The sequence below is a fragment of the Phyllobacterium chamaecytisi genome, assembly GCF_020164455.1.
Taxonomy (GTDB): domain Bacteria; phylum Pseudomonadota; class Alphaproteobacteria; order Rhizobiales; family Rhizobiaceae; genus Phyllobacterium; species Phyllobacterium chamaecytisi.
The window spans coordinates 56,712-169,439 of sequence record NZ_JAIQWW010000011.1 but is presented as its reverse complement, the minus strand read 5'-3'; the positions used below and the strand labels follow the sequence as shown (position 1 = coordinate 169,439).

The following is a 112,728-nucleotide window of genomic DNA, read 5'->3' as shown; positions in this document are numbered from 1 at the left end:
TCAGCGCCAAGGATTTCAGGACTTTTCATGGATCTGCCCGCGCACTCGAATTCCTGGCGCAGAACGATGCCAACACCGATTCCGCTCGGAAGCGGGCTCTTGCTGCGGCCATGCGCAATGTCAGCGAGTTCCTGCGCAATACACCCGCGGTTACGCGCTCGAGTTATGTTCATCCCCTTGTGACCGAATGTTTCAATGCCGGCCAACTCAATAGTTCGCTTCTGCGTGCACCCCATCGGAAAGGTCTAACCGGCCCCGAAACAGGGCTGATGAGGCTCCTTGAACAAGCAACTGAATGAACCAGATGGGAGGTCCATTCAGCGCCATCCCCAATTGGTATTATCCGCGCATAACCCGCTTGCCAAATTTGCCCATCGGCACATCCCTTTTGCAGTGCGGTAAGTGGTGCATTCGACAAGCGAATCCAATTCGATTTGCGGCAGGACAGAAAATGCGCTTAGCTTTTTCCATATCGCCGCCACAATTACCTCGCGGAATGGCGGCCCGCCAATTGAGATGTGTTCTCGCTGAACAGATGGGAGCGTGTCATGACATTCACAGATAGAGACCGACGGATATTCGCGACTACCGATTGGGAAACCATGCAGCGGGCTCACAACAGAGCATCGCAACTATTGGATCGGTGTCCCAAGACCCATGAGCGCTGTAACGACCTGGCTCGCGTCATCATGGCTATCTATGAGAGCGGCGTTCGTGATGAGGACGAGCTGGCGGCAATGGCAGCAAATCGTGAGCTCGGTTTTATGGCGGGACGCGGGCATTTCCAAAAACCATTCCCGTTCAAAAATGCGACTTCGACGCATCAATCCATGACCGAACGCTAGCGCGACACAGCGAGAAGCCGAACCGCAATACGGCTTCTCGTGAGGTCCCTGAGCAAGACGATCAATTTTCAGGCCAGCCCCGCGGCCTTGAGCTTATCCGGCGTGAATGGTGCCTGACGAATCCGCACGCCGGTCGCATCGAATATCGCGTTGGCGATAGCCGCAGCAACCGGTCGCATGGAAGGCTCGCCGGCGCCGCTGGGCGGTAGTTCCTTGTGATCGATCAGAACCACGTCGATTGTCTCCGGCGTCTCCGTAATATCGAGGATCGGGTAGGTTTCCCAATCGACACTGGTGACGTTCTTGTCGTCGAACTGCACTTCCTCATGCACCGATCGGCTGATTGCCTGGACGATATTGCCTTCGATTGTGTGCGTGAGCTGCCGTGGGTTGACGATCATGCCACAGTCATGAGCCACGGTGAATTTCCGGGCCCATATGCGACCGGTTTTGCTCTCGATTTCGACCTCGCAGACCACCGCGACCCTTGTGCCACTGCGCTGCGCATAGGACATCCCCTGCCCCTTGAACTTGCCGTCACCTGCGCTTTGCCGACGCGCGGCAGTGCGGGCTTGCCAGCCGGCCTTTTCCGTTGCCGCCTTGACGACGGCGATGTCACGAGGGTCGGTAATGTATTTGAGGCGGAATTCTAACGGGTCCACGCCTATGGCATATGCTACCTCATCCATGAATGATTCGGAGGCGAAGTGGATTTGCGGCCCGACGGGATCGCGCAGATGCGTGGTCCGGAGCGGCGATGCCCGGTCCAGCAACGGGGCGACCGTTTCCCATGCCTTTCGCTTCGCCGGGAAACCGTACGACTCTTCCGGCACACCAAAGCCAACACCGGGCTTTAACGGCGTATCGATAAGCTGACCAGCCAGTGTGTCGCGGGTTGCGCTTTCATTGGAGTTGACGTCGACCCGGGAGAAGCCCTTGGATTCGAAATGCCAGGCTAGAACGTTGCCATCCTTGTCGAGCGCGGCTCGTGCCGTGTGGATAGAGGCAGGGCCCTTGGGGTCCCACCCTGTGCCGTCCTTCCGCATACCCTGAACTCTGATCGGTTTACCCGTCAGTTTGGCAATAAGCGCTGCATCGGCAGCCGCATCGCCGGCATCGTTGCGGCCATAGCTGCCGGGGCCGGGAACCCAGATGCCATGCACATTCTCCGATGGCATATCCAGGATGGCGGCGACGCCCGCAGCGGCAAAATGCGGTTTCTGCGACCCAGTCCACAACGTCGCGCTGTCACCTTTGATTTCAACCACGGCGCACGCCGGGCCCATGCTGGCATGGCTCTGGAAAGGCCACTCATAGGCCGCCTCGATGACTTTGGCCGCGCCCGCGAAGGCCGCATCGACATCGCCGACATCTTCGCCCGGTTCACGATGAACCGATTTTGCATTCCGAAGGTGATCGAAAATACCGGCCTGTGTCGGGAAATTCGGTGTCGAATCCGACCATGTCACCTTAAGCTGATCGGCAGCCCTGATCGCGTCCCACTCCCGCGGCGCAACGATAGCCAGGAAGCCTTTCTCCCGCACAATCTGTACATCCGGTATGTCCTTGACCGAAGTTGCATCGACCTCGACAGGTACGGCACCCGCCACTTCGGGCCGGATCACCCTTGCGTGCAACATACCCGGCACCTTTATGTCCACCACATAGTCGCCGGTCCCCATAACTTTCCACGGCACATCACGGCGCATCGGCGAACAACCTTGTGGTCGGCAACAGGCTTTATCGTGCCTTTGCCTTTGACGAAAAGGCTGTTGCCAATTTTTTGATTCCACTCAAGCTGCGTATCGAAGAAGCGGCCACCGATCAGTTCGGCATAGGTCACCGTCTTCGCCGGATCAGCAATGGAACTGATCACACCATCATCCACCTTTAAGTCCGAGACGGATACACCGAGCTGTTTCGATGCCATGTCGACAAGCTGATAGTGTGCTTCCGCAGCGGCGCTCTGCAACGCGGTGCCACCCTGCTGGATGCCGGTGGATCCCGAAGCTCCACCCTGATTGATGCTGGTCGCCGTATCGCCTTGCTGAACGAATACCTTGGACACTGGGAGATCAAGCTCCTCGGCCACCATCTGGGCAACACCGAGATCAGTGCCCTGGCCCATGTCCATCTTGCCCCAGAAGGCGACAACGGTACCGTCCGCATTAACCTGGATATAGGAGGAAAGATTTTCGGGTTTCAGCGGAGGCTGTGTCATTGCGCCGACGATGGCCGCGCGCGCCTTGTGGCCGGGCAGTACAACGGAAATAGTAAGTGCGCCGAAGGCCCCGAGAACCGTGCGTCGGTTGACATTGATCGTCATGGTCGCCTCCCTCACGCCTGTGCCGCGCGCTTGACGGCACGCATGATACTGTAATGTGTACCGCAGCGGCATTTCAGCCCGCTCAGTGCATCACGAATTTCACCATCGCTGGGATTGGGATTTGTCTCCAGGAACGCTGCTGCCGTCATCAGCCAACCGTTGAGGCAATAGCCGCATTGCGGAACCTGCTCTTCGATAAATGCCTCCTGGATCTTGTGAGCCTTGCCATTTCCCCCGCCGAGACCGGCCAAAGTAACAACCTTGCCGACGCCGACCAAGTCGACCGGAGTCACGCATGAACGGATGGCCTGTCCGTCAATATGCACCGTGCACGCACCGCACTGTGCCAGACCACAGCCAAAACGAGGGTTCCGCAGGCCGAGATCGTCACGAAGAGCATAGAGCAGCGGCATTTCTGGATCCGCGGTAATTACATGATTATTACCATCAACATTAAGCTGGATTTGTTTCGTAGCCACATCTTCCTCCCGTTAATCGGTAAACATCATTGTTCTATTCTTTACGATAAGCAGGGCAGGCAGACCGGGCAAGGTTTAATGCTTGTGGAAACTGTATACGACGCCTGTATAGACGCACGATCACGAACATGTGCTTGGCGCGTGAAGTTCATCTCCAGAAATACTTCGGAGCGAGGCCTGCAATTTTTACGGCGTCGCAATGCCATTTGCCGGCCAATCGTCGCCATCTGGGTCAGATCAATATGTGTTGAGTTCCCTCTCCCGAGCGAACGGATACACTCTGTGCGGATGCCGCCGCATCGAAGGAGGAAGAGAGTTTGTATTTCCATCGCAGCATTCTGCGTCTAGCCGTCGCCTTTGCACTGCTAACTTCGCCAGCGTTTCCGCAAGACAATGCGCAGCAAGACGTTCGCACAGATGATCATAGTGGGAACGTCACGCAATCGCGGCCACCGTCGAGTGGTGAAGACAAGGCCAACCCTTCGAAGACGGAGGGCGACACGTCGACCGGCATTCTGGGCCTTTTGGCCGCGGATTCAGTTACCGATCACGTCTTGAAAACAAGAACGCAGGACCTTGCCTATACCGCCACCGCGGGCACCCTCAGCCTCTTCGGGCAAAATGGAGAGCGTACCGCTAAGATTTTCTATACCGCCTATGTCGCCCGCAACCGTCAACCCGGCCGTCCGCTCACCTTTGCCTTCAACGGCGGGCCGGGAGCCGCGTCGGCCTATCTCCACCTTGGACTGGTCGGGCCACGCATTCTCGATTTCGGCCCGAACGGACAGGATGGTACCAGCCCGACGCTCATGGACAATCCGGATAGTTGGCTGGAGTTCACTGACCTTGTGCTGATCGATCCCGTCGGCACGGGTTGGAGTCGTGCGGCGAGCGACAACGTTGCTTCGAATTTCTATGGGGTGGGCCAAGATGCGGAGAGCATTGCCAAGACGATCGCGCTCTACGTCAATCACAATGAGCGCATGGCTTCACCGAAATATCTGCTTGGCGAGAGTTACGGTGGCTTTCGCGCCGCAAAAGCCGCCTCTGCGCTTAAGGATGACCAAGGCATCCTTGTTTCGGGAATTATTATGCTGTCGCCACTCATTGAGGGACAGCTTTTGTTTGGGGAGAGGCAATATCCGTTGGGAGCGGCCCTGCAACTTCCTTCGCTTGCTGCTGCAGAGTTGGAACGCCGCAACGCCTTCGACCCGAGCGCGATCCGCGATGCAGAGCAATTTGCCATGACCGATTACCTTGTGACGCTTGCGGGACCTGAACCGTCAGGAAACGAGGCAAAGGCCTTCTACGCGCGGATTTCACAATTAACCGGCATACCTGAAGCAGTTGTAGGCCGGACGCGCGGCTTTCTTGACGACACTTATGTCAAGCACTCCAAGGGCAACGAATTCGAGGTTGTCAGTCCTTATGATGCGTCCTTTGCCGTCTCAGACCCCTATCCTGAGTCTGACGCTGACCGAAGCAACGATCCTATCCTTGATGGGTTCACGCGCTCATATGGGGCGGCTTTTGCCAGCTACGCCCGTAGTGAACTGGGTTTTCGAACTGAATTGACCTACAGACTGCTCGCGGACGACGTTAACGAGCGTTGGGAATGGGGTCGTCGCGGCAAAAGCGGCGGTATGCGAGCCCAAGCTAGCGCGACCGGCGATATTCGCGATCTGCTCTCGGTCATACCGTCTTTCCGTTTGTTGGTCGCACATGGTTACAGCGATGCAATAACGCCCTACGGGATCAGCAAATATGTCATTGACCATCTGCCGTCGTCGCTTGCAGCGGGCCGGGTCGACCTCAAGCTTTATCGTGGTGGCCATATGTTCTATACGCGGTCAAGCTCCCGGCGTGACCTGACCGCAGATGCAAGAACCTTCTTTTCCGGACAGATTGGAAAACCTCAAGGGGAATAGTGGGTAGCTTCCAGATTGACGACCATAGCAATGTGATAGGGCTCGCACATTGATTAGAGAAACCCGATCCACCGACCGGCAATTATGGCGCTGACCCAAAGGGCCACAGATAGGAATGCTGAAAGTTGCACTCTCCTGGACGGCTCTTTGTTCATAAGTGCGAGCCGCCAATGGCGATTTTGATTGAGCAGCAAAGCATTGGTGATACCCAACCCGACTATCCCAACCTTGATGAGGAAGGCGGGATTGTGAATGTATGCGATGGGCCTCACCGAAAAGAGCATCAATCCCGTGAGAATGGCAAGCGCAACACCTATTCCAGCAACACGTGAAAGCGGTGGGCCAAGCGCGCCGATCGGATACTGCCTGAATAGCCCCAGTATTCTAAGGTCCAGCGTGATGATAGCGCCCACGACAAGACCGATCGAAAGAATATGTGTCGCGTTGACAAGCAGATAGGCAATCTGAAACCGCCGGAGCATCACCGCTCCGGGCCATTCGGAAAGCGCTTGCAAAAACTCCATCAGAACGCTGGTCAGTTCGTCTTTATCCGCTCGGGGTAGATATCAAATGTCTTGCCGCCCACGGCGATCCGCACTGCCTTCAATCGTTTTTCGCTTGGGTCAGTGGACCGGTTGCCGAGTACAATTACCTCATCGCCGATTTTTGCCGAGCCGTGGACAAAGCCGGAGCGTTCGGTCTGACGCGGGTTGCCGAGTTCCACACGCCAAAGCCCATCATTCGCGGTTTCCACATCGAGCGTTGGGTGCGGTGGGCCGATATAGAGTTCACGGATCACACCCTTGAGCTCCATTTGATCGGCCTCGGCCCAAGACCACCCGTGATGCGCTGCAGCCCCCGAGACAATCGCCGTTGTAAAGATGGCACCGCCAAGGAACCGACCGTACAAATTCATCATGATATCCGCCTCCTCTGTCAGGTCGTCTCGTCGATTATCATAGGCCATTTCGAGCACCAGCACACGGTTCAAGATAGATTTATTCCATCGTATGCCGGATAATCTTTGACATGCGTGAAAGGAATGCCGGCCTGGACGATGCGACGAGCTTCCATGACAAGACCGTCTTTGCCATCTGCCGCGGCAGCACTCCGATGGATAAAAACCACGCCGCAAGGACCGCCCGACGGCGCAAGGATGCATTCATTTCCAGACTGGCGGTTACACCTGCGACGGACAGAGCCAGCTTGGAATCATCGGCCACGGGGTGCTGGTGCTCATCCACGCACAAGGATGCCAAGCGCTCTTCCAGATGAACCGGGTCGTGCAGATTGGCATCCGACGGCACTGTCAAACCGATCTCCGCCGCTTGATCCGACAGGGCCTCCAGGCGACGGAAATCATGCTCTACCCGCCAACGTGCTCGTTGGCCAAATTTCTCTGCAAAGACCGAGTGATTGCTCCCATGGATTCGGTAAGCTCCGAGACACCTCTCTATCGACGTCACTTTCCCGTAAAGAGGAGCCAACGTAACCAGATATCCGTCAGCCCCTTGCCTGAAGTCCGGTTCAGGTATCGGCATGATCGTTTCCAGCGTCGACCGGTCAAAGGCAAGACCGCTTGTCACCGTGGTTTGGTAACGGCCCTTGCGCAAGAGTTTCGGAACAACGTCACCAGAATCGAACGGTAGTTCGGGCGGAGGAAAGATGTCCTTGATCTGCTCTTCTTCATCAACGATGTGTAGTCTGAATTGCATCTGGGCGATTGTCGCTTCCCAGGCGCTGACCGCCTCTGATACCGCATTTGGGTAAAGGTAATCGTCAGCATCCAGAAAAAGAACGATTTCTCCCGAGGACGCCGCGAACCCCGTGTTGAATGCCGCCGCATGCCCGCCATTTCGTGCTCTGAGGCACGGGCGCACCTTGCCGCCATATGATTCGATGATCTCCACGGAGTTGTCGGTCGATTCGTCGTCGACAATGATGACCTCGACATCTTTGTAATCCTGCTCCAGTGCGCTATCGATGCACGGCCGTAGAAAGCGTGCATAGTTGTAGTTGGAAATAATGATCGATACCGGGGTGCGGTCAACGTCGGAATACATCGCGTTTAGCCTCAGCGTTTTGTTTCGGTTGCGGCGAACTGCAATAAGGCGTTGAAGCCATTGTGTCAGTCTGCACCTGGGTGTGTCCTAGTTATGACAAGTGCTGAGTAGCCCGCCTGTGCGTTGGTCTAAGGGCACACTTCATTCGCCCAAATATCGGTCGGAGGATATCGCTATGCATGGAGTCAACCAGCAACTTGAAGGTCTTTGCCTGGCCATCGCATCGATCAATCGCTTATTGGTCGCCAAGGGACTTGTCACACAGGAAGAATTGGACACCGCGCTTGAAAAGGCAGAGACAACTGCTCGCGGCGAGGATTGGTACACTGCTGTTTGCTTGCCGATCCGGATTCTTCAGGTCGCCAACGATACCGGGGCCGAGAAGCCGTGGTCAATTTCCAAACTTGCGAAGCTCGTTGCAGACAAGGAGCCGCATAAGCGTTCGGCTCGATACCGCTAGAGCAAATGCACTGGCGGACAAGCCACCAGAGTAGCCACCCACGAGCGCCGGGCAATCACAATAATGTGCGTGGGCAGATAGCAGGAGGCTGCTCAAATAGCCCTTTTTTGGACCACAATTCTCGAAAATTCGTACTACTGTCATATATAATGACCGTCATTATTACTTGTCTATTCATGATAACCACCATATAAAATATCAGCGCCAGAATCACCGAAGTTGTCAATTCGGGCGGACTAGTACGGGTGGGCGGCAATACATGGCCAGCTTTTTTGCACGGCCGTTGACCGCATATTTGTTCGACGGGAATCGTGCACATGGACGGCAACGTTGTTGATTTTGTTCCCTTCATTGCCGATGAGACCAGGTCGCGATGGTTGGTACAGCGGGTAGCGATTCTTCGGAACAATCCGCATTTTGCCCCCGCCGCGCTGATATTCTCGCAGGGCGTGGTCAATTTGTTCGAAGGTCACTACATGGCCAACAAAGTGATGGCGACCATGGCCAGACAGGTGATTTGCATGGCGGTCCTTGCATTGCATTTCGACCACACCAGCGGCAGCCACGGCGCAACCATATCGGCCATCCAACGCATTACCACTGACGCCAAATTGTGCAGCCTCAGTGCGACTGCGGCGAGCATCGATCTTCTCGAGAAGATTGGCCTTGTCAAACGTATACAGGATGAAACTGATCATAGAATTCATCTCATTCAGCCAACCGATAGCTTATTGGGCTGTGCGAAGAAAATCGTGGCGGTGGCGGTAGCGGCTGCCGATAGATTGTTTCCGCTAAGGCATTACCGGGATTTGTTGGACGATGCCGGTTTCCTGGAACGATACTTTGCCTCCAGCCTGCAGTCGCTGCTTGATATCAGCACGTGGATATCTGATCAGCCGGGTTCACGGTTGTTTGCGGCCAGCGGCAGTGGCGAGATACTTCTTTGCAAACTGATGTCGTTAAAGAAATCGCCGGGCGACAACCTTGTGAGCTTTCCATTTGATGAGATCGGAAGTCTCTACGGTGTATCGCGGACACATATTCGCCGGCTTATGAAAAGAGCAGAGGCTGAAGGGCTGGTGCACCTGCTTGAGGCGGGCGGTCGGAAGGTCAAGATCCTCTCTCCACTTGTTGATGTCTTTGAGAATATGGTCGCAGCCCATGTGGCGAAAACGCAATTCGGAATGCATCTTGCAAACAAGGATTACGACCTGCTTCCCATAGAGCGTTGTGCATAGACGATTCTGCTCCTGTTCGCAGGACGTCGGCGTTGAACCCTCAGGCCTCTGAACCCAACCCATAACCCCGCCCCGAGGGGCAGGGTCTTTGGCTATTGACTGGAGATCAACAGACCTTCCTTCCGATGCCATTTTATGCATCGGCAAGTTCGGCACGTTGACGTTGCATCCGATCTTATCGGCAGTCAAAGGACATAATCAGGTGCTTTCCGGCATCAAATTGCGGTCAAAGCATAACTACAAGGGTGGTTTTGGGACCCTTCTCCAAAATAATACCGGACGACGCTAAAATCAGCCACGTGCGCGTCATATCCGTGTGCCGTCCATGAAACCGCGTGAAACACCAGCGCTCATGTTGATCCTTGCTGTGTATTGACCAGCAGAAAAGTCTCCACCGGCACCGGTTTGCATGCACGTAAATGTAGCTTGGCAGCAACACCACGACGGGCCGCAAGATGCCATTGGATATGTCCTTTGACCTCAACCATCTCGAAGGAAGACATAGGCTCAGGCATCCGGACCATTCGTATGCTCTCACTAAACTCATTATCCTTAAACGGAGATCGACATGAATATCAAAAGCCTTCTTCTCGGCTCTGCTGCTGCACTTGTTGCAGTATCGGGCGCTCGCGCTGCGGATGCAGTCGTCGTGGCTGAGCCGGAGCCCGTCGAATACGTTCGCGTTTGCGATGCTTATGGCGCGGGCTTCTTCTACATTCCAGGCACCGAAACCTGCCTCAGGGTCGGCGGCATGGTCCGCTACGATGCACAGGCCGGCGACGATCCGTATGATGGTTCGAACCTCGGTCGCCTCAAGGCAGATGGCACCCGCGACGAGACCTATCACAAGCGCACACGTGCGGAAATCCGTATGGATGCCCGTTCGGAAACCGAACTCGGTACATTGCGTTCCTACATCGTCGGTCGCTTCCAGTATGATGATGGCGAAGACAGTGGCGGGTCTGTTCCAACAGCTTATATCGAGCTTGGCGGCTTCAAGATCGGTACGGACGACGAAATCTTCGGCTCCTGGGTCGGGTATGCCGGTGATATCATTCAGGACGATGTGATCAACTACCAGTCCGGCCAATCGAACCAGATCAGCTATACGTTCGTCGGGGGCAACGGTTTTTCGGCGATCGTCGCTGCCGAACAGGGTTCCGATGAGTTCGGCGACAACGTGATCGACGATTATATGCCGCACGTTCTAGCCGGTGCGAAATGGGAGCAGGCTTGGGGCAAGATTGCCGGCACGGTCGCTTACGATTCCAAACAGGAAGACATGGCAGCCAATCTGCGTGTGGACTTCAACATCACCGACAAGCTCTCGGTCTGGGTCTTGGGTGCCTATCAGTCTGACTTCGATAGGAATTCCTTCTTCACTGGCGAAACCAACTGGTTTGCCCAATGGCAGGGCGACTGGGCTGCCTGGGGTGGTTTTGCCGCCAAGGTAACCGACAAGGCGACCATCAATGCTCAGGCCGCATACGAAGATGAAGGCACATACGCTCTAGCTCTCAATGTAGCCTATCAGCTGGTACCGGGCTTCACCATCACGCCGGAAATTAACTACACCAAGTTTGATGGCGCACGGAAGGAAGACTCGATCGCCAATGGTGGTGACGATGATGCGTTCGGCGGCATCGTTCGCTTCCAGCGCAACTTCTAGTCAAGCTTCCAGATGAAATCGGGGCGGCGGGTTCCAACTCTCCGCCTTGACTGTTTCTATTTGCAGGTTGAACGATCGGCTCCGCTCGTTCCCTGCTTATCGCGACAACCGATCTATACTTTCGCCATCTCCGAATGGAGAAGAGCCTGCATATGTTCGGCCAGGTCGAGCTCGCCTCGCGCCGCAATCTTCAAAAGATATTGGGCCTTGGTCCGGCGATCCCCGTCGCTGATCGCAGAATAGGTACAGACAGCCAGAAGCGCTTTTTCCTCGGCCCGGCTGGCTTTGTCATGATCGCGATTATTACCGTCCATTGCCTGGATTGCCTTGCCAAACGCTTCGTAGGTTGTCTCGTGCGCATTGATTAGCGCCAGCAGGTCGCGGGACGGTTCCCTGTCCCGGGGTAGCGGCTCTACAGCAAAAGCCGCTGCCGCAACCGGTGCAGCGATTACGGCACTGCCGCAACCGAGAAGCAAGGCTCGGCGATCGATCGTGGACATGGCGAATTCTCCTCTCTTCTTCACTTCATCGCAGTCAGCCAGATCGGTGTCGTAAACACTGGCCAGGCTGTATTCCACCGTAGCACGAGGATTGACGCATTCATGTCAGTATGGATAGCACCTGCAATATTGCCCGTATTCTTGTCACCGCCGCGGGAACCAAAACTATATTGTCGCAATAGTCGAAGTCATCGCGTTCGTTCCGACGGCCGGAATTAAATCAAACTACTTAGTTTCTCTGTAGAACTCCGGAAAAATCAGAGAAATATTAACGGTCGTAGTGTCATTGATAGGCCTGCGCTTGAGTCAACATACTGGCGTGTCGATCCGTGGTGGAAGGCTTGGTGGATTCTCCGAATGTCGCGCTATTTTGATCGGCTGTGGTACAGGGCAATATTAATTGCTGTGTTGATTGCCGCTGGCGCCCTGTGCGGCATGTGGCTCAGCAGGCTTGTCGTCATCTCAAGTGACCGCGGGCAGATGCGAATCTTCTCCGACCGACTTCTTGATCGCGCGGTCGATGTCTTTACCGAAGCCGACCTGATGCTGACGGTCATCAATACGTCGCCCTATCCCTTTTGTTCGGACAAGGAAATATCGTATTTACGAGACGTGCTGTTCGGCACCAGATATCTCAAGGACATGGGCAGAGTGAGCGACGGCTTTTTCCATTGCTCCGCCGTGTTCGGTAACGGAAAAAAGCCGATGCCTCTGGTCGCGCATGATCTCGAAACGCCTGCGGGGAAGCTGATCTATGCGAATTCGCGCCTGGCCATATCGAATTCCAGCGCCCCAATAATCGGTATTGGCAAGGCAAACGTTGTATTGGATCCCGCTTCTTTCGAAACGCTCAAGAATTCCGCCTATGCCTACGTCGTCATGTACAATCCGCAAGGGACGTCCTCCACTGTCGGGATGTTCGGGTCATTGAATATCGGCAAGCTCGACGTGAAGCCGCCCGATGGCGTTGGCCGCATCGGGGATACTGTCTATCGTAATGTCTGCCGGGACATGGCATGCGTGACAGTTCATGCCGAGGTCAGTCAGCTTGAAGCATCAGCGCAACCGATCACGACGATAATTTCCATTTTTGGTGCTACGCTCGGCGGTGCTCTTGCCACGATTATCATCCTGCTTCGGCGTAACAATCTGAGCATGAAAACGAGGTTGCAACAGGCACTTGGGCACAACAGGCTGACGATGGAGTATCAACCTATCGTCGACATAGCGACAGGTCGCACGGTAGCAGCCGAGGCGCTTGTGCGCTGGAAGGAAAATGGAGAGACGATACCCCCGGACGTATTTATCCCTGTTGCTGAAAAAGCCGGGTTGATTAACCGGCTTACTATCTGTGTGATCGAAAATGTGCTTAAGGATATGGCGCCGGTTCTCGATGCCAATCCCGATTTTCACGTCAGCATCAACATAACCGCTGCGGATCTTTTCAACCGCGATTTCAGTGCCCAGCTCGCGTCACGTCTCGAGGAGGCGAACGTCACAAGCAGCCAGATCGTGCTTGAGATCACAGAACGTTCCACCGCTAACGCCGCCGATGCCATAGAAGCGATCAAGCGTCTGCGATCCCGCGGACACCGGATATTCATCGATGATTTCGGTACGGGATATTCGAGCCTCGCCTATCTCGGTGAACTCAATGTCGACGGGATAAAGATCGACAGGTCCTTTACCCAGACGATCGGAACCGGTTCTGTCTCGGTCTCAATCGTACCGCAGATCATCGGGATGGCCCATGTCCACCATTTGGATATCGTCGTCGAAGGCATCGAGACACCCGCCCAGCGTGACTATTTTGCGGCTCTTGTTCCCAAGGTTGACGGACAGGGGTGGCTCTTCGGCCGCCCTACCAGTGCGGCAACAATCAGGGAACTCCTGAATTCGCTCACATGAATGTTTCGTGCATACCGAACTGATTTGAAATCCGTCCCCTCCTGGATCATAAGTAACAACAAGCCATAAGGCACAATCAAATGGGATGATTTCTATGGAGGAAGACGCCGCCACTTTCGCGGCCCGATTGAAACACCGGGCGCATACCTATGGATTTTTTACATGTGTCCTTCTGGTCGTATCGTCCATCATCGGTGATGCGGGAGGTCCGCTTTTCAGCTGGCTCTGGCCCCTGTTGATCATCGGCGGGTTGTTGACCCTTTTCCTGGCCGTCTACCTTCGTTTCGATGCCGCGCTGTTTCGCTTTATCGCATCCCATGACGATGAGACCGAAGGCTGCCGCGCGGTAGATGACATTCTCGCGCGGATGCATTTACGAAAGCGGCCGGATAGGACGCGACCTTTGCAGGCGCGCATGACACGAACCAACGGCCTCTTGATGAAACTGCACCTTGCTTTTGCGGCTTTTCTTGCTTTATTCGCTGCGATAACAGCCTATGGGTTGTGGACCGGTTAAAGACAACCGGAGGGGGCATATGATCGAAAACAAACCGCTATTGCGGCGAGCGGCTGCCATGGTGCTTGCTGGCGTCGCGCGTGCCATAACCGGCGTGCGGCCGATTTGGCAGGGCTGTACGCCATCGAAGCGCCAGCGAATCTATTTCGCCAATCACGCCAGTCACGGCGATTTCATTCTGCTTTCCACATGCCTGCTCCCGGAAGAGCGCGAACGCACCCGTGCGGTCGCCGGAGCTGATTACTGGCGGAAAACCAGGATCCGGCATGTCCTGGCCCGTGACCTGCTCAATACGGTACTTGTCGAGCGGAACTGGGTGGAGCGTGAGCAAGACCCGATGGTCATAATGCTGAACGCGCTCGAAGATGGCCACTCGCTAATCATCTTTCCCGAAGGCACACGCAACATGACCGATGAGCCACTGCTGCGTTTCCGCTCGGGCCTATACAACCTGGCCTTCGCCCGGCCCGATGTCGAACTCGTTCCGTGCTGGATCGAAAACATGTCGCGCGTTCTTCCCAAGGGTGCTTTTCTACCGGTGCCGTTGCTTTGCCGCGTCATCTTCGGCGCGCCCGTCGAGCTCTCGCCCGCTGAAGATCGTCATGCTTTTCTCGACAGGGCGCGGCAGGCTTTGCTTGAGCTTAACCCGGAACACCAGAGGTCGCTCAACCATGGCTGAAACGATATGGCTGTTCCTTGGCCTCCTTGGCATATTGACGGCCGCTAGCGCCGTCGCGACCATGCTGAGCTGGAAGAGCACACGCAAAGGCGATGTTCTGCCTTCAACACTCGCCAATTTGAACTCGCGGATCAAGGCGTGGTGGATCATGATCGCCACCATCTCCATTGCATTCCTTTTCGGCAAGGGAGGCGTCATCCTGCTGTTCGCCTTTGTTTCTTTTGCGGCCTTGCGCGAATACGTGACGCTGACACACACGCGCCGCGGTGACCACTGGATACTGCTCGGTATGTTTTTGGTCATTATCCCGGTTCAATACTATCTGCTCTGGATCGAATGGTACGGAATGTTCTCGATCTTCGTGCCGGTCTATTGCTTCCTTGCGATGCCCGCTCTGACAGCGATCTCCGGCGACACGGAGCGGTTCCTCGAACGCGTCAGCGAGCAGCAATGGGGTATCATGCTCTCGGTCTATTGCCTCAGCCATGTACCCGCTCTGCTGACACTTCCGATACCCGGTTTCGAAGGCAAAGGGCTCCTGCTCATCGCATTTCTGATCGCCACTGTGCAGGGCAGCGATGTGCTGCAATATGTCTTCGGCAAGCTCTTCGGCAGGAACAAGGTCGCGCCAAAAATATCCCCCTCGAAAACGTGGGAGGGTCTGATTGGTGGTGTCATCAGCGCGTCACTGCTCGGAGCCGCGCTTTATTGGCTGACGCCTTTCACTCCTCTGCAAGCCGGCCTGATGGCCGGGCTTGCCTGCATCATGGGATTCTTCGGCGGATTGGTTGCCTCGGCGATAAAGCGCGATCGTGGCGTCAAGGATTGGGGCCACATGATCGAGGGCCATGGCGGCATGCTTGACCGGGCCGACAGTCTGGTCTTTGCCGCCCCGATCTTCTTTCACATGGTTCGTTACTTCTGGACTTAGCAACAGGCTATCTAGAGCAGGTCAGCTTTCGCGAGATCACGCAGCAGATGGCTCGCGCCATATGTCCATGGGGCACATTCGGTCGAAAGCCGGACGCGGTTCGACAATGTTCCCAACGACGGCGTCGAGATAGAAACGACGTCGTTCATCTTATGGGTGAAGCCCTTGCCAGGCCCGTCGCGATCCTTGACCGGCGCGAACATCGTGCCGAGGTAGAGCACAAGACCGTCCGGATACTGATGGTGCTGCCCGATCGTGGCTTCGACCAGCGATTCCGGTGTGCGTGATATTTTCGCCATGCTTGAATGGCCATCAAGCACAAACCCGTCCTCTCCCTCAACGCGCATGCTGAGTTCCGCCGCCTTGACAGTCTCTATGGTGAAATCACCATCGAACAGGCGGACAAATGGTCCGACAGAGCCCGAGGCATTGTTGTCTTTTGCCTTGCCCAGCAACAACGCCGAGCGCCCTTCCACATCGCGTAGATTGACGTCGTTGCCGAGTGTTGCACCAACGATCCGCCCGGCACTTGAAACGACCAGCACGATTTCGGGCTCCGGATTGTTCCAGCTCGAAATCGGGTGCAGTCCGACATCGGCTCCGAAGCCCACAGTCGACATGGGCTGACCCTTGGTGAAGATCTCCGCATCGGGACCGATCCCGACTTCGAGGTACTGGCTCCAGACGCCGCGGGCGATCAATGCCTCCTTGACCTGCATCGCCGCCGGGGAACCGGGCACGATCTTTGAGAGGTCCGCACCGATAAGTTTGAGAACGTCCTCACGCAGTGAATCAGCCTTTGCCTTGTCACCTTTCGCCTGCTCCTCGATGACCCGCTCGAGCAAGGAAGCGACGAAGGTCACGCCTGATGCTTTTACAGCCTGCAGATCTATCGGGGAAAGCAGCGCAGGAAGCGCCGGGTCATGTTTCTCCGTCCAGCTGTTCTCGATGATGGCGTCTACGTCACCAAGCTTTGTCCCCGCAGTTCCGGAAACATAACTGGCTGGATTGTCGAGTTCGGCAATATCACGCACGGTTGGCGCTGCTTTGGCAGTGATATCGAAAACCACGCCATCACGCACCGCAACAATCCGCGGGGTGGCATGGCCGGGAATTTTGGCGCGACCGACAAGAACACCGGAGCTGGGCACGATTGTATTTGGCATGGTCTGATTCCTGATATCTGTGGCGTGGCGCGCTGCGAATGGTGGCTGCGGATGAATGCGCCGCAGTTATGCGACAGGGCATCCCACCAATCAAGACCGCATGATGCAAGAGGCTCCAGCCAAATCAGGTTACGCTGAAGTCGTGTCAAACTCCGAGCGTTGCTTTCACCCGCGCCGGCGAAAAAGGTAGATTGTAAAGACGCTTGCCTGTCGCATTGGCGAGTGCGTTGGCAAGTGCAGCGGATGTCGGTCCCTGCGCAGCCTCGGCGACGCCGAGATAGGGCGAACCGGGATTATCCACAATATGGACATCAAGAGTGCCCGGTACAGCACTGAACCGCAGGATCGGATAGGTCGACCAATCTGAACTCCTAATCCGCGTATTGTCGAAATTGACCTCTTCATACATCGTCCAGCTCAACGACTGGATGATGCCGCCCTCCGTCTGGTTGCGGATGCTGTCGGGAGCCGCCGCCTCACCGCAATCGACAGCGGAAACGATGCGCGGTACGCGGATCTTGCCCGTTTCCTTGTCGACATCGATCTCCATCGCCAGTGCCAGATAGGCGGCATGGTTCTTGTATTTGGCAAAGGCAAATCCCCGGCCACGTCCTTCTGGCATGGGATTGCTCGACCAGTTGAAAGCCTCGGCCGCCGTCGAGATCACCTTGCGCGCCCTTGGATCCTCCATGTGCTTGAGGCGGAACTCGACCGGATCCGCTCCTGCTTCCTTCGCCAGTTGATCCATGAAACTTTCAATCGAAAACACGTTTGCGTAGGCGCCCAGCCCCCGTAGCGAAGAAACCCGCACTGGCATATCGGCGATGAAGTGCCAAAGCACCCGCAGATTGGGGATGGAATAAAGCGGTATGGCGTTGCGATCGCCGTTGCCAAGCGGCGTGATGCTCATCACGGGTTTGTCTGGTGGATAGCCCGGTTCCATCAGTTGCCCGGGTAGCAGTGCGCCCGCACTGCCCGGCCTTGCCGAGTGGGTGTTGCTCCATAGGTCGTACTTCCAATTGACGATCTTGCCTGACGCATCGAGTGATGCGCTGACCTTGGTCAGCATAGCCGGACCATAGGGTTCCCATAGGTGCTCCTGATCACGCATCCACTGTACCTTGACAGGTCGGCCTGGAAGGGCGCGCGCAATCAATGCCGCGTCGCCGGCTGCATCGTCGGCGCCGTTGTGTCCATAGCAGCCTGACCCTTCCGTATGGATGCAGCGTACCTTGTCCAGAGGCATGCCGAGCATTTGCGCGATCGCCTTGCGGTCCGGATAAACACCCTGGGTATGGGTCCACACGGTCATCGTGCCGTTGTCGAGATGAGCCACGGAGCACGAGGGTCCGATCGATGCATGCATCTGATATGGCCGCATAAACTGAGCGCTGAATGTCTTTACGCCGCCAGTAAAATCACCGCCGGCCTCGGCGACGACGCCCTGCTCGCTTTCGCTCCTTTGCAGAACGGCGGGTAGATCCTGCTCGTTCGGCAAGCGAGGCTTTTCTTCCCACTCGGCAAGGCCCGTCAGAGCCCGCATGGCTTGTACGGCCTGAAACTCCTTCTCCGCAGCCACCGCGAGAAAATTGCCATCGCGAATAACAGCAACCACACCCGGCATCGCCTTGATGGAGGCGGTATCGATATCCTTCAGCGTCGCGAACCAACTGGGCGGGCGGACAACGCGGGCATGCAACATCCCCGGCAGCCGCATATCCTGTACATATGCCGGACCGCCGGTAACCTTGGCCGGGATATCCACACGCGCGAACGGCTTGCCAATATATTCATAAGCGTCCGGGGACTTGAGCTTTGACTTCGGCTGCGCGTCCACATGCAGCATATCGGTCATGACCACTTCGCCATATCCGATCGACTTGCCATCAGGTCCGGCAATACGGCCATTCTGCGCCTTGAGCTGATCGGCAGGAACTTGCAATTTGCCGCTGGCTTGCTGGATCAGGATCTCGCGTACCTGCGCCGCGGCATTGCGGATTGCCGTGCCACTGTTCTGGACCGTCTGGCTGCCGGCGGTGAAGCCTTCGTCCGGGGTGATCGCCGTATCAGCAGTGATCAGATTGATCGACGCAGGCGGAACTTCGAGTTCTTCCGCCGCGATCTGACGCAGCGACGTCTTGGTTCCCTGCCCGAGTTCTGCCTTGCCGGTATAGACCGTAACCGAGCTATCCGCATCGATCCGGATCCATGCGTCCAGTGAAGGCGTATCGGCCAGGCTACCGGGCAGCTTGGGACCGGCCGCTACCGGTTCTGGTGGTTTCGCCGGTACATTGAGTTCGCCCTCCTGGGCGAAGGCATGGTCTTTCAGCGAAAAACTGACGACCAGCGCCCCGGTACCCAACAACAGGTTGCGGCGCGTAACATTCGGTAAGCGGGGAGCGTTCATCAGACTTTCCTTTCGCCGCTTGCAGGTGTCATGGCTGCTGTTTTCATCAATTCCCGTGCGCGTTTCACGGCTTTGAGAATACGCAAATGCGTTCCGCACCGGCACAAATTCGGTTCAAGCGTCACTTGGATTTCCGCATCGCTCGCATCGGGCTTCGATTGCAGCAATGCCTGGGCGCGCATCATCATCCCGGGAATGCAATAGCCGCATTGCGCAGCCTGTTCTTCGATAAATGCCTGTTGCATCGGGCCAGGACTATCGATGGTTCCGAGGCCCTCCACAGTCTTGATCTCGCGTCCCTCAAGCAAGAGGATCGGTGTCAGGCAGGAGAAGATTGCCTTCCCGTCCACCATCACGGTGCAGGCACCGCATTGCCCCAGTCCACAACCGAACTTGGCAGCGTTGAGTTCGAGGTCGTTGCGCAAGACATAGAGCAGCGGCGTCGCGGGATCGGCATCCACTTCGTGCGTGCTGCCATTGACGTTGAGTTTCATCACTGATCCTCCGCTCCTATATTGCTGGGGCCGCGCTCGATCCCGTCGGAGGGCCGGACGCTGACATGGTATTTACCGTTTCTGGTATCGGCTGCGCGTTGGACGACATCGGTCCACGCTGGCTGATCAGTAAAATGCTGGCGCAGATGGCCAAGCAGATCGTTCAGCTGATCGTTTGTCAGCACATCGGCGAAACCTGGCATGATAGCGCTCGTCCGACCATTTGCTGCTGGAAGACCGTAGAGCACCATGTTGATGGCGTTTTGCGCGTCTGGTGCATGCACCGTGGAGCTGAGCCGCAGATCAAGTCCACCGAAAGGTTGCGGCCGGCCGTTTTCATGGCAAGCGGCACAGGCAGCCTTATAGATCGCAGCCCCTTTTCCGCCTGACGATGGATCGTTGCTTATCGCAGACGTGATCGGGCCCGATTTTATCTCTTCTAGGAGTTTGTCTGACTTGGCGCGACGCTCCGCGGAAGGTTCGCCCATGATCGATGCGATGTAAGTCGACATTGCACGAATATCGCTGTCGGGCAGCAGTCCGAGATTTCCGGTAACTTCACCCATGGGGCCATTAGCGACGCCGTGATCCGGGTGCCAGCCCTGCCGCAAATAGGTGTAGAGGCTATCCTTGTCCCAGACCACAGGCGCGGGCGACGATCCGTTGAGCGCGAAGGCGCTCCAACCCTCGGCTTCGCCGCCGGCAAGGTGCAATGAAACCTTTTCGGCACCAAGCGAATTGCGCGGTGTATGGCACGCACCGCAATGGCCCAGGCCATTGACCAGATAGGCACCACGGTTCCATTCCTCGTTTTGGCCTGCATCGGCCTGATAGGCGCCATCCCTGAAGAACAGCATCTTCCAGCCAGCCAGAACCAGACGCACGTTCAAGGGAAAAGGCAGTTCATTCGGTGGCGGCGTGGCTTTCACTGGCTGACGTGTCATCAGGAAAGCATACAGCGCACGGTTGTCGTCATCCGAGACATTGGTGAAGTGATCATACGGGAAAGCGGGATAGAGATGCTCGCCCTTGCGTCCGACACCATCGCGCATGGCCCGCTGAAAAGCCGCTTCCGACCATGTTCCTATACCGGTCTCCGCGTCGGGCGTGATGTTGCTGGAATAGATCGTCCCGAACGGTGTTGGAATGGTCAGCCCGCCGGCAAAGGATTTTCCGCCGGGATTGGTATGGCAAGCCGTGCAGTTGCCGACGGCGGCGAGTTTCGCCCCATGCTCAATCAAGGCCTGATCGAAGGATGCACGTTCTGGTGGTTTGATTGGAGCAATTTCCGGCCTCCACGCGTAAACAAAAACACCCGCAACACCGACAACGATCAGCGCTCCAAGACCGGTAAGAAAACGACCGAATTTCACAGGCAATCCTTGGAATCAAACGTCCAACCATCGGGGCCGGGATACTCGGCGCGTGCAAAAGTTGGCGAGAACTTAGAACGAATCCAATGTTAGATATATCAGCAACTTGGGTCAATTAAGCCGGGGCGCAATGCAATCAAGATTGTGTGATCGTTATACAAACTACATAAGCCGTTTCTTACGCAACAACTGACATCACGTGTCAGTAGCATCTCAATTTTGGCTTTCGAAGCCTTGTCATCTCGCGCAACAGCGGCGCTAGATCAGGTATGTATCCGGTCTTCCAACCGTCAAGGCAATCATGAGGCCATCGGCTTATCAATTGGGACTGATTTTCGTAACCGGCTCGGCCATTGCATGGAGCCTTGCGGGTCTGTTCACGCGCGTCATCCCGCAGGACAATTGGACCATTCTCGCATGGAGGGGGATTTTCGGTTCGCTCGGCATAGCAACGGTGATAGCCTTTACCGAGCGCGGCCGGTTCTGGGCGAGCTTCCGCGACATGGGTCAGGCTGGTTGGCTTTTCGTTGGCATTTCCGCGCTCGGCATGGTGTTTTTCATCAGTGCCTTGAAGGAAACCACCGTAGCGCATGTCGCTGTTATCTATGCAACCATCCCGTTTGTGGCCGCGATCCTTGGCTGGTTCGTTCTCGGTGAAAGATCGACGTGGAGCGCCATTCTGGCCAGCATCGCTGCTGCGATCGGGGTGTCACTCATGGTTGGTTTCAGCATCGAAGGCACTGTCTTCGGCGATGCTCTCGCTTTTGGCATGACACTTTGTATGGCGGTGCTGATGATCATCGTCCGCCGTTCGCCTGATGTTTCTGTCATGCCGGCGGCCTGCCTGTCGGCTCTCTTCAGTTCCCTCGTCTGCTGGCCGCTTGGCAATCCGCTTGGCGTGACCGCCAATGATCTGATGCTGATTGCGCTTTTCGGCATATTGGTTTCTGCCGTGGGCCTTGCCCTCTTCACCCTTGGAGCCAAGCTCCTTCCGCCGATCGAAACCGCGCTGATCGGTTCTCTCGACGCTCCCCTGGCGCCATTTTGGGTCTGGCTTGTGTTCAGCGAGGTGCCAAGCAGGAGTACAGTGTTTGGTGGATCGATCGTTTTCGCTGCGGTGATCGTTCATGTGATTTCCGGCGCATCGCGAAAGGCCAAAGCACAACGCCTGGTTCAACAGAATAATGTATCATGACCCAATCTTTACGCTGATTGACAAGCTGAACCAAAAGCGGCGAGAATCGTGTCGAGCTCAAGCTCGGGGGACGCGCGAAAATGTTGGAAGCCGCCATAAAACCGGACGTTCAAGCATTCTTCGACAAACGAACGAATTCCGTCCAGTACGTAGTTGCAGATCCCGTGACCCGGCATTGTGCAATCATCGATTCTGTTCTGGATTTCGACGAAAAGTCCGGAGCAACGGCTACCGTCAACGCCGACCGAATCTTGGAGTTCGTCGACGCCAATCGCTTGAAGGTTGAGTGGATACTGGAGACCCATCCCCACGCCGACCATTTTTCAGCAGCCGACTACTTGCGAACGAAAACGGCCGCAACGACCGCGATTGGCAGCCATATCGTCGAGGTTCAGGCCTTATGGAAGCAATTCTATAACTGGCCGGATTTTCCGGCAAACGGATCGCAATGGGACCACCTATTCAACGCCGGAGATTATTTCAGTATTGGAAAGCTGACCGGGGCCGTGATGTTCTCACCGGGCCATACACTTGCATCGATCACCTATGTCATTGGCGATTCCGCCTTCATTCACGATACAATGTTCATGCCGGACGGCGGAACCGCCCGCTGTGACTTTCCCGGAGGGAGCGCCGAGCATCTATGGCAGTCCATTGAATCGATTCTTGCGCTCCCGGACGAGACCAGGGTCTTTGTCGGTCACGACTATCAACCAGGGGGGCGTGAACCTCTGTGGGAAAGCACAGTGGGCGACCAGAAGCGCCACAATATCCACGTCTCCCAATGCAATTCTCAAGCAGAGTTCGTGGCAATGAGACAAGCCCGCGACAAGACCCTGCCCATGCCCAGACTTATTCTGGCAGCCCTGCAGGTCAACATGAATGGTGGTCGGCTGCCTGAACCAGAAGCGAACGGTGAACGTTTTCTGAAAATACCCTTGAATGCACTCGGCGACACGAAATGGGATTGACCTTGCATTGTCAGGTCATGAGCGCCAAGGTATGCGAGGTCGTGCACTCTAAATCTGCTGGCCAGATTTACGAATTCATAACCTAATGACCAGCTGACAGGTCACGGCAAGGCATGAACAAGATTGAACTCGAAAAACAGCCACACGGTATCACCGAGACAAATCCGGCTCGGCTTGGCATACGGCTGAAACTGGCACGGCAGACACGCGGCCTCACACTGAAGGCCCTCTCCGAAGCCGCCAACTGTTCAGAAAGCCTGTTGTCAAAAATCGAGAATGGCAAGGCATCGCCTTCCCTGCCGATGCTGCACCGATTGGTCCAGGTTCTCGAAACCAACATCGGCTGGATGTTCGAAGAGTCGGACGGCGAGGAAGGTATCGTCTTTCGCGCGGGCGCAAGGCCACTGATCGCGCTTGATCCTCTGCGGCGCGGTGAAGGCATATCGCTGGAGCGCGTCATTCCCTATTCGCCTGGGCACCTGCTCCAATGCAACATCCATCATATCGAAAAGGATGGAGCCAGCGCAGGCCCGATCCAGCACGCAGGCGAAGAAGTGGGCTATATCCTGGCGGGCGAAGTGGAACTGACAGTCGGCGAAAAACATTTTCAGCTGACGGAAGGGGACGCATTCGTCTTCAACTCCGATCTGCCCCATTCCTACCGGAACACGGGCAACAAGCGTGCAAGTATTTTCTGGGTCAATACACCACCGACGTTTTAGGCGCCGCCGCACTTTTGGCATCAGATTGAACTTGCTCCAATGTCATTCAAACTACTTGACATGCATTCAAGTCTCTTGAATTATGTCCTCGCGTTCAGTTTTTTAAGCAAGCCCTCACATGGGCGTTCCATCAAATAAAAGGGGAATCGGGATGCGTCTTACCAAAATACTTTCGGGCTGTGCTGCAGCCGTCGCCATGTCTCTTGTCGTTGGCTCGTCCGCCTGGGCCGATACCTTTGCGCTGGTCACGATCAACCAGCAGGCACTTTTCTTCAACCAGATCAACGAAGGTGCGCAGAAGGCCGCCGATGCGGCCGGCGCCAAACTGGTTATCTTCAACGCCAACAATGTTCCAAGCGCCCAGAATGACGCCATGGAGAATTATATCACCCAGAAGGTTGACGGCATTATCCTGGTTGCTATCGATGTGAACGGTGTGAAGCCTGCGATTACGGCTGCCAAGACTGCAGGCATTCCGGTTATCGCCATCGATGCGCAGATTCCTGATGGCGACAACATTGCCTTTGTCGGCGTCGACAATACCAAGGCAGGCGAAGACATCGGCAAGTTCTATGCTGACTACGTCAAGTCCAACTTGTCGGGAACTGCCAAGATCGGCGTGATTGGCGCTCTCAATTCCTTCATTCAGAACCAGCGTCTGGACGGCTTCAAGAAGGCTGTTGCGGACAGTGGCCAGAAGATCACTTTCCTCGATACAGTCGATGGCCAGAACGTACAGGATGTGGCTCTGACCGCCGCCGAAAACCTGATGACCGCCAATCCGGACATGACGACGCTCTACGCGACAGGTGAGCCGGCTTTGGTCGGCGCCGTTTCGGCCGTTACGAGCCAGGGCCGCACTGGAGACGTCAAGGTCTTCGGTTGGGACCTGACCAAGCAGGCCGTTGAAGGCATCGATGCCGGCTGGGTCACAGCAGTTGTTCAGCAGGACCCCGCCGGTGAAGGCAAGGCTGCCATCGAGGCATTGACCAAGCTGAAGAAGGGCGAAAAAATCGAGCCCATCATCAATGTGCCGGTAACAATTGTTACGAAGGAAAACGTCGACCAGTTCCGCGGCATGTTCAAGTAGAACAAGTGCTGCAAGGGCGCGGCCGCACATGCCGCGCCCAATCCTGTCGTCATTTTAACCCAATGGTATTGCGATGAACGATATTGGCAATGAAACCTACCGGGTCCGCATGACCGGCATATCCAAGCGGTACAATACGATCCAGACACTCGACAATGTATCGTTGAGCCTCAAGCCCGGTGAAGTGCTCGGTCTCGTCGGCGACAATGGTGCCGGCAAATCGACCCTGAGCAAGGTTTTGTCCGGGGCCGTCATACCGGACGCAGGAACTATCGAGATCGACGGCAAGACCGTATCTTTTTCCTCGCCCGCCGACGCAAGATCAGAACATGTGGAGATGGTCTATCAGGACCTTTCCCTGTGCGACACCGTCGATGTGGCAGGTAATATATTCCTTGGAAGGGAACCGAGACGCCGGATATTGGGTGTACCGTTTCTCGACAAAAAGCGGATGCACGATGAGGCTCGCGCCATGCTCGACCGGCTTGGCATCGTCATTGCCGATACGGGTTTGAAGGTTGAAAATCTCTCCGGTGGCCAGCGTCAGTCCATCGCCATCGGCCGCGCGGCTTCCTTCGAACCTTCCGTTCTCATTATGGACGAACCAACGGCGGCGCTCGCCGTGGCCGAGGTTGAGGCAGTTCTTGATCTTATTCGTGCTGTCAGCGCCCGCGGCGTCAGCGTGATCCTGATCACCCACCGTCTGCAGGATCTGTTCCTGGTCTGCGACCGCATCCAGGTCATGTATGAGGGGCGCAATGTCGCCGAAAGGCGCATTGAAGACACCAGTATCGAAGACGTGGTGAACCTCATCGTCGGGCGCAAGTTCCAGGCTCGTTCGGCGCGCCGCAGCGAAGAGAATGGAGCACGGCCATGAGCAATCCATCGACTTCAAGCAACGATGCGCTGCATCCAGCCGCCGCTCAAACGCGCGTCCGAAAAAGCACATTGCACGATCGTTTCATGGCCAACGGCAGCGTCGTTTCGATCGCCATCTTCTTTCTGGTCGTGTGCCTGTTGTTCTCCGGCATCACCGACGCCTTTCTAACCACACCCAATCTTCTCAATATTGTCAGGCAATCGGCACCATTGCTGATCGTGGCCGCTGCCATGACCTTTGTCATCACCACCGGGGGTATCGATCTGTCGGTCGGTTCCGTACTCGCACTCGTCGCCACCCTGTCAGCTGTGACATTGCAAGCGGGCCTGCCTTGGCCACTCGTCATTATCGCCATGCTGCTGCTCGGCGCTGCCATTGGTGCAATTCAGGGCTTCTTCATCGCCTATGAGCGTATACCCGCTTTCATTGTTACGCTGGCCGGCCTGTCTGTCATCCGCGGCATAGCTCTGCTTATCACTGGCGGTTATTCCATCCCGGTCGAAGCAACAAGCCCGTTCACGGTGATCGGCCGCGCCTGGTTTCTCGGTGTGCCGGTCCCCGCGCTGATTGCCCTCGTCGTGCTTGTCGTCGCGTACCTCGTCTTCAACGAAACCCGCTTCGGCCGCTACGTGACCGGCATTGGTGCGAACGCCGAGGCTGTACGCCGCGCCGGTGTCGATACGCGGCTGACAACATTGATGGTTTATGTCCTCTCGAGCACGGCAGCGGCAGCTGCTGGTATCATCCTCGCCGCCCGCCTCGGCTCTGGTTCATCCAATGCCGGACAAGGCTTTGAGCTGGAAGTGATTGCCGCCGTCGTGCTTGGCGGCACCAGCCTCTTCGGTGGCCGGGGAACCCTGATCGGTACGGTGCTCGGCGCTTTGACCGTCGCCGTTATCGGCAACGGCCTCATCCTTGCTCATATGTCACCATTTCTCACGCCCATCGTTACCGGCACGATCATTCTGGTCGCAATCTGGTTGAACTTTAGACTGTTCCGCGGCGCGATCCGGAGCAGATGAATGACTGGTCTCGACTTTCAGAGTAATAAACGTGAACGAGCACCGATCGGGATCAAGTCCGGAACGGTGATGACCGTTCAGGGCCCTCTGCCTGTCGGCGAAATGGGCGTTACCCTCATGCATGAGCATATTCTGCTGGATGGAGCGACAACATGGAAATGCCCGTGCCATCCTGACGAATTGGCCATGGCGGATCAGCCCGTGTCGATCGAGATCATCGGCGAATTGCGCATGAATCCATACATGAATCGCGACAACGTTTCTTTGGATGATAGTGACCTCGCCCTTTCTGAACTAAAGCGCTTTCAAGCGCTCGGTGGCCACACCGTCGTCGATCCCACCAACATCGGCATCGGCCGCGATCCAGTGAAGTTGCGGCGCATCTCCCGGATGGCCAATCTGAAGATTGTCATGGGCTCCGGGTTCTATCTGCAACACACCCATCCCGAATGGCTGAAAGATATGGATGTCGATGCGGTCACCGAATTTCTCGTCAACGATGTGGGTGGCGGCGAAGCGCAACCCGAGATCATGGCGGGTATTATTGGCGAAGTTGGCGTCAGCAAGGACTTCACATCTGAAGAGCGCAAGTCGTTGCGGGCCTCAGCGCGTGCGTCGCGTATCACCGGCGTACCGCTGTCGATCCATCTGCCGGGTTGGGAGCGTCTTGCCAATGAAGTGCTGGATATCGTCGAAGAAGAAGGCGCCGACCTTCGCCACACGATACTTTGCCATATGAACCCCAGTCACGAGGATCTGCCCTACCAGGCGGGGCTCGCCAAACGCGGCGCGTTTCTGGAATACGATATGATTGGCATGGACTATTACTATGCCGATCAGGATGCTCAATCACCATCTGACGAACAGAACGCCCGTGCCATTCGCTCACTCGTCGATATGGGTTTTGGCGACCGCGTTCTGCTTTCTCAGGACGTATTTCTGAAGATGATGCTGACCCGTTTTGGCGGCTTCGGCTATGGCTACATACTCAAGCATTTCGTGCCACGCCTCAAGCGCCATGGCGTCGATGCCGGAACCATCGAGCGCATGCTCACAGACAACCCCAAATCCGTATTTTCTTCGGCGGCCTGATCGCTGCGTTTTGGTACTCAAGGAGTTTTCATGTCCAAACACAAAGTTCTTCTCGCCGGCGAGTCGTGGGTTTCCACCGCAACCCATATCAAGGGTTTCGACCAGTTCCCGACTGTCACTTATCACACCGGCGCCGACGAATTGCTGAAGGCGTTGAAAGACAGCGACTTCGATGTGAAATTCATGCCGGCGCACGAAGCGCAGCGCGATTTCCCGCAGACGATTGAAGCGTTGTCGGAATATGAGGCGATCATTCTCTCGGATATCGGCGCCAACACATTGCTCCTGCATCCGGATACCTGGATTCATTCGAAGACCACGCCGAACCGGCTTCGCCTGCTGCGCGACTATGTTCGCAATGGTGGTGCGCTGCTGATGTTTGGAGGCTACTACAGCTTCCAGGGTATCAATGGCGGTGCGCGCTATCACAAGACGGCGGTCGAGGAGGTCCTGCCGGTCACCTGCCTTTCCGTCGATGATCGCGTTGAGGTGCCCGAAGGGTTCACCCCTGTCGTAACCGGCTCTGGCGACCATCCCATTTTGCAGGGACTCGGCAAGGACTGGCCGATCTTGCTCGGTTACAATGAGGTCACGGTCAAGGACGGTGCGGAAGTTCTCGCAACTGTATCCACCGAATACGGCTCACAGCCTCTCCTCGTCACGGGCACATATGGCAAAGGCCGCACACTCGCCTGGACCTCCGATGTCGGTCCGCATTGGCTCCCTTCAGATTTCATCGCCTGGAAGGGCTATAAGACGCTGTTCGAACAGATGCTTGCCTGGGCGATTGCAAAAGATTGACCCAAATCGCAATGAACACGGGGGTCAAGATCAACGGAGAGCGTCTCCTTCAGAGACTGGATGACTTCGCGGCTATTGGCGCAACCCCAGCTGGCGGCGTCAACCGCCAGGCGCTGTCTCCCGAAGATCGCAGCGCTCGGGCTAAACTTGCAAATCTGGCTTTAGAGCGCGGCTTTGGCGTTTTCCAGGATCCAATGGCCAATTTGTTCATCCGCCGGCCTGGGCTTTCCAACGACCTTCCGCCCTTCCTGATCGGCAGTCATCTCGACAGCCAGCCTATGGGCGGCCGCTTCGATGGCGCGCTTGGTACGTTGTCAGCCTTCGAAGTGCTCGAATCCCTGGAGGATGCCAGTATCCAGACACCTAGAGCCGTGGAGGTGGTCGCCTGGACCAATGAGGAAGGCAGCCAATACGCTCCGGGCTGCATGGGCTCGATGGCCTTTGCCTCGGGTGCAATTCCGATCGAGTGGTATTCCGCCCATTCTCCAGACGGCAAGGTATTGGGTGAGGAACTTGCGGCGACCCTCGCCGCCCTTCCGCAAGCGATTCTGCGCCCGCTGGGAAACCCACTTTCCGGCTATCTTGAACTGCATATCGAACAGGGACCGTCGCTTGAGCGCGAGAACATCCCGATCGGTATTGTCCATGCGATTCAAGGCACGCGCTGGCTCGAGGTCGTGGTTACGGGCCAGACCGCACATGCCGGAACGACACAACTCTCATTCCGCCGCGATCCGCTCGTGGCAGTCACCGAAGCGCTACAGGAGCTTTACAATTCCGTCATGCCCAATGATGAGCGGGCCCGATTGACCATCGGCCGCATATCGCTAGAGCCGGCGTCAATCAACGCCATTCCCGGCAAGGTCTCCTTCAGTGTCGACCTGCGCCATCCGGACGCTTCAGAACTGGCGCGGCTGGAGGACCATGTGCGCGTAACCTGCGAAGAGAAGGCGTCGGCATTCGGCTGTGCAGCAACCATCCGCCGAACATTCGACATGCCGCCCGCGCAATTTTCTCCGCTGCTATTGCAAGCTGTCGATCGGGCGGCAACGCGTCTCGGTGTCGCTTCCAAGCCAATGCTATCGGGCGCCTTCCACGATGCACTTTTCCTCGCACGGGTCACCGATGCTGCCATGATTTTCGTGCCCTGCCGCGATGGTCTCAGCCACAATGAAGCAGAATTCGTCGAGCCCGAACACTCCATACTGGGCGCACAGGTTCTGCTGGAATCAACTCTGGTCGCGCTTCAGATGGCTATGGAATAGCCGCTATTCGAGCGTTCCGCTGCATGTATCGCGGTGGCTGCCCGAAAGCCCGCAGAAATGCGCGGCGCATTCGTTCACGATCACCGAAGCCAACATCGCGGGCGATTGTATCGATCGGGATGCGCCCATTTTCAATCATCAACCGTGCCGCCTCCACGCGCAGGTTCTCGATGGCCTTGGCGGGTGATTGACCCGTTTCCGCCTGAAACGCTCTGCTGAACTGGCGTGGGCTCAGATGCACGACTTCCGCGAGTTGCTCTACCGATAGCTCCTTGTGCAGATTTTCCCTGGCATAGATAAGACTCTTTTGGATTCGGTCAGACTTCGGATCAAGTTCGAGCAGCGCCGAGTACTGCGATTGCCCACCCGCACGGCGATGATAGACGACCAGCTTTCGGGCAACTGACTTAGCTATCTCAGTCCCCAGATCCTTTTCCACCAGCGCCAAAGCCAGATCGATACAGGAGGTCATGCCGGCCGATGTCCAGACCGGCCCGTCGATGATGAAGATGCGATCTTCCTCCATCTTCACGTTAGGAAAAGCCCTCTGGAAATCCCGGGCATGGAACCAGTGGGTAGTCGCGCGCCGCCCGTCCAGGAGCCCAGCATCGGCAAGGATGAAAGCGCCGGTACAGGTCGAGCCGATGCGGCGTGATCGCGGTGCGACTTCGCGCAAGAAATCGATCAGGCCTGACGACACCGGCTCGACGTCATTGTTACCCACCACCAGCACCGTATCGAATGGAGCGTCGCTAAAAGGATCAGTGCTGACAGAAAATCCAGCCGAAGACGCGATCAGCCCGCCCCTTTCCGACAATAGGCTGATTTTATAGTGAGGCTCATCGAGCGCCAGATTGGCAAACTCGAACACTGTCGTAGCGGCGAGATTGAGAACCTGAAATCCGGGGAACAGGATTATTCCAATGTGACGCATCGAGAGAATGTCCTAAAAGGTGGTATATATGGCATTTAAGACATAATGGCCGAGATGTAAAGTCTCTCCATCGAAGGGAATTATCCCCGAACAATGGAGCAGATACATGACCAGCACATTATCCAAGGGCACCGCCCTTATCACCGGCGCATCTTCTGGCATCGGCGCCGTCTATGCGGACCGGCTTGCCAAACGCGGTTATGACCTCGTTCTCGTTGCGCGCAACCGTGAAAGACTCAATGCTCTCGCATCGCGCCTGACGACGGAAACGGGACGGACAGTCGAAGTCGTTACTGCGGATTTGGGCAGCGAAGAAGGCATTGCGCGCATCGAAGACATCCTGCGTACCGACGCGAGCATAACGATGCTTGTTAACAATGCCGGTGTCGGCGCCACTGCACCGCTGCTGCAGTCCGATCCGGCCAAGATGGACGCGATGATCATGCTGAACGTCGTGTCCCTTAGCCGACTTACCAAGACGGCCGCTCCCGGCCTCGTCGAGCGTGGTGGCGGCACCATCATCAATATCTCGTCGATCGTAGCTGTAGCCCCTGAACGCCTGAATGGCGTCTACGGTGGTACCAAGGCTTTCGTGCTGGCGTTCAGCCAATCGCTACATCATGAGCTGGCTGACAAGGGCATCCGTGTCCAGGCCGTTCTTCCAGGCGCTACCAGCACGGAGTTCTGGGATGTCGCCGGCTTGCCCGTCAGCAATCTTCCAGAGAGCATCGTCATGTCGGCCGAAGACATGGTTGATGCGTCTCTAGCTGGCCTCGACCAGGGGGAACTTGTCACCATCCCCGCTCTTCCGGATGCGGCCGACTGGAACACCTTCGAGGCGGCGCGTCAGGCGCTCGGTCCCAACCTGTCACACAGCAGGCCGGCTGCTCGTCTGCTGAGTCACTAAAGAACTAATGGCGCGCGCAGGGCTCGTGCGCGCCATAGTCTGAAAAAAAGCTACGAATCGTGCCAACGCATTGACACAATAAGCGTATATCCGGCTGTCGACCTGTCCACTCTCTTATCATCAAACCAACTCACCGGGCCGACAATGTCTCGCAAACTGGCACTACGCCGATTAGGCGTATTCTCCATATTTCTTGCACCAAGTCGTCTGAGAGCATTTGCCCGCAGCACCGAACTTGGCCTCGTTCTTGCGGCGGCGGCTGTCGGTATCGTGTCGGGCTTCATCGTCACCGCCATGAGCTTCATCGCGCAGCAGATGCACGAGTTGATTTTCGGGTTGAACGAAGGCGAACGGCTCTCGTCGATCATGGCGAATGACCACGTTCTCTTGCTCGTCGCACCTGTGACGGGCGGCGCCATTTTGGGATTCGTGCTGCTCATTCTCAACCGTTACCGGAAAAGACCCATGGTCGACCCTATCGAGGCAAACGCGCTGCACGGCGGACGTCTTTCACTCAATGACAGTCTCATCATTGCTGCTCAAAACCTCATCTCCAACGGTTTCGGAGCATCGGTTGGTCTCGAAGCTGGCTACACCCAGCTCGCATCGGGCCTTGCTTCGAAGATTGGCCTCTCCCTGCAATTGCGTCGTTCGGACCTGCGCATCCTCGTCGGCTGTGGCGCCGCCGGCGCAATTGCGGCTGCGTTTAATGCTCCTCTGACCGGTTCATTCTACGCTTTCGAGCTGATCATCGGTTCCTATACGATCCTTAGTCTGGCGCCCGTCGTCGTTTCAGCACTCGCTGCAACAATCATCGCGCGGATGCTCGCCGGCAATAATTTCATCATCGATATCGGCAGTTTCGGCACAGTGGTCCCCGCAGATTATATCCCGGCTCTGCTTCTCGGTGTCTTCTGCGCGCTGGCCGGCATCCTTCTCATGAAGGGGGTTGCGTTTATCGAGCAGATTGCGCGAAAGAGCTTTATTCCCGGACCGATCCGGCCATTGTTTGGCGGTGCACTCATCGGCCTTTTGGCGCTGATCTCACCTCAGGTTCTTTCCGGCGGCCATGGCGCGCTGCACCTCAATCTCGATAACACAACTCCGATTGCGGCTTTGATTGGCGTCCTCCTGCTCAAGGCGTTTGCCTCGGCGATTTCCATCGGTTCGGGTTTCCGCGGCGGCCTGTTTTTCGGCTCGCTGTTCATGGGCGCATTACTGGGCAAGCTCTTTGCCTATTCGGCACCCTACGTCTTCGCCCATGCCACGTTGACACCCGTAATATACGCCGTTGTCGGCATGAGTGCCCTGGCCGTTTCGGTCATCGGCGGACCCATGACCATGACGTTCCTCGCCCTCGAGATCACAGGGGACTTTCCGATAACGGTATTGGTCCTTGCAGCCGTGATTACCGCCTCGCTCACTGTACGCAATCTGTTCGGCTATTCCTTCGCTACCTGGCGTTTCCACCTGAGAGGCGAAAGCATCAGAAGTGCGCATGATGTAGGCTGGATCCGCAATCTGACCGTGGCCAAGCTCATGCGTGTCGATGTCCGTACAGCGCCATCCAACCTGAGCATTGATGAGTTCCGTCGCGATTTCCCGCTCGGCTCAACCCAGCGCGTGATCATTGTCGACGATAACAACAAATACGCCGGCATGGTTCTGGTACCGGAGGCACATTCGGGCGTGACCGAAAGCTCCGACGAAGGCCAATCGATTGTCGGCCTGATCAAATACAAGAACGACTTCCTGCAACCACAGATGAACGCCAAACAGGCTGCCGCTATTTTTGACAAGGCGGAAAGCGAAGAACTGGCTGTCGTCAATGATCTTGTCGAGCGCCGCGTCATCGGTCTGCTCACTGAAAGCCATACACTCCGCCGCTACAGCGAAGAACTGGACAGACAGCGACGCGATGTTTCCGGAGAAATCTAGAGCATCTCAAGCGGTCGTTTTCGTCGCGGCGGAGGGAAAGCTTCATCCAGAACAGCAAGTTGATCCGCCGTCAGCTTAACATCGACTGCGCGACGATTCTCCCGTATGTGCTTGGAGGTACTCGATTTTGGAATAGCGATGACACCGTCGTGGCTCAGAACGAAAGCCAATGCCACCGCCGCCGGACTTGCCCCACACTCCTTGGCAATACGCGCGAGTGCCGGATGATTGAGCATCCGCCCCTGCTCGATCGGCGAATAGGCCATTATCGGCATCTTGTGTGCCTGGCACCAGGGCAATAGCTCAAACTCGACGCCGCGCCGGCTGAGATTATAGAGCACCTGGTTCGTCGAGACAGCCTTGCCGCCGTCGATCGCCTGAAGCTCTTCCATATCTTCCGTGTCGAAATTGCTGACACCCCAATGACGGATCTTCCCGGCCTTGATCAGATCTTCGAATCCAGCCACCGTCTCTTCAAGCGGGTAGCCGCCGCGCCAGTGTAGGAGATAGAGGTCTATCGTTTCGCATTTCAGTCGCTTGAGACTGCGTTCGCAGGCAAGTGCTGTACCCCTTCGTGATGCATTTGATGGTAAGACCTTGCTTACCAGAAAAACCTCGTCGCGCCTGTGTTCGATGGCTTCGGCGACCACTTCCTCTGCCCCGCCATTGCCATACATTTCCGCCGTATCGATCAGGCTCATGCCGAGATCGAGGCCAAGCCGCAATGCATCCGCTTCCTGATAGAACTGCCGTCTGTCCTCGCCCATGAACCATGTCCCCTGACCGAGCACCGGAACCATCGCGCCTGAGGGAAGAGCCGTCTGCTTCATCATGTTTCACCTTGCATTGCCGTTGTGAACCGCGCTTTGGCTTCAGCGCTCCAGACCTGTTCCGCATCGTAGTTGCCTTCGAAGGCCGGAACACCCGCCGGTAACGAGATCCAGGAATGTTTGGTCGTCGTGAAACAATGAATGTCGGGAGTTAGCTTGGCAGCGTCGTCCAGCGTGCCGACGTAAACGAGCGCGAAGGTCTCGCCAAGTTGGGCATGATTGGCCCATAGCGGTACGGCACAGCGCGGGCAGCGATGGATCATCTGGCCGGCTGGCAATGCCGACGCCGTGTGAATTGCGTCAGGCTTGCCCTCACCGGTGAGTGTGACGCGGTCCGCCTCGATCATGGCGTTGACCGCGAAAGCCGAACCCGACATCCGCTGGCAATAACGGCAGTGGCAGCCGTGGACAACGATCGGCGCAGTTTCCATGCGGTAGCGCACATGGCCGCAAACGCAACCGCCAGTCAGCTGGCCCGAGACATCCGAATCTTTCGCCATTAGTACTCCTCCTTGCGCTCCCGATGATTGCGCAATTGCATCAGGAAGTGAAGGCTCCGGATCGCCGGCACCTGCTTGCATTCAGCGAAATTGACGAAAGCTGCGCCATTGCAACGTTCGATTCCTTGGGTTAACTCTGTCAACCCGCAAGGCCGGCTGAAAACTCAAACAGCAGGACGCCGGCCTGTTTGAACGGTGTGAAATGGGAGGGGACCCGGAATGTCACGGTGGCTGGTCGTCACGGGATGGATAGACGAATTCAATCGTCGCATAGCAATTGTTGCAATCTACTTTGTGCTCTTTGCATCGCTGGTTTGCGCCTTTAACGCCTTTTTGCGTTACAGCATCGGCACGATGATCTGGCTGGACCACAATGTCGGTGTCGGCGGCCTGTTTCGCGGTATCCTCGCCATTTATGGCCGCAATTCAAATTCGCTTTCCGAACTGCAGTGGTATCTCTTCGCCGGCATGGTCATGCTCGGCGGCGCCTGGACGTTGAAGTTGAACGAGCACGTGCGCGTCGACCTCGTTTACGGCTCCGTCAGCGAAAGAACGAGGACGTGGATCGATTTGCTTGGCGGCCTGTTTTTCCTGCTGCCGATATGTTGCCTGATGATTTATTTCACGTGGCCCTGGTTCGTTCTGTCATGGGTAACCAATGAAGGATCGTCCAACTCCGGCGGTCTTCCGCTCTGGCCCGTCAAGTTGAGCCTTCCCGTGGGCTTCGCACTGGTGGGCCTTCAGGGCATTTCAGAACTCATCAAATGCTATCTCGCCCTCACTACTGATTATGTTCGCGAATTTGCCTACGAGAAACCCGTTCAATGATGACATTCTTCGCTGATAATCTTGCCCCGTTGATGTTCTTCGGGCTGATCATCTTTATGGTGATCGGCTATCCCGCAGCATTTTCCCTCGCCGCAGTCGGGCTTTTCTTCGGCTTTATTGGCATCGAAATGGGCGAAATCAGCCCGGACTTCCTGGGTAATCTCACCTACCAGATGTTTTCGGTCCTCTCCAACGAGTTGCTGTTGGCCATCCCGTTTTTCACGTTCATGGGCGTCATCCTTGAACGATGCGGCCTCGCCGAGGACCTGCTTGAAGGGTTCGGACAGCTGTTCGGTGGCGTTCGCGGCGGCCTTTCCTACGCGGTCATCCTGGTCGGCGCCATTCTTGGCGCGATCACGGGAACCGTCGCAGCCTCGGTGATCGCCATGGGGCTCATTTCGCTGCCGGTGATGGCGAAATACGGCTACAACATCCGCCACGCCACCGGCGTCATCGCGGCTTCCGGAACGATCACCCAACTTATTCCGCCATCGCTTGTGCTCATCGTCCTTGCCGATCAGCTCGGCAAGTCGCCGGGTGATATGTATATCGGTGCGACCGGAGCGAGCATCGTTCAGGTGCTGCTGTTCGCGGGCTGGGTGTTCGTCCTCAGCATCATCAGGCCGGATCACGTTCCAGCGCTTCCGCCCGAAGCGCGTACCCTCCGTGGCTGGCCGCTGCTGGCACGCTGCGCTCGCGGCATGATCCCCTCGCTTGCGCTCATCTTCATCGTGCTCGGCACGATCTTCATGGGCCTTGCCACACCCACGGAAGCCGGAGCGATGGGGGTTGTCGGTGCCATGTTCATTGCCTGGCTGAACCGCCGCCTCACTTGGAAGCTCGTTTATCAGGCGATGGATATGACGATGCGGCTGACTGCCATGGTCGTATTCATTCTGCTCGGCGCGCGCGTGTTCAGTCTGGTGTTTCAGGGCGTCGGCGGCGGTCACTGGATCGAAACCATGCTGACCTCCCTGCCGGGAGGGGTCGTCGGCTTTCTGATCTTCGTCAATATCTTCATATTTATCCTCGCCTTCTTCCTCGATTTTTTCGAAATCGCCTTCATCGTCATTCCATTGCTCGCGCCGGCGGCAAGCGCTCTCGGAATCGATCTCATCTGGTTCGGCGTGATGATCTGCGCCAATATGCAGACGAGTTTCATGCACCCGCCCTTCGGCTTTGCCCTGTTTTATCTCAGGGGCATTGCGCCAAAATCGATCAAGACCAGCGATATCTACATGGGTGCAATCCCATGGCTGGTTCTGCAGCTGATTCTTGTGGGTCTACTCATCGCCTTTCCGGGGATGGTTACCTACTTCCTTGATTCGACGCCCGCGGTCGACCTGCAGAATATCCAGCTGAATTTGCCATCCGCTCCGGGCAACGACCTCGGCAACCCGCCGTCGTTCGATCTTGGGCAGCCGCCGTCATTCAAGTGACCGGGCGCGAAGACCGCGGCCGGCACCAGCCGGCCGAGCCACGACGCTTTATGACTTCTTGATATCTTTACTCTGAACCCGCAATGGAATTCATATCGGCGGGCATGGTATTTCTTTTGTGTACCCAAATCATTGGAGTGCATGGAAATGACCATCTCGATGAATACTGTAGAATTAGATCAGACTAAACAAACCAACCTTACCGTGAAGCACGGCCAGAGGTTAATAATGCTGCTGGTGCTCACTGCTCTATTGGCAGGGGCCGCCGGTTTGAGACTTGCCGTCGCACTTGGTGTCTCTCTCTGAATGAGGCGGGTGAATCATGCCGTTGCCGGCAGTTTGCCGGCGTTCGGCGGGTCTGCAGATAGATCGCAATAAGAGGAAATCCATGACTACGAACAGCAAAGACGACCCTTCACGATTGAAGGGCGTGATGACCGCGCTCGTCACGCCCTTCCAGAATGGCGTTATCGATTATGATGCTCTGTCAACCTTGTCGGAGTGGCATATACAATGCGGCATTGATGCCCTCGTCCCCTGCGGGACCACTGGCGAAGCCCCTACCCTTGCCTGGGACGAGCGACTGAAGATCATCAGAACCTGCGTACGGACTTCACGCGGACGCGTGCCGGTCATTGCCGGTACAGGAACCAATAGCACTGAACTGACTATTGCTCATACGTCCGCGGCCCAGTCCTGCGGCGCCGACGCTGCCCTCATTGTCACTCCCTACTATAACAAGCCGAGCCAGGAGGGCATCGTTCGCCACTTCGAGGCGATCGCCCAAAGCACGACCTTGCCGATCATCGTCTACAATGTGCCGTCCAGGACGGGCGTCGACCTTACAATGCACACCCTCGACCGGCTTGCCCAGATTCCTTCGATCGTGGGCATCAAAGACGCGACTGGAGAGGTCAAGCGCGTCGAGTATATTCGCACAATATTCCATGACCGCTTCATACTGCTGTCCGGTCACGATGAGACGGCATATGCATTTAATCTGCTGGGTGGCGACGGGATGATCTCGGTCATCGCCAACGTTCTGCCGCACGTTTTTGTCGCCCTGCGCGATGCGTGCAAAGCCGGTGACTGGGCTACCGCCAGATACATTCAGCAAAGAATGCAGCCAGTCTTCAAGGCTTTTGACCTCGATACAAATCCATGCCCGGTGAAGTATGCGCTCAAGCATCGCCGTGGCATGAGTGAAGAAGTTCGCCTGCCGCTTGTACCCGTCTCTGTGGAGACAGCTGGCGAGATTAGATCGGCTCTGGATCATCTGGGTGGGCCAAGCAATCATGGCCAAACTGATCGCGCCAGCGCGATCTTCAAGCCAGTCGAGACAACTTCCGACGCTCAGGCCGCACCACTCGTTTGGCGCGTCTAATACCAAAACGCAATTCAACAAAATCAATCGCTTCAGGCCGGCAAGCCTGAAGCTGGAAGTGAGAAATCATGGCACATACTGTAAAAAATCACGATAACTCGAATGATTGTTGCCGCTTCCTTGTCGGCCGCAATATTGAAGGCTGCTGGATCGTCTGTGACAGGCAGCGTCTGGTCGGCGGTCTCTTTGCGGACAAGCAATCGGCCGTGCATTTTGCCGTTGCGCAAAGCGAGCACCAGCCGGGTGCCGTCTGGTGCGCCGAGGACGATAATTGTCTGCTCGCCGATCCCTGGCAGGACCTATCCGACCGGTCTTACCGTAAACGCGCCTGAGCGCTAAAGTTCCTCTTTAAAACACGAATAGAGCGACGTTGCGTCCTTCGCCGCTCTCATTTGATCAAGAACGCCGGGCGAGCGCAGCTTCCTGGAAAAACACGCCAGCACATTGAGATGCTTGTTGGGCTCCTCGTCCGGCGTCAGTAACAGGAAGACAATATCCACCGGCTGGCCATCGATCGATTCGAAGTCGATCGGCTGCTTCAATCGAGCAACCATCGCGACAGGTCGGTTAATGCCGGCGATGCGCGTGTGCGGAAGGGCAACACCCTGTCCTACGCCAGTCGACCCCAGCTTTTCTCGCTTTAGTAGCGCATTCAGAATAGTGTCGGCTGGAATTGCCGCAAGTTCACTTGCACCGGCAGACATTGCCTGCAGCGCCTGCGCTTTGGATGACACATCAAGATTCAGGATTACATTTTCCGGCTTTATATAGTCGGCTAATTTCATGACGATTCTCATTCTATGTTCAGTCGCGTGCGCAAGTGTTCACTCTACTTCTCTGAGGCGATAGCCGACGCCGGTCTCGGTCGTGATATATTGCGGTTGATCGGGCAGCCGCTCGATCTTCTGCCGGAGTTGCCGCACGTAAACGCGCAGATATTGGACATCCGTCGAACCTCCCCACACCTGCGCCAGCAGGAACCGGTGCGTCAGAGCCTTGCCCGCGTGCTGTACAAGGACACGCAGGATCTCATACTCCTTTGGCGACAGCTTGACCTCTTTGCCATCGACCTTGACGATGCGCTTGACCAGATCGACCGAAAGCCCGCCTGTCTCGAAAATCGGCCTTTCGCCCTGCTGCTGCAGCCTGTGCCGCAATGCGACACGTATACGAGCGACGAGTTCATTCATGCCGAACGGCTTGGTGATGTAATCATCTGCACCGAGCTCCAGCGCCTGCACGATTCCGCCTTCGTCCGTTCGGCTTGAAAGAATGACCACCGGCAGATCCGAACCCTCGTCGCGCCAGCGACGCAGCAGTTCATAACCGGACAGGTCCGGCAGTCCGAGATCGAGCACGATGAGGTCCGGCTGCATCAGAGCGATCTGTTCGATCGCGGCGGTAGCGTTCATAGCCTCGATTACGTTGTAGCCCTGCGTGCTGAGGCCGAGCCGGAGCAACTTGCGGATGGGTGGCTCGTCATCCACAACCAGGATCTTTACGCTTGAATTTGTCATATGAGTTCTTCCAGGTTTGGCGTCTCCTTTGGAACAGGCAGCCTGATCGTGAAGATCGTACCCGACCGGTCGATACGCCTTTCCGCTTTAATGGTGCCGCCCATGGCTTCTATGAAGCCGCGTGATATCGACAGGCCAAGCCCCGTGCCGGCTGTGACCTGATCGCCCTTGCGTACGCGATAGAATGTATTGAAAACCCGCTCCAGATCGTCGGCGGGGATGCCCGGCCCTTCGTCGATGACCTGCAGGATTACCCAGCCATCATCGGTCCAGGCCTGAATTCGCAGCGAGGAACCTTCCGGTGCATATTTGGAAGCATTGTCGAGAAGGTTGAACAATACCTGCTCGAACAGCACCGGATCGACCCTCAGCATCGGCAGGTCGGGCGGAATATTGACCTCCGTCTTGTGCTGCCCAATGATCTTTCTAGCCCGGCTCAGCGCGGTGCCGACAATGTCGCCAACGTAGTGGAACGCGAAATTCGGCTCCATTGCCCCAGATTCTATCCTGGTCATGTCTAGCAGATTGGCAATGAACCGGTTGAGCCGCTCGGACTCGTCGATGACAGTCCCGAGTAGTTCCACCCGCGCCTCAATCGGCAGGGCTGGTGCAAACTCCTTCAGGGTACCTGCTGCGCCCATGATGGCCGCAAGCGGAGTCTTCAGATCGTGCGAGATCGACGTCAGCAGCGCCGAGCGAAGGCGGTCGGCCTCCGCTGCGAGCTTGGCTCGGTCGACGTCGGCCACAAGCTGTGTGCGCTCTATGGCGACAGCCGCCTGATCAGCCAGTGCATCGAGCAGGCGTTGCTGCTCCGGTGTGAGCAGCGGCCCCTGTTTGTCGTTATCCAGTCCGATGACGCCGACCGCCATGCGTCCTGTCCGCAACGGCAGATAGAGCCGCTTCGCACCCGGTAGCGTGTCGGCCCCCCGCCCTGCTGCACGGTTGTTCTCCCAGGCCCAGCGCGCCGCCGCGATGTCCGCATCGTCCAGCGTATCGTCAGGCGGATAGCCGGCCTTCACTTCGATGGTCCCATGATCTGGCAAGAGCAGAACCACACGAACTTTCAACATGGATGCGATCTGGAACGCCGTGGCCCACAATACATCGTCGAGCGTGCCGGTCCCAGCGAGCTTCTTGCTGAACAGATAGAGATCTTCGGTCGTTCGAGCGCGTTGACGTGCCGCCGAGGCCTGACGCTGGACCCGTGCGGTCAGATTGCTGGCAATGACTGCGACACCAAAGAAGAAGGCTAGTGCGATGGCGCTTTCAGGATCGCTAATATCGAGCGTGTAAAGCGGTTGGAGAAAAAAGAAATTGAGCATCAGAGCGCTGAGGACGGATGCGAACAAAGCCGGCCAGAGTCCCACCGAAACGGCCGAAGCAAGCACTGCCATGAGAAAGACGAGCGCAATGTTGCGCACGTCAACCACGCTCGAGAGCAAAAGGCCGAATGCGAGTGCACCGATCACATAGGCGGTGCTCAAGAGATAGGCTCTGATCCGGATGCTCGCCATTGGCGCCTGCTCTGCGGTCCGCACCGTGGGACCCGCACCCTCTTCGCTTCCCGAGATGACATGCACGCTGATATTGCCAGCCCGGCGGATCAGATCATGAGATACCGACCCTTCAAAGAGTTCGCGCCATTGCGCCTTGTGCGGCTTGCCGATGACAATGTGTGTAACATTGTTTTCCCGTGCGTGACGAGCGATTTCCTCGGCCGCAGCACGGCCCGGGAGCGTGATCGCATCACCGCCCAGCTGACCCGCAAGGCGCAGGGTAGATGCGATCCGATTACGATCCGCTTCTGAAAAACGCGTCGAGCGCTGTGTTTCCACGTTAACAGCTGCCCACGGCGCCCGTAGCCGATCCGCAAGACGGCGGGCATATCTGACAAGTGAAGCACCGCCCGGATGCTCATCTATACAGACGAGAACCCGGTCACCGGCCGCCCAGGGCCCGGATATCGCATTCGCTTGCATATGGGTGAGCAGCTGATCATCGACACGTTGCGCGGTACGCCGCAGCGCAAGCTCGCGCAGGGCAGTCAGATTGCCCGGCGAAAAATAGTTTTCCATGGCGCGCTTGGCGTTGGCAGGAACGTAGACCTTGCCCTCCTGCAGACGCTTGATCAGATCAGCGGGCGTCAGATCGATGATCTCGACCTCATCGGCCTGGTCGATGACCGAATCCGGCACTGTTTCGCGCACCCGCACCTTGGTGATCTGCGCCACGACATCATTCAGGCTTTCGACATGCTGGATGTTCATTGTCGAATAGACATCGATGTCGTGTGCCAGGATCTCCTGCACATCCATGTACCGCTTCGGATGTCGCGTGCCTGGAGCGTTTGTATGTGCGAGTTCATCAACCAGAACGAGGCTTGGCCGGCGTGCGAGGATTGCATCGAGGTCCATCTCCTGAAGATGATGATCCTTGTAGTTGATCTGCGTGCGCCCGATCACTTCGAAACCGTTGACCAGCGCCTGTGTTTCCTTGCGACCATGCGTCTCGACAACACCGATCACCACATCCTTGCCATCCGCAAGTGCCGCTCGGCCAGCCATCAGCATTTCATAGGTTTTGCCCACACCGGGTGCTGCCCCGAGAAAAATCTTCAACCGTCCGCGCGTCTCGCGCTCCGCATTTTCGAGGAGTGCATCAGGCGATGGCCGCCTGTCGGTGTCGCGGCTGTCAGTGGGCATTGTGGGCCTTTCATACAAAAGCCGGGGGTTTGCGGCTGCAGATCCCCGGCTCCCATTCAACTACTGTGCCGTCAGGCCATCAAGTGCCTGGTTCAGCGCCAGCACATTCACCACCGGTTCACCCATGAAACCGAGCTCGCGGCCCTGGACGTTCTGATCAACCAGCTGGCGGACGCGGGTTTCATCGATACCACGCGCCTTGGCGACACGCGGCACCTGGAAATAGGCCCCTTCCGGCGAGACGTGCGGATCCAGACCACTACCTGAGGTGGTAACGAGATCCATCGGCACCGGAGTATTCGGGTTGGTTGCCTGTAAGGCGGCCAGATCCGTCTTGATACGGTCGATCAATTTCGGATTTGTCGGTCCAAGATTGGACCCACTGGACGCAGCGGCATTGTACCCGTCACCCGCAGCAGATGGCCTGCCATGGAAGTACTTGTCGGCGGCGAAGGCCTGACCGATCAGTTCGGAACCGATGACGGTACCGTTCTTCTCGATGAGGCTGCCATTGGCCTGCCGCGGGAACAGGACCTGAGCGATGCCGGTCATGCCCAAAGGATAGATAAGGCCGGTTATGACCGTGAAGGCAATGATCATGATAATCGCGGGTTTGAGTTGTTTTAACATTGAAATAATCCTTTACGCCAAGCCGAGGCTTGTGATGACCACGTCGATAGCTTTGATGCCGACGAAGGGGACAATGACACCGCCGAGGCCATAAATCAGAAGGTTGCGCCTCAGCAGCGCGCCAGCACCGATAGCCCGGTATTTGACGCCTTTCAGCGACAACGGGATGAGCGCCACGATGATGAGCGCGTTGAAGATGATCGCCGACAGGATGGCGCTCTGGGGTGTCTGCAGCCCCATGATGTTGAGAGCGCCGAGCTGCGGGTAGAACGCCAGGAACATTGCCGGGATAATGGCAAAGTATTTGGCGATATCATTGGCGATCGAGAAGGTCGTCAACGCACCGCGGGTCATCAGCAACTGCTTGCCGATACCGACGATCTCGATCAGCTTGGTAGGATCGCTGTCCAGATCGACCATGTTGCCAGCTTCGCGGGCTGCGACAGTACCGGTGTTCATGGCAACGCCCACATCTGCCTGGGCAAGTGCCGGAGCATCGTTGGTACCATCGCCGCACATGGCGACAAGCTTGCCCTTCGACTGCTCTTCGCGGATCAGCGTGAGCTTGTTTTCCGGCGTCGCCTGCGCGAGAAAATCGTCGACGCCGGCTTCCGCTGCAATGGCGGCGGCGGTGAGCGGGTTGTCGCCGGTGATCATCACGGTGCGGATGCCCATGCGGCGCAACTCGGCGAAACGTTCGCGAATGCCACCCTTGACGATATCCTTCAGGTATATGATGCCGAGCAGCTTGCCATCGCGGACGACTGCAAGCGGTGTGCCGCCACCCTTGGCGATCTGGTCTGCGATAGCCTGCAGATCGCGAATGGTTTCTGCCGTGGCGCGTGTCGCAACAGCCGTTCCACCAGCTCCAGGCGCCGCAAGCGACACCTGATTGGCATAGGCGAGAACAGCGTCGACAGCACCCTTGCGGATCGATGAACCATCGATATCGACACCGCTCATGCGGCTCTGTGCGGTGAAGGGCACAAACGTCGCGTGCAGCGTCTGCATGTCCCGGGCCCGTATGCCGTATTTTTCCTTGGCGAGAACAACGATCGAGCGGCCTTCCGGGGTTTCATCCGCCAGCGAAGCAAGCTGTGCGGCATCGGCAAGTTCCTGTTCCGATACACCCTTGACCGGGAGGAACTCGGTAGCCTGACGGTTACCGAAGGTGATCGTGCCGGTCTTGTCGAGGAGCAGCGTATCGACGTCGCCCGCAGCTTCGACGGCACGCCCGGACATTGCCAGCACATTGAACTGGATGAGCCGGTCCATGCCCGCGATACCGATCGCCGACAGCAATGCGCCGATTGTCGTGGGGATCAGCGTCACGAACAGGGCAACAAGCACGACGACCGGGATTGCGCCGCCCGCATAGGAGGCAAAACTCGGAATTGTCGCCGTGGCAAGAACGAAGATCAGCGTCATGCCTGCGAGGAGGATGTTGAGCGCGATTTCATTTGGCGTCTTCTGGCGCTCGGCACCTTCTACGAGCGCAATCATCCGGTCAATGAAGGTCGAACCGGCGGCCGCGGTGATCCGAACGCGCAGCCAGTCGGACAGAACCTGCGTTCCGCCGGTCACCGCAGAACGGTCACCGCCGGACTCCCGAATGACAGGAGCGGACTCGCCAGTGATTGCCGATTCGTTGACCGAAGCGATACCTTCGACAACCTCGCCGTCCGACGGGATGATGTCACCGGCATCGACAAGAACGATGTCACCAACCTTCAGGCTTGCACCGGGTACCATTTTGAAATTGGTGCGGTCATCGCCGGAAAGAAGTTTCGCCTGGGTTTCAGTCCGGGCCTTGCGCAACGAATCTGCCTGCGCCTTGCCGCGTCCCTCGGCCACGGCTTCGGCGAAGTTGGCAAAGAGCACGGTGAACCACAACCAGATGATGATCTGGAAGGAGAAACCGAGGCTTTGTCCGCCAGTAGCAATGTCCTTGAGGAAAAGCACGGTCGTCAGGGCTGAAACCACGGCGACGACGAACATCACAGGGTTTCGGATGAGGCTACGCGGGTTGAGCTTTTTGAAAGCGCCCCCGATAGCAGGTATCAAGATGGATGAGTCTATAAGACTCGCTGATTTGGACTGGCTCATTTGAGACTCCAGTTGTGAATGTGAATAAACCCGTATGCGGCGAGCCAGACGAACAACATTATCAGCGTCATGCCGAGAATGATGTCGGAAGCGCGCACACGCTTTTCTGCTCCCCGCGCCAAATTTCCGGCGCGGGGCTTGAGATTGAATTGCAGGTAACTGTGACGCATGACGGGACCCATCAGAATGTCTGCCCGAGGCCGATGGCGAGGTGCTCGACGATCGGACCGACGGCCAGCGCCGGGAAGAAGGTGAGACCGCCGACGATCAGGATGACACCGACGAGCAGACCAACGAACAGGCCGCCGTGGGTCGGAAAGGTGCCCGCGGATTCCGGAACGGTTTTCTTGGCAACCAGCGAACCGGCAATCGCCAGGGCTGGAATGATGACAAAGAACCTGCCCATCCACATCCCGATACCGAGCGTAATGTTGTACCAGGCCGTATTGCCCGACAGACCACCGAAGGCCGAACCATTGTTCGCCGCTGCAGAAGTATAGGCGTACAGGATCTCCGAGAAGCCATGCGGACCGGCGTTCGCTATAGAAGCGACCGCGGACGGCAGCACTGTGGCTATCGCCGTAAAGCCGAGCATTGCCAAAGGCAGAACCAGAACAGCCAGCATGGCCATCTTGACTTCCTTGGCCTCGATCTTCTTGCCAAGATATTCTGGCGTGCGACCGACCATCAGACCAGCCACGAAGACTGCGATGATGACGTAGAGCAGGATGCCATAGAGACCGGCACCAACGCCGCCGATGATCACTTCACCCAGCATCATGTTAATGAGGGGGATCATGCCGCTGATCGCCATGAAGCTGTCATGCATTGCATTGACTGCACCGCAGGATGCAGCAGTGGTGATCACAGCGAAGAGCGCGGATAAGGTTATGCCGAAGCGTGTTTCCTTGCCCTCCATGTTACCGCCGTCGAGCCCAAGAGCATGGACCAGTGGATTGCCGGCAGCCTCACCCCAGTAACAGACGATCACACCCGCCAGGAACAGGACGCCCATGGCAGCGAAGATCGCCCACCCTTGACGCTGATTGCCGACCATGCGACCGAACACATTGGTCAATGCCGCACCGATTGCAAAGATCGTAACCATCTGGATGAGATTCGAGATGGCATCGGGATTTTCGAACGGATGCGCGGAATTGACGTTGAAGAAGCCGCCCCCATTGGTGCCGAGCATCTTGATCGCGAGCTGCGAAGCAACCGGACCGACAGCGATCGTCTGCTTGGCGCCTTCCAGCGTCGTAGCATCCACATAGGTTCCGAGCGTTTGCGGAACGCCGAGATAGACGTAAACGACTGTCAGGACGATGCAGATCGGCAGCAGGATATAGAGCGTGCACCGGGTCAGATCGACCCAGAAGTTACCGATGGACTTGCCGGACGCTCGTGCAAAACCGCGAATGAGCGCGATCGCAATGGCGATACCGGTCGCTGCCGAAACAAAGTTCTGCACCGTGAAACCGGCCATCTGCACGAGATAAGACATCGTGCTCTCGCCGCCATAATTTTGCCAGTTGGTGTTGGTCACGAAGCTGACAGCCGTATTGAATGCAAGGTTTGGTTCGGTTGCGCCCATTCCGGCGGGATTATAGGGAAGGACGCCCTGGAACCGCTGCAAGAAATAGAGAACCACAAAGCCGGCCAAGCTGAAGAACAGCAGCGCCGCCGTGTAGGTGGTCCAATGCTGTTCTTCCCGTTCGCTGGTGCCGGCTATGCGATAGAGGCCTCGCTCCACAGGAACGAAGATGGGCGAAAGGAATGTGCGATCGCCGTTGAAGACGCGCGTCATGTAACCGCCGAGCGGTTTCACGAGCAAAATGATGATCCCGCAGAAGACGAGGATCTGTATCCAACCGTTGAGAGTCATGGTGTAGCTTTCCGAGCCTTAGCCGAGTGCTGTAGAACCCTTTTGAGAATTCAGCCCGATGCGACAGCTGCTGCGGTTTTCGAGAACCGGAGCGCAGTGGACTTTCTCGTCCATGAGCACCGGAAGCGCAGAAAACCACTGCAGACGTCCATCGGGATGGATTGGCAAAGGGTTCTTAGAAGCGCTCCGGACGAACGAGGGCGTAGGTGAGGTAGACGAGGAGGAACAAGGTCACAGCGCCGCCGAGAATATAGTCGATAGTCATTTGCCGTTCCTTCCAGTCACAGATTATCGCAGGCTTTGGTGTAAGCCAGCGAGAGGACGAAGAACAAAATACCTATCGCGAGAACAACAATGTCCATCGATAGAACTCCTTATTGATTGCATAGATGGTCCAATCAGATGGGGCAGTGGCAACACTGCCAAGCTCGCTGATCGCGGCGGAATATGGCTCGAAACACCATAAAAGTTCGAGACGGGACACAGGGAGAAGAAATAAAAAAACTATAAGGATTTGAAAATCTATTAGGCCGGGAAGGATGGCTTCTGCGGCCTTTGGATCAATCAGGGCACGAGTTTCATCAAGGAGGCAAGAGCTGCCATAAAGACAAGCGTCCCCAGCGCAAGCGGAATGAGCGATCTGATGGATTTGATATCTCCTGCCAGACCGTTCGGTTTTTTAACCTCGGCTTCAGACCGCTCTGAAGCCGAGTTTCGTGACAGTTCGCGCATCAGCTTGTCACCAGCCAGCTGCTCAGCAGGATGACGGCTACGCCCGCAAGGATGACCAACCAAAGGCGCAGGAAAACACCCAGTTCCTCCCGATAACCCGCGGAGGTGATTTCAGAGTCGTTGATTTTATGCGGGGGCAATGTGACCCGCTGTGCATGGTGCATATGCTGAGCTGCATAATAGATTCCTGAACGCGGAAGCATCGTATTCATCCTTCTTGTTGGCGAGGTTTGATGCTCGGACAAACAAACCCACGGTGTGAGGATAGAAGGGGACGAATATTTTTTCGATTGGACCGCAAGGGCAAAGATATAAAAACGGCGTGGTGAGAGCACGACACTCTGATCGCGCAAGTTTGCCGCATCGCTCGTGGCAACTTTGTTTATTTTCGTGCGTTGCACGACTCCAGGGTCTTCATTCAAGGGTCAGCCATGAAAACCGCACTTCTCATTATCGGGGCATTGCTGGTGCTCGCACTGCTCGCAGCGGCCGGCGTCTACTTCTATTCGCGGGAGTCCGCGACAATTCCCGTTGAACAGGGATACGGCCCCGACCCGACCTTGCCTCCGCCCAATCCCAAACCTATCACCACGGTCAACATCGCCGAGGCTTCCCCTTGGCCGGAAGGCAAAACGCCAACAGTTGCTGCAGGGATGAAAATCAACGTCTTTGCCAAGGGCCTCGATCATCCGCGCTGGCTGCATGTCCTGCCCAATGGCGATGTGCTTGTAGCCGAAACCAATGCGCCCGCCCGGCAGAACCAATCCTTCAGCATCCGCAGTTGGGTCGAAGGCCTCGTCATGGGCAGGGCCGGTGCGGGGGTGACAAGCCCGAACCGCATCACGCTACTGCGCGATGCCGACAATGACGGCGTGGCCGAGATAAAGGAACCGTTTCTTGAGAACCTGAACTCGCCCTTTGGAATGACCCTTTCCGGCGGCAAGCTCTACATCGCCAATACCGATGCGATCGTCGCCTACCCCTATAACGATAGCGAAACGAAGATCGCGGCGGCTCCCGAAAAGATCGCGAACCTGCCAGGTGGCCCGATCAATCACCACTGGACGAAAGATGTGATCGCCAGCGCCGATGGGACAAAGCTCTATGCGACGGTCGGATCGAACAGCAATGTCGGCGAGAACGGCATCGACGCGGAAGCCAACCGGGCTGCCGTCCTCGAGATCGATCTGAACACAAAGAAAACCAGGCTGTTTGCCTGGGGTCTGCGAAACCCGAATGGACTATCCTGGAACCCCGACAGTGGCGCACTCTGGGTCGCGGTCAATGAGCGCGACGAGATCGGCAGCGATCTTGTTCCCGACTATATGACATCGGTCAAGGATGGCGGGTTTTATGGCTGGCCATACAGCTACTACGGCCAGAACGTCGATGTGCGGGTCAGCCCGCAAAACCCGGAGCTTGTCGCCTCAGCGATAAAGCCGGATTATGCACTTGGACCACATACGGCTTCCCTGGGTTTGACCTTCTATACCGGTTCACTGTTTGGCCCTGAATACAAGAACGGCGCGTTTGTCGGCCAGCATGGCTCGTGGAACCGCCAGCCCCGCAGCGGATACAAGGTCATCTTCGTTCCGTTCAGCAATGGCAAGCCGGTTGGGCCCCCGCAAGATGTACTGACGGGGTTTGTCGATGGCGATAAGGCTCTCGGCCGTCCAGTAGGCGTTGCGGTCGACAAGGCCGGCGCTCTTCTGGTGGCGGATGATGTTGGCAACACCGTATGGCGGGTTACACCCTCCGCACAGTGAATCGGAACCTATTGTACACTCGTCGGTTAGAGCCGAAACGGGAGTGCAATCATGGCTGAGTATTCATGGCTTCTGATACTGATCGGTGGGCCCTTCATATTGGGCCTGTTGCTGGCACTCGGAATGAGACAGCGCCGGCTGAGCCGTTATGAACGAGAAGCTCGCGATCGGGCCACTGACCGCATCTATCGCGAAGACCAGTAGCAGCTGCCTCGGATCTGAGTTCGCTCAAGGAATTTGCGGTGAAGCGTTCGCCCTCCAAAAGCTTGTCCATAGCGATACATCCAGCGCCTATCTGCGAATGATTTCGTGAAACTCGTCGCGTTGGCCTGGCACATCCTCTGCAACCACGAGACCGAGGCCTTCCTGATCGAACAGGGCGAACCACTCATCCCACTCCACCAGACGCGGCTTACCGAAATCATCAGGACGATCCGCGCCCTGGTGATCATCATCCTCATAGGCATGTTGACCGAACTGGATGGAGATTACAGGCTCATCGCTTCCAATCAGTTCTTCTGCATCGCGAATGGCAGGTATGCCGGATCGCGCCGCCGCCCAGTCTCGTATCTCCTGATGGTCCGTAAGCAATCTGGTCTCCGTCATGGGGTATTTCTCCTATGCTTTTTTAACGCGTCAAAAGTACCGGGGTTCCCGTGAAGAATAGACCCGGTACGGTTCGTTCACTTTTTCATTCGCCGGGAACATTTTGCTTCCTTGCGGCTTAAAACTCAACGAAGCTCCGTTCAGTCAATTGCGAAAAAGGAATAGACCATGGATAGCGGCATCACGATCAAACCATATTCTCACCCCGTGACCGTACGATTTCACAATGTCGTAATAGCTTCGACGGAACGGGCGCTGGAACTATTGGAGCCCGGGCACAATCCCGTTCTCTATATCCCCTTCGACGATATCTATTTCGCTCATCTGGAAAAGACCGAAACCAGCACGAAATGCCCTTGGAAGGGCAACGCCTCCTACTGGCGGGTCACAGGTCAGGGCGAGTCGGCCAGCGATGCCATGTGGGCTTATGAAGACCCTATACCGGACGTCGCTGCAATCCGGGATCATGCAGCATTCGATCCAAAGAAAGTAACATTCGAGTGAACGATTATTGGAGGTTTCAAAATGGCCGGGAAGCCAAAAGAGAAATGGTCCCAGGATGTCACCGAGAATAGTGACGCGCTGGACCTTGAGGCCCATGTTTTCGAACAGCATGACCCCCACAAGATTGCCGTCTCGCTGAAGCGGTCCGCAGAAGCGTCGGACCGGCGAAAATCAAGTCCTTACCGGTCCGCGATGTCGATGTTGACGTTCTATATCAACCGTGCGGGCCACAATTTGCCCGACAAACAAAAGAATGTATTGGAGCGTGCCAAGGACGAACTAAGGAAGGAATTCGGCCGCACCTGAAGGTGCCCGTCGGGAGACTTTATTGCTTCTATGTCTACTGGCGGACATACAATTGCGCTTGTCCGCAAACGGCGTACTGTTCTTGCATGAATAGTGTAGAAGGGTACTCGGATGGGCCAAAGGCTGGACCACAAATTGGAATGCGCAAACTGTGGTACAATCTATCTGGACATACCGGCAGACGTAGATTCAAACTCGCCGATACACTGTAGTTCCTGCGGCAATTTTCTTGGCTCATGGGGCGATCTAGAGACCGATTTTGCCCGCCAAGGTGGGCAACACGGTGTTTTCCGCATGGAAAAAGGTATGATTACCCGGCTTGATCAGCCCGGGCAAATTTTTCACGGTGCAGCCAACGAAAACGCACCCAAGCCTCTGAAACCCGATGAGGTAGGCTAGAGCGCCTTGAGTTTCGCCGCCCTCCTCAATAGCCGCCAACCACGGGCAGAATCTCGGCAGTGATGTAGCTTGAGCAATGGGACGACGCCAGGAATACATAGGCGGGTGCCAGCTCCTCAGGCTGAGCGGGTCGCTTCATCGGCATATTTGAACCGAACTTCGAGACGTCCCTTGCCTCCTTGTCGGCCGGGTTGAGCGGCGTCCGGGCTTCCTTAGATGCTGTTTCGGAAATGGCGGAACCGGGTAGGCACGGGCACCAGTTTGCGGCGCACTCTTCCTCGTAGAACTGCCTCACGTTTATCGGTCTTATCAATCTTGGCTTGAATTTCACGGTGCCGTTTCGCAGTCTTGTCCCCTGCCGTTTCATGCCGTGAAAGATTTGCCTGTGTCATCTGAATCTCCTTCGTCCCATCTGATGCTAACCCCCAAGCATCCGAATTGTTCCTGCCGTAATGGAGGAACTATCTGCTTCGATCTGGCGTTTTCGACCAACAGCACAACCAGGGAAAACAAGATGGCCAAACAACCGACGATTGCCCGCATTTGGCGTGGCCGAACCCGGCCGGAACACGCGGATGAATATGAGGCGTATAATTACGAAGCTGGCATCAAGCCGCTGATCGAAAAGGCGCTCGGGGTGCAGGCCTTGCGGGAGGACCGGGAGGACGAGACCGAATTCATGACGATCTCTTATTGGGAGGACGTGGGTTCGATGGCGCACTTCACCGGAGGCGACCCCAACAGCATCCATCATCTCGCCCGGGATAGTGAATTCCTGATCGAGTTGCCGGCCAATGTACAGGTTCTCAAAATCCGCTCGGCTCACGGCCTGACGGGATTTGGCAAGTTCGTCGCGGACTTCCGATGAGAATATTCGCCTTCGGCACTTTAAAGAAAGGTTTCCCGCTCCATGCCCACGGTCTGAATGATGCCGCGTTTCTGGGAAATTACCGCACTGTCGAGCGGTTTCCCATGCTCATTGCCGGATCCTGGTTCACTCCGATGATGCTGGATTTGCCGGGCACCGGGCTTCGGGTAAAAGGCGAACTCTACGACATTGCCGAAAGCCAATTACCTCTGCTCGACGCACTCGAATCCGTTGGCTTGCCCGGCAATTTTCGCAAGTCGATCAAAATCTGCGATGAAGACGGCAACCTCGCAGGCTGGGCGTTCGCGTTCCTCAAATCGCCAGATCTCGCCATCCCGGTTCATTCCGGCTACCTGGATGAATATCTGGATGGAAGGTTCATCCCTCCATGGGAACGGCAGAAATAGAGAAAAGCCCGCCACTAGATGACGGGCTTTCTGGATCATTTTCTTTTGGACGGAGCGTTTTGCAGACAGTCAGGCAGCAGCCGCCCGGTTGAGCGAGCCTTCAGCCAGTTTCGATAGCGCCGCGTCGGTGGCGATTTCCTCCTGCAAGGTTGCTCCTAGCAGTTTCTTGGCGTCGGGCATATTCAAATCCCCCGCCCAGCGCGCCAAGGTTCCGTATCGCGCGATCTCATAATGTTCAACGGCTTGAGCTGCGGATGCCAGTCCGGCATCCAGAGCAGGTTGATCCTTGAATTCGTCCAGAATTTCCTCGCCCTCGGCGATAATACCTTCTATGGCCTCGCAAGTCTTGCCCTGTGCACGCTTGCCGAAAATTTCGAAAACCTGCTGCAGCCGCTCGACATGAACTTCCGTCTCGTCCCGATGCTTCTCGAAAGCAGCCTTCAGCTGTGGGGACGCCGCGCCCTTGGCCATTTTCGGCAGGGCTTTTAAAATCTTGCGCTCGGCGTAGTAAATATCCTTGAGGGTTTCATGAAACAGTTTGTCCAGTGTCTTCTCGGCCATTGTAAGACTCCCATTCGTTTGGCGGTTTCGCGATTAAACGCAATCTGAGGCTGCGCAAGTAATCGACCGCGGGAGTAACGAAGGTGCTGGACAATGGTTCCTTGGTCTGACTGGAAAGATAACCCTGTTGCCTGCAATAAATTAGCCGAATGAATATCCCGCGCCGCGCACTGTGCGGATAGGATCGATTGAGCGGCCAATATTGATGGCCTTGCGCAAGCGTCCGACATGCACATCGACGGTGCGGTCATCCACATAGATGTCGGCGCCCCAAACATTGTCGAGCAGCTGACCGCGCGAGAAGACACGGCCGGGAGATTGCATCAGGAATTCCAGAAGGCGGAATTCCGTCGGACCGAGTTTGAGTTCGCGTTCCTTGCGGTAGACGCGATGTTGCTCGCGGTCGAGCTTGAGGTCGCCAAAGCTCAGCACATGCGACAGAAGGCTTGGATTGACCCTGCGCAGCATGGATTTGATGCGTGCAAGCAGCTCCGGTGTAGAGAACGGTTTGACCATGTAATCGTCCGCGCCAGTCGCGAGGCCGCGCACCCGCTCGCTTTCCTCGCCGCGTGCCGTCAGCATGATGATCGGCAGGATTTCCGTTTCGCGGCGGGCTCTCAGCCGTCGGCAGAGTTCGATTCCGGAAAGGCCCGGCAGCATCCAGTCCAGGATCAACAGATCCGGCACTTTCTCCCGCAAGGCTATTTCCGCTTCATCGCCGCGTGCGATCGTCTCGACTGCATAGCCTTCAGCTTCAAGATTGTACCTGAGGAGGACGCTCAAGGCTTCCTCGTCTTCCACAACGGTGATTTTGGGAGCTATAGCCATTTTCTACCTTTGAAAACTAGGATGCGAGAGGTTCGTCCACCACGATGGTGTGGGATTGGTCTTCCTTCGGGCGCTCTGCAGGAAGCTGCGTTCCCGTCACAATATAATAAACTGTCTCTGCTATATTCGTCGCATGATCGCCGATGCGTTCGATATTCTTTGCACAGAAAAGTAGATGCGTGCAGGCAGAGATATTGCGCGGATCTTCCATCATGTAGGTCAGAAGTTCGCGGAACAATGAGGTATAGAGCGCATCGATCTCGTCGTCGCGCTCGCGCACGATATTGACCTGCGCGACCGAACGTGTGGCGTAGGCGTCGAGCACGTCCTTGAGCTGCGTCAAGGCCAGTTCGGCAATGGTCTGCAACCCACGATAGACGGAGAGCGTCTGCCTCGTATCGGTAACCGCAACCACCCGCTTGGCAATGTTCTTGCCGAGATCGCCGATGCGTTCCAGATCCGATGAAATGCGGATCGTGCCGATGACTTCGCGCAGGTCGACAGCCATGGGCTGACGCTTGCCGATGATGGTAATCGCCTTTTCGTCGATCTCGCGTTGACCGGCATCAAGGATCAAATCGTCCGAGATCACCCGCTGTGCCAGGGCGTTGTCGGAATTGACCATGGCAGCGACGGCCTGCTCGACCATGCGTTCCGCATGCCCGCCCATCTCGGCGATCTTGTGCGTCAGGAATTTCAGTTCGTCGTCGTAGGAACGGACGGTGTGCTGTGCTGTCTGTTCGGTCATGATATCAACCTCTTTCCCGTGATCAGCCGAAGCGTCCGGTGATGTAGTCTTGCGTGCGCTTTTCCGTCGGGCTGGTGAACATCATTTCCGTATCACCTACCTCAACAAGATTGCCCAGATGGAACATCGCCGTACGCTGCGATACGCGTGCCGCCTGCTGCATCGAGTGCGTCACGATGACGATCGTATAATTCTCGCGCAATTCGTCGATCAGTTCCTCCACCTTGGCGGTGGCGATAGGATCGAGCGCCGAGCATGGCTCATCCATCAGGATGACTTCCGGGCTGACGGCGATGGCGCGCGCAATGCACAGACGCTGCTGCTGGCCGCCGGAAAGACCCGTACCCGCTTCGTGCAGGCGATCCTTCACTTCTTCGAACAGGCTGGCGCGGCGCAGGCTCTTCTCGACGATTTCATCGAGTTGCTGGCGGTTCTTGGCAAGACCATGAATACGCGGCCCATAAGCCACGTTCTCGAAGATCGACTTCGGGAAGGGATTGGGCTTCTGGAATACCATGCCGACACGGGCTCTGAGTTCCACAACGTCGATTTTCGGATTGTAGATGTCCTCATCATCGAGCGTAAGAAGGCCGCCGACCTTGCAGCCTTCGATAGTATCGTTCATGCGGTTCAGGCTGCGCAGGAAAGTGGACTTGCCGCAGCCCGAGGGGCCGATCAGGGCCGTTACCATCTTCTCCGGCACATCGAGGCTGACACCGAACAGGGCTTGCTTGTCACCATAGTGGACGGTGACGTCCTTGCCCTGCATCTTGATGGTATTTCCCTGAGCGTTCATTTTGTCGTTAACCGCTTTTTCGAGATTTCGTTCCGTCATCAGGTTCATAATTAGAGCCTTTCCCGACCCGTTACCACCGCCGCTCGAAGCGGCGACGCAGAATGATAGCTGTGATGTTCATGACCGCGAGGAAAATCAACAACACGATGATAGCGCCAGACGTACGCTCGACAAAGGCGCGCTCCGCCTCGTTGGCCCACATGTAGATCTGCACTGGCAGCGCCGTGGAAGGATCGAGCGGCGTCACCGGACTGTTGGCGACGAAAGCGACCATGCCGATCAGAAGCAGCGGCGCTGTTTCACCGAGAGCATGTGCAAGACCGATGATCGTGCCGGTCAGGATGCCGGGGGCGGCCAGCGGCAGGACGTGGTGGAAAACCATCTGGGTCTTCGACGCTCCGACGCCCAGAGCCGCCGCGCGGATCGATGGCGGAACGGCTCGCAACGCTGCGCGTGTCGCGATGATGATCGTCGGCAATGTCATCAGCGTCAGCACCATACCGCCGACCAGCGAGGCCGAGCGCGGCATGTGGAAGAAGTTGATGAAGACGGCCAATCCGAGAAGGCCGAACACGATCGACGGAACAGCCGCAAGATTATTGATGTTGACCTCGATGATGTCCGTCAGCCGGCTCTTCTTGGCGTATTCCTCAAGATAGATGGATGCAGCGACGCCAATTGGCAGAGCGAGACACAGGACAATCAGCATCATGTAGAGCGAGCCGATGAGCGCAACGCCAAGACCGGATGTCTCGGGGCGGCTCGACGCGCCATAGGTGAAGAGGCCGGTATTGAAGCGTTGGGACATCGCGCCCTCACCCTTCAGCTTGTTCATCCACTCGACCTGCTGGTCTGAAACCTTGCGACGGGTCTGATCGACGGTCAGATCGATCTGGCCCTTGAAGGCGGAATCGATATCCGCACCAGTCAGCACCCAGACGCTCTGCGTCGTGCCGATCAGCGAAGGATTGGCGACGACGAGGTCGCGCAATTGTCCGCGCACGCCTTCCGAGAACAGCTTGCCGAGTTCACGCATCGCGGGTTTGTTCGTCGCCGGCACGCCCAGTTTTTCCGCCAGTGCATTGCGCGCCAGGATCGGATAATTGGCTGTCAGCAAAACGTTCGGATCAGTCGCACGCTTGTTGTCGGGATCGATGATCTTCGGGTCGAGATTGATCGCAAGATTGACCTCGGTCTGCCAGAAGGCCGTGTAACCGTTGGAAAACACCGAATACATCAAGGCGACCAGGAAGAAGAGACCGATGGCAATCGCGGCGATACCGTAGAGCTTGAAACGGCGTTCGGCGGCATAACGGCGCTTGAGCCCGATGTCACGGCGCGCCGGACGTGCAGATGCTGGTGCAGCGGGATTGAGGGCTATGTCGGTCATTCGTACTGCTCCCGATATTTACGCACGATGTAGAGCGCAAAGATGTTCATCGCCAGAGTGATGAAAAAGAGGGTGAGGCCCAAGGCGAACGCCACCAGCGTTTGCGGTGAGTTGAATTCGAGATCGCCCGTCAGCTGGTTGACGATCTTGACGGTTATCGTCGTCATCGCTTCGAAAGGGTTGATGTTGAGGTTGGCGGCAACACCGGCCGCCAGCACAACGATCATGGTTTCGCCGATGGCACGCGACGCGGTCAAAAGCAGCGCACCAACGATGCCCGGCAAGGCTGCCGGAAGAACAACACGGCGGATTGTTTCGGACTTGGTTGAACCGAGACCCAGCGATCCATCGCGCAGCGAACCAGGAACCGCGGTGATGATGTCATCGGAAAGCGACGAGACGAACGGGATCAGCATGACACCCATGACGATGCCTGCAGTCAGCACGCTCTGCGCCTGGATAAAGGCATAACCACCGGAAAGTGCTGCGCTGAGATCGCGCAGGAATGGACCGACTGTGACGAGCGCGAAGAAGCCATAGACGATCGTCGGGATACCGGCCAGCACCTCAAGCAGCGGCTTGACGACGGAACGTACGCTGCGGCTGGCATATTCCGCCATGTAGATTGCCGCAAACAGGCCGACCGGGACGGCGAACAGCATGGCCACGAACGCGATATAAAGCGTGCCGGCGAGCAATGGGATCAGCCCGAACTGCCCTTGCGAACCGCCGGAACCCGCCGCTGCAAAGCGCGGATCCCAGACCGTGCCGAAAAAGAACGTCGAAGGCGACACCGATTGGAAGAAGGTTATTGTCTGGAACAGCATCGACAGGATGATGCCGATGGTAGTCAGAATGGCGATACCCGACGCCGCCATGAGCGCGCCAAGGATAACACGTTCCACATTGTTGCGGGCCCGCGCCCGGACATGGACGCCGGAGAGGCCGAAGACCGCGCCGGCGAGTGCCAGCACTATCGCGACAATTCCGCCTATACTGCTCGCCCAGGCGGTGTTCCTGTTCCACTCGGTGGCGATGGGGATCATATAGTCCTGACCCTCAGTCGCAAGCGCCACACCCTTGCTGGCGAGAAGCGGCTGCAACTCTGCAAAGGTTTGCGGAAGATTGGCCCGTTCTGCATCGCTGAGCTTGTCCAGGCCGCGAGCAATCCCGCTGACCATGCCGAGCTCAAGGCTTTGACTGGCAATGACGGTGTCGGCTGTGCGCGTTGGCAGTTCGGCAATGGCTGAACGCTCGAGGTAAACCCCTGTCGCGGCGGCCCACACCGCGATAAAAAGGATAGCTGGCAGCGCAGAAGCAAGGAAAACCCACCATCCATGATAATGCGGCAGGGAATGCGGCTTGACGTTTCCGCCCTCTTTGCTGACAGCGCGCTGGCGGCCGATGAAATATCCTGCCGCGGCAATCGCTATGACAATCACAAGCACCATTAAAGTGGACATCTAGGATCTTCCCCGTCCCGCAAAATTCACGTCAATTAAAAAGATAAACGGGCAGCCGAAGCCGCCCGTTTACGTAAGCCGAAGCTTACTTCATTGTTGTGCCGGCAGCAAATGCATCGCGCTGGGCTTTGCGTTCTGCATCCGGGGCAGCAACCAGGCCGTACTCGACGAGCGGGCTGTCTGGGCCGATCATCTGATCGTTGAGGAAGAAGTCGACATACTCCTTCAGACCAGGAATGACACCGAGATGGGCCTTCTTGACGTAGAAGAACAGCGGGCGCGAAACCGGATATTTGCCGGAAGAAATGGTTTCCGTGCTCGGAACAACACCTTCAACCGTAGCAACCTTCAGCTTGTCGGCATTGTTTTCGTAAAAAGCGAGGCCGAATACGCCAACGCCGGTCTTGTTGGCATCGATACGAGCCAGCGTTTCCGGATAATCGCCATCGATATCGATTGCCTTGCCATCCTTACGGATCTTGACGCAGGCAGCAGCAGCGGCCTTTTCGTCGAGGCCGAGTTTCTTGATCGCATCGGCAGCCCCAGTAGCTTTACAGCCACCGGTCATCAGCTTCTCTTCGAAAACTTCGCGTGTGCCGTGCTTTTCGCCAGGAATGTAAGCGGCAATATCCCAGTCCGGGAGAGCCGGGTTCACCTGGTTCCACTTGGTGTTTGGATTGGCGACAAGTTTGCCGTCAACAACGATCTGGGCGGCAAGCGCTGTGTAGATGTCCTTTGGCGCCAAAGCCCAATCCGGACCCTTGATGTCGGTGGCGAAAACGATGCCATCGTAGCCGATACGGATTTCCTGGACGTCCTTGACGCCTGCATCGGCGCAAGACTTCAATTCACTTTCCTTGATTGGGCGGGATGAATTGGCAACGTCGACAGTGTCTTCGCCAACGCCTTTGCAGAATTCCTTGATGCCTGCGCCGGAACCACCGGATTCAACGACTGGCGTCTTGAAATTAGGATATGTTTCACCGAAGGTTTCGGCAACGATCTTGGCGTATGGCAGGACCGTCGAAGAGCCCGACACCTGGACCTGGTCGCGTGCAGACGCTGCAACCGTGGACGCGCCTACGGCGATCGCAAGCACTGCGGCTGTAGTTAGAAGCTTGTTCATCGTTTTACTCCCGTTAGAAAAAACTGTTGAAGTAAGCGCTGTCTACAGAAGGTTTATAACAGTCTTGTGACAGATATATTACAGTTTGGTCACAACGAGAGGGTCGCGGAAACACGCGCCCTAACAAATTGAAATTGTTCAATTAAATGAATTGTAAGCCGGCTGTTCGCATCAACCCCAAGATAGGTGACCGTCAAAGATTCAACGATTTCAATAACATCCTTCGGGAGAATTGCGACAGCTTTTGCAACCGCAAGCGACAAAAGCCGCTTTGCACAGCTGCGTCATCTCTGCGCTAGTGCAAAAAGACGGTCAGAACTCTAATTCTCGCGCCCATGCGGACGGCGCGAGACAGGAGTATGCGCTGCAGCAACCCCACGCCACTTCAGCTCATTTCAACGTGGGCTTGCCTATCAACACACCCGCGCGCTGCGCGGCAATGACGAATGCTTGCCTTGCCTTTGCCGGCGGCATCCAGCCTTCGAGGGCATCCCGGCACATTCGCGTGGCACGCCGGTATTCGACCCCATCCTGCTGCGGCCATTGGTTCTTCAGACACTCCAATGCCTCCCACGCCGAAGAGACGAGGCGAAGCCCCATGGCACCGAGACTGATCAGTACTGGAGATGAAAAAGACTTGTCGTTCATGACCCGCTGCCCCCCGTTTTGTACGAAACAGCGATATTTGCGTAGCTTGAATTCGAAATCATAGTTGTACTCCATCGAGAATTACGAACTATGTTTCCTCCTGTTCCCTGGTCTTTTTATTTGGACTTCTAGGATGAGCGATGATCTCAGATTTGCATTTACCCCGCAATACCTCAATTCGGACGATACACCTATTTCAATCGTTCCATAGTCCCGCCGGATTATTGGTTCTGGCCTTGTTCTTGTTCCCGCTTGCCAAAGCGGTTCAGATCAGGTGACCCGAGGAGAGCCCCATGGCAAAACAGAGCGCCGGCATTCTCATGTACCGCCAGACCGGCAACGATCGTGAGGTATTGCTGGTGCATCCCGGCGGCCCCTTCTGGCGTAACAAGGATCTTTCGGTCTGGTCTATTCCGAAAGGCGAGTATAGCGAAGGCGATGATCCGGAACTGACGGCGCGACGCGAATTTGCCGAGGAAACAGGCATGGTTCTTGATGGAGGACTCCAGTCTCTGGGTTCCATCCGCCAAGCAGGCGGCAAGGTTGTGACCGGATTTGCGCTCGAAGGCGATTTCGACGTGACCGGACTCGTCAGCAATACCTTTGAAATCGAATGGCCGCCTCGGAGCGGACGCAAGGAAATCTTTCCGGAAGTCGATCGCGCTCAGTGGTTTTCATTCGATGAGGCGCACCGGAAAATCATCGCGGGCCAGCGCCCGCTCCTTGATCGCCTTCAGGAAATGCTTGCGCCCCGGATTGATTAGCCGGCCTTCCACGCCTTCCCTTCCGCATCGAGCGCGGCGAATTCCTCGTTGGAAAGTTCGATTGCCGCGGCAGCGATGTTTTGCTCCAGATGCGCCGCCCTGGATGTACCCGGGATCGGCAGTATCACCGGACTGCGCTTCAGGACCCAGGCCAGCGCGATCTGGCTTGGACCGGCGCCGTGCGCCGAAGCCATCTTGTCGAGGAGAGATCCCGGCTTGGCCAGACCGCCCGCGGCAAGCGGGGACCACGGAATGAAACCGATATTGTTTTCGCTGCAATAGTCGAGCACGTCCTCGCTGGCTCGATCGACAAGATTATAGCGGTTCTGGACCGTCGCCACTTTGAAATGCTTCGATGCCGCCTTGATGGCGGCAACCGATACCTCGCTAAGGCCGGCATGACGGATGACACCATCATCAAGGAGCTTCCTTACCGCCGAAAACTGCTCGTCTCCTGGCACCTTCGGATCGATCCGGTGCAATTGCCAGAGACCGATCTGTTCCACACCCAGCCGGCGGCAGCTCGCATACGCCTGCTGGATCAAATATTCCGGTCGCCCGAGCGGGGTCCACAGGTTCGGGCCGGTACGCGCAAGCCCGGCTTTCGTTGCGATCAACATACCGCGATAGGGATGCAAAGCTTCCCTGATCAACTCTTCGGAGACATTGGGACCGTAGGAATCGGCGGTATCGATGAAATTGACGCCAAGTTCGGGAAGCCGTTTCAACGTGCGTATCGCTTCCGCACGATCGGCCGGTTCACCCCATATCCCTGGACCAGTAATTCGCATGGCGCCGAAGCCGAGGCGATTGATCTCGATGTCTCCGCCAATTCTGAATGTGCCCGAAAGCGCTGCATTGGATTTGGACATGTCCCATCCTTTCGCTTGGTTGGTTTATCGTGAGATAAGTGTGCGAGGTCGTAAACTCATAAATCTGATGGAAATGGCGCCTGAAACGGCAAAAAGATGCGAGGAGAAGCGTGAGGGGCGGGTTCTTTCCCTTGGCCGAGTGGTTCGACATGGCAGCTTACAGCCGTTTCGGGCGCCATTTCCATCAGATTTATGAGTTCACGACCTGTATTAAACTCTGCGGCCACTCGTTCGACAAATCACTGAAGATTTACCTTGGCCATCGATCGGGATTTTGACTGGAACAAAATCTTCGGCGGTTCATTTTCTTTTCGTCTGATATGCTGCACCGTGCGATCAAATCGGCCGGTCCAAATGGGAGAACTTTCATGCATCTCACCTATCATGTCCATGCCCATGACGGCGGTTGGGCCTACAAGCTCGGAGACGTCTGGTCTGAGAAGTTTCCCTCCCATGACGCCGCATTGAGAGCTGCCAGGGAGGCAGCCAAACGCCAGCAGATTGGCGGCGAGGATGCGCAGATCAGCTATGAGACTTCAGATGGCACATGGCATCAGGAATCGGTCAGGGGAAGTGACCGGCCTGAAGTCGATGTCGAGGATGACGCCAAGACCTGATGGAGCTAGGAAGCGGCAATGAGCAAGTATGTTCTCATCGGATCGGAAGGTTGCGGGTCGGTTATCGTCGAATTGGCATTGCTCAAGGCAGGCGCTGAATTCGAACTCGAGGAGATCCCCTATCTCGAGCCGGGCCCCGATCGCGACCGTTTGCTGGAATTGAACCCACTCGGGCAGGTTCCCACGCTGATCATGCCGGGCGGCGATGTCATGACCGAAAGCGCAGCGATTATTCTTCATCTGGCCGATGCATTTCCTGATGCACAACTCGCGCCTGCAACCAGCGACCGACAACGGCCGGCCTTCCTGCGATGGCTCCTTTACATCGTCAGCGAAATCTACCCGACGTCGAACTTCAGCGATGATCCGGCTCGCTGGCAATTGCCGAAAAATACGCAGGGAGATTACAAGCGGACTGTCGATCAATATCGCAAGACATTGTGGGGTCATGTGGAGGATGTCGCCGATACGCCTTGTTTCCTCGGCAATGACTTCTGTGCGATCGACCTCTATATTGCAGTCATGCGCAACTGGCGCCCGGGAAGGAAAGAATTCACGCAATCTTTTCCGAAGCTGACCGAAATCGCCGACAACATAGCCAGTAACCCGATGTTCTCAGGCGTTCTCAAGCGCAACTTTGATGAGTGACCTAAAGTCTCTTCACCGGATAATCTACAAATATGCGAGCCTCTTTGGCCGCTTCGATGAACGCCGAGCGGCACTCCGTAATCGTTACCTTACCATCGAGCGCATCAAGACATTTCTGCCTTGCCGCCTTCAGTTTGACGCCGTCATGGATTGGCCAGTCCATCAACAGGACTTCGGCCGCTTCTGGGACAGATGCGATGTTCCGGGACTTCCCGGCCGGCTGGATTTCGATGGTCACAGAGGGAAACGGTGTGGTCATAGCGCAACCTAACGTTTCAATATGACAGTTGTTCCATGAAGATTTTCGCCCGCTGAAAATTCGGCGGAAAACTGATGAAAGCGCACAATGATCATCGGTTCTCGCTTTTCACAAAATCGACGAATGCACGCATGGCGGTCGGAAGTTGCCGGCGGCTCGTATAATAAAGGAAGAAGCCAGGATAGTAAGGACACCAGTCGTCCAGAACCCGCTGTAGACGCCCTTCCGATAGATGCGCTTGAACTTGATCCTCAAAAAGATAGGCAAGACCAGCACCATTGAGGGCAGCTTCGAGCATCAGGTCCTGGTCGCCGACGGTAAGCGATCCTTGAACCTCGATCTCGAGTTCGATACCGCCTTTTTCGAACTCCCATCGATAGAGGGCCCCGCTCGCGAAGCGATAGCGAATGCAGGGATGGTGGTTCAGATCCTGCGGCAAAACCGGCTGTGGGTAGTGCTCGAAGTGCCCACGTGACCCCACCACGGCGAACCTGTGCCGCGGTCCGATTGGAACTGCAATCATATCAGCCGCGATCATTTCGCCGAAGCGAACCCCGGCATCGAACCCGGCGGATACCATATCGACCAGTGCATCGTCGACCACCAGTTCGACCTCAACTGCAGGATGGACCTTCAGAAACCGCGCGATGATCGGTAAAAGCACCAGCTTTGACGCAGCGCGCGCCGCATTGATGCGAACTTTGCCGGAGGGTTGGCCACGAAAGGCGTTCAGATCCTCAAGCGCATCCTCGATATCGTGGAAAGCGGGCTTGATGCGGGCGAAAAGCTGTTCGCCTGCCTCGGTCAGCGCTACACTTCGCGTGGTCCGGTTGACCAGACGGATATCCAATCGTTCCTCGATCGACCTTAACGCGTGACTGAGGGCTGATGGTGTTACCCCTAGCTCCACGGCAGCCTTCTTGAAGCTACGGTTGTGACCGATAGCCAGAAAGCTGGCAAGATCTGACGGACCGATCTTCCGCATTGTTGAGTTCTCCTCACTACCTCATGGAGAATAAAGGCGATTATTTCAACTTAGTCGATGCGCTAGCTTTCAGCCAGCAATTCAACAAGGAAAGGAAAACGTCATGCGTGTATGGTTTATCACAGGTGCTTCGCGCGGCTTTGGCGCGCTGATCACAGAGCAGGCCCTGAACGCGGGAGACGCGGTTGTTGCAACCGCACGCAATCCGCAGACCGTGACCGACAGGTTAGGCCATCATCCCAATCTGTTGGCAGTGGCTCTCGACGTCACCGACGAGGCGGAAGCCAACGCGGCGGCCGAACAGGCCGTCAAGCGCTTCGGCAAGATCGATGTCCTGTTGAACAATGCCGGGTTCGGCCTCCTCGGGGCTGTCGAGGAAGCGACGGCTGTAGAAATCGAAAAACTCTACGCAACGAATGTCTTCGGCCTGCTCAAGGTGACCCGGGCGGTCCTTCCGCACATGCGCCGGCAGCGGTCGGGGCACATCATCAACATTTCATCCATCGGCGGCTATGTGAGCCATGGTGGCTGGGGCGTCTACTGCTCGACGAAATTTGCGGTCGAGGGCCTTTCAGAGGCCTTATCAGCCGAACTGCAGCCCCTTGGCATTAAAGTCACAATTGTCGAACCCGGATACTTCCGCACGGACTTTCTCGATGAAAGTTCACTGAACGTCAGCCATGGCCTTATAGGCGACTATGACGAGACGCCCGCCGGCGCCATGCGGACCACCGCCGCCGGTGCCAACCACGCGCAGCCCGGCGATCCGGCCCGGCTTGCCAAGGCAATGGTGAAGATAGTCAACGAACCCAATCCCCCGCTTCGCATACCGTTCGGCTCGGACGCTGTGGCAGCGATCGAAGCCAAGAATGCGAGCGTCGAAAGGGAACTCGCCGCATGGCGCGATCTTGCGGTGTCCACCGATTTCCCCAAGGAAGACGCAGTATCCGTGTAGCAGGGTCACGAGCAAATAGCCGGCGCCCTGCAGAGCGCGCCGGTTATGCCTGATCGGGCGATCTAGCGTTCGATGACGAGATCGCTAAGCGGTCTGGAACAGCACGGCAGGAAGAAACCGGCATCGATCTCCCTTTGCCTTATCCCTCCGTCATGTTTCATGTCGACGGCACCGCTCACGAGCTTGGACTTGCAGGTCCCGCAGATACCGCTGGCACAGGATGATGGAATCCTGACACCGGATTTTTTGGCACAGGAGAGAACCGTCTGATCGGCGCGGACTTCGACAGACTTGCCCTGTTTCGAAAACTGCACATTGAACGATTTCGTTTCGACGACCTCGGAAGCTGACGCTGGAGCTTCTTCGATGACAACGGCGTCGAAGCTTTCTTCAAGGTAGTTGGTTTCGGGAACACCCAGTTCGGCGCTGATCTTTCTTGCGGCTGCCATGAATGGTGCGGGTCCGCAGCACATGACGACGCGGTCGGCGATATCGGGCGCTGCGAGAGAAAGGAATTCCTTGGATATCCGGCCTGAAATGCCCGGCCAACCTCGTTCGGTTCCGATGTCTTCGGGAAGCAGCAGAATTCTGAACCCTTTGACGCGTCGCGCGATGTTTGCAATCTCTTCGCGGAAGATAAGATCTTTTGGAGTTCTACCCGCGTGCAAAAAGATGACATCGGTCGTCTCCGCCGTGTCAGCAAGCTCCCTTGCCATCGACATGAGTGGCGTGATCCCGGAGCCACCCGACAGGAAAAGGTACTTCTTCGCAGCTGGCCGGACGAAACGGCCGAGTGGCCCTGACACGCGGACGGCCGTGTTCGGGATCAGATTGTCGTGCAGCCAGTTCGATACCTTTCCACCCGGTACACGCTTCACCGTGACTGTAATGGCGATCTTGCGGAGTGGAGAAGACGAGACGCTGTAGCAGCGCCCGTCGTCTTCATTATCGAGACCAAGCTCGAACTTGAAATATTGCCCGGCACTGAATTCGAATTGTTTCCGCTCGGGCGACACGAACGTGAAACTTTTCACATCATGCGTTTCGTCATGGACATCGATGCAAACGAGTTCGTCGTCGGTCTCCGGGTCCCAATACGCACCGCTTGTTTGGTTCACGGCCTTGAGAAGGAGCTCAGTAGCCATGAGCGCGCATTCGTTCAATGTACCAGCTCGCGAAGTCATCAAGAGCGACTTCGGTGAACCTGGAATAAGGGCCAGGCTCATAGCCCGGGTCCTGGACGCCCGCCTGGGCGCGGGCAACGAGCTCGGCGTCTTGGTTGGTCGTCTCGGTCCATACGTGGGTAAGTTTAGCAAGATCGTAGTCGACGCCCTCGATCGCATCCTTGTGAACAAGCCATTTCGTTCGGATTAACGTTGTATCGGCAGAAAGCGGGATTGCGATGGAGATCACGGCATGGTCGCCCATGAAGTGACACCAGCTGCTATGTCCCCAAAGATGCGTGTCGCCGAGATCCTTGCGGGTCATCGTCCCAAGAAGCTTCGACGAGGCGGCGGTCGAATCTTCCGTCTGGGATTCGCCCGCCCCGGCGATAATCAGGCGCTGGGTACGAAAATTGGTTTCACAGTTCCGCACCTGTTCGACCGTTGATGATGGAAATCCGTCTGCCTCCCAACCTTTCGTGCGCTCGCCGTATATGGCGAAATGCGCTTCCGCCTCTTCCCGGTCCTCCGGGCTGAGGCTGTCGGGATCATATCCAAAGTCAAGATCGACGAACGAAACACACAGCTCCGGGTGGTTGGCCGAGCAGTGATAGCACTCCCGGTTGTTCTCCATGGTGAGCTTCCAGTTGCCCTTCTCGATGACATCCAGCTGGTGTGCGACCTTGGCGTTCCGGATATCATAAGGCTCTAGTCGCCCATCCATGACTTCCTCCAGCCGCTTGATGTCCTGCGGGGGATTGTCGGAAAGACAGACATAGATCAGGCCACCAATCGACTTGAAGTTGACCGCCTTAAGGTGCCTGCAACTCTTGTCGAAATTCTTCCCCATATGCGGGGCATAGCTGAGCTCACCCGAAAGCTCGTAGGTCCATTGGTGGTAGGGGCACACCAGCTTGGAAATGACTGTTGATCCGGCGTCCAGCAGTCGCGCGCCACGATGACGGCAAACGTTGCGGACCACCCGGATGTCGTTGTCGTCGTCCCTCAGCAAAATCAGGCTCGTCGATCCGATGTCGATGACCACGGCGTCGCCAGCTTCCGGAACATCGCACTCGAGACCAACGTGAATCCAGTGCTTGGAAAAGAACACGTCCAGGTCCGCCTGGAAGACATCTTCGCGGGTGTACAGCCCAGCGGGCAAAGAGTGCCCGTCGATACGCGCATCGAGCAAGGAGGAGATCGGCGATGGGAACGTATTGAGCATAATGTTTCCTTATGGATCAATCGTGTCTAGAATCGCAGCAAATTGGGATATTTCAACTGCACAAATGTGCGCCATTGACATTACCAGAAGTAATGGGGACTCTGGCCCGCCGCTCAGCGAAATCGGAGTGAAGAGTGAAAGCTTGAGGAAACAGCTGCCACCATTGACGGCACTTACCGTATTCGAAGCGGCGTCGAGGCTGTCGAGCTTTACGCGGGCCGCCGAGGAACTCGGCGTCACCCAGGCTGCGGTCAGCCGCCAGATACATCTTCTCGAGAAGGACTTTGGCTTTCCCCTTTTTACGCGGCTGCACCGCAAGGTGGTTTTGACGGACAAGGGCAAAGCGCTTTCGACGGCCACCAGCGACGCCTTCAATCTCATCGCGGAAGCTGTTACCGGCCTTCGCAAGGACGCTTCCGGCGACGAGCTGACGATCTCTGCGACAGTTGCATTCTCGCATTTCTGGTTGATGCCCAGAATTTCAGAGTTCTCGCGCCATTATCCCTACATCAACCTCCGCATCCTCTCTCAGGACAACATGCCGAACCTCCGACTGGGCGAGGTGGACGTTGCGATCAGATTCGGCAATGGCATGTGGCCGGATGGTCATGCCGAATTGCTGTTCGAGGACGAAGTCTTCCCGGTCTGCAGCCCGGGATATACCGGGGCAGACGGGCGCATCAAAACTCCGGCGGACTTGACCTCATATTCCCTCATTTCCAACGAAACCGACGATCCAACGTGGACAGGCTGGAATGAGTGGCTTTCGTCATTTTCCATCGTGGTTCCGAAGAAAACTCTGGGATTGCGTTGCAGCTTTTACACCGAAGCGATCTATGCCGCACTCAACGGTCAGGGGATCGCGCTGGGCTGGACACATCTCGTGGAAGACCTGTTGCAGCAGGGACGACTGGTTCGCCTGACTGACGCCGCGATCAAACCCAGAGGGGCTTATTTTGTCGTGGTCCCGACAAGGCAACATAACAATGAAGCTGCAAGCCTCTTCGTCAATTGGCTGCAGATAGCAGCGCAGGAACCGGAAGCACGCCCCTAGCGGATGACCCGTCTTATGGGACTTTCACTGCAGCCCTATGTTTTTTGAACGTGTCCGATGCGCCGCCTGTTTTGCCCTGTTTCCGCAGAGTGCCATACTGCACCACCGACGCGATTTGCGTCGTGTGTGATCAACGAACATGAGAGTGCATGCCTGGCCTTCGCAGGCCTTCACATCTGAAAAATCTTCCTCACAGACAAACTTGGCCAACGACTCCCCGATTGGCAAAAGCAGCGACTCAGGTGAGCGCCAACGGCGCGACATCGTTGTCTTGATCCCTCCTTCCTCCGCTGCCACAATCTCGGTAAAAGCCTCGTCTCTCTGAAGGAGCTTGTTGAGCGGCTCCAGCTCCTTCAGGTGGTTAGCCGACAAAGCGGTGCCCTTATGCTTACGGACAAAGCCTCGAAACCATTCGCGAAGGCTTCGTGCCTGATCGGCAACCTTGTCCAATTCACCTGGCATCGCGCCGGCCTTGATTTCGGCAAGCACCGCCTCGGGCACGAGGTTGGCTTGTGACAGCCAATCAACAAGGCCGTCACCGCCATCGATCCAGTCCACGACCGAATCCACGGGCGTTGCAACAGAATTCAAAAAATCAAGTCCAGGACTATCGGCAATGAAAATTGCAGGCGGGTATGCGTGCCCCATATATATTGTTCCTTCTCCCCGATGCGTGACTTGGCTTTGAGTGATGTAACCACTCTGAGGCACGTTGACAAGTTATGTTTTTCTTGAGTAACCTCCAAACAAGCAATAATACGGTTACTTAACGCAAACGTCAAAGGAGTGAGACGATGGATTTCAAAGACATGACAGTCGTGCTTGTACACGGTGCATGGGCTGATGGATTGAGCTGGGCAAGCGTGATTGCTTCTCTCAAGTCGCATGGTGTCAAGGTGGTGGCTGCGCCATTGCCCTTGACCTCTCTGGCTGACGACGTAGCGGCAGTTAGCCGAACCCTCGCGCGGATTGACGGCCCCGTGGTGCTCGTCGGTCATGCCTATGCCGGTGCGGTGGTTGGCGAGACGCACTCCGAAAAAGTCAAGTCATTGGTCTATGTGGCGGCACTTGCTCCCGATGAAGGAGAAACGGTGGCCGACGTTTTTTACCGCACCGAGCCGCATCCGCAGGCGCCAAAGCTTGCACCGGATGAGAACTCCCTGATCTGGCTTCCGGATGACGCCTTCGCAAAGGCTTTCGCACCGAACGCCGATCCGGAAATGCAGGGCATGCTGGCCGCTGTTCAGCGTCCGATTGCCATTGCCTGCATCACTGTGCCTGTCGGCGTTCCTGCATGGCGCAGCCTGCCAAGCTGGTATCTGCTGGCTGAAAATGATCATATGATCGTCGCTGGCACGCAGCGCTTCATGGCAGAGCGCATGAAGGCCCACGTGAGGGTGCACTCCGTGGATCATACGCCAAGTGTCACAGCGCCTTCCGTAGTCGTGGACATCGTTGAAGAAGCAATCCGCGCCGCGGCCTGATGTTAGTTTTTATCGGGGGAGATCGAAAGATGGATGAACAACGGACAACAGCGGATCGGTTAGCAGCTTTCTCGGATGCGGTGATCGCGGTTATCATCACAATTATGGTTCTGGAGTTGGAAGCTCCAGAAGATTCAAGCTTTGAATCTTTGCTGCCGCTTTGGCCCACGGCCATAGGGTACGCCGTAAGTTACCTTTTCATCGCGATCATCTGGGTAAACCACCATCACCTCCTGCGCTTTGTGCGGCATGCAACACCCCGACTGATCTGGCTCAACTTCGCGCATCTCTTTGTCGTATCACTGCTCCCGTTTGCGACTGCATGGATGGCGCGTTCGCATCTGGCGGCGGCACCAATGACCATCTACGCAGCCATTTTTGTCCTGGTTGAACTGGCCTATCTGGCCTTCGAACGGGAAGTATTGGCACAGGCGGATTCGACCATAATGCCTGACCAGGCGCGCCGGCTCGCTCGCCGCCGGACTTTTGCTGCGCTCGGAATCTTTGCGCTGGCAGCCCTGGTATCGCCGTTCGTTCCCTTACTGGGTTTTGGGCTGATCTGCACCGCTTTGGTTCTCTACGTAAGACCGGAGGCTATCAGTGGACGGGTTGCCTGAAATCCTAGTTTAACGACATCCCTGTCGATTAGTCAAAAGGGGGATGGTCGCGAATACGCAGTAACCTGCTAATATCATCTTGACAGGTTACTATCCAATGAGCCATAACCGTCGTGCAAGTGGCAAAACGGTTACGGCACAGAGACAGGAGAACTCCAATGACCACCAAATATCTCACCGCCAATGTCGACGGCTTCAACGTCTTCTATCGAGAAGCTGGCCCTGCGGACGCACCAATTCTGCTGCTGCTGCATGGCTTCCCGAGCGCAGGGCATATGTTTCGCGATCTGATCCTGCTTCTCAGCGATAGGTATCGGGTCATCGCTCCGGATCTTCCGGGCTTCGGTCAATCGGACATGCCTTCTCGCGATAAATTCACGTACACCTTCGACAATATTGCCGGCGTCATCGAACGCTTCACCGAGATCCTTCATCTCGAGCGCTTCGCCGTCTATGTTTTCGACTACGGTGCGCCAACCGGCTTTCGACTGGCGATGCGGCATCCCGAGCGCATCACCGCGATCATCTCGCAAAACGGCAACGCCTATGAAGAGGGCTTGAGCGACGGGTGGAATCCGATCCGCGTTTATTGGCAAGACTCTTCAAAGGAAAATCGCGACGCGTTGCGCGCTATGCTCACCCCCGAAACGACCCGTTGGCAATATACCCACGGCGTCAGCGATGTAGCGATGGTGTCGCCGGACGGTCAGTCGCTCGATAATTTCTATCTCGCCCGTCCGGGTGCTGCCGACATACAGCTCGACCTCTTCGGCGATTACAAAAGCAACGTTGCCCTCTATCCAGCCTTCCAGAGCTATTTCCACACGCACAAGCCAGCGTTCCTCGCGGTGTGGGGCAAGAACGATCCGTTCTTCCTGCCGCCGGGCGCCGAGGCATTCAAACGCGATATCCCCGATGCCGATGTAAGGTTCTTTGACACCGGACATTTCGCGCTCGAAACGCATGCCGGGGAAATCGCCGCAGCCATTCGCGAATTCCTTTCTCGCTCTTGAATCGTTGGAGATTTGGCATGCAAAAGTCTGTTGCAATCGTTACCGGCGCGAGCCAGGGGATCGGTCACTCCACGGCGATCCGGCTCGCCCGCGATTTCTCCTCGATCGTGCTGGTGTCGCGCAATCGGGCCAAGCTCGAGGCCACTGCGGAAATGGTGAGAGCGGCTGGTGCCGACGCTCTCGTGCTTGACCTCGACGTGGCAAGTCCTGACGCAGCAAGGGTGGTCGTTGATCAGACGCTCTCGACGTATGGCCGTATCGATGCCTTGCTGAATATCGCCGGCGCGGTGCCACAGATCGATCTCTTTGAAATGACCGACGAACAATGGGAGGGCGGCCTCGCCCTCAAGCTCCACGGCGCACGCCGGCTGACAATCGCCGCTTGGCCGGCTTTGAAAGAGGCCAAAGGTTCGGTGGTGCTGATGTCAGGCAATTCCGCGCTTTTTCCAAAAGCACCCTATGCCGCAGTCGGCACGATCAACGCTGCGATCGTGGCACTGGCAAAGGCATTTTCAGACCGCGGGATCACAGACGGCGTTCAGGTTAACAGCGTTCTTCCGGGCCCGGTGATGACGGGCCGACGGCGATCCTATCTCGAACATTGGGCATCCATCCACGACATGAGTGTGGAAGCGGCAACCACAAAATTCCCGCAGGATGCAGGCATCGCTCGTTATGGCGAACCGGAAGAGATCGCCGAGCTGATGGCTTTTCTTGTCTCGCCTGGCGCCCGGTGGATGACCGGTTCGACACTCCGCATGGACGGCGGCGAGGTCAAATCGATCTAGAGTCAGACGGCACGACGACAGGCTCGCTCACCACAGACCCGGTACAAGCCTGTATCGTACTTTTTGCATATAGTCCGAATAGCCTTCCAGCTCCTGTTGCAGCATGTTTTCCTCGTCCAGGATGCGCAATATCAGGATCGGCACATTGAGCAGCAAGAACAATAGGCCCCAGTAGGAGCCCAATGCGAGCGGCACCCCGATGACCATGACGAGCACCCCGACATACATCGGGTGCCTGACCCACGCATAGGGTCCGCTGGAGATGACCTTTTGATCCTCCATCTTTTCGATCGTCGAAGCGCCGTAGCTGTTCTCACGGAAGACCCGAAGATCGATCATCAGACCCAGAGCCACCAGGACGTTTCCCAGTACCGAGACTGACGTCGGCACGTGTGACCAGCCGAAACGATAGTCAAGTGCAGAGACAGCCGGCAAAGCAATGGCACCGGCAAAGGCAACTGTTATCAGTGCCTTTTGCAGTGGACGTGTTTCAGCACCAGGCCCGGCTTTCAGACGGCGCTCCAGCAGTGCTGGATCCTTGATTGCAAGATAGACACCAATGAGGTTTGTCGAGAGGGTAAAGACGACAATGAAGGCCCAGCCCTGCCAGTAGTCCAGCGTCCCGGCCGACCCGAAGATGATGGCGCCGAGAGCAAGCAGGCCCAGAATGGCACTTCTTGCAGTCCGAACAATGAGATTCATCACACAGGGCTCCGCCCCATTTCATTTGGAATCGCAACTTCAGCATAGACGCCAAATGGATTGAGCCCATTCACAATCAGTTCAACTTAGAGGGATTTGGTTGCCACAGGCTTGGTCCGAGGCTTGAACAGGATGACAAAAAGCACGCCGACGACTATGAGTGCCGCGCCTTCGAGATGATAGGTTTGCAGGCGCTCGCCAAGGATAAAATAGGCGAGTATGGCAACAAATATCGTTTGGATGTAGAGAAGCACGCCCGCCCGACCTGCCCCCAACGCTTCGACACTCCAGTTGAAGAGGTAATACATCAGCGCTCCGCCGGGGACCGCCACATAGGCCAAGGCTAAAAGGCCATTGCTGTCGAGGGCCGAGCGTTCGTCGGAAGCAAGCTCCCAAAGGTAGAAGGGGAGCGCTGTCAGCGCTGCCGCTCCTAGCAGCAGTACCAGAAGCGGAAGACGCTCTGAGTCGAATTTCGCGCGGCGGAGCAGAACCGCATAGAGGCCGAAGCAGAAGGCGCCGGCGATAAGCCAAAGTTCGCCGGGATTCACTTCGAGACGCAGCAGCGCCGCCGGGCTGCCTTTGACGATGATGACCACGATCCCGAGGAAGGCAATGATCGATCCGATCACCTGCCACCTCCCCATCGGCTCACCCAGGATCAAACGGGCGAGGATCATGGTGATGATCGGGATCAGCGCCATGATGATACCGGCCGTGGTGGCGTCAGCTTTCTCGAGCCCCATAAAGACCATGCCCTGACAGATCGCGAGCCCGATGCCGCCGACGAGGATGAGCTCCAGCGGGCGCGCTCGCACCAGCGCAGCCATCGACCCAAAGTGATTGCGCACGATCGGGAGCAGGATCGCCCACGCAATGAGGACGCGCCAAAAGCACAACGCCCATGGCGGCATTTCGGGAGAGACCCATTTTGCGGAGATATAGACACCCGCCGACAGCAGCCAGCACAGCACAGCTACGGAGTAGCCAACGGCAAGCGAATTGCTCGCCGCCTGCTCCGTCTCGCCGCCGCTATCGTGAACTGCCAAGAGACTTATCGCCATCGCTCATCTATGCCACAATTTCGTAGACCTGCACAGGTGGCGGGCGCACCTCGACTGGCGGTTTCGCCGCTCACGCCGCGAGGTGTCCGTTGATGAACGCACCCGCTGAGGCGATCGCCTCCCGTCCCGAAGTCAGCCGCGCCGCCCACAGAGGCCAGGCGTGAATCATGTGCGGCCAGATCTCGAGGTTCGTCGCAACGTCGGCAGCCCCAAGCCTGCGGGCGATCCGCGCTGCATCGTCGAGGAGTGTCTCCGCTGAACCAACCTGGATGAGCATCGGCGGGAGCCCTGCAAGACCGGCATGGAGCGGCGAAACGAGCGGTTCGCGAGCGCTGGTCCCACCAAGATATGCGCCCGCGAGCTCTTCGAGGTAGTCGCGGTGAATCAGCGGATCGACAGCGGCCTTCTCGTCCATGCTCGCGCCGCTCATTTCGAGATCGACCCATGGCGATACCAACCAGGCGCAACTGGGCAGCAGTTTGCCAGCGTCACGCAGACGTATCATGGTCGCCAGCGTCAGCCCGCCGCCAGCACTGTCGCCGCCGATCGCAATCGACGCCGCGGGAACGCCTTGCGCGAGCAGAAACTCGAACGCGGCAAGTGCGTCGTCCAGCGCAGCCGGAAAGGGATTCTCGGGTGCGAGCCGGTAACCGAGTGCAAGCGTGCGTACGCGCGCCGCGCGACCCGTCTCGGCCACCATCCTGCGATGGCTTTGGATCGATCCGGAGCAATAGCCGCCGCCATGGAAGAACAGCAGCGTCTTGGTGGTGTCGCTTCCGGGTGCGAGCGACCATTCCGCCTCGATCGTACCAACCATTTGATGCTCGAACCGGATATCGGGCGCGATTGGATCGTCGGCCGCCACGAGATCGAGGCGCTGGCGACGCTCGGCGAGGCTCGTTGGTCGCGGATGGGACTGCAGCAGGGCCCTGACCGCATCGATCTCGTGTTCATCCATTGTCGCTATCCCCCAGCGTTTAAAGATGATCAAAACGATCGCCTTCCCGATGATCGCTCTGGGAAGGCAACGGAGAAGATATCACAGACCAACGCGCAGCCGGGATTACATCAATTTAGTATTTTGACGGAACGTAGAGTTCCGGCGGCAACACCTTGCGCTCGTAGTCGGGGTTGAACACGCGATCGGGCAAGGTGATCTCTTCGTGTGGCACATGCTCATAGGGAACCTGTGAAAGAAGGTGCGCAATGCAGTTGAGACGAGCGCGTTTCTTGTCATTGCCCTCGACAATATACCAGGGTGCCTCGGGTATGTTCGTCCGGGCGAAGGTTTCTTCTTTGGCTTTGGTGTAGCCTTCCCAGCGCACGCGCGATTGCAGATCCATGGGAGACAGTTTCCACTGCTTCAGCGGGTCATGAATGCGCATGAGGAAGCGCAACTGTTGCTCCTCGTCAGTTATGGAGAACCAGTACTTGATAACCCTGATGCCGGATCGGACAAGCATGCGTTCGAATTCCGGCACATCGTGGAAGAATTGCTGAACCTGGTCTTCATTTGCGAATCCCATCACGCGTTCGACGCCGGAACGATTGTACCAGGATCGATCGAACAGTACGATTTCACCGCCGGCGGGCAAATGCGGCACGTAACGCTGGAAGTACCACTGGGATTTTTCTCTGTCTGAAGGAGCTGGCAGCGCTACTACGCGCGCCGTACGCGGGTTGAGCCGCTGGGTAATGCGCTTGATGACACCCCCCTTGCCGGCAGAGTCGCGTCCCTCAAATACGACGACGACCTTTTCCTTGTGATAGGCGACCCAGTCCTGCAGTTTGATCAACTCTGCCTGCAGCGAAAGCAAGGCCCGAAAATACTCGATACGCGGGATGGTTGGTGGATGAGTCTTGCGGTAGATTTTGCGAATCTCGTCGGACAGTGCCGGCTCGGAAAGTTCGAGTTCGTAGTCCTCATCGAGAGTATCGGCGAGTTCGGCTTCAAGCCAATCCTGGTTTGCCGCCTCATGCTTTGGATCGTTCATTTCAGCCCCTCTGATATTCGTTCGCGCCGCGCCGCCACGGCGCGTATCATGCAATTCTGCGGGCACTTATGCCATAACTCCATGAACCAAATTTGAAGTTGCGTTTTGACCGCAGACTCCCGATCAGGCGAGAACCCGCATTGGCATCCTGCGTCAACGCTATTTCACACCCAGGCGATGCGAAACTAAAGCCCTGCGATTGTCCGCAGGTCGTCAACGGCACCTGCGGCGGCTGCAAGCACAGGTGAGCCTTTTGTGAGGCCATCGCCTTCGACCGGAAATGGAAGATGCCACCCACCGGCTTCCTTGACAAGACAATAGCCCGCCATACAGTCCCAGGCATGCATATAAGGCTCGTAATAGCCAACAAGGCGACCCGCCGCGACGTAGGCAAGCATCAGGGCGCCCGAGCCGTTGCGAATGAAGTTGCCACCTGCATCAAGCAGTTTTTCAACGATCGACGCGACAGTCGCCGGTGCCACGTGATTGTTGGCACCGATGCCGGTCACGGCATTGCGGATCGTCCGGCTTGCATCGAGCCGTAAAGTTTTGCCATTTAATGTGGCGCCCATGCCATCGGCAGCGGCGTAGAGCTCGTCATTGCACGGCACGTAGATGACACCGATGGCTATTTCCTCCCCATGCAGGGCAGCAATGGAAATGCACCACGTCGGCATGCCATTGACGAATGGGCTCGTGCCATCGATCGGATCGACGACCCAGGTGTAATCCGATGTACCCGAGCTAACACCGTACTCCTCACCAAGGATCGCATCGGCCGGAAAAGCTGCGGCAATCCGGGTCCGAATAAGGTCTTCAACTTCGCGGTCGGCAATCGAAACGACGTCGTGTGGATCCGCCTTGGTTTCAATAACCAGCCTTTCGCGCGCGTTGAAATGCGCAAGAGCCACGGCCCCCGCCTCAATCGCCATCTTCTGGGCCAAAGCAAAGCGATCCTGAAGATCAACGGTGACGTCGGATGTCATGTTCTTTCCTTAGATATGAATGCAGATTTCAATTGTTGATGATGGCGATGCCGCGATGGTGAAAGCCGATGCTGACATTGGTCGCCGGTGGAAGCGTTCTGTCGATGGCCGGATCTACGACGAATAATGTGCCCGCCTCCGTCTCGACTTCATATTCCACATGATCCCCGAGATAGGCCGCATGCCGTATGCTGCCGGGAAACGCCCCGCTCTCTGCCGCCTCGAGCGTGATCGCATTAGGCCTGACGGCGATCCTTGCCGGTCCCGGGCGGGCGCTCCGGCCTGGCACAGAATGTTCCAGCTTTCCGACTCGAATGATCGCCTGCCCCCCATCGCTACGCAGGACCTCGCAAGGCAGCACGTTCGCCTCGCCGATGAAGTCGGCGATGAAAGACGAGGCTGGGGCTTCGTAAAGATCGCGCGGCGAACCCTGCTGGGCGATCAGACCATCCTGCATGACGATAATTCTGTCCGAGACTGCAAGCGCCTCTTCTTGGTCATGGGTGACATAGACTGCGGTAAACCCTAGACGCTGCTGTAGTTCGCGGATTTCCGTGCGCACACGGCGCCGCAGGCGCGCATCGAGATTGGAAAGGGGTTCATCCAGCAAGAGAACCTGCGGCTCGAGCACCAGAGCCCTCGCAACGGCAACGCGCTGTTGCTGTCCGCCGGAGAGTTCAGCAGGCAGCCTCTGACCGTACCCGGCAAGACCGACCTGCTTCAGCCCCTCTTCCGCCCGTTCCCGCGCTTCATTCTTTTTCATCTTCGATGATTCAAGTCCATAAGCGACGTTTTCCAGCACTGACATATGCGGGAACAGCGCGTAGGACTGGAACACCATCGAGACGTCGCGTTCGTTGGCGGGAAGCATGGTGACATCCTTGCCGCCGATGAGAATGCGTCCTGCAGTTGGATGCTCGAGCCCGGCGAGCATGCGCAGGGTCGTCGTCTTGCCACAGCCTGATGGGCCCAGCAGCGTTACAAGTGTGCCAGGTTCGATGTCCAGAGACAGATCGTGGATGGCCGTAAACGTGCCGAACTGCTTTTTGACATTGGTGAAAACGACAGAGCCGGTGTGATGAGTGGTCATGATGCGGCCTTCTCTTGTGGTGCGGCAGACGGAATAAAGGCCGTTGCAACGCGATTCTCGCGGCGCAATCTCCGTTCACCCACCAGCAGCTGGAAACAGGTAATGATAACAATCATGACAACGATGAGCATTGATGAGTAGGCCACGGCAACGCCGTATTCGCCGTTCTCGACGAGCCCGACAATGTAGGAAGTTGCCATGTTATATTCGGCACTGACCAGGAATATGACAGCGCTGATCGATGTGATGGCGCGGACGAACGAATAGACCAGCGCAGCAACGATCGCCGGACGAAGCAGGGGCAGGATGACCTTGCGGATTGTCCGGAAGCTCGTTGCCCGCAAGGTCAGCGATGCCTCATCCAGACTCTTGTCGAGCTGGCTCATCGCCGCCACGCCGCCGCGCACGCCGACCGGCATGTTGCGGAAGACAAAGCAGGCTATGAGGATCAGCGCCGTGCCGGTCATTTCCAGCGGCGGGAGATTAAAGGCCATGATGTAACTGATACCGATGACAGTGCCTGGGATGGCAAAACTCATCATCAGCGCGAACTCAAATACGTTGCGCCCGACAAACCGTTGCCTGACGATCAGGTAAGCCGTCAGCAACCCGACCGCCGCTGTAAGCGGTGCCGAAATCAGTGCGATCTTGATCGTTGTCCAGAATGAGTTCCACGCGACACCTGTCCAGGCGATAGCGCCGTTCTCGAAGCTGAAAGAGAAAGCGCGCTGGTAGTGCTCGAAGGTCAGCGTGTTGTCGAGGCCCCACGTGCGGACAAAACCACCGAACAGGATCATGCCGTAGATGACCAGAGTGAACAGTATCCAGGGAATGACGATGGCATGGACGCCAATGGACAGTGATCGCGGCAAGGCGATATGCGCACCGGAATCGCCCTTGCCCGTTACTGTCGCGAAGCTCTTGCCTGCCAGCCATAGTCGCTGCGCAAGGAAGGCCGAGAGCGTGAAGAACAACAGGATGATCGCCAGCACCGCGGCACGCGAAGGATCGTTCTGCGAGCCGACAACGGCAAAGAAGATTTCCGTCGAGAGCACCCCATGGCTACCGCCGAGCACCAGAGGGTTACCGAAATCCGCCATGCTCTCGATGAAGCCAATCAGAAAAGCGTTCGCGAGACCGGGCTTCATCAAAGGCAACGAAACTTTCCAGAACGTACGCCAGCGATCCGCCCGCAGGGTTTGCGATGCTTCCTCCATCGACGGGCTGACACCCTCGACAACGCCGATGAGCACGAGAAACGAGATGGGCGTGAAAGACAGGACCTGTGCAATCCAGATGCCGGTCAGGCCATAAAGCCAACGGCCCGGCTCAATCCCGAAGAGGTTGGAAAGCTGATGGGTTACGACACCGGCGCGGCCAAAAAGAAGGATAAGCGCAAGGCCTATGACGAAGGGAGGCGTGATGATCGGCAGGATCGTCAGCAGCCGCAGTCCCTTCTTGAATGGAAAGCGCGTGCGAGTGGCAACCAGCGCGAAGCAGAGCCCGAGCAATGTGGAGCCGAACGCCGAAAGGATAGCCAGCAGTAACGTGCGCCAGGCAACGCCACAACGATTACCCCCAACAAGACAATCCAGGCTCCAGATAGACGGATCCTGAATATTGCGGACAAATCCGGAAGGATCGAACGAGCCGTCGAAACTCTGGAAGGCACCGATGAAAATGCTGCCCACAGGGTAAAATACAAAGATGCTGACAAGGAAGACGAGCAGCGCGATTGAAGCGACCACGAAGGCATCGCCCCGGAGCACACCACGCTCGGCAAGTCCGAAGGAAAACATCAGGACGAAGGAAAGCGCCACGAGCCCGGCGCCTGCACCCATCGAAGGCTGGCCATCGGCAAGCGGCCCAAACAACGCTTCCGTTATCGTCCAGGTCCAGCCGGTAAACCCGACAGCGAGCCCCTGCAACACGAGGAAGACAATTCCAGCGGCGCCGGCCGCGATCAGCAGATTTGAACGAAGCGATGAGACTTTGAAAGCCCGCGCGCATAAGCCCACAGCGAAGAGCAGCGCGATGATGGCAAGTGTCCAGCGGCCGTGTGCGAATATCTGCAGAAGAGCAGGCGCTTCGTTGGAACCGTTCGGAAAGTTGCCGAGCCAATCGAAGCCGAAAAAACCGCTTTCGATCCGGTACCACGGCACGAGGCTCAACCCGGCGAGCCCGATGCCGAGCGCAATATTCAATCTCCGGTCGCTACGTTCCATAACGCCACCCGCCTTCGCTCATCATAGAAAGTTACTAGCGCTGCCGATATGTCCGGAACGATCCGGACACATCGCATCAGGCAAAAGCAAGTTCAGTTGGCGCTTGCACCAATCTCCTTGTCCCAGCGATCAAGCAGTTCCTTGCGTTTGGCAGGATCGCCATAGGTCTTGAAATCATAATCGATGAGCTTGATATCCTCGAATTTCGGGGCTTCAGGCGGAACGGTGGCAGATTTGTTCGATGGCAGCTGAAAGGACTTTGCATCCTTCATATGCGACTGCACTTCGGCGGAGAGAGCCCAGTCATACCATTTCTTGGCCGCATCGAGATTGCGCGCACCCTTGATGATTGACATCGAGCCGATTTCGTAGCCGGTGCCTTCACAAGGAGCAACGGCCTTGACAGGGAAGCCTTCAGCAATCTGGGCGACAGCATCATGCATGAAGACGATGCCTAGCGCCGTTTCACCCCGGGCCGCGGCCTTCACGGGTGCGGAACCTGATTTTGTATATTGCGACACATTCGCGTTCAGCTGTTTCAGGTAGTCGAAAGCCTTGTCCTCACCCATGATCTGAACCAGGGAAGCCAGCGCTGTATAGGCAGTGCCCGACGAGTTCGGGTTGGCGATCTGGATTTCGCCCTTGAAGGATGGATCGACGAGATCAGCCCAGCACTTGGCCTCCTTGAGGCCCTTTTTCTTGACGATCTCGGTGTTATAACCCCAGCCAAGAGCACCCGCATAAACGCCGACGGTCTTATATCCTGCGCTCTCTGCCTGCTTCTTCGCCCAATCCTGCAACTGGTCAAGCATTGGCGACTTATATTCCTGGGTCAGCCCTTCGGAAGCAGCCTGCAAATGCGGATCACCAGTACCCGCCCACCAGATATCAGTCTTCGGATTGCGTGCCTCGGCGCGGATCTTCGCGTAGGTCTCTCCTGACGAAAGGCGGACCATATTGACCTGGATACCGGTCTCCTTCTCGAACATGCCCTTCATCAGCTCACAGATAACGACATCGGCCGAACAGATCAGATTGAGATTGTCCGCAGCGCGCGCCTCGGTTGGCATCATTTGAAGACCAACAGCAAAAGCGGCGGCAATTGCGAATACAGAACGCATGATTTTCCTCCCTGACAAAGCGGCACCTCCATGCCGCACGCTTTTTTGCAAGCGTGTGCAAAAGTTTCACACGACATGTCTCCCTGTCAAGCGGACTATTGCGTTCCTTCAATAAAATTAGCGGTCTGGTGGTTGCGGTAGCACGCAAGCGCGTGCAAGATACCGCGAACAACTATGGATTCATGCAGTTGAACAAATCATTCGTCAGCGCTGATGACGTAGCAAAGCGGGCAGGCGTTTCGCGCTCGGCTGTGTCCCGTACGTTCACGCCCGGCGCTAGTGTTTCGGAGGAAACACGCCAGCGCGTCATGGAGGCCGCACAAGCGCTTGGCTATCACGTCAACCAGCTTGCACGCGGCCTGATGCGTAGCGAAAGCGGTATCGTCTGCCTGGTCGTATCCGAGATGGATACGCCCTACCGAGCCCGTCTGGTACGCGCTCTCACCCACGAATTGCAAACCGCCGGCAAGATTGCCATGCTCATCAATACCGATCGCTCGGATGGCAGTGTGGACACGGCGCTCCGGCAAACCCTGCACTACCGCGCCGACGCGTCCATCCTGTTGTCCGGGCTTCCGGACAAGGCGATTACCAGGCTTTGCCTCAACAGCGGCCAGCGCATCGTGCTGATCAATCGCGATGATGATATCGAGGGCCCGTTCCGTATCAATCTTGACGATGGTCAAGCGGCACGAGTGGCCGTGAGTGCATTCCTGCGTGCAGGCTGCCGGCACCTCGCATTCGCCAACTCCGACGTTGGAACACCAAGTCTGATGGCGCGCGAACGCGGCTTCATCGCAGCGGCCGCCGAATTCGGACTTGAAGTCAGGGTCGTGCGCCACGGTAACACCGTCTATGAAAGCGGCCGCAAGATTGCGCAGACATTGTTCACCGAGGCCGTGTGGCCGGACGCAGTCTTCTGTGTCAACGATCTGATGGCATTCGGGCTGATGGACGGTGCACGGTACGACTTTGGGCTGAACATTCCGGAAGATCTCTGCATCGTCGGCTTCGACGATATCGAGCAGTCCTCATGGACGTCCTATAACTTGACGACGTTTTCGCAGCCAGTGGATGAAATCGTAAAGAGCAGTGTCGCCTGGCTCCAAAGCGATGCGACCGCCGGTCGGGTGCGGTCTGCCAACCTGCACGCACCGCTGATCTGGAGAAAAACAATCCGGAACAAACTATAGAATCGTTTGGTTGCGTCGACCGGCCACCCCACCTCATGGCGTTGCGGGTCAAGCGCGCCCCACCTGGCTTCATAGACGAGAGTTTGTACCTGGCTGACAGTGGCCAAGATGAAATAGTCGTCGTAGGCTGCTTCAAAATCAAGTTTGACGAATCGGGGACGCATCAGCTTGAATCACATGAGGCTTTTGAAGAAATGCAAGACGCTTGCCGTGATCGCCTTAATCCTGTTTTCCGGCCAGGTTACTCCCTCTTTTAGCGACGATGCCAAGAGCTGTGTCATCCGGACTGAAAACGAAAAAGGTTGGCTTTTTGTCAACAATTGTGATCGCGACGTGGTCATCGAAATCTGCTTTGAGGAGGCATCCGAAGAACCATTGAATTGTGCCAGCGTGGTACAACACCAAGGTGACCAATTATATCCGGCCACGGTGATCGCTGCAAAAGGGGGACTACAGCTTTTGAGTGTTGCTGGGCGTGCCGGGATCAGGTGGGGTGCCTGTTATCATAATCCAAGAGACGACAGGAACCCGGGAAAGCCCGAAGGAGAATACAAATTTACATATCGCTGCATGGACTCCAACGTCGAGTGAGCGCGGCAGCCCACGGAAACTACAAGTCGAGCTTCCGTCGCAAAGTCTCCAGCCGTTCCATGGCTATCACCCCATCATAAATTGTCGGGGCAGCAGTCGACGCACCGCCGAGAGCCGGAACCACATCGGCCAAGAGTGAATAGTAACCCTTCGGATCTTCATTTGCCGCTGCCGTGAAATTTGGCTTCCATGTCAGAGTGTCGACATCGTCGGCGAGTGTTGCTTCGGGATCGTCTACCTTGAAAGGCGGATTGCGGTTCCAACGCACTTCAATCACGTCATCCACCTCGAGACGCTGGTGATCACTCATCAACTCGATGCGCTCGACCGGCGTGCCCCTCGACTGGATCGTACCCATCGCGATATTTCCAATGGCGCCGCACTCGAACTCGAACCCGACGTGGAAAAGTACCCTGCCCGGTGTTTTTTCCACCTTTCGCGCCGAAATGGTTCGCACCGGCGAGACAAAGAATGACACCAGATCCATATAGTGCACGCAGTGATGCAGGAAGAAGCCGGTGTAATCGACATTACCGGTGAAATAGCCCGGCGCCGTCATATAGTATCCGGTAAGTCCAAGCACAGGACCGAACCGCCCGGACTTGATGATGTTATGGGCAATCTTGTTGCCGACTGAATAGCGTTTCATGAAACCGACGAGCAACGGTTTACCGGCGCGCTCCGACGCAGCGCGCAGTTCGCGCGCGCCCGCCGCTGTTCCCGACGGCGGCTTTTCCATGAACACAGGCAGACCCCGATCGAGCGCAAGCTTGCCGAAATGCAGATGCTGATCCGGTCCCACGGCCATGCCGATGGCGTCGATGCCGGGCATACGGATCAACTCCTCGGCGTCGCTGGTCAGGCGCGCAACGCCAAACTGCCGGCCGGCATCGCCAAGACGCTTGCCATCGATGTCGCAGAGCGCGACGATTTCGACGTCATGGCGGACCAATTGGGGAAGTAGCATCTGGGTTGCGTGAATGCCGCAACCGATCCAGCCGATTTTCAATGTCATCGCCGATATTCCGTCAGTGTGAGATGGGATTTGATAAACGCCGCGCTTGCCGCGAGACGTTCGCTTTCGTCCTCGTGGGGTGGGCGCCACTGCGCAAAGGGAACGCCGAAGCGGTCATCGTTGCGCCGAAACGGCTCAAGCGATACCGGGCCTTTGTAGTTCACCTCGTGCAGCGCACGACAAACTGCAACCCAGTCGGTCGAACCGGTACCGGGAAAGCCGCGATGATTTTCGTTGGCCTGGAAATGCACGAGATGATCGCCGCCAAGCCGGATGGCTTCGGGGATCGACGCCTCCTCCATGTGCATGTGAAATGTGTCCAGCATCAACTTGACCGCCGGATGGTCCACTGCATCGAGCAGCTCGATGGCTTGTTGTGTCGTGCACAACACATCGCTTTCGAAGCGGTTGAGCGGTTCGACGGCGAGCAGAATACCGGCTTTTGCAGCGTGATCGCCCGCCTCCTTCAGTCCCGCGACGCAGCGGTCCTTACGCGCCAGCCGCTCCTCCTCGGTGACTGGTACTGGCGCACGCCCGGCAAACACCAGTGGATTGCCGGTCAGAGGGCCGCCAACAACGGTCGCCCCGAGTTCCGCCGCGCAGTCCCCCGTATAACGCAGGTAGTCGATGCCGGCGCGGTGGGCATCTTTCTCGTGCGATGAAAGGTTGCGTTGCATATTGACGCGCGCGGCAAGGACAACGCCCAGTCCGGCATCGTCCAAAGCGCGCCGGGCTTCGGCAAGGTCGATTTCGCCGGGCTCGGGCACCAGCAGTTCGACGAAGTCAAAGCCAAGCTCGCGCATTTTCTTGAAGAGATGGAAATGCTCGGCAGTGAATGGCCTTGCATATTGCATGGAGATCAATCCGATGGGATTCATCATGGGTCCTTCTTTGATATTAATAAGAGTCATCCCTTCACTGCGCCTTGGGTGAGGCCACCGATAAGCCGGCGTTGAACGAGAAGGAAAAGCAGAGTGGCGGGAAGCGCACCGACGACACCGCCGGCGGCGAGCAGACCCCATTCGATCTGGTATTCACCTATCAGCGTCTGGATGGCGACGGTAACGGGGCGAACGTTCCGGCCGCCAAGCGTCAGGGCGTACAGATATTCGTTCCAGGCGGTAATGAAGATATAGATGCCTGTTGAAATGATGCCAGGCATAGCCAGTGGCAGAACGACGCGACGCAGCGCCTGCAGCCGGGAACAGCCATCGATCATCGCCGCTTCGTCGAGACTGCGGGGAATAGCACCGATGTAACTCCTCAGCATCCAGACCGCGAACGGAATGGCGACAGTTGAGTTGGCGAGGATCAGCGCAAGATGCGTATCGAGAAGGCCAATCTTCCGCATCAGGATAAAGAGCGGCAAGATCAGGAGCACGATCGGAAACATGTTGACCAGCAGAAACTGCAGCATGACCAGCTTGCGGCCCGGAAAGCGGAAACGCGACAGTGCGTATGCCGCAGTGACTGAAACTGCGAGGCCCAAGACGACAGTACCGGCAGCAATAATCAGACTGTCCAGCATATTGCCGAGAAACGAGGTCTGTTCCAGCAGGCGGATATAATTGTCCATGCTCCACCCCGCCGGCGACAGGGATACGCCGGACGCAGATAACTGCGCGGTCGGTGTCAGGGACGTCAGGATCATCCAGACGAATGGCCCCATGGCGAGCATTATGATGAAGATAACAGGAATATCCGTCGTGAGAATTCGGCGGAGCGTCGAGGGTTTGTTCATCGTTCCACCTCGCGCATGGTCCGGACGATATAGACCGCCACGATGGCTCCAAGAAGGATCGTGAACGTAACGGCAATGGCGGTGCCATAGCCGAAATCGAGATTTTGCCGGGCCTTGATAAACGCATAAAGCGGCAATGTGTGCGTGGCATAACCCGGGCCGCCACCTGTCATGACGAAGATGACATCCATGGAATTTGCGACCCAGATAATACGCAGCAGGCCCGCCGTCGCCAGCACCGGTGCGATTCCCGGAAGTGTAATATGGACGAACTGACGCCACGTGCTGGCCCCGTCGATAGAGGCGGCTTCATACTGGCTTTGGGGTATCCCCTGCAAACCGGCAAGGATCATCACCGCGAAAAACGGAAAGCCCTGCCAGGTCAAGGTTGCAATCACCGCATAGAGCGCGAGATGCGGATCGGCGAGCCAAGGCACGGTTGAATGGATAATCGACAGGTAAAGCAGGATGTCGTTGAGCACCCCGGTGGTAGGATCATAAATCCAGCGCCACATCAGCGCGATGACAACGCTCGGCAAGGCCCACGGAATTATGACAAGAGCACGCGCCAGACCGCGCCATGGGAACTCGCGATTGAGCAGGAGCGCGGCGACCAGGCCAAGACCCATCTGCAAGGGCACCGTCAAGCCGATCCATATGGCCGTATGGCCGAGCGAAGTCCAGAATACCGGGTCATGCAAGAGCTTGATGTAGTTGCCGAACCCCACGAACCGGCTGGCATTGGGCTTCCACAGGACCAGGTCGTAAAAGCTGGTGACGACCGCCTGAACCATCGGGAAGAAAACAATGAACAATGTCACGAGCACTGCCGGCGCCAGCAGGGCATACGGCATCAGCCGGCTGCGAAGCGGGCGGACCTGCGTGAGATCGTGAGGTGCTGATGGTGCAAGCGTTGACATGGACAATCTACTTTCGGCGGACGTCGACCAGTATTGCGAAACCCCTCCGCGCTACTGCGCGAAGAGGCTTTCAAGCTGTTGCATCATCTGTTGCGAGGTGATCTGGCCGGTGAGCGCTTGCTGCATCGACGTTTGCCACGCGGTATTGACGAACTCCGCTGTCGCGGTGCTTTGCGGCAGCACGTGAGCAAACGGCAGAGACTGGACCGTGGCGTCAACGAAACGGCGTTCATGCAGGGTCCAATGCTCGGAACCGCTCTTGGTTACAGTCATCTGGCCCGTCGCCTTGTTGAAGGCTACGTTGTTTTCACCCTCGGCGAGAAAGGATATCCACTTCCAGGCAGCATCCTTCACCTGTGACGACGAGAAAATCGCCAGGGATTCATCGCCATAGGAGGTCCATTGCTTGCCGCCGCATTTGGGGGCTGGAACGGCGGAGACCTTATCCCCCAACGCTTTGACCAAATCATTGGATGAGCCAATATGATGAATGGTCATGGCCGTCTTGCCAGCCTTGAATGCTGCGACAATTTCCTGGAAGCCGTCATTCGGAGCCGATGGCGGGATAACCTTGTCTTTTTGGAACAGATCGATCACCCACTGATTAGCCGCGACAGCTTCAGGGTTGGTCAGGCCGCCCGGCTTGAGTTCCGCGCCTTGCGAGAAGACGAATGTCCCCCACTGGTCCCAGCCGCCCTTGCCGCCGCGCAGGCCAAAACCATAGGTGTCGGGCGCTTTGGTCAATTTCTGCGCTGCCGTGCGGAAGTCTTCGCATGTCACCGGTGGATTGAGGCCCGCCTCCTTGAAGAGATCGGCGCGGTAATAGAGGTACAGCACGACGTACTGGATCGGCAGGTAATATTGCTGCCCATCCGGCCCCTTGTTCAATTCCAGCAGATTATCGAGAAGATCCGCTTTGGCCGGCCAGGCGTTGATGCGGTCGCCAATCGGCTCCAGCGCACCCATTTCCGCCAGTCGCGGCTGCGCAAAAAGCTTGACCATCCCGGCGTCCGGCGCATTGCCGCCAACCAGAGAGGTATACAGATTGTCGTAGTAACTGTTCCACGGAACATTTTCCGCTTCAATTTTGATATCGGGATTTTTCGCCTCGAACTTCGCCACGAGATCCGACATCGGATTTTCCGGATTGTCGAAATGATACCAGAACCGCACCGTTTCGGCCGCATTGGCGGCGCTCACCGCCAGGCCGGCCATGAATGCGCAACTGATACCCAGTTTCTTGAGAATGCTCATTGTTTCCTCCACCTTTGTTATGGGTCATCAACTGCCGCGGATCATTCCTCGAGCAGCCTCCCCGGCCGCCACAAGCGCCTCCCGCGCAGCAGCCAGTTCATTCGTGTTTTGCAGAAATCCATGCGTTACCCCCGGCACAACAGTGCGGGGATCGTTGCGGCCGACGGCCTTCAGCCGATCAGCGAAGAGAAGCGTGTCGGACAAGAGAGGATCGATGCCAGCGGCCAGGAGATAGAGCGGTGGCAATGCGCGCAACACATCGTCATCGGCGTGTAACGGCGCCACCAGCGGATTGCGGCGGGCATCCTCATCCGCGCAATACCAGTTCCAGTATCGTTGCATCTTGCCACGCGTCAGACCGGGGCCTTCGGCAAACTGGCCATACGACTCCGTGGTGAAGTCGGCACCAAACGCGCCGTAGAACAGAAGCATGCCTGACGGCAGTGAACGTCCAGCTCTCTCGTCATGCATGACGGCCGCAAGCGCGAGATTGGCCCCCGCCGAATCTCCTGCGATGATAAGCGGTCCCGCAGATACGCCTGCTTCTGCAGTCGCCGCGAATGCGGCCCGCAAGCAGGCGACAACGTCGTGCAGACCCGCTGGAAATGGATGTTCCGGGGCAAGCCGGTAATCGGGAACGAGCACGGGCAATCTTATCTCGTTGGCGAGAACCCGGGCGCAACGCTCATGCGTTTCAGGACTGCAGAACGCGAACCCTCCGCCATGAACGAACAGGACAGCGCCGGCGCCCGCATCATGCGGCACAAGCACGCGCATGCGGCAATCTTGAGAACCAAGTTCTGTGTTGGCGGCAACAACGATGTCTCGCGTCCGAGCAAGCGGCGGCAGGTTTACATTGTTCCGCTGGTTTGAGCGTTCGGATTGCGCCCTGCCCTCTTCCGGCGGCAGCAATGTGGGATCAGGTAGGGGGCCCAACTCCTCTTCGACGCGCAGCAACAAAGCGCGCATCTCCGCTGAAAGTTCATTGGAAAAACCAGCGCCGTTCATTGATCAGCGTCCGGAAACACAGTTGGCCCGAAGTCGACAATCGTCGCGATATGGTGATGCAAGGCTTGCGTTGCAGCGGCCACATCGCTCTGCTCTATAGCTTCAATTATGACGCGGTGCCGTAGTGCTGTCGCCATCAGATCGCGCGTTCCAATACTTCTCGATATCTTGAAGCGATGGTTGTGAACGAGACACCGGTGCAAGATCGGATCGAGCGCCGGCAGGTCGGCATCGCGAAAAATCCGACGATGGAAATCCCGATCGAGCGCCGCGAGCTGGAGCTCGTCGCCGCTGTTTGCAGACTCTGCCATATCGTCGGCAAGTTCCTGAAGATCGGAAACGAGAGTCCGGCTCTTGTGGCGCAGCGTGCGAACGATGCCATTGCATTCGATCTGCTGGCGCACGCGGAACATTTCAACGGCTTCATCGACCGTGCAGGCAGATACCTGGGTGCCCCGGTGCCCCTGGCGTCGCACCAACCCTTCTTCCTGCAACTGCAGCAAAGCCTCGCGAATGGTACCCTGACTGCACTGGAACCGCGCCGCCAGATCAAGCTCCGTCAACGGCTCGCCGGCGCGCAACTCTCCCAGCATGATATCCCGCTTCAATTGATCGAACGCCACGGCCGCCTTTGCTGGAAGCGGACTATAGGATGGGCGATTTGATCTGCGGGTGATGGAGTCGTCGGGCACTGCAAGCTCTCCTCTTGATTGCAGATGACGCTAATTATCATTATTGATATTGATATCGATAATGAAAGTCAATAACGTATCGGGCGGAGGAACAATCGAATGACAGCGATCAGTCTGAAGCAGATCAGAAAGCTTTACGGGACAGTTCCCGTGATCCACGGGGTAAATATCGATGTCGCGAGCGGCGAGTTTCTCGTTCTTGTTGGTCCGTCCGGTTGCGGGAAATCCACCCTGCTCCGAATGATCGCCGGGCTGGAGGAAATCAGCGCAGGTGAACTCAGGATTGGTGACAAGGTCGTCAATGCGCTGCCGCCCTCCGACCGCGACATTGCCATGGTCTTTCAGGATTATGCGCTCTACCCCCATATGAGCGTTGAAGAAAACATGGCGTTTGGCCTGAAAATGCGCGGCGAGACCACCAATGAAATTGACGCGCGCGTGACAGGCGCAGCCGATATCCTCAAGCTTCAGGATTATCTTGAGCGTCGGCCGGCACAACTTTCGGGCGGCCAGCGCCAGCGGGTTGCGATGGGCCGCGCCATCGTTCGCCGACCGAAGGCATTCCTGTTCGACGAACCGCTGTCGAATCTCGATGCCGCACTTCGCGTCGAGATGCGGCTTGAAATTGCCAAACTGCATCGCCGCATGCAGGCGACGACCGTCTACGTCACGCATGATCAAGTGGAGGCTATGACGCTCGCTGATCGGATCGTCGTTATGAACGCTGGCAACGTCGAACAGATCGGGCATCCGCTTGACCTTTACCGCAAGCCGGCAAGTCTTTTCGTGGCACGCTTCATCGGCAGTCCGACCATGAATACCTTGCAGGTGAATGTCGTTGAATCCACCCGGAACAATTTCGTTCTGCAATTGCCGGCAGGCAACGTCGCTATAAGTGCTGGGGACGGCCCAGACGTGGCAGCAAAGGCGGTTACCTTGGGCATCCGTCCGGAAGACCTGACCGTCTGCGACGCCACCCAGGGGTGGTTCAGCGGCGAACTGGCGGTGGTCGAACGGCTTGGCAGTCAGACCTTCGGTTATCTCGATGCCGGCACCGAAAAACTTGTTACCATCGAGTTCCCAAGATCAGCTGAAATCCGGGTCGGCGAGCGGCTCTCGGTAAAGGGTGATATTGCCAACACTCACCTCTTCGAGACCGATAAAGGCCAGCGGATCAATTGAAATATCTTTATGTTGCCGACCGCACTAGTTTTTAACGGACGGCTTGCGCTTGACTGGCAATCGCAGTGCATCTGAGCCGGGCTGCCAACGACATTCGTATCGTATGCTGTTGCGGGAGGTCGACTATGAAAACGGCTATTATATTTGACTGCGAGTTCCTTTGCATCGAGGGGTCACAACGTCGATTTTGGTGCGCAGCGGCTGATCCCGATCCGGTTATTGCCCAAATCGGAGCCGTTAGACTGGGCCTCGAGGGCGCGTTTCCTCTCCTGGATAGATACAAGGCTTATGTTCGGCCGATTGATCGGTTTGGCGAAAAATATCCGCTCGATCCCTATTTCACCAATCTCACCGGCATCACTGAAGAAAACATCGCCACCAAGGGCCTGACCTTGCAGGAGGCCCTTTCTAGCCTTGACAGCTTCTCGGATGGTGCTCGGTTCTGGTCGTGGGGTAAGGATGAGCTGAATATGGTTGCCATCAGCTGCTATATCGCAGGGATTCAGCCTTCCATCCCGGCTCATCGGTTCGATAACGCAGTCAAGCTTCTACTCGCGGCGGGAATGCCTATCGAGGATCTAGCGAAGACACCCAGCAACAAATTGGCGGACTACTATCGCGTCGAACATCCACCGTTGAAGGGACATGATGCGTTGGACGACGCCCTGTCTATATCGTACACGGCGCAACATCTGATGAAGACCGGAAAATTGCAGCCCGAGGTCTTCGACCGCACTTCGCCTTTTCTGGCGCTTTAAAGCAGTACTCGCCCCGCGAAGACGGGACGACGTCCAAAATTTTCAGAGCGAAATCCTCAAACCTGGTCCATGACCCAAGATTTGAGAAGAGAGCCCTATCAAATCAGTAATCAAACCATGCCAAGCGCATTCCTATACAATTCAAGGATCGCTTCTTCTTCCTTGCGCTCGTTTGGCGCGCTTTGTTCGCAGGTCAGCAGCTCAACCGATTGCCGGTAGATTAGTGAGAACCCGTGAGACCAGAGACCGCGGATCTTGGGTGCCATCAAGTCGCAGTACGGGGGCGATTTGCTTCTCCAGCCAATCCTCATGGCGGGCCAGGTTTCGTCCGGGAAAACCCGGTTTGTCGTACTGAGCGGCCCAAGCCGCGAAATTGGTATGGATTTCGTACATGTCGCCCGAAGGCAATATCCGGTTGCCGTAGCGTTCCCGTTCCCGCGCCAGGAGCCGTTCCATCCGGATTGGTGTAGGGGTGTAGACGAATACGATCAGATCGACGCGTTCGATGAGGGAGTCTCCCCAGCCGTCAAACGATCCGGACAGTACCCATCCCTCCTCTCCCAACGCCTCGCGGATCAGGCGGACTCGATCGGCAGGCGGACGCTTCGTCGTGAACGGTGGATTGGTCGGGAACCAATAGAAGTCGTCGCAGTCAACATGACGCAAACCTAATGCAGACGCGAGGCCGCGACCGAGCGTTGTCACTCCGGAACATGATGCACCGGAGATGTAGATCGAAGACTTCAGCGTATCCTCCATCCCAATCTTTCTACCCGTACGTCGTTGCACCCCGATTGTTAGCGCAGAAAAATCTTTCCTGGGTTCATAACTCCGTGTGGATCAAGCGCATCTTTTAGAAGTGCCATTACATCAACTGCGGCCCCGTGCTCTTCGCGGAGATAAGCTATCTTACCAGTGCCGATCCCGTGTTCGCCTGTGCAGGTTCCATTGACGGAAATTGCTTTCTTGACCATGAGCTTGTTGATGTGGGCAACTTCCTCGATCTCTTGTTCGTTGTCGGGATCGACAGCAAAAACGACATGATAGTTACCGTCCCCAACGTGGCCGAGTATGGCCGCCGGAACGTTGCAACCAGCCAAAAGCTCGCGGGCGTGAAGAATGCAGTTTCCCAGTTCCGAAACCGGTACGCAGACATCGGATGACCAACCTTTTGCTCCAGGGCGCTGCGACACGACAGCATAGAGGGCGTTATGCCGCGCCTTCCACAAGCGGTTACGTTCTTCGAGCGACGTCGCCGCTTCGAAATTGTCCGCGCCGTTCTCGGTCGCAATTTCCCGCACGAGCGCAACCTGCTCTTCGACAGATGCTGGTGAACCATGAAACTCGAACGCAAGCGTGTCCCTAAGCGGGAGCTCGAGTGCCGAATACGCGTTGACAGCTTCAATCAAACCGCGGTCCATCAATTCCATGCGGGCAACCGGAATTCCCATCTGAACGATGACGATCGCGGTGTTCACCGCGCTTGCGATGTCGGGAAAGGAACACAATGCCGCTGACATGGTTTCAGGTATCCCATGTAGTCGCAATGTCACCTCGGTAATAATGCCAAGCGTGCCTTCAGAACCGACGAACAGCCGGGTCAAGTCGTACCCAGCCGAAGACTTCCGTGCCCTGCCCGCTGTACGAATGATGCGACCGTCCGGCAGAACGACCGTTAGTGACAGGACATTTTCACGCATGGTTCCATAGCGCACTGCATTGGTCCCGGATGCCCGCGTTGCGGCCATGCCTCCAATCGATGCGTTGGCACCAGGATCGATCGGGAAGAACAACCCCAGATCCCGAAGATAGCTGTTCAGTTCTTCGCGCGTTACACCCGCCTGTACGGTGCAGTCCAGATCTTCCGGGCTGACGCGAAGAACAGCATTCATACGCGAAAGGTCCACGGAGATGCCGCCCTCGACGGCGGACAGATGCCCTTCGAGAGAGGTGCCCGCACCATAAGCGATGACGGGCATCCTGGCATCAGCGCATTGGCGGACGATGTCAGCGACTTCCTCAGTTGTTTCGACAAACACGACGGCGTCAGGTGACTTGACGGAATGATAGGATTCCCCGCGCCCGTGCTGTTCGCGCAAGGCCAACGAACGAGAGAAACGATCCTCAAACTGCGCTTCAAGATTCGCCAGCAACTCCAGCTTATTCGTCATGTACATTTACTCTCTGTTCCGCCGGGCCTTCTACGACTGCTGTATCGCCAGGCAGACTCCACTCTGCTATGCCACGCGTTCGCCATTGAGGTGCTGATCGAGGAATGGCAGGTTGTCCTGACCCCAATAAACCTCGCCATCATATCGATAGGTCGGAAAACCAAAAATGCCGCCAACGCGCGCGGCCTCGTGGTTGTCCTTCCAGCGCGCCTGGACATCCGTTGCCAATTCGCGTGCCAGGAGCGCGGCGCCATCATAGCCCGCCTTGTCGGCGATCGTCTTGCGGACCTCCGGATCGCCGATGTTCTCCGCGCGCAGCCAGAAGGCTTCCTGCAAAGCGCGCGTAAGGCCAATCCAGTCCTGTCCGTCAATGCCGGCGGCTATCACCATGAAGGACGACGGTGTGGGGTCCAAGAGTGAAGGCCGGTTTTCAAGGAGAAGCGTCTTGCCCCTCAACTTGCTCCAGCGTTTCAAATCCTTCGTCCAGTATGCGCGACGCGGCTCCGGACGGTTCTTCGAATAGATGCCGCCATTTTCTTCGATCAACGTTGTTGGAAACGGCCGTATCGTCAGCTGGTGCCTCTTCGCTAGCTCGACAAAGGGGTCAAGTCCAATGAAAGACCATGGTGAGCCGAGGCTGAAGAAGTAGTCGATTGTCTTGGTCATAGATGTTCCTCTCAGATGGAAATCAGTAGGTGGCTTTACCGCCGGATAGATCGAAAACCGCGCCGGTGGAGAACGAACATTCCTCGGAAGCGAGCCATGCGATCATCGCAGCGACTTCGGCAGGTTGTCCGAGGCGCCCCAGCGGAATGCGCCCCTTTGATGCCTTCTGCGACTCCTCGCTCATCTCGTGGAAGAGCGCGGTCTCAACTGCTGCCGGTGTAATCGTGTTGACGCGGATGTCGGTGTCGAGCAGTTCCTTGGCCAACGATTTGGTCAGGCCGATCACGCCTGCCTTTGATGCCGCGTAGGCAGAAGCGAATTGCGGCCCCTCCTTGCCGGCGACAGATGAAATATTGATGATACGTCCATAATTCGTCTGCAGCATGTAAGGCACGACAGCGCGGCAGCACAGAAACGTTCCGGTGAGGTTGATATCGATGATCCGCCGCCATCCATCGACGGGATATCCCGCGACAGTGTGCCTGATGTTGCCGACGCCTGCTGAATTCACCAGGATGTCGATGCGTCCGAAATCATTCGCGGTCGCGGCAGCCGCCGCATCAACCGACTGATCGTCGTTGACGTCGACACGATAAAAAGACAGGCCGGAATTTTGCCCGATGAGCTTTCGCCCCTGGTCTTCATTCAGATCCCAAAGCGCAACACGAGCTCCGGAACTGAGAAACCGCAAGGCTGTCTCAAGTCCAATCCCGCTGGCGCCGCCGGTGATGACGGCAACCCGTCCCTGAAGATCGATACTGTTCATTATGTGTGCCTCGAATTAGATCGCAGTGACGGATTTCAGAAATTGCCGCGACCGCGCGCCGATGCGGCGACCACGTTCCACGGGATCGAGATGAGCGAGTGCTCTCGTTGGCGCTTCAATTCCGAGAACGCGCCCCTCAGGAAGAGCCTTGATCAGATCGCCGAGCCAGAGGCTGCCGTCGCCGGGCAGCAGGCGATCGTTTCGCGCTTCATAGGCGAGGGCGTCGAAGGCCGGAACGTGTTCGCCAGCGTCGCAAAGCTGGACGAATGAAATTCGACTGGCCGGCAGGGCCGCAACCTCGCTGGGATTCCCACCCGATCGGCTGAGGTGCAAGGCGTCGATAACGATCCCGGCATTGTCTTTATCACTGCGCGCGATAAGCGCCGCAGCCTCAGTCAGCGTCCGCAATTCTCGAAACGCGATAAACTCGATAGCAACGGAAAGGTCGAATTCGCCGGCAAGATCACAGAGTTCGAGAAAATTCTCGTAGGTCCGTTGAGGATCAGGATCGACGCCCGAGGTCATGATATGCGCAGCACCGAGATCGGCGGCAAGTTCAAGCCCGGCCCGGTAATCGGCAATATTCGTGTCAGGCCGCAACGCAAAAGTCTCGACATCGCTGACAGCAATTCCGGTGTCGCGAAGCGCCGCCTTTACCTCAGCTGTCGCCTGGCTATCACCAAGGATCTCACGAACCAACGGCGTATGGGGTGGCGCGACGATACGCAGTCCCACGCCGTCGAAGCCGCCGGCCTCGGCTGCTTTGACGAGCGTCAGGTGATCGACATCGATCATGCTCAAATGGGCGAGCGAGATGGGAAATCTCCCCTCCCGTCGCGCCGTTTCAATTCTGTTTGTCACGAGGTCATCCCTGTATACGGGCGTCTACTGGCCGACAGCCAGGCCGGCATCCTTGATCAATTGACCAAATTGCTGATTGTCGTCGGACGCGCGTTTACGAACTTCGTCAAGCGTCTCAATGCCGGGGATCAGCCCGAACCCGACGATCCTGTCGTGGACCTCCGGCTGCTGAAGGATACCGTTGATCAGCTTGTTGAGTTGCTGCTTGATGTCATCTGGCGCCGAGCCTTGGATGGAGACGGTGTGCCAACTGCGGGGCGCCCAACCGTCAATCCCGGCTTCTGCGGTCGTCGGAAGGTCCGGCAGTTTCGCCCAGCGCTTGTCACCCAACACTGCGATGCCTTTCAACGTTCCGGCGGCAATATGTTCGGCGCTCTCAGGCCCGAAGACAATCTGGGCTTCGTTCGAGAGAGCAGCCTGCAAGGCAGCAGGCGTGCCGTTATAAGGAATATGAAGAAGCTCGATCCCGGCGCGCTTTTGCAGCCATTCGCCGCTCAAATGTCCTACAGTTCCCTTCCCGGCCGTGCCGAACGAGACGGCACCCGGATTTGCCTTTGCGTATGCAATCAGCTCCGGAAGGGTATTTGCCGGCACAGACGGATTGACCGCGATGACCATCGGAGCATCGCCGATCAGAACGAGCGGCGTCAGGTCCTTGGCGGGGTCATATTCGACCTTTGTTACAAACGGGATGATCGCGTAAAAGCTGTTGGTCGACTGCAGCAGCGTATAGCCATCCGCCGGCGTTCGGATGTAATAATTTGCTCCGATCGCTCCGCCTGCACCTGGTTTATAGTCATTGATGACAGCTTGACCGGTCGCGGCCGTGATCTTCTCACCGATGAGACGCGAGATGTTGTCGCTCATTCCGCCAGCGTTGTAGGGGATGATGTAGTCGATCTGCTTCGATGGATATTTATCGGCAAATGCCTGACGGTCAAGCATTGCCATACCCGCAGCCGCGGTGCCCGCCACAAGAAAGAATCGTCTGGTAATCTGGAACGTCATGCGAAGTCCTCCGGTAGCGTTACTCGGCAAATGCTTTCTGCCGGAACGATTGAATAAACGGGAAAAGAAGGCTGAGAAGCAGCCCGATGGTCACGACGAGCATGGCGAGACTGATCGGATGCGTGATGAAGATCGACATATCCCCGCGCGCCACAAGCATGGAGCGTCGGAAATACTCCTCCATCATTGGTCCAAGCACGAAGGCGAGAATCAGCGGCGCCGGTTCGCATCGGCATTTGTGAAGGAAGTAACCCAGCAATCCGAAGATAGCCGTCAGGTAAACGTCGAAGGTGGTGAACTCAACGCCATAGATACCGATGATGCTGACGACGAGAATGGTCGGGAAGAGGAACTGGTAGCGGATCTTCAAGAGCTGTACCCATATCCCGACGAGAGGCAGGTTGATGACGAGCAGCATCAGATTGCCGATCCACATGCTGGCGATAAGGCCCCAGAAGAGATCAGGCTGATTGGTCATGATGCGTGGTCCAGGCACGATGCCGTGAACCATCATCGCTCCGACCATGAGCGCCATGATCGCATTCGACGGAATGCCCAATGTCAGCAGCGGGAGAAACGCGGTCTGGGCACCAGAATTGTTGGCTGCTTCCGGCGCTGCGACACCCTCTACCATGCCGGTTCCAAATTTTTCTGGCGTCTTCGAGAAGCGCTTCTCTACGGTATAGGCCATGAACGAACTCAAAAGAGCGCCGCCACCGGGCAGTAGTCCGAGCACCAGGCCGATCACCGTTCCGCGAAAAGCCGCAGGTGTTGCTCGGCGCGCTTCCTCCTTGGTGGGCCACAGGCTGCTGATCCGGTGGACGACAGGAGGCGCTTCGTCCTTTACTGCCCGTTCGAGGGCAACAAGAATGTCGGCGATCCCAAAAAGGCCGACGACAACCGGAACGAACGGCACGCCGTTCAGCAATTCGTAGAAACCAAAATCAAAGCGGTACTGGCCTGAGTTCACGTCAGTGCCGGCAAGGCCAAGCAGCAGTCCGAGCATGATCATCGCCAGCGCACGCAACACAGATCCTTGTGCCAGGACGACCGATGTGATCAGTCCAAGGAACATCAGCATGAAGTATTCCGGAGCGCCAAATTTGAGGACCGCCACCGCGAGAACCGGAGCGAAAGCGGCCATGAAGAAGGTGCCGATGGTGCCGGCGAGAAACGAAGCCAGTGCCGCAATGGTCAAAGCTGCTCCACCACGCCCGTTTCGGGTCATAGCATGACCGTCGATCACGGTAACGACTGACGAAGCCTCTCCGGGCAGGCGCAACAGGATCGAAGTTGTCGATCCGCCATACTGTGCCCCATAATAAATGCCCGCTAGCGTGATCAGGCCGGTTACCGGGGGAAGCCCGAAAGTCAGCGGGAGCAGGATCGCAATCGTCGCTGTCGGGCCAAGACCCGGGAGAACGCCGACCAATGTCCCAACGAGGCAGCCAACCAGGCAAAAGAGGATATTGGTCGGATCGGACGCAACCTGCAGCCCGAGCACAATGCCATTTAGGATGTCCATGTGACCGATCATTTGAGTAGCTCCGGATAGACCGGTATCTGCAGCTGCAGAGCAAATGCAAAGAGAAGAGTGGCAATAACCGCGAGCACCAGTGCTGTCAGGATCACGGTTACTGGTCGCGCGCCGCTTCGGGCGGCACTTGCAAGCGCCACCATCAGAAATGTTGCCACCGGAAGGCCCAAGGGATGCAACGTCATGCCGAACAGGACGACCGAGCCAACCACGAACAGGAGAATGCGTCCGAGCGAAAGCAGGCCAATACCCGGTTGCTCTGGATCCTCCGACGGCTCCACGTCGCGGCCGTTGACGAGAAACACAATGATCCCAAGGAAAATCAACAATCCTGCAACGGCCTTTGGAAAGAATCCGGGGCCCATGCTGATGACGGTTCCAGCATCGTAGTTTCTGGAAACCCACAAGGCGCCGAGCCCGACGACGATGCAGAAGGCAGCGAGCGGGCGATTGGTTCTATCGGAAGAAGGTTGTGAAGCGTTACTCATCAGCTGCCTCAATAGCCTCGTCCAGCGACAACGATATCTTCGAGCTCATCTCCTGAAAGGAAACGATCGAGATTGGTGTGAAGCTTGGCAGCGATGCGGGCGGGATTATCCTCGGAGGTCCAGGATATATGCGGGGTCAGACGAATGGAGGGATGTTTATAGAAGGCGTGGCCGTCTGGAAGTGGCTCCGGCGTCGTCACATCAAGTGTCGCGGCAGCGATTCGACCCTCGTCAAGGGCATCGAGAAGCGCATTATCATCGATGACGTCGCCGCGGCAGACATTGATAATGTGAAGACCTGGCTTTGCCTTGCGGAGAGTGTCGAGCTTGACAATGTGCCGGGTCGCCTCAGTAAGCGGCACGGCAAGCAGCAGATGATCGACATCAGCGATCATCTCTTCGAGGGTACCATATCGCTTCACTTCTCCGTTGGCGAGCTGGAACGATCGCGTCACCGCGCTGACATGCATGCCAAGCGCCAGCGCCTTGCCGGCAACCCGTGCACCGATGGCACCGAATCCAAGAATACCCAGCCCCTTGCCAGAGACCATACCGAGGGTCCGCTTGTTCCATTCGCTGCGGGAATGAACAAGCAAATCCTCGAACAACTTCTTTTCGTGCGCGAAAATCGCGGCAATCGCATATTCGGCGATTGCTTCAGCTGATATCCCGCGCCCAGTGGTGACTAGCGGTGCGTCGAACACCCAAGCCGGAAAGGCATCAATACCGGCCGAGGCAATCTGGACCCACTTCAACCGATGCGGCCAACCTGCCGGAGGTTCTTTCGGCGCTACGCTCCAGCCCTTGAAAAAGGTAAACAGAAAATCGGCCTCGGAAGGCACATCCCAGACCGGTCGACTGTCGCTATAAGCCAGAACGATCGGATTGCTTGGATGTGCACGCAATCTCTCGACCTGGTCGTCGTCGAGGTTGCACGCGATTACCGGACGGCTGTTGCCAGCCGCTCGAACAGCGCTATCAGACATTGCTTCTCCTCCCTGGAGACGCCAGCGACACATCGACCGCCTCCACGGTTTCTGCATCCATATTGATCACAGGCATATATGCTCCTGCTTGAGTCCAATTGTTGCAGATTTTTCTAACAAAGCAACAACTCTTATCGAAGCGATACCATGCTAAAATCCTGCTTCGAGGTGAAATAATATACCAACATTATGGGAAATTGTGTATAAATGACTGATTTTATTCATTTTGAGCGAACATTGCTCTCCTGGATAAATTTCAGCCATTGCAAGAAACAAATTTTTATGTTGCAATATATGCAACGAATGGACGGTTAAAAGATGCTTGAACTTGTTGAAACGACCGGAAATCCCGGACGGGATACGCTCATCGGACCAATGAAGTCGCTGGCCAAGGGGCTACGGGCGCTTGACTGTCTAAGGGAGCGGAACGGTGTCAGGACTACGGACGTTGCCACCCTCCTTGACATCGACAAGGGATTGGCATCACGCATGCTACAAACGCTCGTCGTTTCGGGATACGCGCGACAGGACGAGCGCAGACGATTTTTTCCGGGGCCCAAGCTTCTGGAATCTCTAGGACTGCCCGGCACGAGGCCGGGTATTCGGGAACGCTCGCGGCCCGTCCTGAAGACGCTTGTCGAGCTCACTGGTGAGTCCGCCCATCTTGGGGTTCTTGCCGACGACCGAGTCTTGTATCTCGAGCGGGAGGTCCCAAATGTACCCTTGATGGTCGATCGACCCACCGGAACTCTCGCACCAGTTCACAATACGGCTCTGGGTAAAGTCTTCCTCGCTTTTTTGGGGGACAAGGCTCAGGCACTTCCCATTCCTCCAAGTCTTCGTCCTACAGCAGCTGAGCTCGCCGAGATTATCGAACGCGGTTACGCCATTGACGACGAGCGGCTTTATGAAGGTGTTCGTTGTGCCGCTGCACCGATCCTGGATGAGGCCGGCGTGGTCATTGGCGCAATCAGTTTGTCGGGGCCAACAGTGCGGATTGATCGCGATCGCATGCACGAGCTTGGCCGTATCATTCGAGAATGTGTAGCGACTTTCTAGGCAAACGGTGGCGATGTGACCCAACAATTACGCCCTGCCTATGTGAATGCCGATCAATCCTTCTTCGATTCAGACGCGCTTTCAAAGGTTGTGTCCTTTGCCGCAGCATGCGGAACGGAAATTCCGACGGATACTGGTCAGCTTATGTATGAAGCGAACCTCGCCGGTGGTGAAGGTCCGCTCGCTGCGTTGATGGGTCCGATGAAAGACCGCGGCCCATCGACTGGAGTGATTATTCGTCGTGACAAGCTTGTGGCAAGCTGGGGCACGCCGGACAGGGCCGATGTTGCCTTCAGCCTAACGAAAATCTTCGTGAATGCGCTCGCGGGTATCGCTTATCGGGACGGGTTGATCTCTGATCTTGATGCTCCCGTTTCGGCCTCGGTGGAGGCTGATTGGTTTTCCGGACCCCACAATGGAAGCGTGACGTGGCACCAGCTGCTCCAACTGACGAGCGAATGGACAGGAACGCTATTCGGTCGGCCGGATTCAATCGACTGGCACCGTGCCGTGGGAGGAGCAGTTGCGATCCTGCCAAAGGGCTCGTTCAGAGAGATTCAAGTGCCGGGTTCGTACTGGGAATATAACGACGTGCGCATTAACGCGCTTTGCGCCGCCTTGACGATCCTCTTCCAGGAACCGCTGCCCGTCGTCCTCGACCGCAATTTAATGCGACCGCTTGGGGCCTCGCAGACATGGACGTGGAACGGGTTCCAGGAGAGCGATATCGATTGGCACGGTCGCAAAATTCAATTTGTTCCTGGCGGCTCGCATTGGGGTGGCGGAATGCAGGTGAGCGCGATTGACCTTGCTTTGATCGGGCAGCTCTACCTTCGGCGCGGCATTTGGAACGGCGAACGGATCCTGCCCGATCGTTGGGTCGATATCAGCTTGCGGCCGTCGCCACTAAAACCTGAGTACGGCTTTCTGTGGTGGCTCAATACGAACGAGACGTTTTCAGCGTTTTCAAAGGGGACCTTCTGGGCGGCCGGCCTCGGTGGAAATCTCCTGTTGGCAGATCCGGAACACGAGCTTGTTGTCGTGCTTCGCTGGATCGAAGCTGCTTCGAGAGATAAAGTTCTCAGAACCATCATCGAAGTGGTACGAGCGTAGAAAATCTAAATCACAAGCCCGAATGATGCCTCGGGAATGCGACATGCGACCGACTGTCCTGTCAAGAGCATGAAGCAAATTCATGCCCGCTTCATGCGTGTGCAACGTTGGCACGGATCGATAACTGTTCCTTGAAAATGCCGATTGGGGCAATAATCCAATTGCGATTGCCATGGGCGCCCTGTGCTAGCAAGAGTTTCACTCCGTCACAGTGCCATGACCACGTTTCCAATCAGCAGCCTGCGTAGGGATAAAAATCCCATTGGAGATTTGGTTGAGTTGATCGTTCGTAAAATCGGTTTGCTATTCGTAGTAACCCCTAAGCGAGTTCTCTTCCGCAAATAGGCAAAGCTTATTGAGGAGGCTAATGAGCTGCTTGCCTTGTAGATCAACAAAAGCCTGACGCTCTTTTGTCGGCACCTTGATTGCCTGCAGCCAGAGTCTAGCGTTCAATTCGCTGAGCTCTGCAAGCTCCTCAACCATCCCGGCCTGCGAAAAAAGCGCCAAAACGCGTCTAGGCGTAATGGATCCAATGCCGGTGGGAACGATAGCGCCACCGTTTTTATACCCTTCGGGTAAAGTGCCCCTGAGGTTCACCACCACCTTGCGACGGATAACGTCAACTATCTGATCGACCGCCTGTTTGGCCCCGGCGACACGCGAGACGTGATCTGTGTCGGCCGCAGCGTGCGGCAACAGTTCAAGTTGCCCGGGGAAGTTCCGCGCCAACTGCAGATAAGGGAGCATGGGGCCCGACAGTTCGCTGGTTTCATCGTTCTTGAAAAGATCCGCATCAATGGCCGCGTGGCGAACCTTGCCACTGGCTAAAGCTCGGCGGAGGCTCGTGATGTCAAGGACCTCGCCGCGATCATAATTTATCACCACGGAACCGTCGCACATCACATCAAGCACATCACTGTTTATCAACCCTGCATTGGCAAATTTCTTCGTATCAGAGTTCAAATTGCCGAGCCCGACATGCACCGTCAACACATGGGCGCCTGAAGCGGCCGCGCCAGGAGTGTCCGCATAGGCGAATCCTTCGCCTTCTATTCGCACTCTATGGCGGGAGCGCGCATAAATTACGACCTTCATGCCAAATGCGTGGGCGAGTTTAGCCACCTCACGACCGATATTGCCATATCCGATGACGGCAATGGTTTTCCCTTCAAGCTTCTCGGTGGGAAAATTTTGCAAATCTTTACCGGTGTCGAAATCGCCCGCAGCAACAAGCGCATGCAATTTATCGACGGGTAAATCGGGCAAGACTTTCAATATGGCCTTCATCACCATTTGAGCTGTAGCACGGCTATTGATGCCGGGCGTGTTCATCAGGGGAGCACCGCCGCCCTCCCCGCTGCCACCACCCCATGATGCAGACCCCATATTTCCAGTACCGGCACCGATGCGGACGCCTCCTAGTGGAAAAACCGTTTCCGCCGGCAGAAAGGTCGCCGCGGCAATCACCGCATCATAGCGCCCATTGCCTGCCGCCTCGATCAGCTCATCGCGGGTACTCAGATGAGGTTGATAAAAGAAATGAATGAGCCCCTTCGTGAGTTCTGCAATCCCGGTGATTGGACAATCATGAAACACGCCACCCTTCGCTTCGATATGGGCCCTGATTTCAGATATGTCGGGCCGACCATCTTTGCCAAAGCGCAAACCAAGCAGGTCGCATATCAACACCGCATATGCGCGCTTGGGATCGTCCAGATCCAACCTATTTTCGACAGTGATCGCGGTCATTATTTCCTCGTGCAAGGGAATTGGGCACCAATGCTGCCGTGATCAGAACCGATCGAGCCGAAAAGGTGAGATATCGATGGTCGTCGGCATACCTGCCGCGATTTCGGAAACGATTTTTCCGGTAACCGCACCGCCAATCAAGCCTTGATGGCCATGGCCAAAGGCGTAAATCACATTATCGGCGCGCGATGCCTTATCGATAACCGGGATGCTGTCAGGCGTGCCCGGGCGATGTCCCATCCAACGCGTTATTTCACCAATCTCCAGTTTTTTGAACATTGGCCGAGCCTGGTTCAGAAGCACGTCTGCCCTCGCCATGTTGGCAGGGGCATTCAAACCGGCGAACTCGACGTTTCCCGCAATGCGCAAACCGTCTTCCATCGGTGAGGCGACGAATTTACGATCGGCTGAAATCGTCTGGATGCGAAGTCCCGTATCGGCATCCTTCACGGTGACATGGTAGCCGCGCTCCGATTCGAAAGGAATGTGATCCCCAAGCATTTTTGCAAGGTGTGCCGACCATGCCCCTGCGGCAAGCACAACAGTTTCGACCGGCATTCGTGAACCGTCTTCCAGTTTCAAAGCAACGGGACCATTTCCCGCCATCTCGAAGCCGATCACTCGTGCACGCACCAGTCGCGCGCCGTGGCGCACCGCGTTTTCGGCAAGTTTTGCCACCAACCGGCCAGGATTCGGGCATTGACCCTGCTCGGGCAGATAGACCGCGCTTTTGAAGATCGGGGCCAACGCGGGTTCCAGCTGACGGATTTCGTCGGCATTCAGTATCTGGACATTAACGCCGTGCTCCCGCCGCAGACCCAGACCATAGGCACCTTTTCCTGGGCCATCTGCACTTTCATGAACGAAGAGCTGGCCACGTTTGTGCAACAGGTCTTCGCACCCGGCTTCTCTGATCAAGGGTTCGTAGCATTCGAACGTATAGCGATGCAGCGAGCGCATGGCCGCTGATATTTCCTCGACGCGGGACTTGCGGCTGGAAACAAGAAAGCGCAGCAGCCACGGTAGTGCATGGGGCAAATAAGCCAGGCGCACGAACAGCGGGCCTTCAGGATCCATCAGCCATTTTGGTACATTTTTCCAAACACCGGGCATCGAGTTGGGAATGCATGAGCCGGGACAGATACCCCCCGCATTCCCAAAGGAGCATTGCTCCTCTGAGCCTGGGATCGCAGGGTCTACCAAATCGACGGCAAAGCCCTGCTTGAGTAGATAATTTGCCGTACATACGCCGATGATACCTGCACCGATGACGGTGACCCGTCGGGCGTCGGGCGGTGATACTTTCGAATTCATGACATGGACTCAGGCTCGCCCATTCAAGGCGTCATTGTGCTTGGCGTTCCGGCGCGAAATGCCGGTAGTCCGCGAGCCACAGTTTGTTGCAGCATGCGAAAATCCGAAAGATAGGCCATGAAACGATAACCCATCTTGCGCATGTCGGCGCCATAGGCAACCGAACCGCAGTGGATACCCGGGATCACGCCTGCTTCCTTGCACTTGGCGGCGATATACTCGATTGCTTCATAGACAACCGGGTAGCGAGGATCGAAACCCGGCGCTTCACCATATGTAACTGCCAGATCCGAAGGACCGACGAAGATCGCGTCGAGATTCGGGGTCTCAAGGATGCCTTCCAGATTCTTGACCGCCTGCTCGCTCTCGATCATCGCCATCGTGATGATTGTGTCATTGGCATGCTGAAAATAATCGGCCCCAGCATAAAGCGACGCGCGCAGTGGCCCGACGCTGCGACCGCCCTTTGGAAAATACCGGCACGCCTTAACAAAAGTGTCGGCTTCCTCGGCTGTGTTGATCATAGGGCAGATCACGCCATACGCACCGGCGTCGAGCACCTTGCCGATGATGGCAGGATCGTTCCAGGGAACACGGACGAACGGTGTCGTGTCGGTCGTGGAAATTGCCTGAAGCATCGGAACCGCATCGACATAATCCGTCGCGCCGTGTTGAAGATCCACGCATAGGGCATCCCAGCCCTGCTGCGCCATCAGTTCGGCCGAAATCGATGAGGGGATGCCGAGCCAGCCAGTTATAACCTCACCGCCAGCTGCCCAGATATCTTTGACTTTATTCGCACGCATCTTGATTTTCCTTGTTATTTCAATCGGCCAAAATGAGATCGGCTGCCTTTTCGGCAATCGCGATCGTTGTGATATTTGTGTTTGCCGCCACGATTGTGGGCATGATCGATGCATCGACGACCCTCAGGCCCTGAACGCCGCGAACGCGGCACTTGGCGTCGAGAACAGCCATGCGGTCATCGTCCGAGCCCATCTTGCAAGTGCCGGAAACATGCCAGCCCGACCACACGGATTCCTTGACCCATTCAGCAATCAGGTCATCATTCTTCATCATCGCGTGCATGCGCTCGGTGGTCCCGAATTTCCGCTTCAACAATGTTTCGCGGAAGAATGGCGCATAATCGAAGAGCCAAGCAGCAGTCGCCGTCTTGATCCAGTTCCAGGGCTTGCGCACGCTCAGCGCGCGAGCCTCGTCGCTGTATCCGGCAAGAAACCACGTGTTCACATGCCTGCGCACGTCAGGCGCTTCCATGATCTTGTAGAGGCGCTTGAATCCATCCACCAAGCGCATGAGGTCCCGCCCGTCCGACGCCAGATTGAGATCGACAATCGGCTCGTCAGTCGGCGAAGCCGTTTTCAATGTCACCGTGCCGCGCGAGTAGGATTTGTTGACGCAGACATTGAGCGCACCCATGGCTTTGCCCAAAGGATGCCAACCTGCGCGATTTACGGGCATGAGCAGCATATCGCCGGGATGGCAGTCCGCGTGGTTGGAGGTGTAGCGGACGCCGAGAAAGATGTGCCGCCTTTGTCCGGGGCGAAGCCGGGCAGTCTTTTTGAAATGTGCACCCACCGCAAGATGGGGATGGTCTGTAAGGTTTTCGCCAACGCCGGGCCGATCTGCAATGACCTTGATGCCAAGCTTGGCAAGCTGTGCCGCCGGTCCAATACCGGCACGCAAGAGAATTGCAGGCGAATGAAGCGCGCCTGCCGAAACGATTACCTCGTTCGCTTTATAGTCCTGCGTCCGGCCATCGATCTTCACCTTCACACCGGTTATCTGTGTTCCTTCATTGATCAGGCCCTCAACGAACGCATTTGCAAAAATGTGTAAATTCTTGCGTGTCCGCACCTGCTTGTCGAGATAGCCTATGGCCGTGGATACACGCCGGTCGTTTTCATTTGAGAGGGGGAGTGGGAACGAGCCGTCTTCGAAGCTGCCATTATAATCATCACGGTACGGATACTGCGTTTCCGTCACTTTGAGGACGGACTTGGTAAACCCGGCCCAGTCCTTGGGAAAGACACGGCGTATGGGGATACGGCCAGCCTTGCCGTGGAGCTCACCGTTGAAGTCGAGATCCCGCTCAAGCTTTTTGAGATAAGGCAGCATGCCGTCCCAACCCCAGCCGGCGAGACCCAGGCTTTCCCATTCGTCGTAATCATGAGGCAAACCGCGAACCGCGAACTGACCGTTGATACTCGATCCGCCTCCCATCACCCTGGCCTGCTCGAGCTTGGCGGACTTTACCACTTGCGAATTCTGTTTGGGCGAACGGTTGAAGACGCGCAGCTCCGTCCAATGGTATTTGGGATCGAAATACGAAAGCCCGGGATAGCTATCGGCAATGACGTCGGGAACATCGTCTGGGAGCGTATCTGGCCCCGCTTCGAAAAGCGCAACCTGTTTGGCACCGCTTTCCGATAGCCGGCTGGCAAGGACAGCACCGGCGGACCCACCGCCCACTATAATAAAATCATACTGCATTTGAATGCTTCCGTTCAGCCGTAGTTGACCCAGATTGCCTTTTGCCGAAGGAAAGCCTCGATACCTGCACGGCCCATGTCCTTACCGAATCCCGAGCCTTTGAAACCACCGGCCGGATAGGTGAATTCGGGCCCACGCCCGTGCTGGTTAATCCAAACCATGCCCGACTCGATCGCGTCTGCCGCCTTCAGAGCCTTCTTGATATCAGTCGTGTGAATACTTGCGGCCAGGCCGTATATTGGGTGAGCGGCCTGCGCCAGCCCCTCATCCAGATCAGAAAAACTGCTGACGGTAAGCACCGGGCCAAAAAATTCCTCACGGAACCCGACATTCGTCTCCGATACGTTCTCCAGAATTGTCGGCGCATAAAAGTTGCCTTGGTTACGGCTTTCGAGCGTTGTACCGCCGACCAAGGCGGACGCACCCTCGGATATGCTTTGCCTAACCATGGTGTCTATGCGGTCGTGCTGCTTCTGGCTGATGATCGGAGCAAAGGTCGTAGTCTCGTCCCAGGTCGGACCCGCGGCAATTGCTTTGGTCCGCGCGACAATCTTCGAAATCAGTTCATCCGATATCCTGTCTTCGACGATCAAACGAGAACCCGCAGTACAAACCTGGCCCGCATTGTCCATAAATGCAGCGGCTATCCTGGTTGCAACCAGATCGAGATCGCCGGCATCCGACAAAACGAGCTGCGGACTTTTGCCGCCAAGCTCCAGTACGACAGGCTTGATCCCCGACTGCGCCGCGAGTGACATGATCGCTGCGCCTGTCTGGGTTGAGCCGGTGAACGATATCTTGCGGATATCCGGATGACGGACAATCGCAGCGCCTGTCGTATGACCATAGCCGTTTACAACGTTGAACAACCCCCTCGGCAAACCCGCATTCGCGGCGAGTTCCGCCAGTGCCAGCAGGCTATGCGGTGTCAGCTCCGATGTCTTCATGACGACTGCATTGCCCGCGGCCAGAGCCGGTGCGAATTTCCATGCAGCCGTGATCATGGGGAAATTCCATGGAACGATCGCGCCAACGATGCCGTAAGGTTCGTTTTTGACCAGGCTGAGTGAATTGCCATCCGTAGCAGTGACAGTTCCTTCGATCTTGTCGCAGAATTCAGCGTAGTAGCGCACGACACCGGCGGTGCGGACCGCATCGCGTGTGATGGTCATCGATATAAGCCGGCTTGATCCCATCGCTTCCAGCTGTCCAAGGTAGACTGCGTTTTCTTCGATCAATGCGGCAAAGCGCATGAGGGCCGCGCCGCGTTCGCGGGGAGCCAGCCTGGTCCAGCCGCTGTGTTTCAGCCCGGCTTTCGCCGCCTCTACCGCGAGGTCGACAGCCGCTTCCCCACCATCGGTGATCATCCCCATTAACTGCAGATCCGAAGGTCTGAGAACCCGGATGTCTTCGCCAGGCAAATCGATATACCGACCGTCGATATGATGACCCTTGGGGATATCGATAGTGGAAGGATCGAAACTCAGTGTCATTGTTGGTCTTCCTTTAAGGTCGGCGGATACAAATCCACATGTCTTGTGCCAAACCCGAGGCTGTCGGGTTCAAGTTCGTTTAGCGCTCGAAAGGCAGGGCAGCGTCAGCTTTTTTCTGCCTGACGCGCTTCGAGAAATGGGCGAAGGAGATCGGCGGACTCGTGGAAACGTCCAACGAAACTTTTTAGACGAGGGTGCTCCGGGTGCAGCAATATCTTGTCGGGCGGCCCCTGCTCAGCGACCAATCCTTGGTCCAGAAAGACGACACGGTCAGCGATCTCGAAAGCAAAGCCCAGTTCATGGGTGACGATCACCATTGTCATCCCGCGCTTTGCCAGCTCCACCATGGCTTTCATGACTTCACCCACCAGCTCCGGGTCGAGTGCAGATGTGGGTTCGTCGAACAACATGACTTTCGGTTGCATTGCCATCGCCCGTGCGATGGCCACGCGCTGCTGCTGGCCACCAGAAAGCTGTCGCGGGTATTTCGATACGTGCTCTTCAAGGCCCATGAGCCCAAGCAGTTCAAGCGCTCTCTTACATGCCTGCTCCTTGGACTGTTTCTTGACGATCACCGGGCCTTCCATGACGTTTTCAAGTGCGGTCATATGCGGAAAGAGATTGAATTGTTGAAAGACCATTCCGGTACTGGAACGAATCCGGTTTGTTTCCTGCGCCGAGATCATTGTCTGCCGCTGACCGCCGGCTTCCTTGTGAAAAAGCACCTCTTCATCAATGACGATACCTCCACTTGTTGGAGTATTGAGGAGGTTGATACAACGCAGGAGCGATGTCTTGCCGGAACCGCTGGCTCCGATCAGGACAACGACTTCCCCTTCTTTAACGGAAAGGTCTACACCTTTGAGAACATGCTTTGCACCGAACTGCAGGCAAATGCGGTGGAGTTGCAGGATTTCCCTGGTGGCGTTTTCATGAATCGCAGGACTTGTTGCCGATGGCATATTCATTTCGCAAGTGCTCCGCTTTTTTCGAGTTTTCTGGACAAGAGCGTCAGCGGCACGAGGATGACCAGGAAGATACCGCCGACGGCGGTGTAGATCTCCATCGGCCGGTATGTGAAACTGCTGATATACCCAGCCTGGTAGAGCAGGTCTGGAACGGTGATGGTCGACAGCAGCGTGGTGTTTTTCATCTGGATGATCGACTGACCGGCAAGCGGCGGGATCATCTTTTTGAACGCTTGCGGAAGAATGATGCGGCGCATCCGTTGCCCGTAGGACATGCCGATCGCTGTCGCGGCATCCGTCTGTCCAGGATCAACCGAAAGAACCCCAGCTCGAAGAATCTCAGCGTAGAACGATCCAACGTAGCAGCTGAGGCCGATGAAACCGGCCCAGAATTTCGTTACATTCACGCCGGCAAAAATTGGAAACGCGTAGTAGACCCACAGCAGCGTGACGAGCAGGGGTATATTTCTGAAGAATTCGACATAGATCTGACCGAAAATCACGAGCGGACGAAATGTACTGAGCTGGATCAATCCAATAAACAGACCCAGGACCAGCCCGGCGCTGATTGTGATGACGGTGAAATATAGCGTCATCAGCAGACCCTGCCAAAGCAGGCCTATATTGTTGGTTATGACTGTATAATCGAACATATAAAGTCCTCACTGGGTGCGAAGCACGTCGCGCCGCAACTGGACGCCAGTGGGAACCTGGCCGCCGCGTTTGTGTGGCTGCCAGGTCCGTTAGAAATTAGAAGCTGAAGCCTGCCGGGAGGATCGACAGATCTATACCGCGACTTTCCCAGGCACGCGCAAGCTTGCCCTGAGCAAGGCCAAGTGAACGTTCCTGCTGGATCCAGTTGGTAAGGAAATTGATGTATCCTGCATTGCCTGGTTTACGGGCAACAGCCAAGGTCGCCGGGTTGCGAAGGATAGGCTCAGGCAGAGAAACGTCACCTATATCCTTGTTGGTGATCTGAAGAGCGTCGAACACAGCGAACACGACGCCATCGGCACGTCCCGCCTGAAGTTCCATCAACGCCAGACCCCGGTCCTCGACGGGCGTGATCTTGGCCTTTGGAAGCAGCGCCTCGGCGACGATCTGCATGGTGCTGCCCTTCTGGACGACAACCGTCTTATCCGGCGAGTTCAACTCGGCCCAGGTCTTGACGGGTTTGCCCTTCGGCGTGAGGACGGCCCATGCGTCCGTGAACAATGGTTCCCACAGGTAATCGACAACCAGGCCGCGCTTTGGATTGGGGTTCACGCCAATCGCAATATCAATCTTGT

Annotated in this window: 117 protein-coding genes and 1 pseudogene (2 of these 118 running past the window's edge); 47 read left to right on the top strand and 71 right to left on the bottom strand. The window is 56.7% G+C overall.

Features of this window, described 5'->3' with window-relative positions:
• Both LB462_RS18000 and LB462_RS17995 read left to right on the top strand, forming a co-directional pair.
• A protein-coding gene (locus LB462_RS18000) for a DNA topoisomerase IB (protein ID WP_224510858.1) crosses the window boundary here: on the top strand, positions 1 to 299 show its 3' end. The gene continues 712 nt to the left of window position 1, outside the view; 299 of the gene's 1,011 nt are visible here — the last part of the coding sequence; the start codon falls outside the window, past its left edge; its stop codon occupies positions 297 to 299.
• 249 nt (positions 300 to 548) lie between these two features.
• Positions 549 to 845 carry a hypothetical protein gene (locus LB462_RS17995; RefSeq protein ID WP_224510856.1) on the top strand — a complete coding sequence of 99 codons (297 nt, stop codon included), beginning with the start codon at positions 549 to 551 and terminating at the stop codon, positions 843 to 845.
• 68 nt (positions 846 to 913) lie between these two features.
• On the opposite strand, the gene LB462_RS17990 is transcribed toward LB462_RS17995, so the two are convergent.
• From LB462_RS17990 to LB462_RS17980, 3 genes are read right to left on the bottom strand one after another with little or no spacing between them, the layout of a single operon-like run.
• Entirely contained in the window at positions 914 to 2,554 is a 1,641-nt protein-coding gene (locus LB462_RS17990) for a xanthine dehydrogenase family protein molybdopterin-binding subunit (protein ID WP_224510854.1), read from the bottom strand.
• Positions 2,497 to 3,171, bottom strand: a complete 675-nt coding sequence (locus tag LB462_RS17985; RefSeq protein WP_224510852.1) for a molybdopterin cofactor-binding domain-containing protein — start codon at positions 3,169 to 3,171, stop codon at positions 2,497 to 2,499. The genes LB462_RS17990 and LB462_RS17985 overlap by 58 nt, the downstream gene beginning before the upstream one ends.
• An 11-nt stretch (positions 3,172 to 3,182) precedes the next feature.
• The gene (locus LB462_RS17980; RefSeq protein ID WP_224510850.1) at positions 3,183 to 3,650 is read right to left on the bottom strand and encodes a (2Fe-2S)-binding protein; all 468 of its coding nucleotides are present in this window, start codon (positions 3,648 to 3,650) and stop codon (positions 3,183 to 3,185) included.
• A gap of 317 nt (positions 3,651 to 3,967) precedes the next feature.
• Here LB462_RS17980 and LB462_RS17975 point away from each other — a divergent pair, with 317 nt between their 5' ends.
• Positions 3,968 to 5,578: a S10 family peptidase gene (locus LB462_RS17975; protein ID WP_224510848.1), complete on the top strand. Its 1,611-nt coding sequence runs from the start codon at positions 3,968 to 3,970 to the stop codon at positions 5,576 to 5,578.
• A 53-nt stretch (positions 5,579 to 5,631) separates the two neighbouring features.
• Here LB462_RS17975 and LB462_RS17970 read toward each other — a convergent pair whose 3' ends face one another.
• From LB462_RS17970 to LB462_RS17960, 3 genes are all read right to left on the bottom strand, one after another.
• The gene (locus LB462_RS17970) at positions 5,632 to 6,102 is read right to left on the bottom strand and encodes a DUF2214 domain-containing protein (protein WP_224510846.1); all 471 of its coding nucleotides are present in this window, start codon (positions 6,100 to 6,102) and stop codon (positions 5,632 to 5,634) included.
• 11 nt (positions 6,103 to 6,113) lie between these two features.
• Positions 6,114 to 6,497, bottom strand: a complete 384-nt coding sequence (locus LB462_RS17965; protein ID WP_224510844.1) for a DUF6152 family protein — start codon at positions 6,495 to 6,497, stop codon at positions 6,114 to 6,116.
• 79 nt (positions 6,498 to 6,576) lie between these two features.
• On the bottom strand, positions 6,577 to 7,641 hold the full coding sequence (locus LB462_RS17960) for a glycosyltransferase family 2 protein (RefSeq protein WP_224510842.1): 1,065 nt from the start codon (positions 7,639 to 7,641) through the stop codon (positions 6,577 to 6,579).
• Between the two features lie 175 nt (positions 7,642 to 7,816).
• On the opposite strand from LB462_RS17960, the gene LB462_RS17955 reads away from it, so the two are divergent.
• The 3 genes from LB462_RS17955 (at position 7,817) to LB462_RS17945 (ending at position 11,008) form a co-directional block, all read left to right on the top strand.
• The gene (locus LB462_RS17955) at positions 7,817 to 8,101 is read left to right on the top strand and encodes a hypothetical protein (protein ID WP_224510840.1); all 285 of its coding nucleotides are present in this window, start codon (positions 7,817 to 7,819) and stop codon (positions 8,099 to 8,101) included.
• Between the two features lie 317 nt (positions 8,102 to 8,418).
• A complete protein-coding gene (locus tag LB462_RS17950) occupies positions 8,419 to 9,339 on the top strand; it encodes a helix-turn-helix domain-containing protein (RefSeq protein ID WP_224510838.1) in 921 nt (306 codons plus the stop codon).
• Between the two features lie 568 nt (positions 9,340 to 9,907).
• The gene (locus LB462_RS17945) at positions 9,908 to 11,008 is read left to right on the top strand and encodes a porin (protein WP_224510836.1); all 1,101 of its coding nucleotides are present in this window, start codon (positions 9,908 to 9,910) and stop codon (positions 11,006 to 11,008) included.
• A 113-nt stretch (positions 11,009 to 11,121) separates the two neighbouring features.
• On the opposite strand, the gene LB462_RS17940 is transcribed toward LB462_RS17945, so the two are convergent.
• Positions 11,122 to 11,508, bottom strand: coding sequence for a hypothetical protein (locus LB462_RS17940; protein ID WP_224510835.1), 387 nt, complete (start codon positions 11,506 to 11,508; stop codon positions 11,122 to 11,124).
• A gap of 357 nt (positions 11,509 to 11,865) precedes the next feature.
• Between LB462_RS17940 and LB462_RS17935 the strand changes: the two genes are divergently transcribed.
• From LB462_RS17935 to LB462_RS17920, 4 genes are all read left to right on the top strand, one after another.
• Positions 11,866 to 13,416, top strand: coding sequence for an EAL domain-containing protein (locus tag LB462_RS17935; RefSeq protein ID WP_224510833.1), 1,551 nt, complete (start codon positions 11,866 to 11,868; stop codon positions 13,414 to 13,416).
• Positions 13,417 to 13,510: 94 nt separating this feature from the next.
• Positions 13,511 to 13,933 (top strand): hypothetical protein, encoded by a 423-nt coding sequence (locus LB462_RS17930; RefSeq protein ID WP_224510831.1) that lies wholly within the window; start codon positions 13,511 to 13,513, stop codon positions 13,931 to 13,933.
• A 19-nt stretch (positions 13,934 to 13,952) separates the two neighbouring features.
• Entirely contained in the window at positions 13,953 to 14,612 is a 660-nt protein-coding gene (locus LB462_RS17925) for a lysophospholipid acyltransferase family protein (RefSeq protein WP_224510830.1), read from the top strand.
• Complete coding sequence (locus tag LB462_RS17920) at positions 14,605 to 15,543, top strand: phosphatidate cytidylyltransferase (RefSeq protein ID WP_224510827.1); 939 nt, start codon at positions 14,605 to 14,607, stop codon at positions 15,541 to 15,543. The genes LB462_RS17925 and LB462_RS17920 overlap by 8 nt, the downstream gene beginning before the upstream one ends.
• Positions 15,544 to 15,554: 11 nt before the next feature.
• Here the strand turns inward: LB462_RS17920 and LB462_RS17915 are convergent, their stop codons facing one another.
• From LB462_RS17915 to LB462_RS17900, 4 genes are all read right to left on the bottom strand, one after another.
• A complete protein-coding gene (locus LB462_RS17915; RefSeq protein WP_224510825.1) occupies positions 15,555 to 16,709 on the bottom strand; it encodes a fumarylacetoacetate hydrolase family protein in 1,155 nt (384 codons plus the stop codon).
• Between the two features lie 145 nt (positions 16,710 to 16,854).
• Positions 16,855 to 19,116 (bottom strand): xanthine dehydrogenase family protein molybdopterin-binding subunit, encoded by a 2,262-nt coding sequence (locus LB462_RS17910; protein ID WP_224510822.1) that lies wholly within the window; start codon positions 19,114 to 19,116, stop codon positions 16,855 to 16,857.
• Entirely contained in the window at positions 19,116 to 19,613 is a 498-nt protein-coding gene (locus tag LB462_RS17905) for a (2Fe-2S)-binding protein (protein ID WP_224510819.1), read from the bottom strand. The genes LB462_RS17910 and LB462_RS17905 overlap by 1 nt, the downstream gene beginning before the upstream one ends.
• Complete coding sequence (locus LB462_RS17900; protein WP_224510817.1) at positions 19,610 to 20,983, bottom strand: c-type cytochrome; 1,374 nt, start codon at positions 20,981 to 20,983, stop codon at positions 19,610 to 19,612. The genes LB462_RS17905 and LB462_RS17900 overlap by 4 nt, the downstream gene beginning before the upstream one ends.
• A 301-nt stretch (positions 20,984 to 21,284) precedes the next feature.
• On the opposite strand from LB462_RS17900, the gene LB462_RS17895 reads away from it, so the two are divergent.
• The 9 genes from LB462_RS17895 to LB462_RS17855 all read left to right on the top strand — a co-directional run bounded on the left by LB462_RS17895 (position 21,285) and on the right by LB462_RS17855 (position 30,021).
• The gene (locus LB462_RS17895; protein ID WP_224510815.1) at positions 21,285 to 22,178 is read left to right on the top strand and encodes a DMT family transporter; all 894 of its coding nucleotides are present in this window, start codon (positions 21,285 to 21,287) and stop codon (positions 22,176 to 22,178) included.
• Between the two features lie 80 nt (positions 22,179 to 22,258).
• Positions 22,259 to 23,149 carry an MBL fold metallo-hydrolase gene (locus tag LB462_RS17890; protein WP_224510813.1) on the top strand — a complete coding sequence of 297 codons (891 nt, stop codon included), beginning with the start codon at positions 22,259 to 22,261 and terminating at the stop codon, positions 23,147 to 23,149.
• Positions 23,150 to 23,262: 113 nt separating this feature from the next.
• Positions 23,263 to 23,871, top strand: coding sequence for a cupin domain-containing protein (locus tag LB462_RS17885; protein WP_224510812.1), 609 nt, complete (start codon positions 23,263 to 23,265; stop codon positions 23,869 to 23,871).
• 151 nt (positions 23,872 to 24,022) lie between these two features.
• A complete protein-coding gene (locus LB462_RS17880; protein ID WP_224510810.1) occupies positions 24,023 to 24,961 on the top strand; it encodes an ABC transporter substrate-binding protein in 939 nt (312 codons plus the stop codon).
• 73 nt (positions 24,962 to 25,034) lie between these two features.
• Positions 25,035 to 25,838, top strand: coding sequence for an ATP-binding cassette domain-containing protein (locus tag LB462_RS17875; RefSeq protein WP_224510808.1), 804 nt, complete (start codon positions 25,035 to 25,037; stop codon positions 25,836 to 25,838).
• Positions 25,835 to 26,863, top strand: coding sequence for an ABC transporter permease (locus LB462_RS17870; protein ID WP_370637216.1), 1,029 nt, complete (start codon positions 25,835 to 25,837; stop codon positions 26,861 to 26,863). The genes LB462_RS17875 and LB462_RS17870 overlap by 4 nt, the downstream gene beginning before the upstream one ends.
• Positions 26,864 to 27,955, top strand: coding sequence for a phosphotriesterase family protein (locus tag LB462_RS17865; RefSeq protein WP_224510806.1), 1,092 nt, complete (start codon positions 26,864 to 26,866; stop codon positions 27,953 to 27,955).
• Positions 27,956 to 27,985: 30 nt separating this feature from the next.
• On the top strand, positions 27,986 to 28,756 hold the full coding sequence (locus LB462_RS17860; protein ID WP_224510804.1) for a glutamine amidotransferase: 771 nt from the start codon (positions 27,986 to 27,988) through the stop codon (positions 28,754 to 28,756).
• An 11-nt stretch (positions 28,757 to 28,767) separates the two neighbouring features.
• Complete coding sequence (locus tag LB462_RS17855; protein ID WP_224510889.1) at positions 28,768 to 30,021, top strand: Zn-dependent hydrolase; 1,254 nt, start codon at positions 28,768 to 28,770, stop codon at positions 30,019 to 30,021.
• Here the strand turns inward: LB462_RS17855 and LB462_RS17850 are convergent.
• Positions 30,011 to 30,955, bottom strand: coding sequence for a GlxA family transcriptional regulator (locus tag LB462_RS17850; protein ID WP_224510802.1), 945 nt, complete (start codon positions 30,953 to 30,955; stop codon positions 30,011 to 30,013). The two genes, LB462_RS17855 and LB462_RS17850, sit on opposite strands and share 11 nt — an antisense overlap.
• Before the next feature lie 106 nt (positions 30,956 to 31,061).
• Here LB462_RS17850 and LB462_RS17845 point away from each other — a divergent pair, with 106 nt between their 5' ends.
• Both LB462_RS17845 and LB462_RS17840 read left to right on the top strand, forming a co-directional pair.
• On the top strand, positions 31,062 to 31,862 hold the full coding sequence (locus LB462_RS17845; RefSeq protein WP_224510800.1) for an SDR family NAD(P)-dependent oxidoreductase: 801 nt from the start codon (positions 31,062 to 31,064) through the stop codon (positions 31,860 to 31,862).
• A 144-nt stretch (positions 31,863 to 32,006) separates the two neighbouring features.
• Positions 32,007 to 33,800 (top strand): chloride channel protein, encoded by a 1,794-nt coding sequence (locus tag LB462_RS17840; protein WP_224510799.1) that lies wholly within the window; start codon positions 32,007 to 32,009, stop codon positions 33,798 to 33,800.
• On the opposite strand, the gene LB462_RS17835 is transcribed toward LB462_RS17840, so the two are convergent.
• Positions 33,797 to 34,633, bottom strand: coding sequence for an aldo/keto reductase (locus LB462_RS17835; protein WP_224510797.1), 837 nt, complete (start codon positions 34,631 to 34,633; stop codon positions 33,797 to 33,799). The genes LB462_RS17840 and LB462_RS17835 overlap by 4 nt on opposite strands.
• Positions 34,630 to 35,130, bottom strand: a complete 501-nt coding sequence (locus tag LB462_RS17830) for a GFA family protein (protein ID WP_224510795.1) — start codon at positions 35,128 to 35,130, stop codon at positions 34,630 to 34,632. Before LB462_RS17830 ends, LB462_RS17835 begins: the two co-directional genes overlap by 4 nt.
• Positions 35,131 to 35,349: 219 nt before the next feature.
• Here LB462_RS17830 and LB462_RS17825 point away from each other — a divergent pair, with 219 nt between their 5' ends.
• The 5 genes from LB462_RS17825 to LB462_RS17805 all read left to right on the top strand — a co-directional run bounded on the left by LB462_RS17825 (position 35,350) and on the right by LB462_RS17805 (position 39,113).
• A complete protein-coding gene (locus LB462_RS17825) occupies positions 35,350 to 35,958 on the top strand; it encodes a TRAP transporter small permease subunit (RefSeq protein WP_224510793.1) in 609 nt (202 codons plus the stop codon).
• Positions 35,955 to 37,397, top strand: coding sequence for a TRAP transporter large permease (locus tag LB462_RS17820; protein WP_112523900.1), 1,443 nt, complete (start codon positions 35,955 to 35,957; stop codon positions 37,395 to 37,397). Before LB462_RS17825 ends, LB462_RS17820 begins: the two co-directional genes overlap by 4 nt.
• A gap of 147 nt (positions 37,398 to 37,544) precedes the next feature.
• Positions 37,545 to 37,703 (top strand): hypothetical protein, encoded by a 159-nt coding sequence (locus LB462_RS17815; RefSeq protein WP_224510791.1) that lies wholly within the window; start codon positions 37,545 to 37,547, stop codon positions 37,701 to 37,703.
• Between the two features lie 82 nt (positions 37,704 to 37,785).
• The gene (gene dapA / locus LB462_RS17810) at positions 37,786 to 38,781 is read left to right on the top strand and encodes a 4-hydroxy-tetrahydrodipicolinate synthase (RefSeq protein ID WP_224510789.1); all 996 of its coding nucleotides are present in this window, start codon (positions 37,786 to 37,788) and stop codon (positions 38,779 to 38,781) included.
• A gap of 68 nt (positions 38,782 to 38,849) precedes the next feature.
• Entirely contained in the window at positions 38,850 to 39,113 is a 264-nt protein-coding gene (locus LB462_RS17805; RefSeq protein ID WP_224510787.1) for a hypothetical protein, read from the top strand.
• Between the two features lie 3 nt (positions 39,114 to 39,116).
• Here the strand turns inward: LB462_RS17805 and LB462_RS17800 are convergent, their stop codons facing one another.
• The 9 genes from LB462_RS17800 to LB462_RS17760 all read right to left on the bottom strand — a co-directional run bounded on the left by LB462_RS17800 (position 39,117) and on the right by LB462_RS17760 (position 48,775).
• Positions 39,117 to 39,566: a PTS sugar transporter subunit IIA gene (locus tag LB462_RS17800; protein WP_224510785.1), complete on the bottom strand. Its 450-nt coding sequence runs from the start codon at positions 39,564 to 39,566 to the stop codon at positions 39,117 to 39,119.
• Positions 39,567 to 39,605: 39 nt separating this feature from the next.
• Positions 39,606 to 40,298 (bottom strand): response regulator transcription factor, encoded by a 693-nt coding sequence (locus tag LB462_RS17795; RefSeq protein ID WP_224510783.1) that lies wholly within the window; start codon positions 40,296 to 40,298, stop codon positions 39,606 to 39,608.
• Entirely contained in the window at positions 40,295 to 43,000 is a 2,706-nt protein-coding gene (locus LB462_RS17790) for a DUF4118 domain-containing protein (protein ID WP_224510781.1), read from the bottom strand. Before LB462_RS17790 ends, LB462_RS17795 begins: the two co-directional genes overlap by 4 nt.
• Positions 43,001 to 43,060: 60 nt before the next feature.
• Positions 43,061 to 43,630 carry a potassium-transporting ATPase subunit KdpC gene (kdpC, locus tag LB462_RS17785; RefSeq protein WP_112523914.1) on the bottom strand — a complete coding sequence of 190 codons (570 nt, stop codon included), beginning with the start codon at positions 43,628 to 43,630 and terminating at the stop codon, positions 43,061 to 43,063.
• Positions 43,631 to 43,642: 12 nt separating this feature from the next.
• A complete protein-coding gene (kdpB, locus tag LB462_RS17780) occupies positions 43,643 to 45,736 on the bottom strand; it encodes a potassium-transporting ATPase subunit KdpB (protein WP_224510779.1) in 2,094 nt (697 codons plus the stop codon).
• Complete coding sequence (locus LB462_RS17775) at positions 45,733 to 45,906, bottom strand: hypothetical protein (RefSeq protein ID WP_224510776.1); 174 nt, start codon at positions 45,904 to 45,906, stop codon at positions 45,733 to 45,735. The genes kdpB and LB462_RS17775 overlap by 4 nt, the downstream gene beginning before the upstream one ends.
• 11 nt (positions 45,907 to 45,917) lie before the next feature.
• Positions 45,918 to 47,621, bottom strand: a complete 1,704-nt coding sequence (kdpA, locus tag LB462_RS17770; protein WP_224510774.1) for a potassium-transporting ATPase subunit KdpA — start codon at positions 47,619 to 47,621, stop codon at positions 45,918 to 45,920.
• A gap of 175 nt (positions 47,622 to 47,796) precedes the next feature.
• Positions 47,797 to 47,886 carry a K(+)-transporting ATPase subunit F gene (locus tag LB462_RS17765; protein ID WP_224510771.1) on the bottom strand — a complete coding sequence of 30 codons (90 nt, stop codon included), beginning with the start codon at positions 47,884 to 47,886 and terminating at the stop codon, positions 47,797 to 47,799.
• 466 nt (positions 47,887 to 48,352) lie between these two features.
• Positions 48,353 to 48,775, bottom strand: a complete 423-nt coding sequence (locus LB462_RS17760) for a hypothetical protein (protein ID WP_224510769.1) — start codon at positions 48,773 to 48,775, stop codon at positions 48,353 to 48,355.
• A 9-nt stretch (positions 48,776 to 48,784) separates the two neighbouring features.
• Here LB462_RS17760 and LB462_RS17755 point away from each other — a divergent pair, with 9 nt between their 5' ends.
• A complete protein-coding gene (locus LB462_RS17755) occupies positions 48,785 to 50,119 on the top strand; it encodes a PQQ-dependent sugar dehydrogenase (protein WP_224510767.1) in 1,335 nt (444 codons plus the stop codon).
• A 51-nt stretch (positions 50,120 to 50,170) separates the two neighbouring features.
• Positions 50,171 to 50,323, top strand: coding sequence for a hypothetical protein (locus LB462_RS17750; protein ID WP_224510765.1), 153 nt, complete (start codon positions 50,171 to 50,173; stop codon positions 50,321 to 50,323).
• Between the two features lie 87 nt (positions 50,324 to 50,410).
• Here the strand turns inward: LB462_RS17750 and LB462_RS17745 are convergent, their stop codons facing one another.
• Positions 50,411 to 50,725 carry a hypothetical protein gene (locus tag LB462_RS17745; RefSeq protein WP_224510763.1) on the bottom strand — a complete coding sequence of 105 codons (315 nt, stop codon included), beginning with the start codon at positions 50,723 to 50,725 and terminating at the stop codon, positions 50,411 to 50,413.
• Between the two features lie 168 nt (positions 50,726 to 50,893).
• Between LB462_RS17745 and LB462_RS17740 the strand changes: the two genes are divergently transcribed.
• Together LB462_RS17740 and LB462_RS17735 are read left to right on the top strand one after the other, a co-directional pair.
• Complete coding sequence (locus tag LB462_RS17740) at positions 50,894 to 51,229, top strand: DUF427 domain-containing protein (protein WP_112523936.1); 336 nt, start codon at positions 50,894 to 50,896, stop codon at positions 51,227 to 51,229.
• Between the two features lie 21 nt (positions 51,230 to 51,250).
• A complete protein-coding gene (locus LB462_RS17735) occupies positions 51,251 to 51,535 on the top strand; it encodes a DUF3175 domain-containing protein (RefSeq protein WP_224510761.1) in 285 nt (94 codons plus the stop codon).
• Positions 51,536 to 51,959: 424 nt separating this feature from the next.
• On the opposite strand, the pseudogene LB462_RS17730 reads toward LB462_RS17735, so the two are convergent.
• A pseudogene (locus tag LB462_RS17730) lies at positions 51,960 to 52,139 on the bottom strand (SDR family oxidoreductase); the annotation flags it as partial.
• Between the two features lie 309 nt (positions 52,140 to 52,448).
• On the opposite strand from LB462_RS17730, the gene LB462_RS17725 reads away from it, so the two are divergent.
• Positions 52,449 to 52,802 carry an antibiotic biosynthesis monooxygenase family protein gene (locus LB462_RS17725; RefSeq protein WP_224510758.1) on the top strand — a complete coding sequence of 118 codons (354 nt, stop codon included), beginning with the start codon at positions 52,449 to 52,451 and terminating at the stop codon, positions 52,800 to 52,802.
• Positions 52,799 to 53,209, top strand: coding sequence for a gamma-glutamylcyclotransferase family protein (locus tag LB462_RS17720; RefSeq protein ID WP_224510756.1), 411 nt, complete (start codon positions 52,799 to 52,801; stop codon positions 53,207 to 53,209). The genes LB462_RS17725 and LB462_RS17720 overlap by 4 nt, the downstream gene beginning before the upstream one ends.
• 69 nt (positions 53,210 to 53,278) lie before the next feature.
• Here the strand turns inward: LB462_RS17720 and LB462_RS17715 are convergent, their stop codons facing one another.
• The 8 genes from LB462_RS17715 to LB462_RS17680 all read right to left on the bottom strand — a co-directional run bounded on the left by LB462_RS17715 (position 53,279) and on the right by LB462_RS17680 (position 60,769).
• The gene (locus LB462_RS17715; protein WP_112523954.1) at positions 53,279 to 53,770 is read right to left on the bottom strand and encodes a YciE/YciF ferroxidase family protein; all 492 of its coding nucleotides are present in this window, start codon (positions 53,768 to 53,770) and stop codon (positions 53,279 to 53,281) included.
• Positions 53,771 to 53,911: 141 nt separating this feature from the next.
• Positions 53,912 to 54,598: a phosphate regulon transcriptional regulator PhoB gene (gene phoB, locus LB462_RS17710; RefSeq protein ID WP_162701772.1), complete on the bottom strand. Its 687-nt coding sequence runs from the start codon at positions 54,596 to 54,598 to the stop codon at positions 53,912 to 53,914.
• Positions 54,599 to 54,614: 16 nt separating this feature from the next.
• A complete protein-coding gene (gene phoU, locus LB462_RS17705) occupies positions 54,615 to 55,346 on the bottom strand; it encodes a phosphate signaling complex protein PhoU (protein ID WP_224510755.1) in 732 nt (243 codons plus the stop codon).
• Between the two features lie 22 nt (positions 55,347 to 55,368).
• Complete coding sequence (pstB, locus tag LB462_RS17700) at positions 55,369 to 56,142, bottom strand: phosphate ABC transporter ATP-binding protein PstB (protein ID WP_224510887.1); 774 nt, start codon at positions 56,140 to 56,142, stop codon at positions 55,369 to 55,371.
• A 70-nt stretch (positions 56,143 to 56,212) separates the two neighbouring features.
• Positions 56,213 to 57,532, bottom strand: a complete 1,320-nt coding sequence (gene pstA / locus LB462_RS17695) for a phosphate ABC transporter permease PstA (protein ID WP_224510752.1) — start codon at positions 57,530 to 57,532, stop codon at positions 56,213 to 56,215.
• Entirely contained in the window at positions 57,529 to 58,995 is a 1,467-nt protein-coding gene (pstC, locus tag LB462_RS17690; RefSeq protein WP_224510750.1) for a phosphate ABC transporter permease subunit PstC, read from the bottom strand. The genes pstA and pstC overlap by 4 nt, the downstream gene beginning before the upstream one ends.
• Before the next feature lie 85 nt (positions 58,996 to 59,080).
• On the bottom strand, positions 59,081 to 60,121 hold the full coding sequence (locus LB462_RS17685) for a substrate-binding domain-containing protein (protein ID WP_224510748.1): 1,041 nt from the start codon (positions 60,119 to 60,121) through the stop codon (positions 59,081 to 59,083).
• A 390-nt stretch (positions 60,122 to 60,511) separates the two neighbouring features.
• On the bottom strand, positions 60,512 to 60,769 hold the full coding sequence (locus tag LB462_RS17680; protein WP_112524224.1) for a DUF982 domain-containing protein: 258 nt from the start codon (positions 60,767 to 60,769) through the stop codon (positions 60,512 to 60,514).
• Between the two features lie 293 nt (positions 60,770 to 61,062).
• Between LB462_RS17680 and LB462_RS17675 the strand changes: the two genes are divergently transcribed.
• Positions 61,063 to 61,533: an NUDIX hydrolase gene (locus LB462_RS17675; RefSeq protein ID WP_224510746.1), complete on the top strand. Its 471-nt coding sequence runs from the start codon at positions 61,063 to 61,065 to the stop codon at positions 61,531 to 61,533.
• On the opposite strand, the gene LB462_RS17670 is transcribed toward LB462_RS17675, so the two are convergent.
• Positions 61,530 to 62,405, bottom strand: coding sequence for an aldo/keto reductase (locus LB462_RS17670; protein ID WP_224510744.1), 876 nt, complete (start codon positions 62,403 to 62,405; stop codon positions 61,530 to 61,532). The two genes, LB462_RS17675 and LB462_RS17670, sit on opposite strands and share 4 nt — an antisense overlap.
• Before the next feature lie 368 nt (positions 62,406 to 62,773).
• Here LB462_RS17670 and LB462_RS17665 point away from each other — a divergent pair, with 368 nt between their 5' ends.
• A complete protein-coding gene (locus LB462_RS17665) occupies positions 62,774 to 63,022 on the top strand; it encodes a DUF2188 domain-containing protein (RefSeq protein WP_112523979.1) in 249 nt (82 codons plus the stop codon).
• An 18-nt stretch (positions 63,023 to 63,040) separates the two neighbouring features.
• Positions 63,041 to 63,670, top strand: coding sequence for a glutathione S-transferase family protein (locus LB462_RS17660; RefSeq protein ID WP_224510743.1), 630 nt, complete (start codon positions 63,041 to 63,043; stop codon positions 63,668 to 63,670).
• A gap of 1 nt (position 63,671) precedes the next feature.
• Here the strand turns inward: LB462_RS17660 and LB462_RS17655 are convergent, their stop codons facing one another.
• Positions 63,672 to 63,929, bottom strand: a complete 258-nt coding sequence (locus LB462_RS17655; protein WP_224510741.1) for a DUF982 domain-containing protein — start codon at positions 63,927 to 63,929, stop codon at positions 63,672 to 63,674.
• A 91-nt stretch (positions 63,930 to 64,020) separates the two neighbouring features.
• Positions 64,021 to 64,914, bottom strand: a complete 894-nt coding sequence (locus LB462_RS17650) for a LysR family transcriptional regulator (RefSeq protein WP_224510739.1) — start codon at positions 64,912 to 64,914, stop codon at positions 64,021 to 64,023.
• A 103-nt stretch (positions 64,915 to 65,017) separates the two neighbouring features.
• On the opposite strand from LB462_RS17650, the gene LB462_RS17645 reads away from it, so the two are divergent.
• The gene (locus tag LB462_RS17645) at positions 65,018 to 65,869 is read left to right on the top strand and encodes an oxidoreductase (RefSeq protein ID WP_224510737.1); all 852 of its coding nucleotides are present in this window, start codon (positions 65,018 to 65,020) and stop codon (positions 65,867 to 65,869) included.
• Between the two features lie 62 nt (positions 65,870 to 65,931).
• On the opposite strand, the gene LB462_RS17640 is transcribed toward LB462_RS17645, so the two are convergent.
• A complete protein-coding gene (locus tag LB462_RS17640; protein WP_224510734.1) occupies positions 65,932 to 67,014 on the bottom strand; it encodes an FAD-binding oxidoreductase in 1,083 nt (360 codons plus the stop codon).
• Positions 67,004 to 68,257, bottom strand: a complete 1,254-nt coding sequence (locus tag LB462_RS17635) for an aromatic ring-hydroxylating oxygenase subunit alpha (protein ID WP_224510732.1) — start codon at positions 68,255 to 68,257, stop codon at positions 67,004 to 67,006. Before LB462_RS17635 ends, LB462_RS17640 begins: the two co-directional genes overlap by 11 nt.
• 142 nt (positions 68,258 to 68,399) lie before the next feature.
• On the opposite strand from LB462_RS17635, the gene LB462_RS17630 reads away from it, so the two are divergent.
• Positions 68,400 to 69,311, top strand: coding sequence for a LysR substrate-binding domain-containing protein (locus LB462_RS17630; RefSeq protein ID WP_224510731.1), 912 nt, complete (start codon positions 68,400 to 68,402; stop codon positions 69,309 to 69,311).
• 24 nt (positions 69,312 to 69,335) lie between these two features.
• Here LB462_RS17630 and LB462_RS17625 read toward each other — a convergent pair whose 3' ends face one another.
• On the bottom strand, positions 69,336 to 69,959 hold the full coding sequence (locus LB462_RS17625; protein WP_224510729.1) for a CGNR zinc finger domain-containing protein: 624 nt from the start codon (positions 69,957 to 69,959) through the stop codon (positions 69,336 to 69,338).
• Positions 69,960 to 70,105: 146 nt separating this feature from the next.
• Between LB462_RS17625 and LB462_RS17620 the strand changes: the two genes are divergently transcribed.
• The 4 genes from LB462_RS17620 to LB462_RS17605 all read left to right on the top strand — a co-directional run bounded on the left by LB462_RS17620 (position 70,106) and on the right by LB462_RS17605 (position 73,213).
• A complete protein-coding gene (locus LB462_RS17620; protein WP_224510727.1) occupies positions 70,106 to 70,795 on the top strand; it encodes an alpha/beta fold hydrolase in 690 nt (229 codons plus the stop codon).
• Between the two features lie 29 nt (positions 70,796 to 70,824).
• On the top strand, positions 70,825 to 71,412 hold the full coding sequence (locus tag LB462_RS17615) for a TMEM175 family protein (protein ID WP_224510725.1): 588 nt from the start codon (positions 70,825 to 70,827) through the stop codon (positions 71,410 to 71,412).
• A gap of 158 nt (positions 71,413 to 71,570) precedes the next feature.
• On the top strand, positions 71,571 to 72,425 hold the full coding sequence (locus LB462_RS17610) for an alpha/beta fold hydrolase (protein WP_224510723.1): 855 nt from the start codon (positions 71,571 to 71,573) through the stop codon (positions 72,423 to 72,425).
• Between the two features lie 17 nt (positions 72,426 to 72,442).
• On the top strand, positions 72,443 to 73,213 hold the full coding sequence (locus LB462_RS17605; RefSeq protein WP_224510721.1) for an SDR family oxidoreductase: 771 nt from the start codon (positions 72,443 to 72,445) through the stop codon (positions 73,211 to 73,213).
• A 27-nt stretch (positions 73,214 to 73,240) separates the two neighbouring features.
• Here LB462_RS17605 and LB462_RS17600 read toward each other — a convergent pair whose 3' ends face one another.
• From LB462_RS17600 to LB462_RS17565, 8 genes are all read right to left on the bottom strand, one after another.
• Positions 73,241 to 73,915, bottom strand: coding sequence for a methyltransferase family protein (locus LB462_RS17600; RefSeq protein ID WP_224510719.1), 675 nt, complete (start codon positions 73,913 to 73,915; stop codon positions 73,241 to 73,243).
• An 86-nt stretch (positions 73,916 to 74,001) separates the two neighbouring features.
• Entirely contained in the window at positions 74,002 to 74,976 is a 975-nt protein-coding gene (locus LB462_RS17595) for a DMT family transporter (protein WP_224510717.1), read from the bottom strand.
• Between the two features lie 70 nt (positions 74,977 to 75,046).
• A complete protein-coding gene (locus LB462_RS17590; RefSeq protein ID WP_224510715.1) occupies positions 75,047 to 75,934 on the bottom strand; it encodes an alpha/beta hydrolase in 888 nt (295 codons plus the stop codon).
• Between the two features lie 115 nt (positions 75,935 to 76,049).
• Positions 76,050 to 76,970: a polyphosphate kinase 2 gene (ppk2, locus tag LB462_RS17585; RefSeq protein ID WP_224510713.1), complete on the bottom strand. Its 921-nt coding sequence runs from the start codon at positions 76,968 to 76,970 to the stop codon at positions 76,050 to 76,052.
• A gap of 185 nt (positions 76,971 to 77,155) precedes the next feature.
• The gene (locus tag LB462_RS17580) at positions 77,156 to 77,956 is read right to left on the bottom strand and encodes an inositol monophosphatase family protein (protein WP_224510711.1); all 801 of its coding nucleotides are present in this window, start codon (positions 77,954 to 77,956) and stop codon (positions 77,156 to 77,158) included.
• 28 nt (positions 77,957 to 77,984) lie between these two features.
• Entirely contained in the window at positions 77,985 to 79,046 is a 1,062-nt protein-coding gene (locus LB462_RS17575; RefSeq protein ID WP_224510709.1) for an ABC transporter ATP-binding protein, read from the bottom strand.
• Positions 79,043 to 81,271, bottom strand: coding sequence for an ABC transporter permease (locus LB462_RS17570; protein ID WP_224510708.1), 2,229 nt, complete (start codon positions 81,269 to 81,271; stop codon positions 79,043 to 79,045). The genes LB462_RS17575 and LB462_RS17570 overlap by 4 nt, the downstream gene beginning before the upstream one ends.
• Before the next feature lie 92 nt (positions 81,272 to 81,363).
• The gene (locus LB462_RS17565) at positions 81,364 to 82,392 is read right to left on the bottom strand and encodes an ABC transporter substrate-binding protein (protein ID WP_224510706.1); all 1,029 of its coding nucleotides are present in this window, start codon (positions 82,390 to 82,392) and stop codon (positions 81,364 to 81,366) included.
• 182 nt (positions 82,393 to 82,574) lie between these two features.
• Here LB462_RS17565 and LB462_RS17560 point away from each other — a divergent pair, with 182 nt between their 5' ends.
• Positions 82,575 to 83,585, top strand: a complete 1,011-nt coding sequence (locus tag LB462_RS17560; protein WP_370637213.1) for a LacI family DNA-binding transcriptional regulator — start codon at positions 82,575 to 82,577, stop codon at positions 83,583 to 83,585.
• A gap of 168 nt (positions 83,586 to 83,753) precedes the next feature.
• A complete protein-coding gene (locus LB462_RS17555) occupies positions 83,754 to 84,176 on the top strand; it encodes a hypothetical protein (RefSeq protein ID WP_224510702.1) in 423 nt (140 codons plus the stop codon).
• Between the two features lie 19 nt (positions 84,177 to 84,195).
• Here the strand turns inward: LB462_RS17555 and LB462_RS17550 are convergent, their stop codons facing one another.
• From LB462_RS17550 to LB462_RS17520, 7 genes are read right to left on the bottom strand one after another with little or no spacing between them, the layout of a single operon-like run.
• On the bottom strand, positions 84,196 to 85,191 hold the full coding sequence (locus tag LB462_RS17550) for a Gfo/Idh/MocA family protein (protein WP_224510700.1): 996 nt from the start codon (positions 85,189 to 85,191) through the stop codon (positions 84,196 to 84,198).
• On the bottom strand, positions 85,188 to 86,069 hold the full coding sequence (locus LB462_RS17545) for a sugar phosphate isomerase/epimerase family protein (RefSeq protein WP_370637217.1): 882 nt from the start codon (positions 86,067 to 86,069) through the stop codon (positions 85,188 to 85,190). The genes LB462_RS17550 and LB462_RS17545 overlap by 4 nt, the downstream gene beginning before the upstream one ends.
• A 29-nt stretch (positions 86,070 to 86,098) precedes the next feature.
• Entirely contained in the window at positions 86,099 to 86,932 is an 834-nt protein-coding gene (locus tag LB462_RS17540) for a carbohydrate ABC transporter permease (RefSeq protein ID WP_224510695.1), read from the bottom strand.
• Positions 86,929 to 87,852 carry a carbohydrate ABC transporter permease gene (locus tag LB462_RS17535; RefSeq protein WP_114429363.1) on the bottom strand — a complete coding sequence of 308 codons (924 nt, stop codon included), beginning with the start codon at positions 87,850 to 87,852 and terminating at the stop codon, positions 86,929 to 86,931. Before LB462_RS17535 ends, LB462_RS17540 begins: the two co-directional genes overlap by 4 nt.
• A gap of 51 nt (positions 87,853 to 87,903) precedes the next feature.
• Positions 87,904 to 89,106, bottom strand: coding sequence for an ABC transporter substrate-binding protein (locus LB462_RS17530; protein WP_224510693.1), 1,203 nt, complete (start codon positions 89,104 to 89,106; stop codon positions 87,904 to 87,906).
• 27 nt (positions 89,107 to 89,133) lie between these two features.
• Positions 89,134 to 90,114 (bottom strand): alpha/beta hydrolase, encoded by a 981-nt coding sequence (locus LB462_RS17525; protein ID WP_224510691.1) that lies wholly within the window; start codon positions 90,112 to 90,114, stop codon positions 89,134 to 89,136.
• Entirely contained in the window at positions 90,111 to 90,806 is a 696-nt protein-coding gene (locus LB462_RS17520) for a GntR family transcriptional regulator (RefSeq protein ID WP_224510688.1), read from the bottom strand. The genes LB462_RS17525 and LB462_RS17520 overlap by 4 nt, the downstream gene beginning before the upstream one ends.
• 99 nt (positions 90,807 to 90,905) lie before the next feature.
• On the opposite strand from LB462_RS17520, the gene LB462_RS17515 reads away from it, so the two are divergent.
• Both LB462_RS17515 and LB462_RS17510 read left to right on the top strand, forming a co-directional pair.
• Positions 90,906 to 91,988 (top strand): ABC transporter ATP-binding protein, encoded by a 1,083-nt coding sequence (locus LB462_RS17515; RefSeq protein ID WP_224510686.1) that lies wholly within the window; start codon positions 90,906 to 90,908, stop codon positions 91,986 to 91,988.
• A gap of 125 nt (positions 91,989 to 92,113) precedes the next feature.
• A complete protein-coding gene (locus LB462_RS17510; protein ID WP_224510684.1) occupies positions 92,114 to 92,746 on the top strand; it encodes a 3'-5' exonuclease in 633 nt (210 codons plus the stop codon).
• Between the two features lie 201 nt (positions 92,747 to 92,947).
• Here LB462_RS17510 and LB462_RS17505 read toward each other — a convergent pair whose 3' ends face one another.
• From LB462_RS17505 to LB462_RS17465, 9 genes are all read right to left on the bottom strand, one after another.
• Complete coding sequence (locus LB462_RS17505; RefSeq protein WP_224510682.1) at positions 92,948 to 93,505, bottom strand: ATP-binding protein; 558 nt, start codon at positions 93,503 to 93,505, stop codon at positions 92,948 to 92,950.
• 38 nt (positions 93,506 to 93,543) lie between these two features.
• Positions 93,544 to 94,917, bottom strand: coding sequence for an FAD-binding oxidoreductase (locus LB462_RS17500; protein WP_224510680.1), 1,374 nt, complete (start codon positions 94,915 to 94,917; stop codon positions 93,544 to 93,546).
• Positions 94,918 to 94,983: 66 nt separating this feature from the next.
• On the bottom strand, positions 94,984 to 95,583 hold the full coding sequence (locus LB462_RS17495; protein ID WP_224510679.1) for a 2-hydroxychromene-2-carboxylate isomerase: 600 nt from the start codon (positions 95,581 to 95,583) through the stop codon (positions 94,984 to 94,986).
• A 22-nt stretch (positions 95,584 to 95,605) separates the two neighbouring features.
• Positions 95,606 to 96,349: an SDR family NAD(P)-dependent oxidoreductase gene (locus tag LB462_RS17490; RefSeq protein WP_224510677.1), complete on the bottom strand. Its 744-nt coding sequence runs from the start codon at positions 96,347 to 96,349 to the stop codon at positions 95,606 to 95,608.
• A gap of 15 nt (positions 96,350 to 96,364) precedes the next feature.
• The gene (locus tag LB462_RS17485) at positions 96,365 to 97,210 is read right to left on the bottom strand and encodes a sugar phosphate isomerase/epimerase family protein (RefSeq protein ID WP_224510675.1); all 846 of its coding nucleotides are present in this window, start codon (positions 97,208 to 97,210) and stop codon (positions 96,365 to 96,367) included.
• A gap of 24 nt (positions 97,211 to 97,234) precedes the next feature.
• Positions 97,235 to 98,218, bottom strand: a complete 984-nt coding sequence (locus tag LB462_RS17480; RefSeq protein ID WP_224510674.1) for a Bug family tripartite tricarboxylate transporter substrate binding protein — start codon at positions 98,216 to 98,218, stop codon at positions 97,235 to 97,237.
• Between the two features lie 19 nt (positions 98,219 to 98,237).
• Entirely contained in the window at positions 98,238 to 99,755 is a 1,518-nt protein-coding gene (locus tag LB462_RS17475; RefSeq protein ID WP_224510672.1) for a tripartite tricarboxylate transporter permease, read from the bottom strand.
• Positions 99,752 to 100,243, bottom strand: a complete 492-nt coding sequence (locus LB462_RS17470) for a tripartite tricarboxylate transporter TctB family protein (RefSeq protein WP_224510671.1) — start codon at positions 100,241 to 100,243, stop codon at positions 99,752 to 99,754. Before LB462_RS17470 ends, LB462_RS17475 begins: the two co-directional genes overlap by 4 nt.
• A gap of 8 nt (positions 100,244 to 100,251) precedes the next feature.
• Positions 100,252 to 101,229, bottom strand: a complete 978-nt coding sequence (locus tag LB462_RS17465) for an NAD(P)-dependent oxidoreductase (protein WP_224510668.1) — start codon at positions 101,227 to 101,229, stop codon at positions 100,252 to 100,254.
• 318 nt (positions 101,230 to 101,547) lie between these two features.
• Here LB462_RS17465 and LB462_RS17460 point away from each other — a divergent pair, with 318 nt between their 5' ends.
• Together LB462_RS17460 and LB462_RS17455 are read left to right on the top strand one after the other, a co-directional pair.
• Positions 101,548 to 102,288 (top strand): IclR family transcriptional regulator, encoded by a 741-nt coding sequence (locus LB462_RS17460; RefSeq protein WP_224510667.1) that lies wholly within the window; start codon positions 101,548 to 101,550, stop codon positions 102,286 to 102,288.
• Between the two features lie 15 nt (positions 102,289 to 102,303).
• Positions 102,304 to 103,401: a serine hydrolase domain-containing protein gene (locus LB462_RS17455; protein WP_224510664.1), complete on the top strand. Its 1,098-nt coding sequence runs from the start codon at positions 102,304 to 102,306 to the stop codon at positions 103,399 to 103,401.
• Positions 103,402 to 103,704: 303 nt separating this feature from the next.
• On the opposite strand, the gene LB462_RS17450 is transcribed toward LB462_RS17455, so the two are convergent.
• The 8 genes from LB462_RS17450 to LB462_RS17415 form a co-directional block, all read right to left on the bottom strand.
• Positions 103,705 to 105,150, bottom strand: a complete 1,446-nt coding sequence (locus tag LB462_RS17450; RefSeq protein WP_370637212.1) for an NAD(P)-dependent oxidoreductase — start codon at positions 105,148 to 105,150, stop codon at positions 103,705 to 103,707.
• A 42-nt stretch (positions 105,151 to 105,192) separates the two neighbouring features.
• On the bottom strand, positions 105,193 to 106,464 hold the full coding sequence (locus LB462_RS17445) for an NAD(P)/FAD-dependent oxidoreductase (RefSeq protein WP_224510663.1): 1,272 nt from the start codon (positions 106,462 to 106,464) through the stop codon (positions 105,193 to 105,195).
• 23 nt (positions 106,465 to 106,487) lie between these two features.
• The gene (locus LB462_RS17440; protein WP_224510661.1) at positions 106,488 to 107,270 is read right to left on the bottom strand and encodes an HpcH/HpaI aldolase family protein; all 783 of its coding nucleotides are present in this window, start codon (positions 107,268 to 107,270) and stop codon (positions 106,488 to 106,490) included.
• 19 nt (positions 107,271 to 107,289) lie between these two features.
• The gene (locus tag LB462_RS17435; RefSeq protein ID WP_224510660.1) at positions 107,290 to 108,978 is read right to left on the bottom strand and encodes a GMC family oxidoreductase; all 1,689 of its coding nucleotides are present in this window, start codon (positions 108,976 to 108,978) and stop codon (positions 107,290 to 107,292) included.
• Between the two features lie 14 nt (positions 108,979 to 108,992).
• A complete protein-coding gene (locus tag LB462_RS17430) occupies positions 108,993 to 110,471 on the bottom strand; it encodes an aldehyde dehydrogenase family protein (protein WP_224510658.1) in 1,479 nt (492 codons plus the stop codon).
• Positions 110,472 to 110,575: 104 nt separating this feature from the next.
• Entirely contained in the window at positions 110,576 to 111,439 is an 864-nt protein-coding gene (locus LB462_RS17425; RefSeq protein WP_304610449.1) for an amino acid ABC transporter ATP-binding protein, read from the bottom strand.
• Positions 111,436 to 112,092 (bottom strand): amino acid ABC transporter permease, encoded by a 657-nt coding sequence (locus tag LB462_RS17420; RefSeq protein WP_224510656.1) that lies wholly within the window; start codon positions 112,090 to 112,092, stop codon positions 111,436 to 111,438. The genes LB462_RS17425 and LB462_RS17420 overlap by 4 nt, the downstream gene beginning before the upstream one ends.
• 97 nt (positions 112,093 to 112,189) lie before the next feature.
• A protein-coding gene (locus LB462_RS17415; protein WP_224510654.1) for a transporter substrate-binding domain-containing protein crosses the window boundary here: on the bottom strand, positions 112,190 to 112,728 show its 3' portion. The gene runs 304 nt beyond the window's last position; 539 of the gene's 843 nt are visible here — the last part of the coding sequence; the start codon falls outside the window, past its right edge; it ends in the stop codon at positions 112,190 to 112,192.

Excerpts from the sequence above, each read along its gene's own strand:
- LB462_RS17995 (WP_224510856.1), top strand. The coding sequence starts at position 549 with ATGACATTCACAGATAGAGACCGACGGATATTCGCGACTACCGATTGG.
- LB462_RS17990 (WP_224510854.1), bottom strand. The coding sequence starts at position 2,554 with ATGCGCCGTGATGTGCCGTGGAAAGTTATGGGGACCGGCGACTATGTG.
- LB462_RS17985 (WP_224510852.1), bottom strand. The coding sequence starts at position 3,171 with ATGACGATCAATGTCAACCGACGCACGGTTCTCGGGGCCTTCGGCGCA.
- LB462_RS17970 (WP_224510846.1), bottom strand. The coding sequence starts at position 6,102 with ATGGAGTTTTTGCAAGCGCTTTCCGAATGGCCCGGAGCGGTGATGCTC.
- LB462_RS17965 (WP_224510844.1), bottom strand. The coding sequence starts at position 6,497 with ATGATGAATTTGTACGGTCGGTTCCTTGGCGGTGCCATCTTTACAACG.
- LB462_RS17960 (WP_224510842.1), bottom strand. The coding sequence starts at position 7,641 with ATGTATTCCGACGTTGACCGCACCCCGGTATCGATCATTATTTCCAAC.
- LB462_RS17955 (WP_224510840.1), top strand. The coding sequence starts at position 7,817 with ATGCATGGAGTCAACCAGCAACTTGAAGGTCTTTGCCTGGCCATCGCA.
- LB462_RS17950 (WP_224510838.1), top strand. The coding sequence starts at position 8,419 with ATGGACGGCAACGTTGTTGATTTTGTTCCCTTCATTGCCGATGAGACC.
- LB462_RS17945 (WP_224510836.1), top strand. The coding sequence starts at position 9,908 with ATGAATATCAAAAGCCTTCTTCTCGGCTCTGCTGCTGCACTTGTTGCA.
- LB462_RS17940 (WP_224510835.1), bottom strand. The coding sequence starts at position 11,508 with ATGTCCACGATCGATCGCCGAGCCTTGCTTCTCGGTTGCGGCAGTGCC.
- LB462_RS17935 (WP_224510833.1), top strand. The coding sequence starts at position 11,866 with ATGTCGCGCTATTTTGATCGGCTGTGGTACAGGGCAATATTAATTGCT.
- LB462_RS17930 (WP_224510831.1), top strand. The coding sequence starts at position 13,511 with ATGGAGGAAGACGCCGCCACTTTCGCGGCCCGATTGAAACACCGGGCG.
- LB462_RS17925 (WP_224510830.1), top strand. The coding sequence starts at position 13,953 with ATGATCGAAAACAAACCGCTATTGCGGCGAGCGGCTGCCATGGTGCTT.
- LB462_RS17920 (WP_224510827.1), top strand. The coding sequence starts at position 14,605 with ATGGCTGAAACGATATGGCTGTTCCTTGGCCTCCTTGGCATATTGACG.
- LB462_RS17915 (WP_224510825.1), bottom strand. The coding sequence starts at position 16,709 with ATGCCAAATACAATCGTGCCCAGCTCCGGTGTTCTTGTCGGTCGCGCC.
- LB462_RS17910 (WP_224510822.1), bottom strand. The coding sequence starts at position 19,116 with ATGAACGCTCCCCGCTTACCGAATGTTACGCGCCGCAACCTGTTGTTG.
- LB462_RS17895 (WP_224510815.1), top strand. The coding sequence starts at position 21,285 with ATGAGGCCATCGGCTTATCAATTGGGACTGATTTTCGTAACCGGCTCG.
- LB462_RS17890 (WP_224510813.1), top strand. The coding sequence starts at position 22,259 with ATGTTGGAAGCCGCCATAAAACCGGACGTTCAAGCATTCTTCGACAAA.
- LB462_RS17885 (WP_224510812.1), top strand. The coding sequence starts at position 23,263 with ATGAACAAGATTGAACTCGAAAAACAGCCACACGGTATCACCGAGACA.
- LB462_RS17880 (WP_224510810.1), top strand. The coding sequence starts at position 24,023 with ATGCGTCTTACCAAAATACTTTCGGGCTGTGCTGCAGCCGTCGCCATG.
- LB462_RS17875 (WP_224510808.1), top strand. The coding sequence starts at position 25,035 with ATGAACGATATTGGCAATGAAACCTACCGGGTCCGCATGACCGGCATA.
- LB462_RS17870 (WP_370637216.1), top strand. The coding sequence starts at position 25,835 with ATGAGCAATCCATCGACTTCAAGCAACGATGCGCTGCATCCAGCCGCC.
- LB462_RS17865 (WP_224510806.1), top strand. The coding sequence starts at position 26,864 with ATGACTGGTCTCGACTTTCAGAGTAATAAACGTGAACGAGCACCGATC.
- LB462_RS17860 (WP_224510804.1), top strand. The coding sequence starts at position 27,986 with ATGTCCAAACACAAAGTTCTTCTCGCCGGCGAGTCGTGGGTTTCCACC.
- LB462_RS17855 (WP_224510889.1), top strand. The coding sequence starts at position 28,768 with ATGAACACGGGGGTCAAGATCAACGGAGAGCGTCTCCTTCAGAGACTG.
- LB462_RS17850 (WP_224510802.1), bottom strand. The coding sequence starts at position 30,955 with ATGCGTCACATTGGAATAATCCTGTTCCCCGGATTTCAGGTTCTCAAT.
- LB462_RS17845 (WP_224510800.1), top strand. The coding sequence starts at position 31,062 with ATGACCAGCACATTATCCAAGGGCACCGCCCTTATCACCGGCGCATCT.
- LB462_RS17840 (WP_224510799.1), top strand. The coding sequence starts at position 32,007 with ATGTCTCGCAAACTGGCACTACGCCGATTAGGCGTATTCTCCATATTT.
- LB462_RS17835 (WP_224510797.1), bottom strand. The coding sequence starts at position 34,633 with ATGATGAAGCAGACGGCTCTTCCCTCAGGCGCGATGGTTCCGGTGCTC.
- LB462_RS17830 (WP_224510795.1), bottom strand. The coding sequence starts at position 35,130 with ATGGCGAAAGATTCGGATGTCTCGGGCCAGCTGACTGGCGGTTGCGTT.
- LB462_RS17825 (WP_224510793.1), top strand. The coding sequence starts at position 35,350 with ATGTCACGGTGGCTGGTCGTCACGGGATGGATAGACGAATTCAATCGT.
- LB462_RS17820 (WP_112523900.1), top strand. The coding sequence starts at position 35,955 with ATGATGACATTCTTCGCTGATAATCTTGCCCCGTTGATGTTCTTCGGG.
- LB462_RS17815 (WP_224510791.1), top strand. The coding sequence starts at position 37,545 with ATGACCATCTCGATGAATACTGTAGAATTAGATCAGACTAAACAAACC.
- dapA (WP_224510789.1), top strand. The coding sequence starts at position 37,786 with ATGACTACGAACAGCAAAGACGACCCTTCACGATTGAAGGGCGTGATG.
- LB462_RS17805 (WP_224510787.1), top strand. The coding sequence starts at position 38,850 with ATGGCACATACTGTAAAAAATCACGATAACTCGAATGATTGTTGCCGC.
- LB462_RS17800 (WP_224510785.1), bottom strand. The coding sequence starts at position 39,566 with ATGAAATTAGCCGACTATATAAAGCCGGAAAATGTAATCCTGAATCTT.
- LB462_RS17795 (WP_224510783.1), bottom strand. The coding sequence starts at position 40,298 with ATGACAAATTCAAGCGTAAAGATCCTGGTTGTGGATGACGAGCCACCC.
- LB462_RS17790 (WP_224510781.1), bottom strand. The coding sequence starts at position 43,000 with ATGCCCACTGACAGCCGCGACACCGACAGGCGGCCATCGCCTGATGCA.
- kdpC (WP_112523914.1), bottom strand. The coding sequence starts at position 43,630 with ATGTTAAAACAACTCAAACCCGCGATTATCATGATCATTGCCTTCACG.
- kdpB (WP_224510779.1), bottom strand. The coding sequence starts at position 45,736 with ATGAGCCAGTCCAAATCAGCGAGTCTTATAGACTCATCCATCTTGATA.
- LB462_RS17775 (WP_224510776.1), bottom strand. The coding sequence starts at position 45,906 with ATGCGTCACAGTTACCTGCAATTCAATCTCAAGCCCCGCGCCGGAAAT.
- kdpA (WP_224510774.1), bottom strand. The coding sequence starts at position 47,621 with ATGACTCTCAACGGTTGGATACAGATCCTCGTCTTCTGCGGGATCATC.
- LB462_RS17765 (WP_224510771.1), bottom strand. The coding sequence starts at position 47,886 with ATGACTATCGACTATATTCTCGGCGGCGCTGTGACCTTGTTCCTCCTC.
- LB462_RS17755 (WP_224510767.1), top strand. The coding sequence starts at position 48,785 with ATGAAAACCGCACTTCTCATTATCGGGGCATTGCTGGTGCTCGCACTG.
- LB462_RS17750 (WP_224510765.1), top strand. The coding sequence starts at position 50,171 with ATGGCTGAGTATTCATGGCTTCTGATACTGATCGGTGGGCCCTTCATA.
- LB462_RS17745 (WP_224510763.1), bottom strand. The coding sequence starts at position 50,725 with ATGACGGAGACCAGATTGCTTACGGACCATCAGGAGATACGAGACTGG.
- LB462_RS17740 (WP_112523936.1), top strand. The coding sequence starts at position 50,894 with ATGGATAGCGGCATCACGATCAAACCATATTCTCACCCCGTGACCGTA.
- LB462_RS17735 (WP_224510761.1), top strand. The coding sequence starts at position 51,251 with ATGGCCGGGAAGCCAAAAGAGAAATGGTCCCAGGATGTCACCGAGAAT.
- LB462_RS17725 (WP_224510758.1), top strand. The coding sequence starts at position 52,449 with ATGGCCAAACAACCGACGATTGCCCGCATTTGGCGTGGCCGAACCCGG.
- LB462_RS17720 (WP_224510756.1), top strand. The coding sequence starts at position 52,799 with ATGAGAATATTCGCCTTCGGCACTTTAAAGAAAGGTTTCCCGCTCCAT.
- LB462_RS17715 (WP_112523954.1), bottom strand. The coding sequence starts at position 53,770 with ATGGCCGAGAAGACACTGGACAAACTGTTTCATGAAACCCTCAAGGAT.
- phoB (WP_162701772.1), bottom strand. The coding sequence starts at position 54,598 with ATGGCTATAGCTCCCAAAATCACCGTTGTGGAAGACGAGGAAGCCTTG.
- phoU (WP_224510755.1), bottom strand. The coding sequence starts at position 55,346 with ATGACCGAACAGACAGCACAGCACACCGTCCGTTCCTACGACGACGAA.
- pstB (WP_224510887.1), bottom strand. The coding sequence starts at position 56,142 with ATGAACGCTCAGGGAAATACCATCAAGATGCAGGGCAAGGACGTCACC.
- pstA (WP_224510752.1), bottom strand. The coding sequence starts at position 57,532 with ATGACCGACATAGCCCTCAATCCCGCTGCACCAGCATCTGCACGTCCG.
- pstC (WP_224510750.1), bottom strand. The coding sequence starts at position 58,995 with ATGTCCACTTTAATGGTGCTTGTGATTGTCATAGCGATTGCCGCGGCA.
- LB462_RS17685 (WP_224510748.1), bottom strand. The coding sequence starts at position 60,121 with ATGAACAAGCTTCTAACTACAGCCGCAGTGCTTGCGATCGCCGTAGGC.
- LB462_RS17680 (WP_112524224.1), bottom strand. The coding sequence starts at position 60,769 with ATGAACGACAAGTCTTTTTCATCTCCAGTACTGATCAGTCTCGGTGCC.
- LB462_RS17675 (WP_224510746.1), top strand. The coding sequence starts at position 61,063 with ATGGCAAAACAGAGCGCCGGCATTCTCATGTACCGCCAGACCGGCAAC.
- LB462_RS17670 (WP_224510744.1), bottom strand. The coding sequence starts at position 62,405 with ATGTCCAAATCCAATGCAGCGCTTTCGGGCACATTCAGAATTGGCGGA.
- LB462_RS17665 (WP_112523979.1), top strand. The coding sequence starts at position 62,774 with ATGCATCTCACCTATCATGTCCATGCCCATGACGGCGGTTGGGCCTAC.
- LB462_RS17660 (WP_224510743.1), top strand. The coding sequence starts at position 63,041 with ATGAGCAAGTATGTTCTCATCGGATCGGAAGGTTGCGGGTCGGTTATC.
- LB462_RS17655 (WP_224510741.1), bottom strand. The coding sequence starts at position 63,929 with ATGACCACACCGTTTCCCTCTGTGACCATCGAAATCCAGCCGGCCGGG.
- LB462_RS17650 (WP_224510739.1), bottom strand. The coding sequence starts at position 64,914 with ATGCGGAAGATCGGTCCGTCAGATCTTGCCAGCTTTCTGGCTATCGGT.
- LB462_RS17645 (WP_224510737.1), top strand. The coding sequence starts at position 65,018 with ATGCGTGTATGGTTTATCACAGGTGCTTCGCGCGGCTTTGGCGCGCTG.
- LB462_RS17640 (WP_224510734.1), bottom strand. The coding sequence starts at position 67,014 with ATGGCTACTGAGCTCCTTCTCAAGGCCGTGAACCAAACAAGCGGTGCG.
- LB462_RS17635 (WP_224510732.1), bottom strand. The coding sequence starts at position 68,257 with ATGCTCAATACGTTCCCATCGCCGATCTCCTCCTTGCTCGATGCGCGT.
- LB462_RS17625 (WP_224510729.1), bottom strand. The coding sequence starts at position 69,959 with ATGGGGCACGCATACCCGCCTGCAATTTTCATTGCCGATAGTCCTGGA.
- LB462_RS17620 (WP_224510727.1), top strand. The coding sequence starts at position 70,106 with ATGGATTTCAAAGACATGACAGTCGTGCTTGTACACGGTGCATGGGCT.
- LB462_RS17615 (WP_224510725.1), top strand. The coding sequence starts at position 70,825 with ATGGATGAACAACGGACAACAGCGGATCGGTTAGCAGCTTTCTCGGAT.
- LB462_RS17610 (WP_224510723.1), top strand. The coding sequence starts at position 71,571 with ATGACCACCAAATATCTCACCGCCAATGTCGACGGCTTCAACGTCTTC.
- LB462_RS17605 (WP_224510721.1), top strand. The coding sequence starts at position 72,443 with ATGCAAAAGTCTGTTGCAATCGTTACCGGCGCGAGCCAGGGGATCGGT.
- LB462_RS17600 (WP_224510719.1), bottom strand. The coding sequence starts at position 73,915 with ATGAATCTCATTGTTCGGACTGCAAGAAGTGCCATTCTGGGCCTGCTT.
- LB462_RS17595 (WP_224510717.1), bottom strand. The coding sequence starts at position 74,976 with ATGGCGATAAGTCTCTTGGCAGTTCACGATAGCGGCGGCGAGACGGAG.
- LB462_RS17590 (WP_224510715.1), bottom strand. The coding sequence starts at position 75,934 with ATGGATGAACACGAGATCGATGCGGTCAGGGCCCTGCTGCAGTCCCAT.
- ppk2 (WP_224510713.1), bottom strand. The coding sequence starts at position 76,970 with ATGAACGATCCAAAGCATGAGGCGGCAAACCAGGATTGGCTTGAAGCC.
- LB462_RS17580 (WP_224510711.1), bottom strand. The coding sequence starts at position 77,956 with ATGACATCCGACGTCACCGTTGATCTTCAGGATCGCTTTGCTTTGGCC.
- LB462_RS17575 (WP_224510709.1), bottom strand. The coding sequence starts at position 79,046 with ATGACCACTCATCACACCGGCTCTGTCGTTTTCACCAATGTCAAAAAG.
- LB462_RS17570 (WP_224510708.1), bottom strand. The coding sequence starts at position 81,271 with ATGGAACGTAGCGACCGGAGATTGAATATTGCGCTCGGCATCGGGCTC.
- LB462_RS17565 (WP_224510706.1), bottom strand. The coding sequence starts at position 82,392 with ATGCGTTCTGTATTCGCAATTGCCGCCGCTTTTGCTGTTGGTCTTCAA.
- LB462_RS17560 (WP_370637213.1), top strand. The coding sequence starts at position 82,575 with ATGCAGTTGAACAAATCATTCGTCAGCGCTGATGACGTAGCAAAGCGG.
- LB462_RS17550 (WP_224510700.1), bottom strand. The coding sequence starts at position 85,191 with ATGACATTGAAAATCGGCTGGATCGGTTGCGGCATTCACGCAACCCAG.
- LB462_RS17545 (WP_370637217.1), bottom strand. The coding sequence starts at position 86,069 with ATGAATCCCATCGGATTGATCTCCATGCAATATGCAAGGCCATTCACT.
- LB462_RS17540 (WP_224510695.1), bottom strand. The coding sequence starts at position 86,932 with ATGAACAAACCCTCGACGCTCCGCCGAATTCTCACGACGGATATTCCT.
- LB462_RS17535 (WP_114429363.1), bottom strand. The coding sequence starts at position 87,852 with ATGTCAACGCTTGCACCATCAGCACCTCACGATCTCACGCAGGTCCGC.
- LB462_RS17530 (WP_224510693.1), bottom strand. The coding sequence starts at position 89,106 with ATGAGCATTCTCAAGAAACTGGGTATCAGTTGCGCATTCATGGCCGGC.
- LB462_RS17525 (WP_224510691.1), bottom strand. The coding sequence starts at position 90,114 with ATGAACGGCGCTGGTTTTTCCAATGAACTTTCAGCGGAGATGCGCGCT.
- LB462_RS17515 (WP_224510686.1), top strand. The coding sequence starts at position 90,906 with ATGACAGCGATCAGTCTGAAGCAGATCAGAAAGCTTTACGGGACAGTT.
- LB462_RS17510 (WP_224510684.1), top strand. The coding sequence starts at position 92,114 with ATGAAAACGGCTATTATATTTGACTGCGAGTTCCTTTGCATCGAGGGG.
- LB462_RS17505 (WP_224510682.1), bottom strand. The coding sequence starts at position 93,505 with ATGGAGGATACGCTGAAGTCTTCGATCTACATCTCCGGTGCATCATGT.
- LB462_RS17500 (WP_224510680.1), bottom strand. The coding sequence starts at position 94,917 with ATGACGAATAAGCTGGAGTTGCTGGCGAATCTTGAAGCGCAGTTTGAG.
- LB462_RS17495 (WP_224510679.1), bottom strand. The coding sequence starts at position 95,583 with ATGACCAAGACAATCGACTACTTCTTCAGCCTCGGCTCACCATGGTCT.
- LB462_RS17490 (WP_224510677.1), bottom strand. The coding sequence starts at position 96,349 with ATGAACAGTATCGATCTTCAGGGACGGGTTGCCGTCATCACCGGCGGC.
- LB462_RS17480 (WP_224510674.1), bottom strand. The coding sequence starts at position 98,218 with ATGACGTTCCAGATTACCAGACGATTCTTTCTTGTGGCGGGCACCGCG.
- LB462_RS17475 (WP_224510672.1), bottom strand. The coding sequence starts at position 99,755 with ATGATCGGTCACATGGACATCCTAAATGGCATTGTGCTCGGGCTGCAG.
- LB462_RS17470 (WP_224510671.1), bottom strand. The coding sequence starts at position 100,243 with ATGAGTAACGCTTCACAACCTTCTTCCGATAGAACCAATCGCCCGCTC.
- LB462_RS17465 (WP_224510668.1), bottom strand. The coding sequence starts at position 101,229 with ATGTCTGATAGCGCTGTTCGAGCGGCTGGCAACAGCCGTCCGGTAATC.
- LB462_RS17460 (WP_224510667.1), top strand. The coding sequence starts at position 101,548 with ATGCTTGAACTTGTTGAAACGACCGGAAATCCCGGACGGGATACGCTC.
- LB462_RS17450 (WP_370637212.1), bottom strand. The coding sequence starts at position 105,150 with ATGACCGCGATCACTGTCGAAAATAGGTTGGATCTGGACGATCCCAAG.
- LB462_RS17445 (WP_224510663.1), bottom strand. The coding sequence starts at position 106,464 with ATGAATTCGAAAGTATCACCGCCCGACGCCCGACGGGTCACCGTCATC.
- LB462_RS17440 (WP_224510661.1), bottom strand. The coding sequence starts at position 107,270 with ATGCGTGCGAATAAAGTCAAAGATATCTGGGCAGCTGGCGGTGAGGTT.
- LB462_RS17435 (WP_224510660.1), bottom strand. The coding sequence starts at position 108,978 with ATGCAGTATGATTTTATTATAGTGGGCGGTGGGTCCGCCGGTGCTGTC.
- LB462_RS17430 (WP_224510658.1), bottom strand. The coding sequence starts at position 110,471 with ATGACACTGAGTTTCGATCCTTCCACTATCGATATCCCCAAGGGTCAT.
- LB462_RS17425 (WP_304610449.1), bottom strand. The coding sequence starts at position 111,439 with ATGAATATGCCATCGGCAACAAGTCCTGCGATTCATGAAAACGCCACC.
- LB462_RS17420 (WP_224510656.1), bottom strand. The coding sequence starts at position 112,092 with ATGTTCGATTATACAGTCATAACCAACAATATAGGCCTGCTTTGGCAG.